The 109,722-nt window shown below is 69.3% G+C and carries 119 protein-coding genes, 4 tRNA genes and 1 pseudogene (1 of these 124 only partly in view); 47 read left to right on the top strand and 77 right to left on the bottom strand.

Translation table 11 applies throughout. The features are described from left to right. The 9 genes from ABZV40_RS15780 to ABZV40_RS15740 all read right to left on the bottom strand — a co-directional run. Positions 1-128: the beginning of a bifunctional uroporphyrinogen-III C-methyltransferase/uroporphyrinogen-III synthase gene (locus tag ABZV40_RS15780; RefSeq protein WP_355440929.1), read on the bottom strand. The gene continues 1,405 nt to the left of window position 1, outside the view; 128 of the gene's 1,533 nt are visible here — the first part of the coding sequence; it begins with the start codon at positions 126-128; its stop codon lies beyond the left edge, outside the window. Positions 129-146: 18 nt separating this feature from the next. After that, positions 147-1,082 carry a hydroxymethylbilane synthase gene (gene hemC / locus ABZV40_RS15775; RefSeq protein WP_355440926.1) on the bottom strand — a complete coding sequence of 312 codons (936 nt, stop codon included), beginning with the start codon at positions 1,080-1,082 and terminating at the stop codon, positions 147-149. Further along, positions 1,079-2,395, bottom strand: coding sequence for a glutamyl-tRNA reductase (locus ABZV40_RS15770; RefSeq protein WP_355440923.1), 1,317 nt, complete (start codon positions 2,393-2,395; stop codon positions 1,079-1,081). The genes hemC and ABZV40_RS15770 overlap by 4 nt, the downstream gene beginning before the upstream one ends. Positions 2,396-2,432: 37 nt before the next feature. Next, on the bottom strand, positions 2,433-3,188 hold the full coding sequence (locus tag ABZV40_RS15765; RefSeq protein ID WP_355441101.1) for a redox-sensing transcriptional repressor Rex: 756 nt from the start codon (positions 3,186-3,188) through the stop codon (positions 2,433-2,435). 165 nt (positions 3,189-3,353) lie between these two features. After that, positions 3,354-3,914, bottom strand: coding sequence for a fasciclin domain-containing protein (locus ABZV40_RS15760; protein WP_355441098.1), 561 nt, complete (start codon positions 3,912-3,914; stop codon positions 3,354-3,356). Between the two features lie 140 nt (positions 3,915-4,054). After that, positions 4,055-5,524, bottom strand: a complete 1,470-nt coding sequence (locus ABZV40_RS15755; RefSeq protein WP_355440920.1) for a molybdopterin-dependent oxidoreductase — start codon at positions 5,522-5,524, stop codon at positions 4,055-4,057. A 74-nt stretch (positions 5,525-5,598) separates the two neighbouring features. Next, the gene (locus tag ABZV40_RS15750) at positions 5,599-6,495 is read right to left on the bottom strand and encodes an HAD-IB family hydrolase (protein WP_355440917.1); all 897 of its coding nucleotides are present in this window, start codon (positions 6,493-6,495) and stop codon (positions 5,599-5,601) included. A gap of 41 nt (positions 6,496-6,536) precedes the next feature. Continuing rightward, the gene (locus tag ABZV40_RS15745; RefSeq protein ID WP_355440915.1) at positions 6,537-7,616 is read right to left on the bottom strand and encodes a DUF5667 domain-containing protein; all 1,080 of its coding nucleotides are present in this window, start codon (positions 7,614-7,616) and stop codon (positions 6,537-6,539) included. A 54-nt stretch (positions 7,617-7,670) separates the two neighbouring features. Then, complete coding sequence (locus ABZV40_RS15740; protein ID WP_355440912.1) at positions 7,671-8,246, bottom strand: sigma-70 family RNA polymerase sigma factor; 576 nt, start codon at positions 8,244-8,246, stop codon at positions 7,671-7,673. Positions 8,247-8,457: 211 nt separating this feature from the next. Between ABZV40_RS15740 and ABZV40_RS15735 the strand changes: the two genes are divergently transcribed. The 3 genes from ABZV40_RS15735 to ABZV40_RS15725 all read left to right on the top strand — a co-directional run bounded on the left by ABZV40_RS15735 (position 8,458) and on the right by ABZV40_RS15725 (position 10,760). After that, positions 8,458-9,933 carry an AMP-binding protein gene (locus ABZV40_RS15735; protein WP_355440909.1) on the top strand — a complete coding sequence of 492 codons (1,476 nt, stop codon included), beginning with the start codon at positions 8,458-8,460 and terminating at the stop codon, positions 9,931-9,933. A 2-nt stretch (positions 9,934-9,935) separates the two neighbouring features. Continuing rightward, entirely contained in the window at positions 9,936-10,175 is a 240-nt protein-coding gene (locus ABZV40_RS15730; protein WP_355440906.1) for a glutaredoxin family protein, read from the top strand. Between the two features lie 90 nt (positions 10,176-10,265). Next, positions 10,266-10,760, top strand: coding sequence for a DUF4232 domain-containing protein (locus ABZV40_RS15725; RefSeq protein ID WP_355440903.1), 495 nt, complete (start codon positions 10,266-10,268; stop codon positions 10,758-10,760). A 3-nt stretch (positions 10,761-10,763) separates the two neighbouring features. Here the strand turns inward: ABZV40_RS15725 and ABZV40_RS15720 are convergent, their stop codons facing one another. Further along, positions 10,764-11,411: a winged helix-turn-helix domain-containing protein gene (locus ABZV40_RS15720; protein ID WP_355440900.1), complete on the bottom strand. Its 648-nt coding sequence runs from the start codon at positions 11,409-11,411 to the stop codon at positions 10,764-10,766. A 57-nt stretch (positions 11,412-11,468) separates the two neighbouring features. Between ABZV40_RS15720 and ABZV40_RS15715 the strand changes: the two genes are divergently transcribed. Continuing rightward, complete coding sequence (locus tag ABZV40_RS15715; RefSeq protein WP_355440898.1) at positions 11,469-12,776, top strand: isocitrate lyase/phosphoenolpyruvate mutase family protein; 1,308 nt, start codon at positions 11,469-11,471, stop codon at positions 12,774-12,776. Here ABZV40_RS15715 and ABZV40_RS15710 read toward each other — a convergent pair. The 19 genes from ABZV40_RS15710 to ABZV40_RS15620 form a co-directional block, all read right to left on the bottom strand. Then, positions 12,697-13,656 (bottom strand): lysophospholipid acyltransferase family protein, encoded by a 960-nt coding sequence (locus ABZV40_RS15710; protein ID WP_355440895.1) that lies wholly within the window; start codon positions 13,654-13,656, stop codon positions 12,697-12,699. The two genes, ABZV40_RS15715 and ABZV40_RS15710, sit on opposite strands and share 80 nt — an antisense overlap. Positions 13,657-13,672: 16 nt before the next feature. Continuing rightward, the gene (locus ABZV40_RS15705) at positions 13,673-14,710 is read right to left on the bottom strand and encodes an NAD-dependent epimerase/dehydratase family protein (protein WP_355440893.1); all 1,038 of its coding nucleotides are present in this window, start codon (positions 14,708-14,710) and stop codon (positions 13,673-13,675) included. 275 nt (positions 14,711-14,985) lie between these two features. After that, positions 14,986-15,087 (bottom strand): AURKAIP1/COX24 domain-containing protein, encoded by a 102-nt coding sequence (locus ABZV40_RS15700; RefSeq protein WP_015105422.1) that lies wholly within the window; start codon positions 15,085-15,087, stop codon positions 14,986-14,988. Between the two features lie 130 nt (positions 15,088-15,217). Then, positions 15,218-15,430: a helix-turn-helix domain-containing protein gene (locus tag ABZV40_RS15695; protein WP_030477960.1), complete on the bottom strand. Its 213-nt coding sequence runs from the start codon at positions 15,428-15,430 to the stop codon at positions 15,218-15,220. A gap of 213 nt (positions 15,431-15,643) precedes the next feature. Beyond that, complete coding sequence (proC, locus tag ABZV40_RS15690; RefSeq protein WP_355440890.1) at positions 15,644-16,453, bottom strand: pyrroline-5-carboxylate reductase; 810 nt, start codon at positions 16,451-16,453, stop codon at positions 15,644-15,646. Positions 16,454-16,476: 23 nt separating this feature from the next. Next, positions 16,477-17,259, bottom strand: coding sequence for a thioesterase family protein (locus ABZV40_RS15685; RefSeq protein ID WP_355440887.1), 783 nt, complete (start codon positions 17,257-17,259; stop codon positions 16,477-16,479). After that, positions 17,256-18,152, bottom strand: a complete 897-nt coding sequence (locus tag ABZV40_RS15680) for a proline dehydrogenase family protein (protein WP_355440884.1) — start codon at positions 18,150-18,152, stop codon at positions 17,256-17,258. The genes ABZV40_RS15685 and ABZV40_RS15680 overlap by 4 nt, the downstream gene beginning before the upstream one ends. Before the next feature lie 51 nt (positions 18,153-18,203). Further along, positions 18,204-19,049: a sugar phosphate isomerase/epimerase family protein gene (locus ABZV40_RS15675; RefSeq protein WP_355440881.1), complete on the bottom strand. Its 846-nt coding sequence runs from the start codon at positions 19,047-19,049 to the stop codon at positions 18,204-18,206. Beyond that, on the bottom strand, positions 19,046-20,347 hold the full coding sequence (locus ABZV40_RS15670) for a hypothetical protein (protein WP_355440878.1): 1,302 nt from the start codon (positions 20,345-20,347) through the stop codon (positions 19,046-19,048). The genes ABZV40_RS15675 and ABZV40_RS15670 overlap by 4 nt, the downstream gene beginning before the upstream one ends. Next, positions 20,347-21,327: a Ppx/GppA phosphatase family protein gene (locus tag ABZV40_RS15665; RefSeq protein WP_355440876.1), complete on the bottom strand. Its 981-nt coding sequence runs from the start codon at positions 21,325-21,327 to the stop codon at positions 20,347-20,349. The genes ABZV40_RS15670 and ABZV40_RS15665 overlap by 1 nt, the downstream gene beginning before the upstream one ends. Positions 21,328-21,354: 27 nt before the next feature. Continuing rightward, positions 21,355-22,035 (bottom strand): response regulator transcription factor, encoded by a 681-nt coding sequence (locus tag ABZV40_RS15660; RefSeq protein WP_053737067.1) that lies wholly within the window; start codon positions 22,033-22,035, stop codon positions 21,355-21,357. Then, a complete protein-coding gene (locus ABZV40_RS15655; RefSeq protein ID WP_355440873.1) occupies positions 22,032-23,201 on the bottom strand; it encodes an ATP-binding protein in 1,170 nt (389 codons plus the stop codon). The genes ABZV40_RS15660 and ABZV40_RS15655 overlap by 4 nt, the downstream gene beginning before the upstream one ends. 187 nt (positions 23,202-23,388) lie before the next feature. Then, positions 23,389-24,135 (bottom strand): phosphoglyceromutase, encoded by a 747-nt coding sequence (locus tag ABZV40_RS15650; protein ID WP_355440870.1) that lies wholly within the window; start codon positions 24,133-24,135, stop codon positions 23,389-23,391. A 286-nt stretch (positions 24,136-24,421) separates the two neighbouring features. Further along, positions 24,422-25,987 (bottom strand): AMP-binding protein, encoded by a 1,566-nt coding sequence (locus ABZV40_RS15645; RefSeq protein ID WP_355440867.1) that lies wholly within the window; start codon positions 25,985-25,987, stop codon positions 24,422-24,424. A gap of 400 nt (positions 25,988-26,387) precedes the next feature. Continuing rightward, complete coding sequence (locus ABZV40_RS15640) at positions 26,388-27,236, bottom strand: DUF4349 domain-containing protein (RefSeq protein WP_355440864.1); 849 nt, start codon at positions 27,234-27,236, stop codon at positions 26,388-26,390. 38 nt (positions 27,237-27,274) lie between these two features. Further along, positions 27,275-27,754, bottom strand: coding sequence for a YbjN domain-containing protein (locus ABZV40_RS15635; RefSeq protein ID WP_355440861.1), 480 nt, complete (start codon positions 27,752-27,754; stop codon positions 27,275-27,277). Further along, complete coding sequence (mshA, locus tag ABZV40_RS15630) at positions 27,751-28,998, bottom strand: D-inositol-3-phosphate glycosyltransferase (protein WP_355440858.1); 1,248 nt, start codon at positions 28,996-28,998, stop codon at positions 27,751-27,753. Before mshA ends, ABZV40_RS15635 begins: the two co-directional genes overlap by 4 nt. Next, the gene (locus ABZV40_RS15625; protein WP_355440855.1) at positions 28,995-29,759 is read right to left on the bottom strand and encodes an alpha/beta hydrolase; all 765 of its coding nucleotides are present in this window, start codon (positions 29,757-29,759) and stop codon (positions 28,995-28,997) included. Before ABZV40_RS15625 ends, mshA begins: the two co-directional genes overlap by 4 nt. Before the next feature lie 114 nt (positions 29,760-29,873). Beyond that, on the bottom strand, positions 29,874-31,013 hold the full coding sequence (locus ABZV40_RS15620; RefSeq protein WP_355440853.1) for an Ig-like domain-containing protein: 1,140 nt from the start codon (positions 31,011-31,013) through the stop codon (positions 29,874-29,876). 82 nt (positions 31,014-31,095) lie between these two features. Between ABZV40_RS15620 and ABZV40_RS15615 the strand changes: the two genes are divergently transcribed. Beyond that, entirely contained in the window at positions 31,096-31,830 is a 735-nt protein-coding gene (locus tag ABZV40_RS15615; protein WP_355440850.1) for an SDR family NAD(P)-dependent oxidoreductase, read from the top strand. Between the two features lie 51 nt (positions 31,831-31,881). After that, the gene (locus tag ABZV40_RS15610) at positions 31,882-32,013 is read left to right on the top strand and encodes a hypothetical protein (RefSeq protein ID WP_355440847.1); all 132 of its coding nucleotides are present in this window, start codon (positions 31,882-31,884) and stop codon (positions 32,011-32,013) included. Here ABZV40_RS15610 and ABZV40_RS15605 read toward each other — a convergent pair. Both ABZV40_RS15605 and ABZV40_RS15600 read right to left on the bottom strand, forming a co-directional pair. After that, positions 32,007-33,011, bottom strand: a complete 1,005-nt coding sequence (locus tag ABZV40_RS15605) for a hypothetical protein (protein ID WP_355440844.1) — start codon at positions 33,009-33,011, stop codon at positions 32,007-32,009. The genes ABZV40_RS15610 and ABZV40_RS15605 overlap by 7 nt on opposite strands. A gap of 76 nt (positions 33,012-33,087) precedes the next feature. Further along, positions 33,088-34,188 carry a UDP-N-acetylmuramate dehydrogenase gene (locus tag ABZV40_RS15600; protein WP_355440841.1) on the bottom strand — a complete coding sequence of 367 codons (1,101 nt, stop codon included), beginning with the start codon at positions 34,186-34,188 and terminating at the stop codon, positions 33,088-33,090. On the opposite strand from ABZV40_RS15600, the gene ABZV40_RS15595 reads away from it, so the two are divergent. Genes ABZV40_RS15595 through purU form a run of 4 tightly spaced genes read left to right on the top strand, consistent with a single transcriptional unit; the run spans position 34,187 to position 37,084 of the window. After that, a complete protein-coding gene (locus tag ABZV40_RS15595; RefSeq protein WP_355440839.1) occupies positions 34,187-34,675 on the top strand; it encodes a DUF2505 domain-containing protein in 489 nt (162 codons plus the stop codon). The two genes, ABZV40_RS15600 and ABZV40_RS15595, sit on opposite strands and share 2 nt — an antisense overlap. Next, positions 34,654-35,460, top strand: coding sequence for a class I SAM-dependent methyltransferase (locus ABZV40_RS15590; RefSeq protein WP_355440836.1), 807 nt, complete (start codon positions 34,654-34,656; stop codon positions 35,458-35,460). Before ABZV40_RS15595 ends, ABZV40_RS15590 begins: the two co-directional genes overlap by 22 nt. Positions 35,461-35,469: 9 nt before the next feature. After that, positions 35,470-36,195, top strand: a complete 726-nt coding sequence (locus ABZV40_RS15585) for a maleylpyruvate isomerase N-terminal domain-containing protein (protein WP_355440833.1) — start codon at positions 35,470-35,472, stop codon at positions 36,193-36,195. A gap of 37 nt (positions 36,196-36,232) precedes the next feature. Further along, on the top strand, positions 36,233-37,084 hold the full coding sequence (gene purU, locus ABZV40_RS15580; protein ID WP_355440830.1) for a formyltetrahydrofolate deformylase: 852 nt from the start codon (positions 36,233-36,235) through the stop codon (positions 37,082-37,084). A 4-nt stretch (positions 37,085-37,088) separates the two neighbouring features. Here the strand turns inward: purU and ABZV40_RS15575 are convergent, their stop codons facing one another. From ABZV40_RS15575 to ABZV40_RS15545, 7 genes are read right to left on the bottom strand one after another with little or no spacing between them, the layout of a single operon-like run. Continuing rightward, on the bottom strand, positions 37,089-37,499 hold the full coding sequence (locus ABZV40_RS15575; protein ID WP_355440827.1) for a YbaB/EbfC family nucleoid-associated protein: 411 nt from the start codon (positions 37,497-37,499) through the stop codon (positions 37,089-37,091). After that, positions 37,496-37,957, bottom strand: coding sequence for a hypothetical protein (locus ABZV40_RS15570; protein WP_355440824.1), 462 nt, complete (start codon positions 37,955-37,957; stop codon positions 37,496-37,498). The genes ABZV40_RS15575 and ABZV40_RS15570 overlap by 4 nt, the downstream gene beginning before the upstream one ends. Next, entirely contained in the window at positions 37,954-39,306 is a 1,353-nt protein-coding gene (locus ABZV40_RS15565) for a hypothetical protein (protein WP_355440820.1), read from the bottom strand. The genes ABZV40_RS15570 and ABZV40_RS15565 overlap by 4 nt, the downstream gene beginning before the upstream one ends. Further along, positions 39,303-40,103 (bottom strand): hypothetical protein, encoded by an 801-nt coding sequence (locus tag ABZV40_RS15560; protein WP_355440817.1) that lies wholly within the window; start codon positions 40,101-40,103, stop codon positions 39,303-39,305. The genes ABZV40_RS15565 and ABZV40_RS15560 overlap by 4 nt, the downstream gene beginning before the upstream one ends. Further along, entirely contained in the window at positions 40,100-40,618 is a 519-nt protein-coding gene (locus ABZV40_RS15555; RefSeq protein ID WP_355440814.1) for a putative T7SS-secreted protein, read from the bottom strand. Before ABZV40_RS15555 ends, ABZV40_RS15560 begins: the two co-directional genes overlap by 4 nt. A 41-nt stretch (positions 40,619-40,659) precedes the next feature. Beyond that, entirely contained in the window at positions 40,660-41,025 is a 366-nt protein-coding gene (locus ABZV40_RS15550; RefSeq protein WP_355440812.1) for a hypothetical protein, read from the bottom strand. Between the two features lie 56 nt (positions 41,026-41,081). Next, the gene (locus ABZV40_RS15545) at positions 41,082-42,056 is read right to left on the bottom strand and encodes an aminotransferase class III-fold pyridoxal phosphate-dependent enzyme (RefSeq protein ID WP_355440809.1); all 975 of its coding nucleotides are present in this window, start codon (positions 42,054-42,056) and stop codon (positions 41,082-41,084) included. A 126-nt stretch (positions 42,057-42,182) separates the two neighbouring features. Here ABZV40_RS15545 and ABZV40_RS15540 point away from each other — a divergent pair, with 126 nt between their 5' ends. Beyond that, a complete protein-coding gene (locus ABZV40_RS15540; RefSeq protein WP_355440807.1) occupies positions 42,183-43,250 on the top strand; it encodes a hypothetical protein in 1,068 nt (355 codons plus the stop codon). On the opposite strand, the gene ABZV40_RS15535 is transcribed toward ABZV40_RS15540, so the two are convergent. Next, the gene (locus ABZV40_RS15535; RefSeq protein ID WP_355440804.1) at positions 43,227-43,787 is read right to left on the bottom strand and encodes a YbaK/EbsC family protein; all 561 of its coding nucleotides are present in this window, start codon (positions 43,785-43,787) and stop codon (positions 43,227-43,229) included. The two genes, ABZV40_RS15540 and ABZV40_RS15535, sit on opposite strands and share 24 nt — an antisense overlap. Positions 43,788-43,941: 154 nt before the next feature. On the opposite strand from ABZV40_RS15535, the gene ABZV40_RS15530 reads away from it, so the two are divergent. After that, positions 43,942-44,694 carry a MerR family transcriptional regulator gene (locus tag ABZV40_RS15530; protein WP_355440801.1) on the top strand — a complete coding sequence of 251 codons (753 nt, stop codon included), beginning with the start codon at positions 43,942-43,944 and terminating at the stop codon, positions 44,692-44,694. 55 nt (positions 44,695-44,749) lie between these two features. Here ABZV40_RS15530 and ABZV40_RS15525 read toward each other — a convergent pair whose 3' ends face one another. The 5 genes from ABZV40_RS15525 to ABZV40_RS15505 form a co-directional block, all read right to left on the bottom strand. Next, positions 44,750-45,298: a type 1 glutamine amidotransferase domain-containing protein gene (locus ABZV40_RS15525; RefSeq protein WP_355440798.1), complete on the bottom strand. Its 549-nt coding sequence runs from the start codon at positions 45,296-45,298 to the stop codon at positions 44,750-44,752. A gap of 9 nt (positions 45,299-45,307) precedes the next feature. After that, entirely contained in the window at positions 45,308-45,964 is a 657-nt protein-coding gene (locus tag ABZV40_RS15520; protein WP_355441094.1) for an alpha/beta hydrolase, read from the bottom strand. Continuing rightward, positions 45,961-46,236, bottom strand: coding sequence for a DUF2516 family protein (locus ABZV40_RS15515; RefSeq protein ID WP_355441091.1), 276 nt, complete (start codon positions 46,234-46,236; stop codon positions 45,961-45,963). Before ABZV40_RS15515 ends, ABZV40_RS15520 begins: the two co-directional genes overlap by 4 nt. A gap of 123 nt (positions 46,237-46,359) precedes the next feature. Beyond that, positions 46,360-47,022: a hypothetical protein gene (locus ABZV40_RS15510; RefSeq protein WP_355440795.1), complete on the bottom strand. Its 663-nt coding sequence runs from the start codon at positions 47,020-47,022 to the stop codon at positions 46,360-46,362. Between the two features lie 5 nt (positions 47,023-47,027). Continuing rightward, positions 47,028-47,405: a helix-turn-helix transcriptional regulator gene (locus ABZV40_RS15505; RefSeq protein ID WP_112275143.1), complete on the bottom strand. Its 378-nt coding sequence runs from the start codon at positions 47,403-47,405 to the stop codon at positions 47,028-47,030. 118 nt (positions 47,406-47,523) lie between these two features. On the opposite strand from ABZV40_RS15505, the gene ABZV40_RS15500 reads away from it, so the two are divergent. Together ABZV40_RS15500 and ABZV40_RS15495 are read left to right on the top strand one after the other, a co-directional pair. Beyond that, complete coding sequence (locus ABZV40_RS15500; protein WP_355440792.1) at positions 47,524-48,591, top strand: methyltransferase domain-containing protein; 1,068 nt, start codon at positions 47,524-47,526, stop codon at positions 48,589-48,591. 71 nt (positions 48,592-48,662) lie between these two features. Next, positions 48,663-50,681, top strand: coding sequence for an NACHT domain-containing protein (locus tag ABZV40_RS15495; protein WP_355440788.1), 2,019 nt, complete (start codon positions 48,663-48,665; stop codon positions 50,679-50,681). Here ABZV40_RS15495 and ABZV40_RS15490 read toward each other — a convergent pair. Genes ABZV40_RS15490 through ABZV40_RS15480 form a run of 3 tightly spaced genes read right to left on the bottom strand, consistent with a single transcriptional unit; the run spans position 50,617 to position 54,076 of the window. After that, positions 50,617-52,884, bottom strand: coding sequence for an FtsX-like permease family protein (locus tag ABZV40_RS15490; protein WP_355440785.1), 2,268 nt, complete (start codon positions 52,882-52,884; stop codon positions 50,617-50,619). The genes ABZV40_RS15495 and ABZV40_RS15490 overlap by 65 nt on opposite strands. Further along, the gene (locus ABZV40_RS15485) at positions 52,881-53,555 is read right to left on the bottom strand and encodes an ABC transporter ATP-binding protein (protein WP_355440782.1); all 675 of its coding nucleotides are present in this window, start codon (positions 53,553-53,555) and stop codon (positions 52,881-52,883) included. Before ABZV40_RS15485 ends, ABZV40_RS15490 begins: the two co-directional genes overlap by 4 nt. Further along, a complete protein-coding gene (locus tag ABZV40_RS15480) occupies positions 53,552-54,076 on the bottom strand; it encodes a PadR family transcriptional regulator (RefSeq protein ID WP_355440779.1) in 525 nt (174 codons plus the stop codon). The genes ABZV40_RS15485 and ABZV40_RS15480 overlap by 4 nt, the downstream gene beginning before the upstream one ends. Before the next feature lie 41 nt (positions 54,077-54,117). Between ABZV40_RS15480 and ABZV40_RS15475 the strand changes: the two genes are divergently transcribed. Next, a complete protein-coding gene (locus ABZV40_RS15475; RefSeq protein ID WP_355440776.1) occupies positions 54,118-54,648 on the top strand; it encodes a CGNR zinc finger domain-containing protein in 531 nt (176 codons plus the stop codon). On the opposite strand, the gene ABZV40_RS15470 is transcribed toward ABZV40_RS15475, so the two are convergent. Continuing rightward, positions 54,621-55,817, bottom strand: a complete 1,197-nt coding sequence (locus ABZV40_RS15470; protein ID WP_355441089.1) for a DUF445 domain-containing protein — start codon at positions 55,815-55,817, stop codon at positions 54,621-54,623. The genes ABZV40_RS15475 and ABZV40_RS15470 overlap by 28 nt on opposite strands. Positions 55,818-55,897: 80 nt before the next feature. Here ABZV40_RS15470 and ABZV40_RS15465 point away from each other — a divergent pair, with 80 nt between their 5' ends. The 4 genes from ABZV40_RS15465 (at position 55,898) to ABZV40_RS15450 (ending at position 60,068) form a co-directional block, all read left to right on the top strand. Then, complete coding sequence (locus ABZV40_RS15465) at positions 55,898-57,061, top strand: pyridoxal phosphate-dependent aminotransferase (protein ID WP_355440773.1); 1,164 nt, start codon at positions 55,898-55,900, stop codon at positions 57,059-57,061. Positions 57,062-57,157: 96 nt separating this feature from the next. Beyond that, on the top strand, positions 57,158-57,688 hold the full coding sequence (locus ABZV40_RS15460; RefSeq protein WP_355440770.1) for a sigma-70 family RNA polymerase sigma factor: 531 nt from the start codon (positions 57,158-57,160) through the stop codon (positions 57,686-57,688). Then, positions 57,685-58,044, top strand: a complete 360-nt coding sequence (locus ABZV40_RS15455; RefSeq protein ID WP_355440767.1) for a hypothetical protein — start codon at positions 57,685-57,687, stop codon at positions 58,042-58,044. Before ABZV40_RS15460 ends, ABZV40_RS15455 begins: the two co-directional genes overlap by 4 nt. Next, complete coding sequence (locus ABZV40_RS15450) at positions 58,041-60,068, top strand: CHAT domain-containing protein (protein ID WP_355440763.1); 2,028 nt, start codon at positions 58,041-58,043, stop codon at positions 60,066-60,068. Before ABZV40_RS15455 ends, ABZV40_RS15450 begins: the two co-directional genes overlap by 4 nt. Here the strand turns inward: ABZV40_RS15450 and ABZV40_RS15445 are convergent. Next, on the bottom strand, positions 59,999-60,685 hold the full coding sequence (locus ABZV40_RS15445; RefSeq protein ID WP_355440760.1) for a hypothetical protein: 687 nt from the start codon (positions 60,683-60,685) through the stop codon (positions 59,999-60,001). The two genes, ABZV40_RS15450 and ABZV40_RS15445, sit on opposite strands and share 70 nt — an antisense overlap. 405 nt (positions 60,686-61,090) lie before the next feature. Here ABZV40_RS15445 and ABZV40_RS15440 point away from each other — a divergent pair, with 405 nt between their 5' ends. After that, entirely contained in the window at positions 61,091-61,876 is a 786-nt protein-coding gene (locus tag ABZV40_RS15440; protein ID WP_355440758.1) for a hypothetical protein, read from the top strand. A 298-nt stretch (positions 61,877-62,174) separates the two neighbouring features. On the opposite strand, the gene ABZV40_RS15435 is transcribed toward ABZV40_RS15440, so the two are convergent. After that, positions 62,175-63,611, bottom strand: a complete 1,437-nt coding sequence (locus ABZV40_RS15435; RefSeq protein WP_355440756.1) for a PLP-dependent aminotransferase family protein — start codon at positions 63,609-63,611, stop codon at positions 62,175-62,177. A 61-nt stretch (positions 63,612-63,672) separates the two neighbouring features. Between ABZV40_RS15435 and ABZV40_RS15430 the strand changes: the two genes are divergently transcribed. Beyond that, positions 63,673-64,311 (top strand): hypothetical protein, encoded by a 639-nt coding sequence (locus tag ABZV40_RS15430; protein ID WP_355440754.1) that lies wholly within the window; start codon positions 63,673-63,675, stop codon positions 64,309-64,311. Here ABZV40_RS15430 and ABZV40_RS15425 read toward each other — a convergent pair. Together ABZV40_RS15425 and ABZV40_RS15420 are read right to left on the bottom strand one after the other, a co-directional pair. Beyond that, positions 64,277-64,804, bottom strand: coding sequence for a Clp protease N-terminal domain-containing protein (locus ABZV40_RS15425; protein ID WP_355440751.1), 528 nt, complete (start codon positions 64,802-64,804; stop codon positions 64,277-64,279). The two genes, ABZV40_RS15430 and ABZV40_RS15425, sit on opposite strands and share 35 nt — an antisense overlap. Continuing rightward, positions 64,801-65,010, bottom strand: coding sequence for a helix-turn-helix domain-containing protein (locus ABZV40_RS15420; protein ID WP_112227042.1), 210 nt, complete (start codon positions 65,008-65,010; stop codon positions 64,801-64,803). Before ABZV40_RS15420 ends, ABZV40_RS15425 begins: the two co-directional genes overlap by 4 nt. 61 nt (positions 65,011-65,071) lie before the next feature. Here ABZV40_RS15420 and ABZV40_RS15415 point away from each other — a divergent pair, with 61 nt between their 5' ends. Continuing rightward, positions 65,072-65,773, top strand: a complete 702-nt coding sequence (locus tag ABZV40_RS15415; RefSeq protein ID WP_355440748.1) for a hypothetical protein — start codon at positions 65,072-65,074, stop codon at positions 65,771-65,773. Positions 65,774-65,819: 46 nt separating this feature from the next. On the opposite strand, the gene ABZV40_RS15410 is transcribed toward ABZV40_RS15415, so the two are convergent. From ABZV40_RS15410 to ABZV40_RS15390, 5 genes are all read right to left on the bottom strand, one after another. Then, positions 65,820-65,893: transfer RNA gene (locus ABZV40_RS15410), tRNA-Phe, on the bottom strand. Between the two features lie 15 nt (positions 65,894-65,908). After that, a tRNA-Asp gene (locus tag ABZV40_RS15405) sits at positions 65,909-65,982 on the bottom strand. Positions 65,983-66,021: 39 nt separating this feature from the next. Continuing rightward, a tRNA-Glu gene (locus ABZV40_RS15400) sits at positions 66,022-66,094 on the bottom strand. A 130-nt stretch (positions 66,095-66,224) separates the two neighbouring features. Further along, positions 66,225-66,863 (bottom strand): ScbR family autoregulator-binding transcription factor, encoded by a 639-nt coding sequence (locus ABZV40_RS15395; RefSeq protein ID WP_355440745.1) that lies wholly within the window; start codon positions 66,861-66,863, stop codon positions 66,225-66,227. Positions 66,864-66,988: 125 nt separating this feature from the next. Then, entirely contained in the window at positions 66,989-67,234 is a 246-nt protein-coding gene (locus ABZV40_RS15390; RefSeq protein WP_030473169.1) for a hypothetical protein, read from the bottom strand. A 154-nt stretch (positions 67,235-67,388) separates the two neighbouring features. On the opposite strand from ABZV40_RS15390, the gene ABZV40_RS15385 reads away from it, so the two are divergent. From ABZV40_RS15385 to ABZV40_RS15370, 4 genes are all read left to right on the top strand, one after another. Further along, a complete protein-coding gene (locus ABZV40_RS15385) occupies positions 67,389-67,649 on the top strand; it encodes a hypothetical protein (RefSeq protein WP_355440742.1) in 261 nt (86 codons plus the stop codon). A gap of 53 nt (positions 67,650-67,702) precedes the next feature. Next, positions 67,703-67,909, top strand: a complete 207-nt coding sequence (locus ABZV40_RS15380) for a heavy metal-associated domain-containing protein (protein ID WP_355440739.1) — start codon at positions 67,703-67,705, stop codon at positions 67,907-67,909. Then, the gene (locus ABZV40_RS15375; RefSeq protein WP_355440737.1) at positions 67,909-70,086 is read left to right on the top strand and encodes a heavy metal translocating P-type ATPase; all 2,178 of its coding nucleotides are present in this window, start codon (positions 67,909-67,911) and stop codon (positions 70,084-70,086) included. The genes ABZV40_RS15380 and ABZV40_RS15375 overlap by 1 nt, the downstream gene beginning before the upstream one ends. A 382-nt stretch (positions 70,087-70,468) precedes the next feature. Further along, entirely contained in the window at positions 70,469-70,768 is a 300-nt protein-coding gene (locus ABZV40_RS15370) for a hypothetical protein (protein ID WP_109629158.1), read from the top strand. A 78-nt stretch (positions 70,769-70,846) separates the two neighbouring features. On the opposite strand, the gene ABZV40_RS15365 is transcribed toward ABZV40_RS15370, so the two are convergent. After that, the gene (locus ABZV40_RS15365; RefSeq protein ID WP_030473173.1) at positions 70,847-71,050 is read right to left on the bottom strand and encodes a cold-shock protein; all 204 of its coding nucleotides are present in this window, start codon (positions 71,048-71,050) and stop codon (positions 70,847-70,849) included. Positions 71,051-71,374: 324 nt separating this feature from the next. Between ABZV40_RS15365 and ABZV40_RS15360 the strand changes: the two genes are divergently transcribed. Further along, positions 71,375-72,523 carry an Ig-like domain-containing protein gene (locus ABZV40_RS15360; RefSeq protein WP_355440733.1) on the top strand — a complete coding sequence of 383 codons (1,149 nt, stop codon included), beginning with the start codon at positions 71,375-71,377 and terminating at the stop codon, positions 72,521-72,523. Here ABZV40_RS15360 and ABZV40_RS15355 read toward each other — a convergent pair. Next, positions 72,520-73,335 carry a glutamate ABC transporter substrate-binding protein gene (locus ABZV40_RS15355; protein ID WP_355441086.1) on the bottom strand — a complete coding sequence of 272 codons (816 nt, stop codon included), beginning with the start codon at positions 73,333-73,335 and terminating at the stop codon, positions 72,520-72,522. The two genes, ABZV40_RS15360 and ABZV40_RS15355, sit on opposite strands and share 4 nt — an antisense overlap. 81 nt (positions 73,336-73,416) lie before the next feature. Continuing rightward, on the bottom strand, positions 73,417-74,229 hold the full coding sequence (locus ABZV40_RS15350; protein ID WP_355440731.1) for an oxygenase MpaB family protein: 813 nt from the start codon (positions 74,227-74,229) through the stop codon (positions 73,417-73,419). A gap of 117 nt (positions 74,230-74,346) precedes the next feature. On the opposite strand from ABZV40_RS15350, the gene ABZV40_RS15345 reads away from it, so the two are divergent. After that, positions 74,347-74,835 carry a hypothetical protein gene (locus ABZV40_RS15345; RefSeq protein WP_355440729.1) on the top strand — a complete coding sequence of 163 codons (489 nt, stop codon included), beginning with the start codon at positions 74,347-74,349 and terminating at the stop codon, positions 74,833-74,835. Here the strand turns inward: ABZV40_RS15345 and ABZV40_RS15340 are convergent. Genes ABZV40_RS15340 through ABZV40_RS15330 form a run of 3 tightly spaced genes read right to left on the bottom strand, consistent with a single transcriptional unit; the run spans position 74,832 to position 81,689 of the window. Next, positions 74,832-79,238, bottom strand: coding sequence for a DNA repair ATPase (locus ABZV40_RS15340; protein ID WP_355440727.1), 4,407 nt, complete (start codon positions 79,236-79,238; stop codon positions 74,832-74,834). The genes ABZV40_RS15345 and ABZV40_RS15340 overlap by 4 nt on opposite strands. Then, entirely contained in the window at positions 79,235-81,160 is a 1,926-nt protein-coding gene (locus tag ABZV40_RS15335; RefSeq protein WP_355440725.1) for a flotillin family protein, read from the bottom strand. The genes ABZV40_RS15340 and ABZV40_RS15335 overlap by 4 nt, the downstream gene beginning before the upstream one ends. Position 81,161: 1 nt before the next feature. Continuing rightward, positions 81,162-81,689 carry a hypothetical protein gene (locus ABZV40_RS15330; RefSeq protein ID WP_355440723.1) on the bottom strand — a complete coding sequence of 176 codons (528 nt, stop codon included), beginning with the start codon at positions 81,687-81,689 and terminating at the stop codon, positions 81,162-81,164. A 97-nt stretch (positions 81,690-81,786) separates the two neighbouring features. Here ABZV40_RS15330 and ABZV40_RS15325 point away from each other — a divergent pair, with 97 nt between their 5' ends. After that, positions 81,787-82,605, top strand: coding sequence for an LLM class F420-dependent oxidoreductase (locus tag ABZV40_RS15325; RefSeq protein ID WP_355440720.1), 819 nt, complete (start codon positions 81,787-81,789; stop codon positions 82,603-82,605). 11 nt (positions 82,606-82,616) lie between these two features. Further along, positions 82,617-83,528 carry a GTP-binding protein gene (locus tag ABZV40_RS15320; RefSeq protein ID WP_355440717.1) on the top strand — a complete coding sequence of 304 codons (912 nt, stop codon included), beginning with the start codon at positions 82,617-82,619 and terminating at the stop codon, positions 83,526-83,528. A gap of 1 nt (position 83,529) precedes the next feature. Here the strand turns inward: ABZV40_RS15320 and ABZV40_RS15315 are convergent, their stop codons facing one another. After that, complete coding sequence (locus ABZV40_RS15315) at positions 83,530-84,633, bottom strand: serine hydrolase domain-containing protein (RefSeq protein WP_355440714.1); 1,104 nt, start codon at positions 84,631-84,633, stop codon at positions 83,530-83,532. Positions 84,634-84,863: 230 nt separating this feature from the next. Between ABZV40_RS15315 and ABZV40_RS15310 the strand changes: the two genes are divergently transcribed. Next, positions 84,864-84,936, top strand: a tRNA-Lys gene (locus ABZV40_RS15310). A 160-nt stretch (positions 84,937-85,096) separates the two neighbouring features. Here ABZV40_RS15310 and ABZV40_RS15305 read toward each other — a convergent pair. The 3 genes from ABZV40_RS15305 to ABZV40_RS15295 form a co-directional block, all read right to left on the bottom strand. Beyond that, positions 85,097-85,942, bottom strand: coding sequence for an aminoglycoside phosphotransferase family protein (locus tag ABZV40_RS15305; RefSeq protein WP_355440711.1), 846 nt, complete (start codon positions 85,940-85,942; stop codon positions 85,097-85,099). A 53-nt stretch (positions 85,943-85,995) separates the two neighbouring features. Continuing rightward, complete coding sequence (locus ABZV40_RS15300) at positions 85,996-87,429, bottom strand: MDR family MFS transporter (RefSeq protein ID WP_355440708.1); 1,434 nt, start codon at positions 87,427-87,429, stop codon at positions 85,996-85,998. Positions 87,430-87,703: 274 nt separating this feature from the next. After that, entirely contained in the window at positions 87,704-88,189 is a 486-nt protein-coding gene (locus tag ABZV40_RS15295; RefSeq protein ID WP_355440705.1) for a DUF6328 family protein, read from the bottom strand. 90 nt (positions 88,190-88,279) lie between these two features. Here ABZV40_RS15295 and ABZV40_RS15290 point away from each other — a divergent pair, with 90 nt between their 5' ends. Next, entirely contained in the window at positions 88,280-88,831 is a 552-nt protein-coding gene (locus tag ABZV40_RS15290) for a superoxide dismutase (protein WP_355440702.1), read from the top strand. On the opposite strand, the gene ABZV40_RS15285 is transcribed toward ABZV40_RS15290, so the two are convergent. Further along, positions 88,828-89,496, bottom strand: coding sequence for a DUF4241 domain-containing protein (locus tag ABZV40_RS15285; protein ID WP_355440700.1), 669 nt, complete (start codon positions 89,494-89,496; stop codon positions 88,828-88,830). The genes ABZV40_RS15290 and ABZV40_RS15285 overlap by 4 nt on opposite strands. Before the next feature lie 120 nt (positions 89,497-89,616). On the opposite strand from ABZV40_RS15285, the gene ABZV40_RS15280 reads away from it, so the two are divergent. Together ABZV40_RS15280 and ABZV40_RS15275 are read left to right on the top strand one after the other, a co-directional pair. Further along, the gene (locus ABZV40_RS15280; protein ID WP_355440697.1) at positions 89,617-90,141 is read left to right on the top strand and encodes a macro domain-containing protein; all 525 of its coding nucleotides are present in this window, start codon (positions 89,617-89,619) and stop codon (positions 90,139-90,141) included. A gap of 1 nt (position 90,142) precedes the next feature. Continuing rightward, positions 90,143-90,475 (top strand): annotated as a pseudogene (locus ABZV40_RS15275) (tRNA-dihydrouridine synthase); the annotation flags it as partial. 24 nt (positions 90,476-90,499) lie between these two features. Here the strand turns inward: ABZV40_RS15275 and ABZV40_RS15270 are convergent. Continuing rightward, positions 90,500-90,877 (bottom strand): PIN domain-containing protein, encoded by a 378-nt coding sequence (locus ABZV40_RS15270; protein WP_355440694.1) that lies wholly within the window; start codon positions 90,875-90,877, stop codon positions 90,500-90,502. Positions 90,878-90,888: 11 nt separating this feature from the next. After that, positions 90,889-91,209, bottom strand: coding sequence for a hypothetical protein (locus ABZV40_RS15265; RefSeq protein WP_355440691.1), 321 nt, complete (start codon positions 91,207-91,209; stop codon positions 90,889-90,891). Between the two features lie 100 nt (positions 91,210-91,309). Between ABZV40_RS15265 and ABZV40_RS15260 the strand changes: the two genes are divergently transcribed. The 6 genes from ABZV40_RS15260 to phoU all read left to right on the top strand — a co-directional run bounded on the left by ABZV40_RS15260 (position 91,310) and on the right by phoU (position 98,565). Then, positions 91,310-91,948: a hypothetical protein gene (locus ABZV40_RS15260; protein WP_355440688.1), complete on the top strand. Its 639-nt coding sequence runs from the start codon at positions 91,310-91,312 to the stop codon at positions 91,946-91,948. A 60-nt stretch (positions 91,949-92,008) separates the two neighbouring features. Next, positions 92,009-93,142: a tRNA dihydrouridine synthase DusB gene (gene dusB, locus ABZV40_RS15255; protein WP_355441083.1), complete on the top strand. Its 1,134-nt coding sequence runs from the start codon at positions 92,009-92,011 to the stop codon at positions 93,140-93,142. Further along, a complete protein-coding gene (locus ABZV40_RS15250) occupies positions 93,135-93,587 on the top strand; it encodes a hypothetical protein (protein ID WP_355440685.1) in 453 nt (150 codons plus the stop codon). The genes dusB and ABZV40_RS15250 overlap by 8 nt, the downstream gene beginning before the upstream one ends. 141 nt (positions 93,588-93,728) lie before the next feature. Beyond that, on the top strand, positions 93,729-94,577 hold the full coding sequence (locus ABZV40_RS15245) for a GGDEF domain-containing protein (RefSeq protein WP_355440682.1): 849 nt from the start codon (positions 93,729-93,731) through the stop codon (positions 94,575-94,577). A 301-nt stretch (positions 94,578-94,878) separates the two neighbouring features. After that, positions 94,879-97,827, top strand: coding sequence for an LCP family protein (locus tag ABZV40_RS15240; protein ID WP_355440679.1), 2,949 nt, complete (start codon positions 94,879-94,881; stop codon positions 97,825-97,827). 72 nt (positions 97,828-97,899) lie between these two features. Beyond that, a complete protein-coding gene (gene phoU, locus ABZV40_RS15235; RefSeq protein ID WP_355440676.1) occupies positions 97,900-98,565 on the top strand; it encodes a phosphate signaling complex protein PhoU in 666 nt (221 codons plus the stop codon). Here phoU and ABZV40_RS15230 read toward each other — a convergent pair whose 3' ends face one another. From ABZV40_RS15230 to ABZV40_RS15200, 7 genes are all read right to left on the bottom strand, one after another. Beyond that, positions 98,566-99,762, bottom strand: coding sequence for a hypothetical protein (locus tag ABZV40_RS15230; protein ID WP_355440673.1), 1,197 nt, complete (start codon positions 99,760-99,762; stop codon positions 98,566-98,568). A gap of 10 nt (positions 99,763-99,772) precedes the next feature. Beyond that, on the bottom strand, positions 99,773-100,549 hold the full coding sequence (pstB, locus tag ABZV40_RS15225) for a phosphate ABC transporter ATP-binding protein PstB (RefSeq protein WP_355440670.1): 777 nt from the start codon (positions 100,547-100,549) through the stop codon (positions 99,773-99,775). Between the two features lie 10 nt (positions 100,550-100,559). Then, complete coding sequence (pstA, locus tag ABZV40_RS15220) at positions 100,560-101,474, bottom strand: phosphate ABC transporter permease PstA (RefSeq protein WP_355440666.1); 915 nt, start codon at positions 101,472-101,474, stop codon at positions 100,560-100,562. Then, positions 101,471-102,535, bottom strand: coding sequence for a phosphate ABC transporter permease subunit PstC (gene pstC / locus ABZV40_RS15215; protein ID WP_355440663.1), 1,065 nt, complete (start codon positions 102,533-102,535; stop codon positions 101,471-101,473). The genes pstA and pstC overlap by 4 nt, the downstream gene beginning before the upstream one ends. Positions 102,536-102,568: 33 nt before the next feature. Continuing rightward, positions 102,569-103,678 (bottom strand): phosphate ABC transporter substrate-binding protein PstS, encoded by a 1,110-nt coding sequence (gene pstS, locus ABZV40_RS15210; RefSeq protein ID WP_355440660.1) that lies wholly within the window; start codon positions 103,676-103,678, stop codon positions 102,569-102,571. A 198-nt stretch (positions 103,679-103,876) separates the two neighbouring features. After that, positions 103,877-104,725, bottom strand: coding sequence for a mycothiol synthase (mshD, locus tag ABZV40_RS15205; protein WP_355441080.1), 849 nt, complete (start codon positions 104,723-104,725; stop codon positions 103,877-103,879). 37 nt (positions 104,726-104,762) lie between these two features. Beyond that, positions 104,763-105,527, bottom strand: a complete 765-nt coding sequence (locus ABZV40_RS15200; protein ID WP_355440657.1) for a response regulator transcription factor — start codon at positions 105,525-105,527, stop codon at positions 104,763-104,765. Between the two features lie 175 nt (positions 105,528-105,702). Here ABZV40_RS15200 and ABZV40_RS15195 point away from each other — a divergent pair, with 175 nt between their 5' ends. The 7 genes from ABZV40_RS15195 (at position 105,703) to ABZV40_RS15165 (ending at position 109,495) form a co-directional block, all read left to right on the top strand. Then, the gene (locus tag ABZV40_RS15195) at positions 105,703-106,425 is read left to right on the top strand and encodes an alpha/beta fold hydrolase (protein ID WP_355440654.1); all 723 of its coding nucleotides are present in this window, start codon (positions 105,703-105,705) and stop codon (positions 106,423-106,425) included. After that, positions 106,422-107,237 carry a DUF2993 domain-containing protein gene (locus tag ABZV40_RS15190; RefSeq protein WP_355440652.1) on the top strand — a complete coding sequence of 272 codons (816 nt, stop codon included), beginning with the start codon at positions 106,422-106,424 and terminating at the stop codon, positions 107,235-107,237. The genes ABZV40_RS15195 and ABZV40_RS15190 overlap by 4 nt, the downstream gene beginning before the upstream one ends. Then, positions 107,234-107,641, top strand: a complete 408-nt coding sequence (locus ABZV40_RS15185; RefSeq protein ID WP_355440649.1) for a thioredoxin family protein — start codon at positions 107,234-107,236, stop codon at positions 107,639-107,641. Before ABZV40_RS15190 ends, ABZV40_RS15185 begins: the two co-directional genes overlap by 4 nt. Positions 107,642-107,720: 79 nt before the next feature. After that, positions 107,721-107,798, top strand: a complete 78-nt coding sequence (locus ABZV40_RS15180) for a putative leader peptide (RefSeq protein WP_352235731.1) — start codon at positions 107,721-107,723, stop codon at positions 107,796-107,798. Between the two features lie 73 nt (positions 107,799-107,871). Further along, positions 107,872-108,315: a DUF4395 domain-containing protein gene (locus tag ABZV40_RS15175; protein ID WP_355440646.1), complete on the top strand. Its 444-nt coding sequence runs from the start codon at positions 107,872-107,874 to the stop codon at positions 108,313-108,315. 29 nt (positions 108,316-108,344) lie between these two features. After that, a complete protein-coding gene (locus tag ABZV40_RS15170) occupies positions 108,345-109,190 on the top strand; it encodes a sulfurtransferase (RefSeq protein WP_355440643.1) in 846 nt (281 codons plus the stop codon). A 5-nt stretch (positions 109,191-109,195) separates the two neighbouring features. Next, positions 109,196-109,495: a DUF1416 domain-containing protein gene (locus ABZV40_RS15165; RefSeq protein WP_355440641.1), complete on the top strand. Its 300-nt coding sequence runs from the start codon at positions 109,196-109,198 to the stop codon at positions 109,493-109,495. Positions 109,496-109,722 lie beyond the last annotated feature (227 nt).

Raw genomic sequence — 109,722 nt, 5'->3', positions numbered from 1 at the left:
TCCGGGTCGGTCACCACGAGTTCGGCCCTGGTGAGCAAGTCGTGGGCCCGGACCGTGAGCAGCCCGGTGTCGCCTGGGCCGGAGCCCACGAAGGCGATGCGTCCGGGGGTCTTGCGTGCGCGGGTCATCAGGGCACTCCCCATCGATTACGCCTCTGGGCCGCTGAGCACGGCGGCCCCGAGGTCGAGCAACTCGGCGGCCAGCGCACGGCCGAGTCCCTCAGCTTCGGTCAAGTCACCGGTGGCGGACGCGCGGAGGAGATCGTTCTCCGGCGTCGCTGCGACCCCGCGCAGGGAAAGTCGGTACACGACCTTGCCCTCGTCGTCGAGGTCTTCCACCACATCGGCCAGCGCGCCGACCGGCGCGCTGCAGCCCGCTTCGAGCGCGGCCAGCATGGCGCGCTCGGCGGTCACAGCGGCCCGGCTGGCCGAATCGTCCAAAGTGGACTGGATCAGGTGCTCGGCATCGACGTCGTCGATCCGGCACTCGACTGCCAACGCGCCCTGCGCGGGCGCGGGAAGCATCTGGATGGGCTCCAGCGTCTCGGTGATCTCGTCCGCGCGACCGAGGCGCGCGATGCCGGCCCGGGCCAGCACCACGGCGTCGAGCTCGCCGCTGCGGACCTTGCCGATGCGGGTGTCCACGTTGCCGCGCAACGGCACGATGTTCAGCCCGAGGCCGAGCGCCTCCAGCTGGGCCGCGCGGCGCGGGGAACCGGTGCCCACAGTGGACCCCGGGAGCAGCTCGCCGAGCGTGAGACCGTCGCGCGCCACGAGAGCGTCGCGCGGGTCTTCGCGCTGGGGCACTGCCGCGAGCACCAGACGCGGGTCCGGCGCGGTGGGGAGGTCCTTGTAGGAGTGGACGGCGACGTCGATCTCACCGCCTGCGAGCGCGTCCCGCAGAGCGGACGTGAACACGCCGATGCCGATCTGGGCGATGGGCGCGTCGGAGAGGTCGCCCGGCGTCTTGATGACGACGATCTCGACCTGTGCTCCGGCAGCCTTCAGCGCCTCGGCGACGGTCCCCGTCTGGGCGAGCGCCAGCGCGCTGCCACGGGTACCGATCCGTAGGGTGCGGGTCACCGCGTTTCACCATCCACAGGAGCTTGCTTGGTCTGACTGACTGCCCCAGGAGCCTGGGGGTCGAGTCCGAACAGTTCGCGGAGAGCCTCCGCGTAGCCGGTACCACCAGGAGAGGAGGCGAGCTCCTTCACCCTGACGGTCGGCGTGTGCAGGAGCTTGTCTACAACGCGGCGCACCGTCTTGGCCAATTCACCGCGTGTCGCGGCGTCCAGTTCGGGAAGTCGCGAGTCAAGGCGGAGCAGCTCGGCGTCGACCACCTCGGCGGCCCGCTTGCGCAGCGCCGTGACGGTCGGGGTGACCTCGGCGGAGCGCTGCCCCGCGAGGTAGCCCTTGACCTCGTCGGCGACCAGCTGGGCGGCCATCCGCGCGTCCTGGCCGGCCGGGGCGTCGGAGAGGCGCCGCTGCAGCGTTTCCAGGTCCACCACACGAACGTTCGGCAGTTCGGCCGCGGCCGGGTCGACGTCCTTGGGCAGGCCGAGGTCGCACACGACGAGCGGCCGGGTGCGCGCGCTGATCATGTGCGCGTGCACGACCGTGTCGACCGATCCGGTGCACGCGAAGACGATGTCCGCGAGATCGAGTTCGACGGGCAGCGCGGTGAGGTCGACGGCCGTCGCCGGGACGCCGTCGGCCTTCAGCGACGTGGCCAAACGCACACCGTTGGCCTGCGTCCGGTTGGCGATGACGACCTCGCCGATGCCCGCCCTGCGCAGGTGCGCGGCGGCCAGGCCGCCCATGGCACCCGCACCGACGAGCAGCGCGCGCTTGCCGACGAGCGTGCCCAGCGCGGCCTCGGCGTCACCGAGCGCCTCTGACACGACCGACGCGCCCGCGTGGTCGATGCCGGTCTCGCTGTGCACGCGCTTGCCGACGCGCAGCGCGTTCTGGGTGAGCTCGTGGACGGTCCTGCCGACGGTGCCCGCCTCGTCCGCCGCCGCGTACGCACCGCGCAGCTGGCCGAGGATCTGGGACTCGCCGACGACCATCGAGTCGAGGCCCGCCGCGACGGAGAACAGGTGCTCCACGGCAGCGGCGGCGTAATGCACGTAAAAGTGCTCGTAGAGCGACTGCGGGTCGACCTGGGCGTGCTGCGCGAGCACGTCGACGACCTCGGACATGCCGCCGTGGAACGACTCGACGACGGCGTAGACCTCGACCCGGTTGCAGGTCGACAGGACCATCGCCTCGGAGACGCTGGAGGCGGCCAGGAGCTGGCCGAGGACCTTGGGCAGGTCCGGCTCGGCCACGGTGACGCGTTCGAGGACCGGGACGGGGGCGGTGCGGTGCGACAGACCGACTACGAGCACGCTCATGCACTCACCACGTCTGCCGGAGCCGTCTGGCTCACGCTCACGGGCGAATCACCATCCCGTCCACACCGAGTCCGTTGTTGCCGACCGAGACGTGCGCAGCCTCGTCCGCACGTCGAGCGACGTGGAACGACAGGATCTGCATCTCGACCGCCAAGTCAACCTTGCGCACCTCGACGTTGTCTGGAACCTGAAGGACAACTGGTGCAAAGTTCAGAATGCACTGGACGCCCGCAGATACCAAACGGTCGCAAACCGACTGAGCGGCGGGCGGCGGCGTCGCGATGACGCCGATCGAGACCTCTCGCTCCAGGCAGACGGCGGTGATGTCGTCGATGTGGCTGACGGGAATGCCCCCAACAGGCACTCCGATGAGATCGGGATCGACGTCGAAGAGAGCGGTGACCGGAAACCCGCGGCCGGGGAAGCCGCCGTAGTTGGCCAGAGCGTGACCAAGGTTACCGATGCCGACGACCGCGACGGAGTGGTTGCGGGTGAGGCCGAGGATGCGCTCGATGTGGCTGACGAGCACCTCGACGTCGTACCCGACGCCCCTCGTGCCGTAGCTCCCGATGTAGCTGAGGTCCTTGCGGAGCTTCGCCGCGTTGACGCCCGCGGCCTGGCTCAGCTCCTCGCTGGACACGGCCGTGACGCCCTGGTCGGCCATGCCGGACAACACGCGGAGGTACACGGCGAGCCTGGCCACCGCTGCCTCGGGAATCGCACGGGCGCGCTCCCTGTCGGCAGGCTCCAGAGGGGTGGCGGTCGTCTCACCTTCGCCCCGCTGTGATGCCACGCTCTCCGACCTCCGGGTGTGCTTCACCGCAGGGACCCCGCGGCGGTGGTGATACCCACACCGTACCGCTTGTGAACGCATGCACAAAGTCGGCGGAAGAGCGGTCGCGCACATGCGACAGCGCTGGTCACAGGGCGTGACCAGCGCTGAATCGCTTCATGATCACTACGGGGTGAGCACCTTGCCGATCACGAACACGGTGGCGTTCTTGGTCGGGATGTTGCCGCACAGGACCGGCGCGCCGTTCACCGTCAGGTTGTCACCGGATCCCGCGATGGTGAGGTCGCTTCCGTTCAGGGTCTTGACCGTCTTCGCAGCTTGCAGGCCCTTGGCGTCGTAACGCATCGGCACGACGTGGTACTGCAGGATCGGCGTGAGGGCGGCCGGGTTGCCGGCCAGCTCCTGGAACTTCGCGTCGCCCAGCGCGGCGAAGGCGGGGTCGGCCGGAGCGAACACGGTGATCGCCTGCTGCGAGTTCAGCGTGTCGACGAGGTTGGCCGCCTTGACCGCCGCCACCAGCTTGGTGAGCAGCGGGTTGTTGCTCGCCGCCGTGGCCACCGGGTCCTCCGCCATGCCCTGCAGCGAGCCCTTGCCGTCCTGCGGCACGCCCGCGCAGCCCGGACCGAAGACGTCGCTGGTCTTGGTCATGCCCATGGCACTGGTGGTGGCGGTGGTGGTGGTCGGCGCGCTGGTCGGGGTGTTCGTCGTCGTGCCGGCCTGGTCCATGCCGCTGCACGCGGTCAGACCCGCAATTGCGAACGCAAACACACCTGCGAGGGTCTTTCGCACTTTCGATCACTCCCTGAATGTTCTTTCGACCTGTCTGCCTGAACATTCGGGGCGGGTCCGGTTCCGGTTCGGGTTTTCTACTGAACGGTGAAAGAAATCGAGTGCCAGCCCGTGGCGCCGTCCGGAATGGGGTCCAGCCGCGCCTGGTCCTGCGTGTAACCGGTTTTGTCGGTCGCTCGGCACTCGACCGTGTGACTACCCGGCTTCAGGTCGAGCTCGAGGCGCCACATGCGCCACGTGCTGTCGCTGACGTCCGCGCCCAGCTCGGCTTCCTGCCAGGGGCCGCCGTCGGCTCTCACCTCGACCTTGGCCACGCCCTTCGGCTGAGCCCAGGCGGTGCCGGCGACGACCGTCCTGCCGCTGACTTTGCTCAGGCCTTTCGGGCGGTCGATTCGTGACATCGTTTTGATCGGGGCCCTGGCGGCCCACCCGCGTGGAATCCAGTAACCCTGCTCTTTGGCGAACGTGGTGACGTTGAGGTCGGTCACCCATTTGGTGGCCGAGACGTAGCCGTACAGGCCGGGGACGACGAGCCTCGCCGGAAATCCGTGTTCTGCCGGGAGGGGTTCGCCGTTCATGCCGATGGCGATCAGGCCGCGTTCCAGGACGTAGTCCAGCGGGCTGCCCGCGGTGAAGCCGTCGTCGCTGGTGCTGAAGAGCTGGTCGGCGCCTGCTTTCACGCCGGCTTCCCGCAGGACGTCGCCGATCCTGATGCCGATGAAGTTGGCGGTGGAGATGTACGGACCGCCCACCTCGTTGGAGACGCAGGTCAGGGTGACGGTCTCCTCGATCAGGTCGCGTTTGCGGATCTCGTCGAACGTGAGGACCGCCGGGCGGTCGACCATGCCGTGGATCCTCAGGGTCCACTCCTCCGCGCGGATCCTCGGGACGCTCAGGGCCGTGTCGATCCGGTAGAAGTCCTTGGCGCTGGTGATGAAGGCCGGGGTGCCGTCCCTGGCGAAGTCGGCGCCGACCGGGAGGTCGGGGACCTTGGTCTTCGGGGTCAGGTCACCGATGGCCTGCCTGGAGCCCTCCACGTCGGTTCTCGTGCCGAGGAGCTGGCCTGTCACGCCCGCCGCCACCGCCAGTCCGGCGGTGATCAGGAAGTCCCGCCGGGACTCGTCCTGCGTGGACTCCTCGTGCAGGTGGCGGAAGACGTAGACGCCTGCGGCGAGGCTGGCGAGCGGGGCCAGGACGCTGAGCTGGCCCACGTCCGGCCTGGTCAGGACGGCCGCGATGCCCAGCAGGCCGAGCGCTACCGCGATCACCGTGCCGGGGGTGGGGGTGTTTCGGCTGGCCAGGCCTGCCGCGATGCCGGTGGCGACCAGGACGACGGCCATGCCGGTGAGCAGGACGAGTTTGTCGTTGGTGCCGAAGGTGGTGACCGCGAACTCCTTCAGCCAGGTCGGGGTCAGGTCGATCGCGGCGTTGCCCACGGCCAGGTACGGGGAGGCGGACAGGCCCACGAAGGCTGCTACCAGGTGGCCTGCGGCCAGGGCGGCGAGGATCGCCAGCAGTCCGGTCAGCGCTGCCTTGGTGGGCTTCATGGTTCTTATTCGACACCGGTTCGGTGTTGGTTCGCCTGAGCTGTAAGAGCTCGGTAATGCCGCGCTTCGCGGGGCTACTTCACCCGGCGCCGGTACGCCAAGGTCGCGGCTACCGCGCCTGCCAGGGCACCCGCGCCGAGGACCGACGGGACGCCGATCTTGGCGGCCTTGCGGCCGGTGCGGAAGTCGCGGATCTCCCAGCCCTTGCGGCGGGAGATCTCGCGCAGCTGCGAGTCCGGGTTCACGGCTACCGCGGTGCCCACCACGGACAGCATCGGGACGTCGTTCGAGGAGTCCGAGTAGGCCGTGCAGCGGCGCAGGTCCAGGCCCTCCTTGGCGGCCAGGGAGCGGACGGCCTGGGCTTTGGCCTTGCCGTGCAGGAGGTCGCCGACCAGGCGGCCCGTGTAGACGCCGTCCACCGATTCGGAGACGGTGCCGAGGGCGCCGGTCAGGCCCAGGCGGCGGGCGATGATCTGGGCCAGTTCGACCGGGGTGGCGGTGACGAGCCAGACGCGTTGGCCTGCGTCGAGGTGCATCTGGGCGAGGGCTTGGGTGCCCTTCCAGATGCGGTCGGCCATCAGTTCGTCGTAGATCTCCTCGCCGAGGGAGACGAGTTCGGCGACGCTGCGGCCCGCGACGAAGGAGAGGGCCTGCTCGCGGGAGGCCTTGACCGACGCCGGGTCCTCGCGGCCGCCCACTCGGAACTTCAGCTGTTGCCAGACGAAGCCCGCCAGGTCGGAGGAGGAGAAGTACTTGCGCGCGGCGAGGCCTCGGGCGAAGTGGAAGATCGAGGCGCCCATCATCATCGTGTTGTCCACGTCGAAGAAGGCGGCCGCGGTCAGGTCTGTGGGCACGGCGAGGGAGGCTTCGAGCTCCGGGGCCGCCGCAGCGGCCTGGACCGCCGCCTCTGCCGATGCCTCGCCGGCTAGTTCGGCCAGCCGGTCGCTCTCCACGTCACGCTTGCCTGCCATGTCCCAAGCCTAGCGATCAGGTCCGACGGGAAACCCCCGACTCAGCCGAAGCTGATGCCGGGGAGCAGCGGGAGCGAGATGCTGGGCAGCGGCAGGGGCAGCGGGATGGTGATTCCCGGCTTGCCCGAGGTGGGCGGGAGCGTGGTTCCCGGCTGGGACGTCGGTGGGGTCGAGGAGCCGGGGAGCAGCGACTGCGAGGGCTGGGTCGACGGGGACGCCGAACCGGACGGCACGGGCACGCCGGAGGGTGTCGGCTGCACCGAGGGCTGGTTGCGGCCCATGGACGCGTTCGGGTCGGTGGAGGCCGAGGTGCAGTCGGCCTTCGACGGGAGCGGGCCCAGGGAGTCGGTGGCGCCGCTGACCACGGACGGGCAGCCTGCTCTGGCCGCCAGGTCGTGGGCTCGCTGGGCGATGCTCGCGAGCAGCCACATCGTCGTGTCGGCGTGGGCGCCTGCCTGACCCGGCAGACGGGGGCGCAGGGTGCCGAGCTTCACGTACTGGGCGAGGGCCCAGTCGCGGAGGTCCGGCAGGGCCTTCTTGTCGGACGAGGTGGCGTAGGTGGTGAGCTGGCGGGCGCCTTCCACCGCGTCGGCGTTCAGGTCGTTCAGGGCCGTGAGCTGGGAGGACTCGGCCGAGGAGCGGTCGGCCAGGGTTTCCATCTCGGTGACCCTGGAGGCGGCGAACTCCAGGTGCTTCAGGGCGCGCGACTCGTCGTCGAACGTAAGGCCCAGAGAGGCGCCTTCCGCGGTGCGTTTGACGCCGTAGAGCGGGTCTCCCGGGAGCGCGTCACGGCTGAGCAGCACGCTCATGCCGCCCAACGACATCAGCAGGCACAGGACGGCGGCCGCTGCGACTGCTAAGCGTGCGCGCGCTCCCACGCGTCTTACCGACGAGAGGACCAGCGGCTTCTCGGGTGGAGGCGCGGTGAGGATGCGCTGTTTCATGCGCGCACGCGTCTCGGCGTCCGGGCCCACGTCCATGGACCGGAGCATCTCGACGATCGCGAGGTCGTCAGCGAGATCGGAGTCCCGGCCGACCGGCTGCGGACCGCCTTCCACGGCACGGGCGAATCGCTCGTGCTCCCTGTGCCGCCAGCGCGGTGTGCTTCCCTTACCGTCCATCTCAGCCCGAGTAACGAAGTTGATCTGCTTTGGGTTACGCGCCTGCGATCGTGATCACCGCAGCCACGACGGGAGGATCTGCGCGAGCCGTCGGACGGCCCGGTGTTGCAGCGCCTTCACGGCGCCCTCGTTGCGGTCCATGAGCTGGGCGACCTCGGACACCGACTTGCCCTCGATGAACCTCAGCACGATGCACTCCCGCTGGTCGTCTCCCAACTGGGAAACGCAGCGGAGCAGCTCCGCGTTGGTCGCCTCGGTCATCACTTCCTGCTCGGGACCGCCCGCCTCCTCGCGGTTGTCCTGGAGCTCCGCCGTCGTGACCTCGAGCCGGTAGCGGCTCGACTTCACGTGGTCGAACACGATGTTGCGGGCGATCGTGACGAACCACGCCCCCACATCGCGCCCCTGGTAGCTGACCGAACCGATGCTGCGCAGCGCGCGCAAGAACGTCTCGCTGGTCACATCCTCGGCGAACGCGCGATCGCCGCCCACCCGGAAGAGGACATAGCGGAACACCATGTCGACGTACTTGTCGTACAGCACGCCGAACGCGTCGGTGTCACCCTCCTGGGCGGCCTTGACGAGCTGCCACGGCTCGTCGCCTGCGTCGTCGTGCTGACCTCCCGTCATGGTCCGGGTGGTCCTGATCGTGTTCGGTCGTGCCCGCGCGGTCATCGGCTGGCGGCACCTCCACAGAGTCGCCGTGGCGGCAGCATACGTCTTGTTACTCCGTAGTAGGTAGCTGACGGGGTTGCGAAGTGGAGACGCGCGAACCACGGCTTCGTGACGCTGGCCACGCGTGGAAGACTGCTCCAAGCGTTCAGTTGTTCATGAGGAGGCCATGTTGACTTCCGCTCGCAATGTCGCAGATCTGGTCCGTTCCTCGGCACAGCGGGGGCCAAGCCACGTCGCTCTCGTCGACGTCGCGAGCGGTGTGAGCCTCACCTGGGAAACCATCGACGGCGCGGTCGACGCTTTCGCCCGCCGTTTGGCCGATTCCGGGCTCGAACCGGGCGACCGAGTGGCGGTACGGCTGCCCACGAGCCCCGAGTTCGTCGTCGCGGTCTTCGGAATTCTGCGCGCCGGCGGGGTCGTGGTGCCCACCGGCCCCGGCAACCCGTCGCGTGAGCTGCAGCGCATCCTGGCCGACTCCGGCGCCGGACTCCTGGTCGGTGACGGCGAGGGCGCCGACGCCACCGCGGTCGAACTTCCGGACGTCACGGCGACCGCCGAGCCGTTCGAGGCCGTGCGCGGCGGCGAGGACATCGCCGTGCTCGGCTACACCTCGGGCACGTCCGGCGTGCCGCGCGGCGCGATGCTGTCCCACCGCGCGCTGCTCGCGAACGTCGCGCAGTGCGCCTCGCTGCGGCCCGCGCCGGTGACCGCGGGCGACCGCGTGCTGCTCGCGCTGCCGTTGTTCCACGTCTACGGCCTCGGTCCCGGGTTGCTGCAGGTCGCGGGCGCGGGCGCCACGGCGGTCCTGCTGGAGCGGTTCGACGCGACCGCAGCGCTGGACGTCATCGAGCAGCACCGGGTGACCACGATGGTCGGCGTGCCGCCCATGTACCGGGCGCTGCTGGCGAACCCGGTCGAGGTGCTGCGCGAGAAGCTGGCCACGGTGCGACTCTTCACGAGCGGAGCGGCGCCGCTCCCGGCGGGGGTCATCGACGAGATGCGCGCGGCCATCGGCATCCCGGTCTTCGAGGGCTACGGCCTGACCGAGACGGGCCCGGTGCTCACGTCGACGCTGGTCGGCGGCGTGCCGAAGAAGGGCTCGGTGGGCCGGGCGCTGCCGGGCGTGGAGATCCGCCTGGTCGACACGGACGGTTCGGTGCTCGACATCGACGAGGACGAGCCCGGCACGGGTCTGGTGTCCGCGAAGGGCGACAACCTCTTCAGCGGCTACTGGCCGGACGGCGCCCACGGGCCTGATTCTTCCGGGTGGTTCCGCACGGGCGATGTCGGCTACCTCGACTCCGACGGCGACCTGCACCTGGTCGACCGCGCGGGTGACCTGATCATCGTGAACGGCTTCAACGTCTACCCGCACGAGGTGGAGAAGGTCATCGGCGAGCTGCCGGGCGTCGTGGAGGCCGCGGCCGTCGGCGTGCCGGACGAGAAGACCGGCGAGTCGGTGAAGGCCGTCGTGGTCCTGCGGGACGGCGCCTCGGTGTCGGAGGAGGACGTCGTGTCGCACTGCGCGACCCGGCTGGCGAAGTTCAAGGTGCCGACGTCGGTGGAGTTCGCCCCGGCCCTGCCGCACTCGCCGACCGGCAAGCTCGCCCGCCGCGTCCTGCGCAAGCCGCTGGGAGCCTGACGATGACGCACCACGTGACCGTGATGAGCCGCGAGACGTGCCACTCGTGCCACGCCGCCGAGGCCGAGGTCGAGCGGATCTGCGGCGAGATGGGCGCGACCTGGTCCGTCGAGGACGTGGACGCCGACCCCGAGCTGCGCGCCGAGTACGGCGACCGGGTGCCGGTGTTCCTGGTCGACGGCGTCGAGCACGGCTACTGGCAGGTGGAGGAGGAACGACTCCGGGCGGCCCTCGCGAAGTAGGCCTTCGGCGGTCGCCTTTTCTCGTTTGGGATGCAACGTTGTTCTGGTGAGCACGTCTTCGTCATCGCCCCGCAGTCTCAGGGAGACGGCATGAGGAGATTCATCGGAACAACGTTGCTGGTCATAGGGCTCATCGCGACCGAAACGGTGACGGCGAGCGCGGCACCGCTACCCACGTGCAAGTCCGTTGACCTGGGCATCCTGGTCGCGCGTGAGGAGGGCACCGCGGGCACCCTGTACCGGGAGATCAAGTTCACCATGCGTTCGCCGGGCTCCTGCGTGCTGAGGGGCTTCCCGGGCGTGTCGTACGTGGACAGCACAGGTGCCCAGGTCGGCCGGGCAGCGCGCCGCGACGGCCCGACCGGCGATCTGATCACGCTGACCTACGGGACGTCCGTCTCAGCGGTCGCAGGATTCACGAATCCGGGCAACTGGGACCCGGAGACGTGCCGGCCGCAGCCGGTGTGGGGCGTCCGGATCTACCCGCCGGACGAGTTCGTGCCGCTCTACATCAAGTTCCCCGACGACGTGGGCTGCGCCGGCCCCGTCGACGCGCTGAGCACCAGGGCGGTCCACCGCAGCTGACGGTCACTTCAGGCCCAGCTCACGCCAGCCGTCGGCACCGGCCGGCGTGAGCACGACCGCGCGGGTCGTGCCGATGCGTTTGATCCAGCCGCGCTCGAAGAACACCTCGCAGAGGTGCGCCCCGGCGGCTCCCGCGAGATGCGGGACGCGTTCGGTCCAGTCCAGGCAGGCCCTGCCGGTCTGGCGTTTCGACGGCTCGAAGCCGAGCTCCTTCAGCCACACCAGGCCCGGCTCGGTGATGGCCAGCTCGCCCGTCACCACGCCGAGGTCCAGCAGGCCGGTCTTCAGCGCGATGCCGAGCTTCCCGGCCAGGTGGTCGTAGCAGGTGCGGCCGCGGGCCATCGCCTCCGAAGCGGACGCCGCCCGCAGCCCACGTGGCTGCGCGGGCGCCGCGAAGGCGGTCATGGCCTCCAGCAGCTCGGCGACGTGCGGGCCCGCCAGCGACACGTACCGGTGGCGGCCCTGGCGGTGCTCGACGAGCAGGCCGCCCCCGATCAACCGCGTCAGGTGTTCGCTGGCGGTCGACGGGGCCACGCGGGCGTGGGCTGCCAGCTCCGCGGCCGTCCAGGCCCTGCCGTCCAGCAGGGCCTCGCAGAACGCGGCTCGCGTGCGGTCGGCGAGCAGTGCGGCCAGTGCGTGCACGACCGCCATTCTGCTGCCGGAACACTTCGGCCGGCGCCGAAACGTCCGCGCCCTAGCGTCGGCTCCATGACCGAGGAGCTGCTGAGCCTGCCCGTCCCGTCCGTGCCCGCGGGTGATCGAGGCGTGGCCTGGTTGCGCGCGAACGTCGTCCGCTTCAGCAACGGCGCCGAGCACGTCCGCAGGCGCGCGCTCACGGAGAAGCTGCTCGACGGTGTCAACGCCACCACGCTCGACGAGCTCGCGACCCAGCTCGGCCTGCCGGGCTCGCTCCCGGACATCGCGAAGATCACGTACCACCCGCACGAGCCCGTCACCGCGGAAGCCGACGCCGCCGTGGAACGCCTCGCGGGCGACCACGGAGAGGAGGCCGCGGCACGGATCGGACTGCTCGTGCAGGCCTGGGCGGCCACGCACGCGCTCGCGGAGCACCTCCGCACCGGGAACCCCACCCCGCCGGTTCCGATCACGCGCAGGGCCGCTGAGGGCGGCGTGATCGAGGTCGGCCTCGAAGGACACCCGTTCGGGCACGGGCCGCACGCCTGTCCCGGTCGAGCGCCGGCCACCAAGATCGCCAAGAACATGGCGTTCACCGCCATGCACCACCAGGACGAGCCGCTGGTCCTCCCCAACGCGTGGGACTACGCGTCCGCAGCCGCCCTGCACGCGGCGGGCTTCCTGGCGATCGGCACGACGAGCCTCGGTGTCGCGGCCGCACACGGCCTCCCCGACGGCATGGCGCTCGCCGGACAGCAGGCGATCGCGCTGGCGGCACTCCTCAAGGACCTGCCCTGCCCGGTCACCGTCGACCTGGAGTCGGGGTTCGGTCAGGACCCCGCCGAACTGGTCGCGAGCCTCGACGCGGCAGGTGTGAACCTGGAGGACGGTCGCCCGCACGGCCTCGCCGCACCGGAGGAGCAGGCCCGCATCATCAGCAGGGTCAAAGAGCGCGCACCCGGCGTCTTCCTGAACGCCCGCATCGACACCCACTGGCACGGCATCGCCGTCGAGGAGACCGCGGAGCGCGCCAGGAGGTACGTCGACGCCGGCGCGGACGGGATCTTCGTGCCCGGCCTGACCGAGCCGCGCGACATCGAGAAGCTCGCGCACCTGGCGCCGTTGAACGTGCTCGCCCAGCAGCGCACACCCCGAGAACTCGGCAACCTCGGCGTGAAGCGGATCAGCACCGGGTCGTTGCTGTTCAGGGCCGCGCTCCAGCACACCGTCGCGACCGCGAGAGCAGTGCGCGACGGTGGCACCTCAGCAGCGCTCAGCTACGCCGAGGTGCAGGCGCTGATCAGCCCAGGAACACGTTCCGGCGCTGCGTCAGAAGCCGGTACAGGGTCTGCTGGATCGTCTCGCGCACCTGGTCGGTGAGGTTGAAGACCAGCATCGGGTCGTCGGCCGCGTTCTCGCCGAACACGTCGGTGCGGATCGGCTCGCCGAACTCGATGTACCACTTCGACGGCAACGGGATGGCGCCGAGCGGCCCGAGCAACGGGAAGAACGGCGTCACCGGGAAGTACGGGAAGCCGAACAGCCGCGCCAGCGCCTTGATGTCGCCGATCATCGGGTAGATCTCCTCGGCCCCGACGATCGAGCACGGGATGATCGGCGTGCCGGTCTTCAGCGCCGCCGCCACGAAACCACCGCGGCCGAAGCGCTGCAGCTTGTAGCGGTCCTTGAACGGCTTGCCGATGCCCTTGAAGCCCTCCGGCCACACGCCGACGAGCTCACCGGACGACAGCAGCCGCTCGGCGTCCGGGTTGCAGGCGAGCGTCTGGCCGGACTTGCGGGCCAGCGCGCCGAGCAACGGCGTGCGGAACACCAGATCGGCGCCCAGCATGCGCATGTGCCGTCCCGCCGGGTGCTCGGACGCGATGCCGTAGGACGTCATCAGCGCGTCGAGCGGCAACGTGCCGGAGTGGTTCGCCACGATCAGCGCGCCACCGGCCGTGGGGATGTTGGACATCCCGATCGTCTCGACCCGGAACCACTTCTCGTACAACGGCTTCAGCGGCGGCATCAGCACGTTCTCGGTGAGGTCGCGGTCGAAGCCGAACTCGTCGATCTGGTAGTCGCCCGCGATCCGCCTGCGCGCGAACGACAGCAGGTCGGCCAGCCTGCGCTCCCAGTCCGGTGTCTCGGACTGCTGCTGCGCGGGCTCGGGGACCACCTCGACGTGGCGTGATCTGCGCGCTGCGTCGCGCTCCGGGTCGTGCAGCGGGATAACGCGTGCTCCTGCCACTGCGTTCATCTCCTCAGGCAAAGATTCAGCGGAAACGAGCGGCCACGTCGAGGATTCCCCGTTCCGCGGCGGCAATCGTCTCCGGGTCGATGAGCGGCTTCAGGCCTCGTCCGCTCACGTAGTCGTCGAACGCCTGCTGGGTGGTCCACCGCGGCGTGAACCCGAACTCCTTCTTCAGCAGGGTGGTGTCGACCACCCGCCCCCAGTTGAGGAACCTCATCTGGTCCGGCGAGAAGTCGACGAGCCGGGCGCTCCGGAAGAAGCCGCCGACGGTGGGCACGGCCATGCTGGGCACCGGCAGGTTCAGCCTGCCCGCCCGCCGGATGGCCTGCGACAGCAGCAGCACGCCGTCGCCGCCCACGTTGAACACACCGGGCAGGTCGTGCAGCGTCGCGCGTTCGAGGACAGCGAGGGCGTCCTCGGAGTGCAGCAGCTGCACACGAGCGTCGTAGCCCAGGACGGTGGGCACGACCGGGAGGGCGAAGTAGCGGGTCAGCACCGTGTCGATGCGCGGCCCGATGAAGTTCGTGAAGCGAAGAGTGGTGACGTTCACGTCCGGCCGGCGGCGGCCGAACCCGCGCACGTAGCCCTCGACCTCGACCGCGTCCTTGGCGTACCCGGACGACGGCAGGTCCTTGGGACCCATGTCCTCGGTGAACACCGCGGGATCGCGGCTGCTGGACCCGTACACGGCGCTGGTGGACTTCACGACGAGCTTCTGCACCTTGGGCGACTTCTGGCACGCGGCCAGCAGCTGCATGGTGCCGATGACGTTCATCTCCTTCATCGCCGTGCGACCGGTGGGCCCGGCCGGGTTGGCGGTGACGGACGCGTGCACGACCGTGTCCACGTTCGCGGTGGAGATGACCTTGCTGATCAGCGGGTTGCGGATGTCGGCCCGCACGAACTCCGCCCGGCCCATCCGGCGCAGGAGATCACGTGGCGGCGGCTCGGTGTCCACGCCGAGCACGCGCTCGATGTCCGGGTTGGCGGCGAACCGCGCGGCGAGATGGCCGCCGAGGAAGCGGCTGACTCCGGTGACGAGGACGACCTTGGGCGTCATGCGACTCCAAGCAGAAGGGCGTTGCGATTGGTCGATGCTACAAGCCAGATCTGAAACCGGAGGGGGCCGGAACGCCCCCTTGACGCAGGTCACGCAGGCTTTACCGGCTAATCACCCGATCGGCGGCCACCGTTCCCGTGTTTCCCGCCGCTCATCTCACAACGTGATATTCCGTGTGTGCGCAAGCACCTGGGTGCGGCCACTCGGGCGATCCCGCGAACGCAACCGCCGCCGGACCCGCGAGGGGACCGGCGGCGGTAAGAGCACGCACGGGCTTACTTGCCGCGCTTCCTGCGCTGGACACGGGTCTTGCGCAGCAGCTTGCGGTGCTTCTTCTTCGACATGCGCTTGCGGCGCTTCTTGATGACCGAGCCCATGCGGGATCCTTAGCTCTAGACGTTGCTTTGACTGGCGCGCCCCAGCCTTGGCCGTGTCAAGCACGGCGCGCCGGTAAGCACGATCGGCCTACCAGTCTACCCGCTGGGGTTCGCCAGTCTTCAGCAGCCTTCAGCCGGCGTCGAAGTACGCGTTCTCGAGGTAGGCGTGGACCGCTTTCTCGGGCACCCGGAACGACTTGCCGACCCTCACTGCGGGCAGCTCACCGGAGTGCACCAGGCGGTACACGGTCATCTTCGAGACCCGCATCATCGAGGCCACTTCGGCCACGGTCAGGAACTGCACCTGAGCGAGACCTGTTCGTTCGTTCTCCTTCGCAGGCATACATCACCGCATCCTTCGACACGTGTCGTGCCGTCGGTCTTCCCCACCGACGGTTCGACACGCACGTGCTCTCCTGAGAGTAGCGGGACTGATGTGACTCCTGCGACGTCCAACCAGTGCTGCTTCGGCGGCACGCGGGGCCCCCGCGTTTCCCTGGAGGGCACGCGGGGCCCCCGCGTGCGCTCAGAGCGCACGAAAGCTCCCCGCGTGCACTCAGTCCTCGTGCTGGCGGCCCAGTTCGACGGAGCGGTCGCGGGCCGACTCGATGGCCGCGAGGAGGGCGGCGCGGACGCCGTGCTTCTCCAGCTCGCGGATCGCCATGATCGTCGTTCCCGCCGGTGAGGTCACGGCCTCGCGCAGGATGACCGGGTGCGACGAGCCCTCGTTCAGCATCGTCGCGGCGCCCACGGCCGACTGGATGATCAACGTCGACGCCAGGTCGCGCGGGATGCCGAGCAGGATGCCCGCGTCGATCATCGCCTCGACCAGGAAGAAGAAGTACGCGGGACCCGAGCCGGACAACGCCGTCACGGCGTCCTGCTGCGACTCCGGCACGACCGCGACCTTGCCCACGGTCGAGAGGAGCTCCTCGACGATCTTGAGGTGCTCGGGCGTGGCGTTGGAGCCACCGGAGACCGCGCTCATGGCCTGACCGACGACCATCGGCGTGTTCGGCATGACCCGCACGACCGGCGTACCCTCCGGCAGCCTGCGCTCGAACAGCGTCGTCGGCAGGCCCGCGCACAACGAGACGATGAGAGTGCCCGCGCGCAGCACCAGCTTCAGCTCGGTGAGCAACGGTTCGATGTCCTGCGGCTTGACCGCCACGATCAGCACGTCGGCCTTCGCGGCCGCCCCTGCCACCGTGACCGCCTCGAACCCGTACTGCTCGGTGAGCGCGCGCGCACGGGCCTCGTGCTTCTCGGTGAACATCAGATCGGTGGCCGCGCGACCACCCTGCGCAAGCCCGGACAGCAGCGCCTCACCGATCTTGCCCGCGCCGAGCACCGCGATCTTCGTCATCGGTCAAGTCTCACACAGTGCCCTCAGACAGCGGGCGTCAACGCCAGCTGCCTCGCCTGACAGACCAGCCGACCGGTCGCGTCGATCACCGTGGCGTCCTCGTCGAACCACTGCCCGTGCACCGCCTGGCAGGTGACGTGCAGGCGCAGCCACCCCGGCGCCGGCCTGGCGCGCAGCAACGCGGTCAGCTGCACCGTGGGCGACCAGCCGAAGCGGCCGAGGTTGAACGTCACCGGCATCGACAGGTCGCCCGCGAGCAACGCGAAGTACGGGTCCGGCTGCTCGTCGATCGGCCGCGCCCACAGCTTCAGCGTGAGCGGTCCGTCCGTGCGCCGGTCGAGGAAGCTCGCGCTCTCCCGGTCCACCCGCAGGTCGCACAGGCTGCCGACCTTGTAGACGCCGCCGCTCGGGAACGTCGCGAGCTCCACCGAACCGGGTGGCGGCGCGGCGGGCATCGACGGCAGGTTCGCGTAGTCGGCGCGGTGCTCGGGAATCCGTCCCGTGGTGACCGACGCCTCGACGCACACCTGGCCGCGCTGCTCGAGCCGGACGGCGACGACCGTGGCGGTCCGGCCCGCCTTGCGGAGGTCGGTCCGGATCAGGACCGGTCCGACCTCGGGTGCCCGCAGGAACTGGGCGGAGACGGCGAGCGGATCGGCGTCGGTGACCTCGGCCGCCGCACGGGTCATCACCGCGAGCAGGAACCCGCCGTGGGGCTTGGGGCCGACGGTCCACTCGGCCGGCAGGGACGCGGTGAAGGTTCCGTCACCGAGCGACCGGACGGCGCTGGACTTGGTGAAGGTCATGAGCGGCTGGCCAGCGAACGCAGGAAGAAGGTCACGTTGGCAGGCCGTTCCGCGAGTCGCCGCATGAGATATCCGTACCACTGCTCGCCATAGGGAACATAAACGCGAGCGCCGAGACGCCGCTGCTCGTCGGGCCGGATTCCGTACAACATCTGGTACTCGAAGTCGGTTTTGTCATACCAGCGAGCCCGCTCGCCGATGATTTCGATCAGCCTCGGGTCGTGCGTCGCGAACATCGGATACCCCTCTCCAGCGAGGAGCACGTTGAGGCACCGCACGTAGTTCAGATCGACTTCGTGCGGGTCCTGGATCGCCACCTCCGGCGGCTCCGCGTAGGCGCCCTTGACCAGCCGAACCCTGCTGCCGGGGCCCGTGAGCTGCTTGCAGTCGTCCAGCGTCCGGTGCAGGTAGGTCTGCAGCACCGCGCCGACCCACGGCCAGGTGCGCCGCAGTTCGTGCAGGACCCGCAACGTGGAATCCGTCGTCGTGTGGTCTTCCATGTCGAGCGTGACGGTCGTGCGGCACTGCTCGGCCGCGGCACAGATCCGGGAGGCATTCGTCAGGGCGAGCGACTCGTCGAGCGCCTGCCCGACCGCCGAAAGTTTGACGCTCACTTCTGCGTTTTGGGCCAGCCCGGCGGCGTGCAGCGCGTCGAGCAGCTCCAGATACGCCTGGACGGTCTTCTCGGCCTGACGCTTGTCGGTGGTGTCCTCACCGAGGTAGTCCAGCGTCACCGGCAGCCCGAGGCCGCGCACCACCTCGACGGCGTCTGCCGTGGTCTCGCCCGCGACGAAGCGCTTCACGACGTCACGGCTGATGGGCGCGTTGGCCACGAGGTGGCGGACGGTCTCGTTGCGAGACGCGGCCATGATCAACGCTCGCAGCGGGTTCACACCCCGAACCCTAACTCGCGAGTCGACTTACCGGTGGCCGGACTCGCAACCTCAGCGCGGCAGCGCCGAACGCCCCTTGCCGGAACCGCCTTCGGTCGGCCAGTCCAGGTGCAACCGGGCGAACAGCAACGCCTCGGCCAGCATCTCCCGCCGTGCCGCCGCGGTTCCGGCCCGCCGCGTGTTGACCTCCAGCACGACCTGCCCGTCGAACCCGCCGCGCGCCAGCATCTCGCACAGCTCGGCGCACGGCTGCGTGCCGCGTCCGGGCACCATGTGCTCGTCCTTCGGCGCACCTGACCCGTCGGCGAGGTGGATGTGCCGCAGCCCCTCGCCCATCCGCTTCGCCAGCTCCAGCGCATCCATGTGCGCGGCCGCCGAGTGCGACAGGTCCAGCGTGTAGTTGCGGTGCCCCACGTCCGTCGGGTCGATCGACGGCTTGAACGCCGTCATCTGCACCGAACGCCCGCGCCCCAGCGGGCGGCGGACCGGGAACATGTTCTCCACCGCGATCGCGATGCCGCTCTCGTCCTCCAGCGACGACACCAGCTCGGCGAACCCGTCCGCGTACTTGCGCTGCCACCGGAACGGCGGGTGCAGCACGACGGTCGGGGCGCCCAGGTCCTGTGCGGCGCGCACCGCCTTGCGCAGGCGTTCGACCGGGTCCGGCGACCACACCCGTTGCGAGATCAGCAGGCAGGGCGCGTGCACGGCGAGGACCGGCATGCCCGTCCTGCCCGACAACCGGTCGACGGCGCGGATGTCCTGCGACACCGGATCGGCCCACACCATCAGCTCGACGCCGTCGTAGCCCAGCTCGGACGCGATCTCGAACGCCGCTCCGGCGGGCTGCGGGTAGACCGACGCCGTGGAAAGCCCGACCGGGATGCGGCCCGTCAACTCTTCACCAGCAGCATCGCCGCTGGCGAGACGGTGACGATGAGGCCGACGAGCACGGCCAGCACAGTGGTCTGGAGGTCGTCCGCCCGGCGGATCTTGCGAACCAGCAACACCAGACCCACGGTAACCGCAAGCGCCACGACGAGTGCCGCCGCGGGTGCGGAGCGCCACAGGAAGTTGAAGGCGAGCCACAGGGCCGCGCCGCCGAGCACGCCGACGGCGAGCTGGCCGATCATGATCAGCCATTCCTTGGCCGGCGACCGGGACGGTTCCTCGTCCGGTTCCTCCGTCGCCTCGTCGGCGTCGTCGAGACCGGCGGGACCCTCGTCCTCGTCCTCGTCCGCGAGGTAGTCGTCGTCCTCGGGGCGGTAGACGGCGTACTCCTGCGAGTCGTCGTCGTCCACGTACGGGCCGGGGTGAGCCGCGGTCGACTCCATCGGCGCCATGGACAGGTCGGTCTGGACGGCGGCGTCGTCGTCGCCGAACCAGGCGTCGGGCTGGTTGTTCGGCAGCGGTTCCGGCAGCTTCGGCGGGGCCGGCGGCACGATCAGCACGGACTCGGTCTCGAGCGCGGCGATCTGGTCCACCGGTGCCTTGGCCGGGATCCGCGGCAGCTGCTCGGTCATCGCCTCGCGCGGAGGCATGCCGGGTTTCGGCGCCGGTGCCGGCAGCTGCACCGACGGTGGCACCGGCTGGGGCAGCGGTTTGGGCGGCCGGGTGATGTTGGTGCGCGTCGGGGCGGGCGGTGCGCCGGCGTCCAGGCGCGAGCTCACGTCGGGCCGCGGCAGATCCGCCCGCGAAGGTGCCTCCGGGCGAGGCACGTCCTGACGTGGGGGCGCCTCGGGTCGCGGCAGGTCCTGTCGGGACGGCTGGTCGCGGACCTGCGGCACCTGCCGGGTCTGCTCGGCCGCGGCGGGCGGCGGTGCCGCCGGAGGGTTCGGTCTGCGCACCTGCGGCGGCCCGACGGGTGGCGGCGGCACCTGCGGTTTCGGCTGGTAGGCGGTGCGTTCGGCGGCTGCGGGCGGCGGTGCGACATGAGGTGCCGCGGGAGGTTCGGGAGCCGCGCGGCGCCCCGGCTGGGGTTGGTCGTCGTCGCGGATCGCCATCAACCGGCCGCTGTCGGACAGGACCCGCTCGATGATCGTCTGGGGCGCGGTCTCCGGCTGCTGGACGTCGTCCTCGTCATCGGCCGCGCGGCGGCGTCGCCGACGTGGCGCACCCTCTGGGCTGCCGCCGTACTGGGCGAGCAGCTCAGCGACTGTGCGCTGCGTCTGGTCCGATCCGCTCTCTCGACTCATCAACTCCACCGTGCCCCGTGCTGGCCAGTACGTCCAGTATCGCTCTGGTCCGTCCCATCAGTGTGGTCCAGCCGCCGAAGGATGACACCCTCCCGGAGCGCCCAGGGGCAAATCTCCAGCTGCGTGAGTGACAGGGCTCGCATCGTCGCCTCCGCGACCAGGGCGCCCGCGACCAGCTGGTGCGCCCTCGACGTGCTCACGCCTTCCAGCTCGGCCAGGTCGTGCGCCGACATCCGGGAGATGAACGCGATCAGCTGCCGCAGGCCCGCGTCCGTGAGCACGCGGCGTGCCCTGGGCCCGGCAGACGATGGCGCGGCCCCGGTGAGCCGCGCCAGTGTCCGGAACGTTTTCGAGGTGGCAACCACCCGATCGGGTTCGCCGGCGCGTTTCAGCTTCCGCGCGACGGGTGCGAGCTGCTCGGCCAGCCAGTCGGAGGTCTCGCGGACCTCCGAGCGCCGCGGCGGGTCCTTCTTGAAGCGGGTCCTCGTCAACCGGCCGGCACCCAGCGGCACGGAGAACGCCATGTCCGGGTTCTCGTCGCGACCGACCGCCAGCTCGAGCGAGCCGCCGCCGATGTCGAGGCACAGCAGCTTGCCCGCGGACCAGCCGTACCAGCGGCGGACGGCGAGGAACGTGTACCGCGCCTCGTCCTCGCCGGACAGGACCTGAAGATCCACGCCGGTCTCGGTGCGCACGCGGTCGAGCACCTCGGCGGAGTTGCCCGCCTCGCGCACCGCCGAGGTCGCGAAGGCCATCAGGTCCTCGCAGCCGGACTTGCGGGCCGACGCCTTCGCGCCGGCCACCGCGCGGACCAGCTGGTCAGCACCGGCCTTGGTGAGCTGGCCCTTGGCGTCGAGCTGCTCGGCCAGGCGCAGGATCGTCTTCTCGGACGTCGTCGGAATCGGGTGGGCACCACGATGCGCGTCCACCACCAGAAGGTGGACGGTGTTGGAACCCACGTCGAGAACGCCCAGGCGCACGCCGGAAACGGTACCTGGTCGTGTCCGTCAGGACTCGAACTTGTAACCGAGACCCCTCACGGTCACCAGGTGCCGCGGGGCCGACGGGTCCGGTTCGATCTTCGACCGCAGCCGCTTGACGTGCACGTCCAGCGTCTTCGTGTCACCGACGTAGTCAGCGCCCCACACGCGGTCGATCAGCTGTCCGCGGGTGAGCACGCGGCCGACGTTGCGCAGCAGGTACTCGAGGAGGTCGAACTCCTTGAGCGGCAGGCTGATGTCCTGACCGCCGACCGTGACGACGTGGCGTTCCACGTCCATCCGCACCGGACCGGCCTCGAGGATCTGCGGCAGCAGGTCCTCCGACTCGCCGCCGCGGCGCAGCACCGCGCGGATGCGGGCGATGAGCTCACGGGCCGAGTAGGGCTTGGTGACGTAGTCGTCGGCGCCCAGTTCCAGGCCCACGACCTTGTCGATCTCGCTGTCGCGCGCGGTCACCATGATCACCGGCACGGCGGAGCGCTGCCGCAGCTGCTTGCAGACGTCGGTGCCGCTCATGCCGGGCAGCATGAGGTCGAGCAGCACGATGTCGGCGCCGTTGCGGTCGAACTCCTCCAGCGCCTCCTGGCCGGTGGCCGCGAGCGCCGCGGTGAACCCCTCCTTGCGCAGCAGGAAGGCGAGCGGATCGGCGAAGGACTCCTCGTCCTCCACGATGAGCACCCTGGTCACAGCTCTCCTCCAGTGTCACCCGCGCCGGTGGGGACGAGGGTCGGGTTGGGTTCGGTCGTCGCGGCCGGCAGCCGCAGCGTGAAGGTGGACCCCGTTCCCGGCAGGCTCCACAGCTTCACCTCGCCACCGTGGTTGGCGGCGACGTGCTTGACGATCGCGAGCCCGAGACCGGTGCCTCCGGTCGCGCGCGATCGGGCCTTGTCCACGCGGTAGAACCGCTCGAAGACGCGCTGCTGCTGGTCCTCGGCGATGCCGATGCCGCGGTCGGTCACGGCGATCTCGACGTGCCCGTCCACCAGCCGGCGGCTCACGCTCACCGGACTGCCGGGCGGCGAGTAGGCGACAGCGTTGTCCAGCAGGTTCGTCAGCGCCGTGACCAGCAACGACCGGTCACCCGGCACGACGAAGCCGCTCGGCTCGTCGGTGGTGATCGAGATGTTGACCGACTCGGCGGCGAGCTTGGACCGCGACAGCGCCTCGTTGATCACGACGTCGATCTCGGTGTCGGACAGCTCCGGCAGCTTCTCCGCGCCCTGGAGGCGGGAGAGCGCGATCAGCTCGGTGACGAGCGTGCCGAGGCGGGTGGCCTCCTGCATGATCTTCGCGCTGAAGCGGCGGACCTCCTCCTGGTCGTCGCTCGCGTCCAGCACGGCCTCCGCGAGCAGCGCCAGCGCGCCGACCGGGGTCTTGAGCTCGTGGCTGACGTTGGCCACGAAGTCGCGGCGCGTCTTCTCCAGCCGCACGGCCTCCGACTCGTCGCTCGCGTCCACGACCGTGAAGCCCTCGGTGAGCAGCCGGACCTCGGCGTGCACCGCGGCGGGCTGCCGGCCCTTGGTGCCCTCGGGCGGCGAGAGGTCGACGTAGACGATCTCGTTGCTGTTGCGGACGGCCTCCGCGGCCTTGCGCGCGCGGTCGTCGACGCGGTTGTTGCGGACGACCCCGAGCTCTTCCGCGCGGGGGTTGTGCAGCACGACGTCGCCGAAGTGGTTCAGCACCACGATGCCGTCGTGGGAGTCCTGGACGATCCGCTGCATGAGGTCCGCGACCGTCAGACCCGCCGGGGCCTTCGGTTTGCGGGGAGCGGTGAGCCGGCCAATGAGGAAACCGGCGATCACGCCGATGAGCGCGACGCCGATCGACACAGCGAGGTAACCCGTTGTGGTCACGGGCGAATGGTAAGCATCTTTTCGGTGTCCTGGCCTAGTACGTGAGCGTGAACCGTGACACCCGCGACACCTCAGTGGACGGTTGTTCCGCCCCTGGTCAGACCCCGTTCACCCAATCGTGATGCTTCAAATGCACGCGGGGACCTCCCGTACTCTCAGAAAGTACGAAAGGCCCCCGCGTGAGGTATTAACGACCCTGGTTCGCAACGGCCGCGATGGCGTCTTTCGCCGCGTCGGGGTCGAGGTATTCGCCACCCGGCTTGAGCGGCTTCAGGTCCTCGTCGAGGTCGTAGCGCAGCGGGATGCCGGTCGGGATGTTCAGCCCCGCGATGGCCTCGTCCGAGATGCCGTCGAGGTGCTTCACGAGCGCGCGCAGCGAGTTGCCGTGCGCGGCCACGAGAACGGTCTTGCCGGTGCGCAGGTCCGGCACGATCGCCTCGTCCCAGTACGGGAGCATGCGCGCGACGACGTCCTTGAGGCACTCGGTCAGCGGCAGGTCGGGACCGAGGCCCGCGTAGCGCGGATCGGCGTCCTGGCTGAACTCGCTGCCGGGCTCGATCGGCGGCGGCGGGGTGTCGTAGGACCGGCGCCAGAGCATGAACTGCTCCTCGCCGTAGGTGTCCAACGTCTGCTTCTTGTTCTTGCCCTGCAACGCGCCGTAGTGCCGCTCGTTGAGACGCCAGTCGCGGCGGACCGGGATCCAGTGCCGGTCGGCGGCGTCGAGCGCCAGGTTGGCGGTCATGATCGCCCGGCGCAGGAGGCTGGTGTGCAGGATCTCCGGCAGCAGACCGGCCTCTTTGAGCAGCTTGCCGCCGCGGCGCGCCTCCTGCTCGCCCTTCTCCGACAGGGGAACGTCCACCCATCCGGTGAACAGGTTCTCCGCGTTCCACGTGCTCTCGCCGTGGCGGAGCAGCACCAAGGTTCCGACAGACATGGCAGCAAGCCTGCCATGCCGCGCCTCCAGCCGTACCCCGGCGGGGCACCGCGACCCACACCTTGGAACGCATGGGTGAGGACGCGGTGACTCACGGAGCGCGGCTCCGCCCGGGCAGGTCGACCTTGATCATGCGAAGGAGCTCCAGCGCGTGCTTGCGCCCTTCCTCGTCAGCCTTCAGCGACCACAACGAGATGGCGGCGACCAGGGCAAGACCGTCAAGGATTGTCTCATCGACGTGGAATGTTCCCGGCGATCACGCCGGGAACATTCCACGAGTCGCAGCTCAGACCTGTTCGCGGGCCCTCAGGTCCTTGCGGAGGATCTTGCCCGAGGCCGACTTCGGGATCGCCTCGATGAACTCGACCACGCGGACCTTCTTGTGCGGCGCCACGTGTGCGGCCACGAACTCCATCACCGCGTCGGCGTCCAGGGACGAGCCGGGCTGCAGCACGACGAAGGCCTTCGGGATCTCCTCGCCGTCGGCGTCGCGCACGCCGATGACCGCGGCGTCGGCGATCTCGTCGTGGGTGAGCAGCACGGCTTCGAGCTCGGCCGGTGGGACCTGGTAGCCCTTGTACTTGATCAGTTCCTTGACGCGGTCGACGATCGAGACGATGCCGTCGGCGTCGATGACGGCCACGTCGCCGGTGTGCAGCCAGCCGTCGTCGTCGATGGTGGCGGCGGTGGCCTCCGGGTTGTTCAGGTAGCCCTTCATGATGTTCGGGCCCTTGCACCACAGTTCGCCGCGTTCGCCCACGCCGACGTCGGCGCCGGTGGCCGGGTCGACCAGGCGGCACTCCAGGTTCGGGATGATCACGCCCACGGTGCCGATCGAGATGTCCTCGCGGCTGTCCGGGATGGCGTGGCTGACCGGTGACATCTCGGTCATGCCGTAGCCCTGCGCGACCTTGCAGCCGATGCGCTTCTTCACCGCGTCGGCGAGGTCCTCGTCCAGCGGGGCGGCGCCGGAGAAGAGCATCTTCATCGCGGACAGGTCGTAGTTGTCGACGATCGGGTGCTTGGCGAGGGCGACGGCGACCGGTGGGGCGATGTAGACGCGGTCGGTCTTGTACTCGGCGATCACGCGGAGGAACTCGGGCAGCTCGAACTTCGGCAGCGTCACGACGACACCGCCGATGTACAGGCCGTTGTTCATCAGCACCTGCATGCCGTAGATGTGGAAGAACGGCAGCACGGCGAGGATTCGGGTGTGCGGGCCGACGTCGGACAGGATCGGGCCGCACTGCACGAGGTTCGCGACCAGGTTGCGGTGCGTCAGCATCACGCCCTTGGGCAGGGCGGTCGTGCCGGACGAGTACGGCAGCACGGCGAGGTCCTCGGCCGGGTTGATCTCGACCGACGGCACCTCGAAGTCGTTGGCGAGCAGTTCGCTCAACGACGGGTAGCCCTCGGCCTGGTCCAGCACGACGACGTCGGTCACGCCGGCCTTCGCAGCGCCGGGTGCGGCGTTCGGCAGCAGCACGGACACCGTGAACAGCATCTTCGCGCCCGCGTCGTGCAGCTGGTGCGCGACCTCGTCGGGCGTGTAGAGGGCGTTGATGGTGGTGGCGGTGGCGCCCGCGCGGAGGATGCCGTGGAAGACGACGGCGTAGTAGGGCGTGTTGGGGCTGAGGATGCCGACCACGTCACCCTTGCCGATACCGCGCGCGGCGAGTGCGGCGGCCAGGCGGTCGATCGCGCCGGCGAGCTGGCCGTACGTGAGGGTGGCTCCGGACATGCCGTCGATCAACGCAACGCGGTCCGCCCGGTCGGCGATGTCGCCGAACAACAGCTGGTGCAGCGACACATCAGGGATCTCGACATCGGGAAACGGACTGCGAAAGACCATGCGGCGACCTCATTCACTCGCTGTACACCCAGCCTCTGGGCACATCGTGAGCCAGCCCACTGAACAGGTCAAGGACTGCTCGATCGCTACAGATACGTTACTTAGCGCGTCTAAATACACTCGAATGGAGTAATACAAGCACTTGTGAACGCAATGATGTATCTGAGAAGTTGATACCGCCTCCGCGAGTCGGCTCCCACGCTTACTCGACGAGCGCGAGGCACCTTTGCGCGGTTCGTCATCCCCCGTCGGATCGCGTGGCCCGCTTGAGATCCGGAGGCTCCCCCCGTCCACGGATCCACTGCAGCGGGGACCTTTGACGCGGGACGGCTCGATGCGACTCCCCCTCTCTCCCGAGCCGTTCCGCGCATCAAAAAGGATCACTCTCAGTAGAAGCTGATCAGGCTTCTTCGTTCGTTCGAGTGACACGCTTCCGGCGACGCAGGACGTAGATCACCGCCGCGGCGGGCAGCGCGAGCACCAGCACGAACGGCAACACCGCACCCACCACCACGGTGATCACCTTGAACACCGCGACCACGGCGTCCCAGCCGGAGCGGAACGCCGCCCCGAACCCGGCGTCCACGGGTGCCGGTGCCTCGATCGGAACGGTGCTGACCTGCACCGTCAGCGTCGCCATCGCGACTTTCCCCTTCAGCGACTCGCTGCGCCGCTGCATCGACTCCAGCTCGCTCTGCCGCTTGGTCAGCTCGGCCTCGACCTGCGCGATCTCGGACGTCGTCCCGGCCCGCTCGAACAGCGCCCGCAGCCGGTCCACGCTGGCCTTCTGCGTCGCGATCCGGGCGTCGACGTCGACCAGCTGGTCGGTGACGTCCTCGCTGTGCATCTCGCGCCGGGTGACCTCCCCGATCCTCATGTCCGGGATGCCGTCCACGATCCGGTCCAGCTCGCTCGCCGGCACCCGCAGGGTCACCGAGCCGGAGGTGGACGTGGTGTTCTCCTGCCCGGCGAACCCGCCGGCGGCCACGACCCGGTCCTTGATCTTCGACACGGCCGCGCGCACGTCGTCACTGCGCAGGTCCACGGTGGCCGTGCGCACCAACTGACGTTCCGGCTGCTGCACCGGCTGCACGCCCGCCGAGTCCGGCTTGTCCTGCGGCGCCACCTTCTGGTCCGCTGCCTGCGGTGCGGCGGCATCCATGCTCGCCGTACCCGAACTGTTGTTGCTGCACCCCGCGGAAACCAGGGCCAGCAACACGACTCCCACCCACAGCACTGGTCTGCCCATGCCCATCGGACGATCCGGGCAGGACCGGGGGTTGCCACCTAGTCCGAAACGAGATGTTGGAAGGCCTGCAGGTTCGCGAGCGACTCGCCGCGCGACACCCGCCACGCCCACTCCCGCCGGATCGCGTCGGCGAACCCGATCTCCAGCAGCGGGTTGAAGTCGCCGTCGGCCGCCTCCAGCACCTGACCGAGCACGCGGTCCAGCTCGTCGGGCGTCACGGCGTGCTTCCCGACCCGCCCGACCAGGTAGATGTCACCCTCGGCGTCGATCGTGTAGTGCACCCCGTAGAGCCTGGCGTTGCGGCGCAGCAGGAACCGGTAGACGTCCTCGAACGACTGGTCGGGGCGCCGGCACACGAACGCCTCGACCAGCAGCGCGTGCGTCGTCTCGACGAGCCACACGTTGGTCTGCAGCTTCTTGGTCCCCGGCAACGTCACGAAGAACTTGCCCTCTTCGCGACGGTCGTACTTCAGCTCGCGCTCGTCCAGAAAAGACTTGATCACGCTGTCCAGGCTCAACGGAAAACCTCCCGGCGGAACACCTCTGCCGCTTCCTGGTACCCCGCCAGCAGGGCGTCAGTCGTGCGGTCCCACGAGAAGCGTCGCGCATGCCCCACGGCGTTGCTCGCCAGGTGCTCCCGCCGCGGCAACGCCACCGACCCGATCGCGGCGGCCCACGCGTCCGGTTCGTGCCCGTGCACGAGCACCCCGGACACCCCGTCGTCGACCGCCACCGGCAGCCCGCCGACGGCCGCCGCGACCACCGGCGTCCCGCACGCCTGGGCCTCCAGCGCGACCAGCCCGAACGACTCGTTGTGGCTCGGCACCGCCACCAGGTCGGCGGCCCGGTAGACCTCCGCCAGCGCCGGTCCCGGCTGTGGCGGCAGGAACCGCACGACGTCGGTGATCCCGAGCTGCGCGGCCAGCTCCTCCAGTGCCTTCGGCCGCTCCGTGCCGCTGCCCGACGGCCCGCCGACGACCAGCACGACCAGCCGCGGCCGCAGGCCGGGGTCGCGGACCAGCATCTCGGCGGCCGCGCGCAGCAGCACGTCCGGTGCCTTCAGCGGCTGGATCCTGCCGACGAACGCCAGCACGACCGAGTCCTGCGCGATCCCGAACCGGTGCCTGGCCGCTGCGCGGTCGCCGGGTGTGAACCTGTCCAGGTCGACACCGGGAGGCACCACGGCGACCTTGGACGGTTCCGCCTCGTAGAGCTTGATCAGCTCACCGGCCTCGATGTCGGTGTTGGCCACCAGCCGGTCCGACTCGCTGACCACCTGCTCCTCACCGAACACCCGCATCCGCGGTTCCGGCGTGTCACCCTCCGCCAGCGCCAGGTTCTTGACCTTGGCCAGCGTGTGCGCGGTGTGCACGAGCGGCACGCCCCACCGTTCCCGCGCGAGCCAGCCGACCTGCCCGGACAGCCAGTAGTGCGAGTGGATCGCGTCGTAGTAGCCGGGCTCGTGCCGTGCCTCCGCGCGCAGGACACCCGCGGTGAACGCGCAGAGCTGGCCGGGCAGCTCCTCCTTGCCCAGGCCCTCGAACGGCCCGGCGGCGACGTGCCGGACGTGCACGCCCGGTGCCAGCTCGGCCACGGGCGGCAGCTCGGACGACGTGGCACGGGTGAAGATCTCCACCTCGACCCCGCGCTGGGCCATCCGCGTGGCCGTCTGCACGATGTAGACGTTCATCCCACCCGCGTCACCCGTGCCCGGCTGCTCCAGCGGCGACGTGTGGACCGACAGCACCGCGACGCGCTTCATCGGACCACCCGCGACAGGTCGGCGGCGAACCGCGCGGGCCGCTCCATGAACGGTGCGTGCGCGGTGTCTGCGTACAGGCTCAACTCGGCTCCGGGGATCAGGGCGGCGGAGTACTCGGCGGCGGCAGGGGCGACCACCTCGTCTTGAGTTCCGTGCACCACCAGGGTCGGCACGTCGACGGCGGTCAACACGTCAGCGCTGCCCACATCCCTGCGGAACAGCTCACCTCGCACTTTAGGGCTCACCGAGGTCGCGGCGGCTGTGAGTTCGCCGACCGTCCCAGCGGGCAGCGCGGGTGCCATGGACCGGCAGAACTCGGCCATCACCTCGTCGTCGGTGATGGCACCGGGCAGCGCCTTGCGCATCACAGGTCCGGTCTCGCCACCAGGGCGACCACGGCCGATCTCGGTGATCGCGCTCACGAACACCAGCGCGTTGATCTTCGCGGTGCCGTGGAAGCGCAGGTGGTCGGCGATGACGAGCCCGCCGTAGGACCAGCCGACGACGGTCGCGGGCCCGGTGTGCTCCAGCACGGCGTCGAGGTCCGCGGCCCACCGGGCGGAATCGCGGTAGTCGCCGAAGTCGTCGGACTCGCCGTGTCCCCGCAGGTCGACGGCGTACGTCCGGAAGCCGGGCAGGTCCCAGACGGCACCCGTCTGCGCCCAGCCGTGGATCAGCACCACCGGCGGCGCGTCGAGCGGTCCTGCCTCACGAACGGCCAGTCGCCCCCCGCCGGCCGCCGTCACGTGTGTCAGCTGCACACCCGTACGAACGACCTGGTCGGGGGACGAATTCCCGCCGGCCGGGAGGTAACGCGGGGCCCCGCGTTTCCTCCTGGGAAACGCGGGGCCCCCGCGTGCCTTGCGAACTGAGGCCTACTTGGCCGCGGACTTGCTCTTCCACTGCTCCCACGGGATCTGCCAGTCGTACCAGTCGAACTGGGGCGGCAGCGTGGTGATGGAACCGGTCACCTCGACCGGGTCGCCGATCATCGCCGAGTCGTAGTACGCCTTGGCGTCGGCTTCCATCAGGTTCGCGCAGCCGTGCGAGGTGTTGTTCTTGCCGATGTTGGCCGCGTTGTCGTTGTTCTCGTGGATGAACTCGCCGTGGTTGGAGAACCGGACGGCCCACTTCTTCACGACGTTGGTGTAGCCGTAGCGCGGGTTGTCGAACGACCACGTGTCGTTCTTCGACATGACCACGAACGTGCCGTTCGGCGTGGTCCGCTCCGCGTCGTTGTCCAGGCCGAACGAGGCCGGGTACGAGGCGACCTGCTGGCCGTCGCGCAGGACCACGAGCTGGTGCGTCGGGTTGTTGATCTGCACGACCTGGTTGCGGCCGATGTTGAACTCGCTGGACACGTCGGACTTGCCGAACGCGCCACCGCCGTAGCTCACGCCGTAGAGCTTGGCCTCGACCTTGATGTGGGTGTTCGCCGGCCAGTACTTCTCCGGCCGGTAGTGCACTTCCTGGTCGTTGAGCCAGGCCCACGTGCCGGTGACGTTCGCCGAGTTGGTGACCTTGAGGGCCTTCTCGACGGTCGCCTTGTCCTGCACCGGGGCCTCGAACTTGACCATGATCGGCGCCGCCACGCCGACGGTCTGGTCGTCACCCGGCCACAGCGTCGCGCGGGTCTGCGATCCGGGCGCGACGGTGGTGAACGAGCCCTTGAGCTCGACCGGCCTGCCGTCCTTGCCGACGACCTTGCCGGAGTAGCTGTACGTCTTGCCGTAGCCCAGCGGCTCGGCCGTGGTCCAGCCCGTCTTGTCCTCGGTCAGCGTGCCCTTGACGTCCTTGCCCTCAGGCGACTTCAGTGCGACGGACTCGATCGCCCCGTCCACCACGGTCACCTGGACCGGGGCCGTGACCTGCACGTCCTTGGTGCCGTCGACCGGCGACAGGGTGACCTTCGCGGATGGCTGCGAGCTGTCCGCCTTGGGCGAGCCTGCCTCGACACTCGAGCAGCCGGTCAGCAGCGTCAGCCCGGCGACCAGCGCGACAAGTGCTCTCTTCACGGTTTCGACCTCCCACCATGGTGGACGTGCAGGACCAGGTGACGGTGCGAGTGATGTCGGTCACAGACTTACGATCGGAGCTGTGAATCGACCTGTCGCAGTAGTGACCGGAGCCAGTGCGGGCATCGGCGAAGCCACCGCCCGGCGGCTGGCCGCCGAGGGTTTCCACGTCGTGCTCGGCGCACGTCGTCTGGACCGTCTCCACGTTATCGCGAAGGAGATCGACGGGACGGCCATCGCGCTGGACGTCACCGACGAGGCCTCCGTCGCCGCCTTCGCCGAAGGGGTACCCCAGGCCAACGTCCTCGTGAACAACGCCGGCGGCGCACGCGGGCTTTCCACCGTGGCCGAAGGTGATCCGGCCGAGTGGCGCTGGATGTGGGAGGCGAACGTCCTCGGCACGCTGCTGGTGACCAAGGCGTTCATCCCGAAGCTGATCGCGTCCGGCGACGGGCACATCGTGTCCGTGACCTCCGTCGCGGCACGTGACGCGTACGACAACGGCTCCGGCTACACCAGCGCCAAGCACGCGCAGTCGGCGCTGCACCGGACGTTGCGCGGCGAGCTGCTCGGCCAGCCGGTGCGGATCACCGAGATCCTGCCGGGCATGGTCGAGACGGACTTCTCGGCCAACCGGTTCGGCGGGGACACCGAGCGCGCCGCCAAGGTCTACGAGGGCCTGACCCCGCTCACCGCCGACGACGTGGCGGACGTGATCGCGTTCGCGGTCACCCGGCCGTCGCACGTGAACCTCGACGAGATCGTGCTCAAGCCGCGGGCCCAAGTTTCCGCGACTCGGGTGCACCGCGAACCCTAGGATGATCTCGGCGGGGCAGGGGGCGCCGCCAAGATCATCCCGGGGGTTCAAATGATCAAGAAGTTGGTGGCGGCGGTCGTGACCGTCGCGGCGCTGGTGCTCGCGTTCGCTCCGGCGGCGTCGGCCTCGGCGTCCAAGTGCGGCATCCCGCAGGCCAACCCAGGATGCGCGGGCGACTACTGAGCCTTTCGCGACTCGGGCACACCGGGTGTGAGCAGCTCCACGTCCAGCTGACGCAGGACGGGCTCGATCGGGTTCGCGAACCCCGTCGAGCCCGATCCGGCGACGTACAGGCCCACGACGCGGTTGTCGGCATCGACCAGGACCGCACCTGAGTCGCCGTGGTCACCGAAGCGTTCCGACGAGTGCACGCGGATCTGGTCGCGCAACGTCCTGACGCCGATGCCGTCCCCGAAGTCGAGCTTCAGGGTCACGTCCGTCGACGCGATCATGCCGTGCGTCAGACCCGTGGTCCGGCCGTACTTGCGGACCGACGAGCCGATCGTGGCCGGTGCCGTGCCGGTGAGCGCGCCGACGTCGAGGACCTCCGCCCGGAACGGCCGCGCGCCCATCTTCAGCCCCGCCGCGCTGACCGCACCCGCGAGCGCGGCCCGGTCGAGCACCGCGACCTGATCCGCGCCGGGAACGCCACCGTCCACTCTGGACGGATGCACGAACGCGTCGCCCACCGCCCACGAGTCGTCGACACAGCCGACGTGGAAAGTCGTGAGCCCCAACACCTTCCGCGGTTCCTCCCGCGTGACCGCGAACGCGCCGAGCGTGCCCGCGATCACGTACTCACCCGCCGTGGGGACCTCCGGCGGCACGACCCGGACCGACCGCGCGGGACCGATGCTGATGCCGCCCCGCAGCACCGGATGCCGTTCCGCCACAACGGGATGGTCGTCCGCGGTCCGCGTGATCCTGGCCCGGTGCAGCACGATCGACTCGGCGACCACGTCCGTCGGCACACCGCGGACCTCCGGAGGGATCTGCTGCGGGTGCTCAGGTCCCTTGGCGCACACGTAGACCACGATCGCGGCCCGGCCCGTCGGGCGTCCGCCGGTGTACTTCTCGCCGATGTCGACGCCGATCACGCCCGGCCGGGACAGGAACTCGTCTTCGACCATGCGCTTGACCGGCCGGATGACCTCGCGCGCGTTGTCGTCGAGGTAGCTCACAGCGACCTCCGTTCCACCCCTGAGTCAATGAAACACGCGCGGTAGCCGTTCGTCACATGGAGTCACCCGGACAGCCCTACAGCTGAACGCCCACGAAGACCGGTTCCGGGTGCAGTTCCACGCCGAACGCCGCACGGACGCCGTCGCGCACCTCACGCGCCAGGTCGAGCAGGTCCTCGGTGGACGCGCCGCCGCGGTTGGTGAGGGCCAGCGTGTGCTTGCTGGACAGCGACACCCGCCCGCCGGGGCCCTGGTGGCCCTTGCGGAAGCCGGCCCGCTCGATCAGCCACGCCGCGGAGAGCTTCTTCTGGCCGGGGCCGGCGGGGTAGGTCGGCACGTCGACGTCGGAGCCGAGGCGTTCGGCGATGCGGATCAGCACGCCCGCGAACGTCGAGTCGTCGATGATCGGGTTGGTGAAGAACGAGCCCGCGCTCCACGTGTCGTGGTCGGCCGGGTCGAGCACCATGCCCTTGCCGCGGCGCAGTTCCAGCACGGCCTTGCGGGCCTCGTCGGCCGGAACGCGATCACCTTGCGCCACACCGAGAACGCGGGCCAGCTCGGCGTAGCGGATCGGCGCGGACATGCCGCCCGCGGTCAGCGAGAACCTGGTGCGCAGCACGACCGCGTTGTCCGTGCCCTTCAGCACGCTGGTGCGGTAGTCGAGGCCGAGCTTCGCGGCGGGCACCTGGTGCACCTTGCCGCTGCGCCGGTCGAGAAGATCCACCGACTGCAGCACCTGGGAGATCTCGACGCCGTACGCACCGACGTTCTGCACGGGCGTGGCGCCGTTGAGGCCGGGGATGCCGGACAGGCACTCGAGGCCGCCGAGACCCTGCGCGACCGCCTCGGCGACGACCGCGTCCCACTCCTCACCCGCCTCGACGGTGAACTGGACGATCCCGCCGCCCAGCGGGTCGAGCCGGAAACCCTTGGTGGCGACGTGCACCACGGTGCCGTCGAAGCCGCCGTCCGAGATCACGAGGTTCGATCCGCCGCCGAGCACGAGGACCTTCTCGTCGTCGGCGGCGTCGGCTGTTCGCACGGCTTCGACCAGCTCAGCGGCGGTCGTGGCGTGGACGAACCGCGCGGCCGGGCCACCGAGTCGGAGCGTGGTGCGCTCGGCCAGAGGTACGGACTGCGTGGTGGTCACAGACGTCAACGGTAGCCTCCGCGACATGGCACGCCGCATCGAGCACCACACCACGTCACCCCATTCGGCGGAGAAGGTCTTCGGCGCGTTGGTCGACGAGACGTATCTGCGCGACCGGTTGGCCGAGATCGGTGGCACGAACGCCGGTCTCGTGACGTTCACCACCACCGAGACGAGGACGTCCTACCAGCTCAGGCAGGGCGTGCCCGCCGAGCACCTGCCGTCGATGGCCAAGTCGCTGCTCGGCGGCGACCTGGTGATCCAGCGCGTCGAGAACTGGGCCGCGCTCGCGGGCACGGTCGAGGTGACGATCAACGGCGTGCCCGGCCGGCTGGACGGCGCGTTCACCCTCACGGACAACGGTTCCGGCTCGAAGCTCACCCTCACGGGGGAGGTCAAGGTCAGCATCCCGCTCATGGGCGGCAAGCTCGAGAAGCTGATCGCCGAGCAGGTCGTGGTGCTGCTGAACAAGGAGAGCGAGTTCACGTCGGAATGGCTCGCAAACCGCGGCTAGCGGCCGGCCGGGCCCGTGCGCTCGGCCTGCCTACGCGCGGCACGACCAACCCGAACCGCCTGCGCCGGGTCGACCGGTGGATGACCGGCACGCTCTCGTCGTTCCTGGCTTCGGTGCCCGACCCGCTCGTGGTCGACCTCGGGTACGGCTCGTCGCCGATCACCACCGTCGAGATGGCGGCACGGCTGCGCACCGTGCGGCCCGACGTGCGCGTGCTCGGGCTGGAGATCGACACCGACCGCGTCGAGGCGGGCAAGGCGGTGGCCGACCCGCCGTGGCTCGACTTCCGGCGCGGAGGCTTCGAACTGGCCGGTGCGCGGCCGGTGTTGTTGCGCGCGTTCAACGTGCTGCGGCAGTACACCGAGGAGCAGGCGTTCGAGGCGTGGGACACGATGCTCTCGCGGATGGCTCCCGGCGGCCTGGTCGTCGAGGGCACGTGCGACGAGATCGGACGTCGGTGCACGTGGGTGACGCTGTCGGCGGACGGGCCGCGGAAGTTCACGCTGGCGTGCAAGCCGTCCGGGATCGAGGTGCCGTCGGACCTCGCCGAGCGGCTGCCCAAGGCGTTGATCCACAAGAACGTGCCGGGTGAGCGCGTGCACGCGTTGCTGGCGGAGCTGGACGCGTGCTGGGCCACCGCGGCGCCGTTCGCACCGTTCGGGCCGCGGGCGCGGTGGGTGGAGTCGGCACGGCTGCTGGCCGAGCGGGGCTGGCCGGTGCTGGACGACCGACGTCGTTGGCGCCTGGGGGAAATCTCGCTCGAATGGGCCGCCGTCGCGCCCTAGGCTGGTTTGGTGGACTTCGTCGCGCAGATCGAGACCCAGGCTTCGTTGATGCGTTCGGCCGCCGTCAAGGCGGGCCCGGACGCGGCGGTCCCGTCGTGTCCTGAGTGGACGGTGCTGGACCTGGTGCGGCACCAGGCCGCCGTGCACTCGTGGGCGGGCCAGGCCGTCGTCACCGCCCCCGAAGCGGGTCTGCCCGAGTGGCCGACGCCGCCGCAGGACTTCGACGAGGCGCTCACCTGGTGGGACAGCGCCGTGTCGACGCTCGTGACGAACCTGCGCGAGACCCCGGGAGACCGTCCGGCGTGGACGTTCGACGGCACCAACCGCGCGGGCTGGTGGGCGCGCAGGCAGGCGCACGAGACGTCGATCCACCGCCTGGACGCCGAGCTCGCGACCGGCCACGACGTGCCCACGCTGCTGTTCGACTCGGAGTTCGCCGCCGACGGCATCGACGAGTTCCTCACCGTGATGGTGCCGCGCCAGCTGCAGAAGGGCCGGGTCATCGAGGTCACCGGCAGGTTGCTGGTGCACGCGGCCGACGCGGGCCGCACGTGGGAGGTCCTGCTGACCGCAGGTGAGCCGGTGGTGGTCTCCGCCGTGCACGACTCGGCCGTCGACGCCGACGTCACCCTCGCCGGCACCGCTGACGCCATCTACCGCAGGCTCTGGGGCCGTCCGAGCCACGCGATCGTGACCGGAGACGAGTCCCTGTTGGCGGCGGTGCCCAGGCCGTGAATACTTCTGCGGCGTGCCATCTCCTGAACGTCGCTATGTGATCACCTTCGGCTGCCCGGACCGCACCGGCATCATCGCGAGGATCTCGTCGTTCCTCGCGGACAACGGCGGCTGGATCGTCGAGGCCGCGTACCACACCGACCCGGAGACCGGCTGGTTCTTCACGCGCCAGGAGGTCCGCGCGGACTCGCTGCCGTTCGCCGTGGACGAGCTGCGCGCCCAGTTCGCCGACGTGGCCGCCTCGCTGGGCGCGCAGTCGACGTGGACGGTGACCGACACGGGCTCGCGCAAACGCGTGGTGATCCTCGTCTCGAAGGAAGGGCACTGCCTCTACGACCTGCTGGCCCGTGTCGCGACCGGCGAGCTCGACGTCGAGGTGTCCGCGGTCATCGCGAACCACCCGGAACTCGGCGACATCACGCGCGCGCACGGCATCCCGTTCCACCACGTGCCGTTCCCCGCGAACGATCCCGAGGGCAAGCAGGCCGCGTTCGCCCAGCTGCGGCAGCTGGTGGACAAGCACGACCCGCACGCCGTGGTGCTGGCGCGCTTCATGCAGATCCTGCCGCCGGAGCTGTGCGCGGCCTGGGCAGGCCGCACGATCAACATCCACCACAGCTTCCTGCCGTCGTTCATCGGCGCCCGCCCGTACCACCAGGCACACCGGCGCGGCGTGAAGCTCGTCGGCGCCACGTGCCACTACGTGACGGCCGACCTGGACGCCGGGCCGATCATCGAGCAGGACGTGCTGCGGGTGCACCACGGCGACTCGGTCGCGGACATGGTGCGCAAGGGCCGGGACATCGAGAAGGTCGTGCTGGCGCGCGGGCTGCGGTGGCACCTGGAGGACCGGGTGCTGGTGCACGGCAACCAGACGGTGATCTTCTGAGGTCCTACCAGCTTTCCTTGCGGTAGACGGTCTTCTCGCTGAAGTCCTCTTCCGGCTGAGCGGCCTTCTTCTGCTCGGGTGCGAGCGGTGCGGGGACCGACACGTCGGTGTCCAGCTCGTTCGCGTGACCGCCGACGACCTGGCGGAACTGGTCGAGCACGTTCGTCGCCGCGCCTTCACGAGCGGACCTGGTGAGCGCGAGGATCTTGCCGGCCAGCTCGGCGTCGCCCTCGATCTTCAGGTCGAGCAGGGCGCCGTTCGGGGCGACCGTGACGGTGATCGACTTGTCCTCGGTCGTGACGGTCGTGCCCGCGGATTCGAGGTTGCGGCGGAAGGCTGCGGCGTTGCGCTGAAGCTCGGCCGTCTTGGCCTCGAAGTCGGCGAGCCACTGGTCGGGCGTCATCGCGTTGCTCATTTCTTCTCCGGACGAGGACCGTACTTCTTGGTCAGCTCGTCCACTTGCTCTTTGTCGTACACGTCGATTTTGATCGGACCGTCGAACATGACGATCGACTTGTCCTTGACGGGAGTTTCAGGAATTTTGGCGGACCTGAACATCGACGATGAGAAGACCACGTCCGCAGTGCTCTGCCAGTAGTCGCGTTTCACGATCTCGACGAGTTCTTGGACCAATGAATCCGACGCCGTGTCCGGCTTCAGCGCCGCCCTGAGCGAAATCGCCTGCCGATCGACCGCATGCCGGTACTCGTACGTGGCCTCCGTCACCCCTTGCACGGCCTGCCAGTCTGCCGCGATCTTCTTCCCCAGTTCGTCATTGGTCTTGTCGAAGGTGAGCGACTCCTTCTCCCCTCCACCGCAGCCCGCCAGCAGGACGAGCGCGGACAACGCGGCCGCCGTGCGCAACAGGATCATTTCTGCTTCTCGCCTTCACGATCAACGCGATAGGTGTGCATCTCGGACGAGCTCCCACCGGTGAACGCGCCGAGGCCGTCCTTGTATCGTTGCACGGAGGGGTTGGCATTCCGGTCGAGCTCTCGAGCGGCACCCGCGTAGTTGCCCTCGATCTTGTGATTTCCGCTCACGGTGTTCTGCTGGTTGTCGAACTGAACCGTGGTGCGGTTCGGACTGTCCGGGTTCTCGGAGGCGTCGAGACGGGGAACGATGTCGTTGCGGTTTTCCAGCGACAACACCTGCACGTTGTCCGGGATGTCGATGCGGCCGACCGGAGAACCCGCGGTGAGCACGTGCGTCACGTTGTACCCGTTCGCGACGAGGTCACCTGTTGCCTGGGCCGCGACGATGCCGCCCTGACTGTGGCCGACCAGCATGACCGGGGCGCCCGTGTCGTGGGCCCCCGCCCTGCGCAGTGCCTCCTCGATGCCCTTCTGCAGCACGGTGTTGTTGCCCGCCATCGCATCGACGTTGGTGCCGAGGTCGTTCGCGCCCTTCGTCGTGAACGGCGCGTTCCACTCCTTGGTGCCAGGGATGTCGACCACGTAGCCGGTCACCTTGCCGTTCGCGTCCCGGATGATCTGAACGTCGAGGTTGGCCGGATCAGGATCCTGATCGCTCTCGTGCTCCCTGGAATCGTTGCGCCTGGCGAGACCGTCGAGGAGGTCTCCCAGGTTCTTCGGCTCGTCCGGGTTCGAGATCCGCGAGTCGGTCACCTTCGCGTCGCTGTCCGGGTAGGTGGCGGCCAGCAGGTCCAGGCTGGTGGCGAGGTCCATCGGGATTCCCAGCGCGCTGAGCATCCCCGGCGTCATGCCGACCAGGTTGTCGACCATGCCGGGGTGGTTGACCAGCCACTTCTCCCAGTCGCCGTCGTAGTTGAGGTACACGTCGGCGGCGATCGAGCCACCGCCGACCACGGCGGCGCCGAGCGGGTTGGTCGCGACCGCCAGGCCCGCGAACCAGCGACTGGCGTCCAGGCCCTTCGCGGCCAGTTCGTCGGCCATCTCGTAGGCGATCCGGGTGGCCTTCAGCGCCTCGCCGCGCAGCCCGATGCCCGCGGACGTGGCGGAGAGGCCGTTGGGTCCGTCGAGCGCGACGGCCATCGCGGCCTCGAACTTGGCCACGCCGCCGGGGTTGAGCAGGGCCGAGGCCAGCACGTCCGGCTCGGCCAGGAACTTGTGGCCGGCCGCCGCGGTCTTGAGGGTGTCGCCGGCGACGTCGGCGGTGAGGTCGCCCATGGCGGCGAGGTCGTCGTACTTGGCCTCGACGCCGCCCGCGCCGCCTTCGACCTGGATGTTCGAGATGGTCATGCCAGTGCTCCCGCCACCGCGGGCGCCACCCAGGTGCCCAGGTCCTCACGTCGTGCCGGTTCGAGCCGCACCATCCGGCGGCCCGACCCGTCCGGTTCGGGGTCGAGTCCGCTCCAGCCGCCGGTGGTGTGCACCCAGTTGACCTGGGACGTCCCGTTGGCCCAGATGACCAGGCAGCGCAGGGCGCCGTCGGTCTGGTCGGCGACGTCGCGCGCCAGCGACGCCTCCTCACCGGAGAGGCCCAGCTGGTCCAGCACGGCGGCCGGGGCGTCCGGGTCGGCGGCGCGGAACAGCCTGGCCGCGCCCATCTCCTGCAACGCCTCCAACGGCAACCGGCCGCGCAGCGGTTCGGCGTTCTGCGCGCCACCGAGCCGCGACTCCAGGCTGGTGCCGGCGGGTTCGTCCGGCGGCACCGCGCGGATCAGTTCCTTGCCCAGGTCGACCGACGCGAACATGGACAGCTCGACCGCGCCGTCGCCCAACGCAAAGAGAGAAGCACCCAACGGGCCGTTGACCGCGTGGACGCTGTGCGAGCTCTTGGCGCCGATGGACGCGATTGTGTCCAGCAGAACCATTGGCCCGGCAAGGATCTGCAGGTTGCGCTCCACCGACGGATGCACCTCGGCCTCGTCACCGACGCCGGTCACGACGCGCTTCTTGGTGAGCCCGGCCTCGGCGGGGCCGATCTGGACGTCCTGGGCCGGCCGCCAGTCCGGTGGCAGGTCGACGCCGGTTTTCTCGACCAGGTAAGCGAGTTCTCCGGCGGACAGCACGAGCCGGTGCGGTGCCGGGGTCACGCGGGCACGCCCTGACCGCGCAGGTACTCGCCGACCTCGAGCCACGCCTTGTCGCCGTGCGGCGGCAGGTTGTCCGGGCCCCACTTCCAGCCGGTCCACGGCGGCTGCGGGGGTTGCGGTGCCTGACCGCCGCCGAGACCGAGGGCGTCGGCCACGCCGTTCGCGATGTCCTTGACCGCGTTGTTGAACGCGTCGACGGCCCGGTTGAACGTGTCGACGGCGCTGGTGAACCACCCGGTGACGGCCTCGGCGATCCGCTTGATCGCGGCGATCATCTCGCGGACCTCCTGGGCGTGCCTGCGCAGCGCCGCCGCGGCCCCGTCCAGGCCGTCCGCCGCCTGGAACAGCTTGCGCCGGTCGGCTTCCACGGTGTCACGGCAGCGGTCGGCCGCCACCGACTTCCACCGCATCGCCCGCGCGCGGTCGTTCATGTCGGTGCCGCGGGTGCGCACCGACTCGGCGCGCTTCTCGATCTCGCCCGCGATTCGGTCCAGCTCATCCGGATTGCCGTACACCGGTACCCCCGTTCAGTCGCAGAAGAGGAAACCACGACTGATCAAGGGGACGCACACCGAATCGGACAAGATGAGCGGAACTGCTCAGCGGAGGTGAACAGGACGCGGAAGTCGACCCGGCGGCCGGTGCCGGTCCGGTAGTCGCGTTTCGCGATGTCCACCAGGTCGCGGAGGGTGGACTCGATGATCTTGTCCGCGTGCACCATGACCTCGACGGTCATGCTCTCGCCGAGGTCGAGGTCGAGGTCGAGGCCGTGCCGGTACTCGAACCGCGCCGCAGCGACCTCCGGCCGCTGCTTCCAGTCGGCCACGATCTGCCTGCCGACGGCGTTGACGTCGGTGTTGAAGCCCTCCAGCACGCTGCATCCGGTCAGCAGCAGGAGGAGAACCGGAAGAAGTCTGAGCACCGCGCACCCCCGCCGTGGATCTTGGCAGGGGGTGCGCGGTGCCCGCTGGGCGAACGTCAGATCTTGGCCGCGGCCCTGCCCACGGCCTCGACCAGCCATCCGGCGTCCGCGGCCGACATGACGGCCGGGGGTGTGAAGCTCACCGTCCGGCCGCGGAAGTCGGCGAGCACCCGCGCCCGCAGGAGCTCGCCGGTGAAGACGTCGGCCGCGCGCTTGTCCGGCAGTTCGACGCCGAGCAGCAGACCGCGTCCGGACGCGTGGGCCTTGCCGGCGACGACGGCGCGCAGTCCGTACAGCAGTTCGTCGCCCAGCAGCTTGGCCCGTTCGACCAGGCCGTCCGTCGCGGTGACGCGCAGGCAGGCGTTGACGGCGGCCGACGCGAGCGGCGACACCGCCTCCGGGCCGCGCCACAGCGGCACTTCGACGTCGGCGGACGCCACGACGGCGGCTATCGGCAGCACGCCACCGGAGAGTCCCTCGCCGACCAGCAGGATGTCCGGGGTCACGCCGTCGACGTCGCAGCCCCACCACACGCCGAGTCGGCCGAGGCCGGTGCGGGTCTCGTCGACGATCATGAGCGCGTCCTGCTCGCGGCACACCTCGGCGATCGCGCGCAGGTAGCCGTCGGGAGGCAGGGACACCCCGCGGACCGGTTCCACCAGCACGCACGCGGGCGGTCCGGAAGCCAGGGTCATGCGTAACGAGTCAATGCCGCCGTACGGGACCTCGCCCGTGGTCAACACGCGTGGGCGGCCATTGGCTTGAGCCAGGGCAACGGCGAACTGGGCGGCTTCGGAGGCCGACGGGAAGACGTGCACGTGGTCGAGGCCGTTGGGGGTGACCAGGTCGAGCATGAGGCGGTCCAGCAGCGACGGCCGGCGCACCTGGCCGACCACCGCCTGCACCACCGCCGGATGGGCGTGGCCGAGCAGGGGGACTCCGTAACCGCCGCAGTCCAGGTACTCGACGCGGTGGGGATCCACCACTCGGGCGCCACGGGCGGCGCATCCGGTCAGCTGTTCGGTAGCCATTGCGGGGGAACCTTTCCTGGGCAGCGCGGCCCACGGCCGCTCGACGGATGACGAACGGACCTCGGTTCCCACTACTCATTCGGATTCCGCGCCACGTTGGTTCGCCTCAGGCATAGGCTTTCTTTCGTGCGGACCGAAATCACCGACCTGGATCAGCTGCGTGCCCAGCCTGACCTGTGCAAAGCCGTCATCATCGGGCTGGACCTGACGCGCGAGGACGTGCGCGTCCCCCTCGACGGCGCGCTGCTGCTGGGCTGCGCCCTCAGCGAGACGATGCAGCGCAGGGCGGAGGCCGCGGGAGCGCTGATCTTCCCGGTGATCCCCGACGTGCCGTACGAGGTGTACCGGTCGTCCCTCTACACGCCCGCTGAACTGTTCGCCGGTTTCGACCCGGCGAACCCCCGGTCGTACGCGGACACCCCGGACGCGGCGATCTACCAGCACAGCAAGCGGCAGGGCCACCACCCGGACCCGCTGCACGCGCTGGCCGAGCGCCTGCACGACCACTCGATCACCGAGGCCCTCGACGAGACGCTGACGGGCTCACCGGTGGCGGTCATGGGCGGGCACGCGCTGCCCCGCGACTCGGCCGGCTACCGCAACGCGGTCTCGCTGGGCGCCGCGCTGGGGAGGGCCGGCTTCACGGTGCTGACCGGCGGCGGACCGGGCGCGATGGAGGCCGTGCCGCTGGGCGTCCGGCTCGGGGAAGCCGACCAGGACGTCCTCGACGCCCTCGCGCAGGCACCGACGTTCGGCCACGACGACGAGTCGATCGGCCGGTGGCTCGCGGCGTTCCCGGAGATCCCGAGCTTCGCCAAGCCGCGCACGATCGGCATCCCGACCTGGTTCTACGGCCACGAGCCGCCCAACCCGGCGTGCGAGCTGCACGCCAAGTACTTCGCGAACTCGGTGCGCGAGGAGGGCCTGCTGACCGTCGCGACCGGCGGCATCGTCTACACGCCCGGCAAGGCGGGCACGGTCCAGGAGGTCTTCCAGGACTTCACGCAGAACTACTACGGCAGCGTCGGCCCGGCCGCCCCCATGGTGTTCCTGGGCAAGGACTTCTGGACCGACGAGGTGCCGGCCGCGCCGCTCGTGCAGAAGCTGGCGGCGGGCCGGGAGGCCGAGAAGTGGATCCTCGTGACCGACGACCTCGACGAGGCGGTCGAGCTACTGGTCAAGTACGCGAGCTAGATCCGGGACGATCTCCGCGCCCGGCAGCTTCATCAGCACGTCGCCCGGGATGAGGATCTTGCTGCCGCGGATGCCGCTGCCCACGACCAGTTCGGGAGCGGCGGCCACCTCCGGCGACACCAGGATCGGCCAGTCCGCAGGCACGCCGACGGGCGTGATGCCGCCGTACTCCATGCCCGTCAACGCCACGGCTTCGTCCATCGGCGCGAACGACGCCTTGCGCGCGTCGAGCCGCTTGCGGATGACACCGTTCACGTCCGCGCGCATGGTCGCCAACACCATGCAGGCTGCATAACGGATCTCACCGCCGCGCTTGCCCGCGACGACCACGCAGTTGGCGGAGGCTTCGAGCGGTGAGCCGTAGTGCGCGCAGAACTCGGCGGTGTCGGCCAGCGACGCGTCGATCTCGGCGACCGCGACCCGGTCCGCGCCGTCCAAAACCTTCAACGCGGCCTCAACCGGCGCAGGCACCAAGTCGAGGCGCGACAGCACAGGCACGGGTTCCAACGATCCAGCGATGGTCCACACCCCACCCATCCTGCCAGCCGCCCACCCTCCGTTCTTCCCGGAACGCGGGGGCCCCGCATTCCCCTGAAGGAAACGCAGGGCCCCCGCGTTCCTTCAAAAGTCGCGTTGACTTTGACGTTGCGTCAACCTTTAGCGTGGTGGTCAGCGCGAAAGGGGAACCGAAATGGCCTGGTCGATCGCCCAGGTGGCCCGGATGTCGAAGGTGACGTCCAGGACGCTGCGGCACTACGACTCGATCGGGCTGCTGTCACCGGCCTGGATCGGGGACAACGGCTACCGCTACTACGAGAAGGAGCAGGTGCACCGCCTGCAGCAGATCCTGCTGCTGCGCGACCTGGGCCTGGGTCTCGACGTGGTGGCGGAGATGTTGAACGGCACGGACCAGCTGACGATCCTGCGCAACCACCACCGGTGGCTGCAGGAGGAACGCCGCAGGCTGGACCGGCTGGCCAGCACCGTCGCGCGAACGATCGCGGAACTGGAAGGAGGGGACGAGGTGAAGATGGAAGAGCTGTTCGACGGCTTCGACGCCGCCAAGCAGAAGGAGTACGAGGCGCAGCTGGTCGAGCGCTTCGGCGAGGGCGTCAAGGAGCACATCGCCGACAGCAAGAAGCGCTGGCAGGGCGCCACGAAGGCGGATGCCGACAGGTTCCTGCGGGAGTGGCAGGACGTCGTCACGCGCGCCACGGAGCTGTTCACGGCGAACACGGCGGTGGACGCTCCCGAGGCGGTCGAGCTCATCGAGCGCCACTACGCGTGGGTGCGCCTCAGCTGGACGCCCAACCGTGAGTCCTACGCGGGCTTGGCCGACCTCTACCTGGAGGGCGAGTTCAAGCCGCAGTTGGACGCCCACGCCGAGGGCACCGCTCAGTGGATGCACGACGCGATGACGCACTACGCGCAGACGCGTCTGTAATACGAAATTGTTCTTCTAGGCGGATGGCACAGTGGGCTGCAGACCACGCCGTCCTTCAGTCCAGGCCGAATGCCTTCAGAGCCTCGCGGTTGAACGCGGGCAGGTCATCCGGGTTGCGCGAGGTGACCAGAGTCCACCCGTTCATGTCGCAGACCCGGACCTCCTCGTCAGCCCAGTCACCGCCCGCGTTGCGGATGTCGGTCTGCAGGCTGGGGAACGAGGTCAGCATCTTGCCGCGCACCACGTCGGCCTCGACCAGCAACCACGGCCCGTGGCAGATCGACGCGATCGGCTTCCCCGCCGCCACCAGGTCCTTCACCAACCGGACGGCGTCGGCGTCCATGCGCAGGAAGTCCGCGTTGGCCACGCCGCCGGGGATCACGGCACCGTCGAAGTCGTCCGCGGTCGCATCGGCGTAGGTGAGGTCGACCGGGAACGCGTCGGCGGGCGTGAGGTGGTTGAAGCCGCGCACCTCACCCAGCTTCGGCGCGAGCAGGCGCGGCACACCACCGGCCTTCTCGACGTGCGTCCACGGATCTGTGAGCTCGACCTGCTCGATGCCCTCCGTGTCGACCAGGAATGCGATCTTCTTCTGCTCAGCCATGCACTTCGGTTACCCGGCGAAGAACTCGGCCAACCTGTGCCGGATCTCCGTGCGGTGGGTGATCATCGGTGAGGGCGAGTCGACCAGCCACAACGAGCCGTTGGGGAACGCCGCGGCGGTGGCCTTCGCCACGTCCTCGGGGTGCAGCGGATCGCCCACGGCCCCGATGACCAGCACCGGGATCGACACGGCGGCCAACGCCGAGGCGTCTTCCACGGCGACCTGACCGGGCAACTGCTCGGCCGCAGCGGCGAGACGGCCCAGTGCAGCGCGGCGCTCGGCGACGTAGATGGGCGGCCCGACGGTCAGGTCGGAGAGCTGTTGCAGCGTGAACGCCGGCCGCGGCTGGTCCAGCACCGCGGGCAGCAGCAACGCCACCCGCCGGAACCGTGCGGGAGAAAGCGAGAGCAGCCGGACCAACGCCCCGGCGCCCAATGAGACGCCAACGGCCTGATCAGCGGAAACGGTGTCGAGATCAGCGGCGATCCGGCCGTAGTCCCAGTAGCCGGGAGGCGCGTCGGGCGCGTCTCCGTGCGACGGCAGCGTCACGACGACGCGCGTGCCGGGCAGTCCGGAGGCCGGGATGCGCGCCTCACCGGGCGTGGCGCCGAGCCCGTGGGCGACCAGGGTCACCGGCGAGCCGGAGCCGTAGGAGTGCGTGATCACCAACGGGGGCCGCGCTGCACCTCGATCAGCTTCGGGCGCACGTCCACCATGTACACGAGCACCGCGACGAGACCGGCCAGCCAGAAGATCGACCCGAAACCGCCGGGCGAGAACAGCAGCATCGCCGCCGCTCCGCCACCGGTGATCCCGAGCCAGGCGGGCTTCGTCATTCTCTCGGCCGCGGTGTAGGCGTCGACCCGCTGGGCGAGCGCGTGGAAGAACGCGAACAGCCCGAGGATCGAGAACCCCAGGTCGGCGAAGAAGTACACGATGCCGTCGAGGTTCCAGAAGCTGAAGATCGGGATGCTGAACACCACGGCCCCAGACTACGTGCACGAACGCGAAGAGGGGAGCAGCCCTGGTGGGCGGCTCCCCTCTACTGGACTTTCAGCGACTCACTTGGTGGTGTTCGTCGTGGTCGTCGTCTTCTTCGCCGCGGTGGTGCTGCGGGTGGTCGTCGCCGGCTTGCGCGGCGCGGTGCGGTTCGCGGCCTTGCGCGTGGTGCTGCGGACCTCGTGCGCGGCCTCGCCACCGACCTCGACGATCTCCTCGGCCAGCTTCTCGGCGCCTTCCTCGACCTCGTGGGCGACCTTCTCGCCGACCGAGCGGGTGCGGCGGGTCACCTTGCCGAGCACGTCGTCGGCGAGCTCGCGGGCGTCGGCGGCAGCGGACTCGGCGCGCTTCTGCGCGGCCTCGACGGCGTGCTCGACCTGCTCGACGGCCTGCTTGACCTGCGGCTGGGCCTTGATCTGCTCCAGCGTCTGCTCGCCCTGCTCGGCGAGGTAGGTGTACAGGTTGACCGCGGAGGCGGTGTAGGCGTCGACCAGCTTCTTGAGCTCGGCGGGCTGCAGCTTCTCGCGCAGGTCCTTGAGCTCGGTGGGCAGGTCCTGAGCCTTGGTGCCGGCCTCCTCGGCGCGGACCTTGGCCTTGTTCAGGGCCTCGACCACGGCCTTGGCGGCGAGGTCACCGGCGCCGAGGGCGGCGAGAAGGGCCTGACGCGCGGCGTGCGCGCCCTGCTCGGCAGCCTTGCGGACGTCTTCCTGGGTGAGCTTCGGCATGGAGATCACTCCTCCTTGTTCTTGGCGGCGTTCTCCCGCCTGAAAGATTCGTAAACGTCGAGCAGCACCTGCTTCTGCCGCTCGGTCAGATCGGTCGCGGCGACGATGGCGTCCGCCAACGCACCGCCTTCGCGCTGCTGGAGGATCCCGGCCTCGACGTAGAGCACCTCGGCCGAGATGCGCAGGCCCTTGGCGATCTGCTGAAGGATCTCCGCGGACGGCTTGCGCAGTCCTCGCTCGATCTGGCTGAGGTACGGGTTGGAGACACCCGCCTGCTTCGCCAACTCCCGCAAGGAGATCTTGGCGCTGTTGCGTTGTTCGCGGATGTACTCACCGATGTTGCGGCCGAGGTCCGCGACTGCCTTGTCGATGGACTTGTCCACTGTTCCCGCTCCCGTTCCTCGTGCCACCAACAACGTTAGACCCGAGTGCTAACTATTGCAAGCACCCTGCTAGCAATCGCTGCGTGGGCTCCGCCACAGGGATACCGTTGTGGGTGACATGGACGACGCCGGGGCCCTGCGCGCCGAGCTGGCGGACCACCTGCTCGGCCACGGCGTGCTGCACGATTCCAAGTGGCTCAAGGCTTTCCGGGCCGTCCCGCGGCACGGGTTCCTGCCGCGCTTCTACCGCCAGCTGCGCGACGGTGACTGGGAACTGGTCACCGACGAGCACCCCGACTGGCTGAAACTCGTCTACTCCGACCGTGTCTGGGTTACCCAGTTCGACGGTGACGACACGGTGATCGGTGGCACACCGACCTGTTCGTCGAGCATGCCCACGATCATGGCGATCATGCTGGAGGCCCTCGACGTCCACAACGGACAGACGGTGCTGGAGGTGGGCACCGGCACCGGTTACAACGCCGCCCTGCTGTGCCACGCCGTGGGTTCGGACCACACGACCACGATCGACGTCGACCCGAACATCTCCCGACGAGCGCGGGAAAGCCTGCGCCGCAACGGCTTCTTCCCGACGTGCGTCACGGGTGACGGCGCGCTCGGCCATCCGGAGCGCGCGCCGTACGACCGCTTGCTGGCCACCTGCTCCGTCGCGACCATCCCACCGGCCTGGCTGGCGCAGGTGCGGCCCGGCGGCCTGGTCGTCACCACGTTGCACCGCCCCATCGGCGCCGGGCTCGTGCGGATCGTGTCGAACGGCGACGGCACCGGAGAAGGCCGCGTGCTCGTGGAGGACGGGCGTTTCATGCCGTTGCGCGCGCACGCCCGTCCACCGGCGCTCGCCGGCTCCGGCACGTTCGACCGCCGCGCCACCACGTTGCCGTTGAACACCGTGGTCGACCCGGCGAGCCCGTTCGAGTTCTTCGCCGGCATCGCGCTGCCCGGTGTCGTGGCCGGCCACGACTGGCTCGCCCATCCGGACGGTTCCTGGGTGCACCACCACGGCTCGCACGTCGACCAGGGAGGCCCTCGGCACCTGTGGGATCTCGCCGAACGAGCCGTCGCGGAGTGGCACGAGCTGGGCAGGCCCCGCAGGCATCAGTTCGGGATCGCGGTGGCGCCGGACGGCCAGTTCCTGACGCTGGGCGACCGGAGGTGGCAGCTGTGATCAAGAATCAACGTCACGACACGGGTCACTGAATCGACCCCGGGCGGATGCGGTGCGTCATGATGCGACGCATGTCCCGATTCCGCCAGCAGGCACTGCTGGCCGGTTGCGTGCTGACCGCGTTGCTCGCCGCGGCCGGTCTGTTCGTGACCGACCACGGCATCGAACCGCACGTGTGGCTGATCGTCCTCGCGCTGGCGTTCCTGGGCTTCCTGGCTTTGCTCGACCCGTGGGTCCGCCGCAGGCACAACGCCGAGCTGAGCACCGACGAGCACCTCGACGCCGCGTGCCGGGCGCTCGCGATCGGCCTGCAGGCGCAGTGGAACGAGGAGGTGCGTTCGCGCGGCCTCACCGATCCGGACGTGCTCGACCTGCACTGGACCGCGCCTGAGCTGGACGTGAGCGACGAGCCGGACGCGCCGCCCGGACGCAGCGACGCGGTCGTGGGTGCGTTCGAACGGCAGATCAACCGCAGGATGGTCCTGCTCGGCGAGGCCGGCACCGGCAAGACGACGGTCGCGCTGCTGCTGACGTGCGGACTGCTGGACCGCTACGACGGTGGCATGGTCCCGGTGCTGCTGCCGCTGTCGACGTGGAACCCGGCGGTCGAGGACATCCGCACGTGGCTCACGCGCAGGCTGTACGAGGACCACCCGGCGTTGCGCAACACCGAGCTATACGGCAGCTACGCGGGTGATCTGCTCGTTGAGCACCACAAGGTGCTACCCGTCCTGGACGGCTTGGACGACATCCCCGGCCACCAACGCGCCGATGCCCTCGCACGGATCGCCAAGGCGTTCCCGGCGAGCCGCCCGTTGGTGCTGACGTGCCGCACGGCCGAGTACGAGCAGGCGGTGCACCTCGCGGGCCCGTTGCCCGGCGCGGACGTCGTCGAGATGGCCCCTCTGGACCTGGAGGAGGTCGCCGCCTACCTGCGGGCGAGCGCGGACAGCGTGGGCGCGGCCAGGTGGGAGCCGGTGTTCATCCAGCTGCGCGAGGAACCGGACGGCAGGCTCGCGGATGCGCTGTCCACGCCGCTGACGATGTGGCTGGCCAGCATGGTCTACGCCGACAGCGAGGCCGAGCCGACCGAACTGCTCGACCGCGGCCGCTTCCCGGACGCGCGGGCGATCTCCGACCACCTCTGCGACCAGCTGGTCTCACGGGCGTTCGGCAACCGGGCGTTCGCGCACCACGCCGGGGCCTCGCAGGTCTGGCCGCGGGAGAAAGCACGCCGGTGGCTCGAGTTCCTGGCCCACGAGATGCGCGACCGGGACATCCGCGAGCTGGCCTGGTGGGAGCTTCGCCGGTCGGTCGGCAACACGTGGCTCGCGGTGCTCGGCGCGCTGGTGCTGGGCGCGATCGGCGGGTTCGGCGTCGCGTGGCTGATGGCGTACTCGATCACGCCGTCGCTCGCCCCGATCACCGGACTGGTCGCGGGCATCGGCGTCGGCGCGGCCGCGCTCACCGCGTCGCAGGAGCGCAAAGCCAAACCGCGGCTGGGGATCTGGCGCAGTCTGCTGCTCGTGCCCGGTGTGCTCGGGCTCGCCGCCGGACTGGTCTTCGGCGCCCTGTACGGACTTTCCGCCGGGCTCGTGGTCGGGCTGGGCCTCGCCGTGGCGGTCGCGCTGCGGTTCGCGTTGTCGAGCTCCGCGGAGCTCTCGCAAGCCTCCAGTCCTCAGTGGACGATGGCGCGTGACCGGATCGCGGTGTGGACCGGATCCCTCACGCTGGCCGTGGTGTTCGGCTCGGCGGCGGCACTGGTGTTCGGTCCCGGCCAGTCCGGCATGGTCGGGCTCGGCCTCGCCTCCGGGCTGATGCTCGGGTTCGCGCTGGCCGTGCTGCACCTGCGCTGGTGGTGGTTCACCGTCGCGCGGATCTGGCTCGCGTTGCGCGGAAAGCTGCCGTGGGAGCTGATGGTCTTCCTGGAGGACTCGCGCAAGCTGGGCGTGCTCTGCCGGGCGGGAGCCTGCTACCAGTTCCGGCACGGGCTGGTGCAGGACCGCCTGGCAGAGCACGAGGTGACTACTCGGTCCGCAACCCGAGTGCTCCGGTCGCCCTTCTCAGCGAAGGCAACGTCAGAGCAGTGACCGCGAGCACCAGCGTCATCGAGGCGGCGGTGACGAGTCCGATGCCCTGCCAGTCGAACGCGACCTCGGCACCGGACACCTTGATCGACAAGGCACCCAGCGCCATGCCGGTCGCCACGGACACCGCGGTGGACAGCACGAGCGGCACGCCGTTCTGCCACAGCAGCGACCGGGCGAGCGTGCCGCGCGGCACCCCGCTCGCCGCCAGCACGGCGAGCGGACGGCGGCGTTCCCGGACCTGCTCCAGTGCCATGACCAGCATGGACGCTCCGGCCAGCAGCAACGTCAGCGTCGCGCCCGCGTAGAGGGCCTGGCGGATGAGGCCGAAGACCCGCTCGACCTGCGGCATCTGGTCCTCGCCCTGGTAGAGCGTCCAGACCCGCCACGAGTAGGCGGCGATGGCGTTGCGGGCGTGCTCGGCCGCGTCCGGCACCGCCGGGTCCAGCACGGCCTGGTACTCGTGCCTGCCGAGCCGGTCGAGGTCGAGACCGGCCGCCGCGGCCGTGGTGAGGTACAGGCCGTCCCGCGAACCAGGCACCTGGTCGAGCACCGCGGGCACGGTCCACTGCTCCCGCCTCGCGTCCGGGGCGTTCGGCGCACCGAACCGCAGCACCGCACCGGGTTCCGGCGTCTGGCCACCGCCGCCGACGCCCCGCACGACGTAGGCCTTGCCGTCCACGCAGCCGGGGACGCTCACCACGGAGTTCAGGGCCGCGCACGTGCCGACCGAGATCTGCACGTAGCTCCGTTCCGTCAGCGAGGCACTCGCGGTGACGAGATCGTGCACCGCCCGCACGCCCTTGCCCTTCGCCAGCGCCTCCGCCAGACCGGCGGCGTCGGCAGGCTCGGTGACCGAGACGGACAGCACGGACCTGTCGAGCTTCCGGATCTCCTTGGTCACGACCTCCTCCTCGACCCCGGCGAGGATCATCTGCAGCGTCACGGTGCCGGCGAGCGCCACGGCCACGCCGCCGACGACCCGCGCGGCCGTGCCGCTGTCGAGCTGAAGCCTGCGCACGGCGAGCTGCAACGCCGGCGAGCCGGCCCTGAGCCGGAACACGACCCGTTCCACCAGCCACGGCAGCAGCACCGGGATGCCGAACATCAGGAACACCACACCGAGCACGACGGGCCACTGGTTCGGCCGTTCCGTGTCGCTGGCCTTGCCGAACTGGCTCGCCAGCAACGCGGCGCCGGCCGCGGCGGGCACCAGGCGCCACCACAGCCTGCGCCGCACCGGCTTCTGCTGCCGCACGACGCCCAACGGTTCGATGACCGTCCTGCGCATCGCGAACAGCGACGTCGCGACAGCCAGCACGGGCACCGCGACCACCACGGTCAGGCTCAGCCCGAGCGACGGCGTGAGGTCGCTGGGGAACACCGAGAGCTGCGCGAGGCTGATCCCGCTGACGAACGGCCGGATCGCGAAGAACAGGCCGAACCCGGCCGCGAGCCCGACCACCGCGCCGATCAGCGCCTCACCCGCCGCGATCATCCGCACCCGGCTCGCACTCGCGCCCACCAGCCGCAACGCGGCCAGCCTGCGGTCGCGCTGAGCCGCCGCCAGGCGCGCGGAGACGCCGACGAACACCAGCACCGGGAACAGCAGCACGATCCCGCCGACCAGGGTGAGCAGCCACAGGATCGGTGCGAGGCCGCCAGTGCTGTAGCCCGCACCCCACCTGGCCACCCGGTTGCCCTCGGTCGGCTCGATCTTGCCGTCACCCGCGTAGAAGTGCAGGTCACGGGGACTGACCAGGCCGGACTGACCGATCGTGCCGATCACCCGCTGCGGGAACCTGGGTCGCAGCAGCTCCCCTTCCGGACTCGCCAGCAGCTCGGCGAGCTCCGGTGACAGCACCACCTCGCCGTCGCCGGGCAACCGGTCCACACCGGGCGGAGCGGGTGCGCCGGGATCGAGCACCCGGACGTACTGGCCGGTGATGAACTCGCTGCGGAACGGCATCGAGCCGTTCTCGACCAGCATCACCGGAGCTCCCGGCTGGACCCGCGAACTCGGCCGCTGGGCGTCCTCACGCAGGCTCCGCGCCCCGATCGCGGCCGGGATGGACGCGGCGAGGATCAGCACGGCGACCGACATGCCGATGCCGAGACCCTGGAGCGCGAGCCTCACCCAGGACTTCCGGCTGCCCCCGACAGCCAGCCGGACGCCCAGGGCGAGGTCGCTGAGCACGCGCGTCACCGCGCGAACTCCACGTCACGCGAACGGCCGTCGCGCACCACGACCTCGCGGTCGGAGTAGGCGGCGACACGGGGTTCGTGCGTGACGAGCACGACCGCGGCGCCCGTTTCCCGAGCGGCGGTCGTGAGCAGGTGCATGACGCGTTCACCGTTGAGCGAGTCGAGCGCGCCGGTCGGTTCGTCGGCGAAGATCACCTTCGGGCCGGTGACCAGGGCACGGGCGACGGCGACGCGCTGCCCCTGGCCGCCGGAGGTCTCGCCGGGCCGCTGGTCGGCGACGCCGTCGACCTCCAACCGGGCCAGCCAGTCGTGCGCGGCACGTTCGGCGTCCTTGCGCTTCATCCCGCTCAACCGCAGCGGCAGCGCGACGTTCTCCAGGCAGGTCAGCTCAGGCACGAGCTGGCCGAACTGGAAGACGAACCCGAACTCGGTGCGCCGCAGCTCGCTGCGGGCGCTGTCGTTCATGGCCGTCAGATCCTGATCTCGGTAGTGCACGGTGCCCTTGTCGGGCGGCAGGATTCCGGCGAGGCAGTGCAGCAGGGTCGACTTGCCGGAACCGGACGGCCCCATGACCGCGACGACCTCGCCCTCGCGGATCGTGATGCCGGCGCCGTCGAGCGCGTGGGTCTTGCCGAACGACTTGTAGAGACCTTCTGCCGTGAGCAGGCTCATCGCGTGACCTCCGCGGCCAGCTGGTCGACCCGCGCGGCGGTCAGTTCGAGCCACCGCAGGTCGGCTTCGAGGTGGAACAGGGCGAAGTCGCAGATGAGCTGGTCGGCGAGATCACCGTCGGTCTTGCGCCTGGTCAGCTCGCGCATCGTGGTGAGGTGCGCCGCGCGTTGGGTGTCGAGCACGTCCATGGCGCTGCGACCCGACAGCAGGGCGAGCACCACCTTCGCGTAGAGGGTGTTCTGCAGGTACGGCTCCGGCTTCTCCGGAGTGCCCAGCCAGCGCTCCACATCGGTGACCCCGGCGTCCGTGATCGCGTACCGCTTGCGCTCGGGACCGTCACCGGCCTCGATGCCCGCCTCGGTGACCAGCCCGTTCTTCAGCAGCCTGGCCAAGGTCGAGTACACCTGCCCGTAGTGCAACGGCCGTTCCTGCCCGAAGCGCTCGTCGTAGGCGCGCTTGAGGTCGTAGCCGTGTCTTGGACCGCCTTCAAGCAGGCCCAACAGTGCGTGTCCGATCGACATGAGAGGCACTATACACACCATGTATACACCCGGTGTATTCATTGGATGCCCTGACGGGCAACCGCCGTGGCGCCTACAGTGGTGGGGTGACTGGTCTGACTGTCGGCTGGGATCACGACGTCGAGCTGCTGCTCGACTTCCTGAACACTCGACACGTACTGGACAGTGAAGCCTCCTGGCGCGCGTGGGTGACCGAGCGCGGCCTCGGGCGGAGCGGGGAAATCGCACAGGCGCGCGCCGCGCGAGCGGCACTGCGGTCGTCGATCGAGGGGTCGTCAGGCCCCCAGACCGCGGCGGGGGTCGTTCACGTCGAACTGACCGACGGCGTGCCGGTGTTGTCCAGCTCGGATGCTTTGGGTGCCGTCCTCGCGGCGTCCGCCCGCCTCGCGGTGCTGGGGTCCTGGGAGCGCTTCAAGATCTGTCCTGCTGACGACTGCCTGCGTGCGTTCTTCGACCGCTCGCGCAACCGCTCGCGCACCTGGTGCTCGATGCAGGTGTGCGGCAACCGCGAGAAGGCGCGCACGTTCCGAAAACGATCCCGGGCTCAGAACAACGCGTTGGCCACCGTGTAGATCACGAGGCCGGCGAGCGCGCCGACCACGGTGCCGTTGATCCGGATGAACTGCAGGTCCCTGCCGACCTGCAGCTCGATCTTGCGCGAGGTCTCCTCCGCGTCCCAGCGCTCGACCGTGTCCGTGATCAACGTGGTGATCTCCGCGCGGTAGTTGCTCACGACGTAGCCGGCGGCCTGCTCCAGCCAGCCGTCGACCTTGGCGCGCAGGTCGGGGTCCTCGGTGAGGTTCGTGCCGAGCGTGATCAACCCCTGGGTGACGCGCTTGCGCAGCTCGCTGGACGGGTCCTCGGCAGCGTCGATGAGCATCTTCTTCGCCGTGCCCCACGCGCTGCTGATGAGCTTCTGCACGTCCGGGTGACCGATCACCTGCTGCTTGACCTGCTCGGCCCGCTGCATGGTGGCCGGGTCGTCCTGCATGTCCGCGGAGAACTCCAGCAGGAACTGGTCCACGGCGAGCCGCATCGGGTGGTTGACGTCGGTCTTGACCGCCCACGCGAAGTTGACCAGCTCGGTGTAGACCTTGTCGCCGAGCAGCGCGTCGACGAACTTGGGCGACCAGGTGGGCGCGCGGTCGGTGACGATCAGGCTGACCTTGTCGTGGTTGTCCCGCACCCACTCGTAGGCCCGGTCGCACATGAGGTCGACGAGCTTGTGGTGCGCGCCGTCGGTCAGCACCTGGTTGAGCAGCTTGCCCAGCGGCGGACCCCACGGCTTCTCCGTCACCCGCTTGACGATCGCGTGTTCGAGGACGGCCTGGACCTCCTCGTCCCTGAGCACGGTGATCGCGCCCTTGATGACGTTCGCGAGCTCGGTGGTGATGCGTTCGGCGTTCTCCGGCTGCTTCACCCACGCACCCGCGCGCTCCGCTATGCCCGCCCGCCGCAGCTTGTCCTGCACCACCTCCGGGCTCAGGAAGTTGACGCCCACGAAGTCGCCGAGCGTCTTGCCGAACATGTTCTTGCGGGTGGGGATGATCGCGGTGTGCGGGATGGGCAGGCCGAGCGGGCGCCGGAACAGAGCCGTGACGGCGAACCAGTCCGCGAGCGCGCCGACCATGCCGGCCTCGGCCGCGGCCCGCACGTAGCCGACCCACGCACCCTCGAACGCGTGCGTGCCGAAGAAGATGACCGTCGCACCTATCAGGAAGCTTGACGCGACGAGCTTCATGCGGCGCAGGTCGGTGCGCTTCTGCTGGTCAGCGGCGGTCAGTTGCTCCACACGTCCATTGTCCGTGAAGATCCTGCCTTGTGCGGGTACCAGCGCTAGTCCCCCGGTTGCAGCCGTTCACGTCGACCATCTTCGCGGAGATGACGGCGTTGGCCGTGCAGCACGACGCCGTCAACCTCGGTCAGGGCTTCCCCGACACCGACGGCCCCGAGTCGATGTTGGAAGCGGCCCGTTCGGCGATCTCCGCCGGCGTGAACCAGTACCCGCCGGGTCCCGGCATGCCGGTGCTGCGCGCCGCCGTCGCCGCGCACCGCTCGCGGTACGGGCTCTCGTACGACCCGGACTCCGAGATCCTCGTGACCGTCGGCGCCACCGAGGCGATCGCGGCCTCGTTGCTGGCGTTGGTCGAGCCGGGTGACGAAGTGATCCTGATCGAGCCCTACTACGACTCCTACGCCGCTTCCGTGGCGATGGCCGGGGCGACGCGGGTGACGGTCGGTCTGCGCGAGGACGAGTCCGGGCGGCTGGCGCTCGACGTGGAGGCGCTGCGGGCCGCGGTGACGCCGCGGACGCGTGCGGTGCTGGTCAACTCGCCGCACAACCCGACCGGGACCGTGTTCCGCTTGGAGGAGCTCCAAGCCATCGCGGCGCTGTGCGTCGAGCACGACCTGTTGGCGATCACCGACGAGGTGTACGAGCACCTGGTCTTCGACGGACTCACGCACATTCCGCTGGCCTCGCTGCCGGGGATGGCCTCGCGCACGTTGTCGATCTCGGGTGCGGGCAAGACGTTCAACTGCACCGGCTGGAAGATCGGCTGGGCGTGCGGGCCCGCCGAGCTGGTGTCGGCCGTCCGCGCGGCCAAGCAGTTCATGACCTTCGTGGGCGGGGCGCCGTTCCAGCCCGCCGTCGCGCACGCCCTGACCACCGAGCTGGACTGGGTCACCTCGTTGCGCGACTCGTTGGCGTCGAAGCGCGCGCGTCTGGCCGAGGGGCTGCGTGCGGCCGGGTTCGAGGTGCGGTCGTCGGAGGGCACGTACTTCATCTGTGCCGATGTCCGTCCGCTCGGGTACACGGACGGTCTGGCGTTGTGCCGCGAGCTGCCGGCCAAGATCGGGGTCGCCGCGGTGCCGGTGCAGGTGTTCACGGACCACCCCGCGGACTGGCAGCACCTGATCCGCTTCGCGTTCTGCAAGCAGGACGCGGTGATCGACGAGGCCGTGGAGCGACTCCACAAGCTGTAGTTGTCCACAGGTGTGGATGAGTTTCTCCACACCTGTGGACAACCCACTTTCGGGTGAGGCGTGGAGCCTCGACGCGCGGGTTCGACTCCAAATGGCATGGACTCGAACACTGAGGTCGTACTCGCCGCCCGTGCCGGACTGACCGGTTGGGACGCCCTGGTCGAGCGCTACTCGCGACTGGTCTGGTCGGTGCCCAGATCGTTCCGCCTGAGCCACGCCGACGCGGCTGATGTCTATCAGTGCACCTGGCTCTGCCTGGCCGAACACCTGACGCGGATCCGTCGGCCCGAGCGGCTCGGTGCGTGGCTGGTCCGTACCGCCACACGCCAGTCCATCGCCGTTCTGCGCACCCGCGGCCGCGAGGTTTCGCTCGACCGGTGGGAGCCGGTGTCGGTGCTTCCCCAGCCCGACGAGGTCGTGGTGACGAACGACCGGCAGCGGCGCCTGTGGACCGCGCTCATGACCTTGAACGAGCGGTGCCAGCGGCTGCTGTGCATCGCTGCCCACAGCCCGGAGCTGAGTTGTGCACAGGTTGCCGACGCCCTGGGGATGAACGTGTCGAGCGTGGGCCGGACCCGCACGCGATGTCTGTCCGCGCTGCGCCGGAAGCTGGAGGGCCTGCGATGAGGGACCCGTTGCTCGACGAGATCGCCGGACTGTTCCGCTTCGACGTGCCGCCGCCCGTTCTGGCGCCGCGGCCGACCGGTCTCGAACCGATGGAGGCTGTCGACGAACCCGTGCGCGGACCGTCCCGGCAGCTGGTGTTCCACACCGGGGCCGGTCGGCTGTACCTGCAGCTCGACGGCACGCGCCTGACCGGTGTGCTCGACGACAAGGGGGTGTCCGTCGAGGTCCGGTCGCCCGCGTCGGTTCGGGCACTCCGCCCGGACGCCGAGGGCTGGTTCCGCGCCGACGTCACGCCCGGTCCGCTGTGCGTGACCGTGCCCGAGCTGGGGCTGACGACGGGGTGGTTCGTCGCATGAGCGCCAGCGCCGATCCGCGGGCCACGATCGCGGCCACCGAGGTCCGCGGCACGAAGGCCCAGCGTGCCGATGCCCTGCACGACCTGAGCGTCGCCCACGCGGAACTGGGCGACCTCGACGTCGCCGCGCGGTTCGCCCAGCGCGGGCTGCGGCTCACCGGTGAGGCGCGGTTCCACCTCACACTGGCGTGGGTCGAGCTGGACCGGGGACGCCGCAAGCAGAGCCTTCGGCACCTCGACCTCGCCACGCCGCTGCTGCGGGGCCGGGAGTTGGCGCGAGCGCGGTGCCTGCGCGGGCTGCACCTCTGCAGCGAACCCCGGTTGGCGATCGCCGAGCTGACGGCGGTCATCAGGGACCTGCGGCGGTACGGCGACGACCGCTGGCTCGCCAACGCGCTGGTCGGGCGCGGGATCGCCCGGTGCAACGCCACGAAGCTGGCGGCGGCCGAGTCGGACTTCGCCGCCGCGCAGACGTTGCTGCAGGCCATCGGTGAACCGGGGCGGGCCGCGATGTGCCTGCACAACAGGGGATTCGTCGCGATGCTCGCCGGTGATCTGCCGCTCGCCCTGCGGCGGTACGAGGACGCGGCGAAGGCGGGTCTCGACTCGACGAGCCGGCCGGAGGCGCTCGTCGACAGGGCCGAGGCGCTGCTCGCGGCCGGGCTGACCGCAGAGGCGCGGCGAGTGCTGACGCCCGCGCTGGAACTGTTGCGCCGGTGCGGGCGGCACGTGCCGGAGCTGGCCGTGCTGAGCGCGCGTTGTGCCCTCCGCGACGGAGATCCGGCACCCGCGCTGAAGCACGGCGGCACCGACGTCGAGTTCATGCTGGCCGCCGGGAAGCTCGATGCCGTTGCGGCACATCGGTTTCGCGGACCTGCGCAGACGCGGGCGCTCGGGTGGCTCGCGCAGGCGCGGCGGTCGGACCGGCGGGGTGCGCTCGCCGCCTGCCGGGCCGGGCTGCGGGTGCTCGACGAGCACCACGGCGACTGGCCGCGCCGGGAGCTCACCGGGCACGCGCTCGGGCTCGCCCGCACGGCACGCGAGGTGCTGCACTGGTCGGAACGGCATCGCTGCTCGGTTCCGTTGCCTTCCAACGAACCGGGGCTCGCGGAGGCGCTCGCGCGGCTGCGGCGGGCGCGGGCGTTCGGGCTGCCGGTGGAGCCTCTGGAACGGGACGTCCGCAGGCTGACGCTCGCCACCGCACGACGGGCGAGGCATCAGCCGGTCGAACCGCCCGAACTGCCGTTGGTCAGCTTTGTGTTCCACAAAGGACAAATGCGCGCGGTCACCGTGCTGAACGGCCGCACCCGTCTGCGCCACATCGCCGATCCGGCCGAGCTGGTGCGGGAGGCCAGGCTGGCGCTCAAGGCCGGGCGGGCGGCGCCCGAACTGCTGCCCGACGTCGACGAGCTGGTGGTGATCCCCGACGGCGTCCTGCACGGGATGCCGTGGGCCGCGCTCGGCCGCCGGATCCACGTCATCCCGTCGCTGCGGCATTGGCGTCCACCGAGTCGCGGTGGCCGACGGGTCTGGGTCGCCGGACCGCGGTTGCGGCACGAGGAGGTGACCGCGCTCCACCGAAAGCACGGCGGAACGATCCTCCGGTCCACAGTGGAGTCCACTTTGCGCGGACTGGAGGGCGCGGGAATCGCGCACATCGCGGCACACGGTCACGTCCACCCCGAGAACCCGTTGTTCTCGCACCTGGAACTCGACGACGGTCCGCTGTACGGCTACGACATCGCCAGGATCGCGGACCCGCCGGAGATCGTCGTCCTGTCGGCGTGCGAGTCGGGTCTGGCCCGCGCGTTCCTCGACGCCGGCAGCCGAGCGGTCATCGCGAGCGTGCTGCCGGTGCCGGACGCGCAGGTCAGCGAGACCATGGCCGAGGTGCACCGCCTCGTCGACCACCCCGCCGAAGCCGCACGGGCCGTCGCCCACCTCGGCTTCAGCTGCTACGGCACCGGAACCAGGGTCGCGGCGTGCAGGGCGGCCGCGAACGACGTGCCGGTGCACAAGGCCTGACCGGAACCCACCGTGGCCGGCACGTCCACCCCGTCGACGACGACGTCCACCCACGGACCGTGACTCGAAAACGGAGCCGAAGCACCCACGGCGGTCACAGCGGACAGGGCGGCGGGCCACCACGGGCGCGTGGAGGCACCGTTGCCCGCCGCAGCCACCACGTTGCGACCGCAGGAGGCCAGGACCGGCGGGCATTCGTCGTTGAACGAATAGGTGCCGGACGCGACCAGGACGACGGGGAGCGAACGGGTGGCCCGCAGGGCGGCGGCGAGGGTGAGGTCGTCGCCGAAGCCCGTGGCGGAGAGCACCGGGAACGGGCGGACGGACGCGCCGTGGTGGCGCAGGACACCGGCGACGAGCAGGCCGTGCGGCGCGTCGAGCGGCGTGTCCAGCAGGGCGACGGTGCCCTCGCCGAGGAGTTCCGGCAGGCGTCCGCCGACGACCGGGCGGGAGGTGCCGATCATGATCGGGCAGGCCAGGTGGACGTGGTTCGGGGTCGCGCCGACCTCTCTGGCGATGTCCACGACGCGGGTCCGGTCGGGTGCTTTCGTGTACATGCGGATGGCGCCCGCGGCGATCTCCTCGTGCGAGTAGACGCCTCGCAAACGCTTGCGCACAGTGGGTGCATCCGACGGAAGCACGACGAGTTCCCCTGAACGGACCAAACACTCGTTTGGCCCCGCCGGATCGTGCACGAGTACCGGGCCGAGCGCACGCGAGGCGTGATCGACCAGCTCAGAGAGGCTGTTGACCTGCTTTGGCGCGTCCACATCGGACACCATCCCCCGGCGCGACACGGTCCACAGGGGAGCGAGGCGCAATGTCACTCGATCCGATGACGACACACACGGTGTTCATGCCCGATCCGGGCAACCCGGACAGCCGCACGAGAACGCCCTTCCGAGTGTTTTGCGCCGAGTTGGTTCGCAAAGCCACCCACCAGTGCTAGACATAGCTCAACGTCGACCTCCGACGGCGCTGTGCGTTGGCGGTGACCTGAACGGTGGACGGGTGGTGATCCTGTGGCTGGTGGTGGAGCTCGTGCACTGCTGCTGCGGGCCGCTGCGCTCGGCGGGTTCACCGCCGCCGCCTGGCTGCTGAGCGGGACCGACGCGTCCGCCGACACGGAGCAACCGCCGGCCGTCGAGATCACCGCCGAGGCGCCCCAGCTGCTGCAGGACCCCGCCGGCTGGGCGAAGGCGCTCACGAACACCGTGCTCGAACGCCACCAGGTGCAGAAGCTCGCGCCGCCTCCCGTGGCGAGCCAGCCGCAGCCCGCCGACGACCAGCCCGCCGAGGAGAACGACGGGCCCGCCCTCGACTTCTCCGGCGGCACGCAGAGCAACACCCGGTCCGGCACGGTGACGAACCAGGCGCCGCCCGAGGTGATGAAGGCGAAGGCGCAGGCCCGTGCCGCCGCCAAGGCCGCGAAGGCCGCTGCCGAGGCCCCACCACCGCCGCCTCCGCCCGCCCCGAAGCCCGTTCCGGTCAAAAAGGTCGTGCCGCAGCTGCTGCCCGACCTGCCGGTGGTGCACGTCACGAAGACCGAACCGAAGCCGGCGAGCGAGCTCAACTGGACCGCACCCGGCCCCGAGGCGCCGCTGCCCGCACCGCAGCAGGCGCCCGTCGTCGCGACGGCGTCCGCGTCGTCCGGCCACACCGACAACTCCGGCGGCACGCGCGGCGTGCTCGCCGTTCTGACGTCGCACAACTCGCTGTTCCCGCCGACCAGGTGGTCGGTGGAGGAACGCCGCGACGGTCGCTCTCCTGGCAGCCTTCCCGGCCTGCCGAGCACGTCACCCGACTGAGTCAGACGGGACAGCTCTGCCCTCTGCGCGATTTGTGACCGTCTAGTTCCGTCGCGCGCATAACTCCTTCCCGCATTTCCCGTTGTACGCAAGGAACCCAGTCTTCCTGACCTGCCAACCGCGCCCTGGCAGGTCGGGTCTGGTCCGAGTGCCGCGCTGCCCCCGCAGTTCTCGGACCGCACGGGAAAACCTGCGGACGGGGAACGTCAATCCCTGGGACGTTCCCCGCCGCAGGTCAACCCGGTGGCAAGTTCGTCGGCCCGGTCTCCACCGCTGCGGGAGACCGGGCTGACGTGTCTCACGCGACGGGGACCGCGAGGTCCGCGTCCGCCGGAAACCCTGTTCCGGCAACGGTTGCAGCCGCCACACCCAAACGGCCGATGGCTTCGCGCAGCACTTCGGACGATTGCGTGTACGGCACTCGGAGCATGTTCTCGCACCCGCCGTGCACAGCGAACCGCGGACCGGGGACGAGCCGCAGGCCGTGGTTCTGCGCCACGACAGCGATACGCGTGCTCACCGGACCGTCGAGCGCACACCACACCCCAAGACCACCGCCCGGCACCCTGAAGCTCCACTGTGGACAATGTTCGCGCAGAGCAGCGACGGTCACGTCCCGTTGCTCACGAGCTTCCGCACGTCGTTGTCGCAGCACGGTTTCCGGTGTTTCCAGCAACGACGCCAGCACGAGCTGCTCGAACACCGGCGTGCCGAGGTCGATCGCCGCCCGCGTCGACAGCAACCGGTGCACGATGTCCGGTGACGCCCTGATCCAGCCGATCCGCAGTCCACCCCAGTGCGACTTGCTCGCGGATCCCAGCGTCACCACCGAATCCCCGCCGAACGCGGCCATCGGCAACGGCTGGTCCACCGGATCGAGCGCCAGCTCCACCAGCGTCTCGTCGACGACCACCGGTGTACGAGCCTTGCGCAGCACGGCGGAAAGCGCTTCCCGCTGCGCGGACGACATCAGCGACCCGGTCGGGTTCTGGAAGTCCGGGATCAGATAGGCCAACCTGGGGCCCGCCTGCCGCAGCGCGGCCTCGAACCCGTCCACGTCCCACGCACCGGACAGCATCGGCACCGGCACGGGGATGCCGAACGACGCCCGCACCGCCTCCAACGCGTTGGGGTAGCTCGGTTGCTCCACCAGGACGCGATCTCCTGGTCCGATGAACAGCCGCAGCACCAACGCCCACGCGTGCTGGGCCCCCGACGTCACGACGATCTGGTCGGGAGAGGTCGGCAGTCCACGTGCGACATACCGGCCCGCGATCCGTTGCCGCAGCAGGAGAATCCCCCGTTCGTCGTACCCGTGCGACGCGAGGTGCTCCGGCATTTGTCCCATCGCCACGTCCATTGCCACCCGCAACGACGGCAACGCGGGCGGCGCGGCCCGGGACAGATCGATCAACGTGTCGTCGAAGCCCGTGATCCCACCCCCGCCCCCGACCGGTCCGTTGATCCACGACCCGGACCCGCGCCGCGACTCCACGACCCCTTCAGCCCGCAGCTGGTCGAGCGCGGCGGTGATCGTCGTCCGGCTCACCGGCAACGCGTCGGTGAGCTCGCGCTCGGACGGCAACCGGGTGCCGACGGGCAACCGGCCGTCGGCGACCAGCAACTTCAGCGCCGCGGCGAGATCCGCCGAACCCTGCCGGGCACCGCCGCGGCGCCACGACCCGAGCAACCGCGCGAGCCGGGCACCCGATACACGTCCACCTGGTGGGAGCATGAGGCCAATTATCGCGGATTGGCTATGGATTACCAGGCCAATCGCAACTCAGTATGGCCACATGGCCACCTTGACCGCACTCCACCAGGTCCCCGTCCGGATCGCGCCCGCTCGGCGCCTCTCCCAGCTCTTCGCAGGTCTGTGGCTCTACGGCGCGAGCATGGCGATGCAGATCCGCGCGACGCTCGGCCTCGACCCGTGGGACGTGCTCCACGAGGGCCTCACGAAGCGGACCGGGCTCAGCTTCGGCCTGATCACCGCGATCACCGGCGCCGTCGTGCTGCTGGCGTGGATCCCGTTGAGACAGAAACCAGGCATCGGCACCATCGCCAACGTCGTGCTCATCGCGGTCAGCGTCGACGTGTCGCTCGCGATCATCCCCGCGCCGCAGGAACTCCTGCCCAGGATCGTGCTGCTCACGCTGGGCATCGTGCTGAACGCGGTCGCCTTCGCCGCGTACGTCGGCTCACGTCTCGGGCCAGGCCCGCGCGACGGCATGGTCACCGGATTCTGCCGCCGCACGGGCATCTCGCTGCGCCTCACCCGAACCGTGATCGAGCTGCTCGTGCTCGGCACCGGCTGGCTGCTGGGCGGCACCGTCGGCGTCGGCACGATCCTGTACGCGATCGGCATCGGCCCGCTCTCGCAGCTCTTCCTGCCAGGGCTCACGTGGCGCGAGCGCTCGCAGCCCGCTTCCTGATCTCCGCGTAGGTGACGCCGCGCTCCGCGAGCACCTCCGCCACGATTCCCTTGCCCTGCAACAACGCCAGCAGAATGTGCTCGGCACCGAGGTAGTTGTGGCGGAGGTCGCGAGCCTCGCGCAGCGCGTTCTCCAGCGCCTTCTTGAACGCGGGTTCCAGCGGCAGGCCGAACCACCGCCGGCGCTTCCCCGACCGCAGCACTCCCGACCCGAGCGACTGCTCCACCGAGTCGATCACCGCATCGACGTCGATTCCCAAGCCCCGCAACGCTTCCGTGTCGGCCTTGGTCAGCCCGCCCTTGCGCCGGTAGTCGCGGAAGACGGGCTCCAGCTCCTCGCGCGACAGGTCGAAGCCGACCAGCACCGGTGCGTCGAGCAACGCCAGCAACAGGTGTTCCACGCCGACCTCGCCGGCCCGCGCCCGTTCCGCGTCCCGCACCGCCGCCTTCACGGCTTCGCGGGCTTCTTTGGTGAACCGTTCCGCGATCATCATCGACCCCCGTGCTTCTTGTGCACCGCCTGGCGGGAGACCCCGAGCTCCGCCGCGATGTCCTGCCACGACCAGCCCTGGGCCCGCGCACTGCGGACCTGGACGGCCTCCAGATGTTCCAAAAGTCGCCGCAAGGCGCTGACGGCCCGCAACCCGACCTTCGGGTCGCGGTCTCCAGCCGCCGTGGCGAGATCCGTCGCTTCAGTCATGATGTCAACGTACGTTGACAGCGGGCAGATGTCAACTCGAGTTGACACGTACGGTGAGACCGTGAAGATCGAGACCGCTGAGCAGGGGGCTCCGGGACGAGTCACCGAGGACCGGATCCGCGTGCTGCCCAACGCGGTCGTGGTGCTCGACGGGGTCACGTCACGCAGGCCGCCGGACCGCAACGGCGGTTGGTACGCCACCCAGCTCGCCGACGAACTGGCCCGGCTGATCACCGACGCGGACCCGCTCACCGACCTGCTGGCCCAGGCCATCTCGAACCTCGTGCGGCGACACGACCTCGTACCGGGCGACTCCCCGTCCGCCACCGCGGCGATCGTGCGCTGGACGGACACGACCATCGACGCGCTCGTCCTGTGCGACACCCCGGTTGTCGCGTTCGGACAGTCGACGCGCGTGCTCGAAGACACCCGGCTCGCGGACCTCCGGCCGGACCCGGACATCCTCAGGTGGAAGAACAAGCCGGGCGGGTACTGGGTCGCCGAGGCCGAACCCGTTGCAGCACACCAGGCTCTGACCGCGAGCTGGCCGCGCGCCGAGATCGGGAAGGTGATCGCCGCCACCGACGGCGTCTCATGTGGAGTGTCGGAGTACGGGCTCTTCTCCTGGGAGGACCTCGCGGAAATGCCGTTGGGCGAAGCGCTCGACCGAATCCGCGAAGCCGAGCGCGGTGATTCGGAGCACAAGCGTTGGCCGCGCTACAAAACCCACGACGACCAGGCGATCGCGCGGATCAGCCCGTAACGAAAGAAGCCCCGCAGCGCTCTGCGGGGCTTCTTTCGAAGAGGGATGGCCAGGGGCGGGGTCGAACCGCCGACCTACCGCTTTTCAGGCGGTCGCTCGTACCAACTGAGCTACCTGGCCATGAATCTAGATAAGCGACCCAGACGGGACTCGAACCCGCGACCTTCGCCGTGACAGGGCGACGCGCTAACCAACTGCGCCACTGGGCCTTGCACTTACTCTTGCTGATCTTACCTTACTGTACTGCGTGCCCCCAACGGGATTCGAACCCGCGCGACCGCCTTGAAAGGGCGGGATCCTAGGCCGCTAGATGATGGGGACTAGCTGGTCTCTGGAAGCATCGTAAGCATATGGCATAGGTCCACGCACCTCCAAAACGGGGGTGCCACTTATGTCCTGACCTGCCCAAACCGCCTTTCGGCCCGCCTCGCGCGGATCGACAAACGCCTGTTCAGGAGTCATCGGGCCCGTCAACGGCTTTTTGTGATCCAGACAACTTCCACCCGGAAGACGCGACGCACGGCAGCACGTACCCGAGAACTTCACGGATCCGGGCGGGGAAGTCCGCGCACGCCGTCGTCGCCGAGGAGATCAGCCGGGCGCCGAGAGCGGCACCGCACAACGTCCGCGCCACGGCGTCGGGGTCGACCCCGGACCGGAGATCGCCGCGCTCGCCGGCCTCCGCCACGTAGGAGGCGATCATCTTCTCCCACGTGAGGTGCGTGGAGGGCACTCCCGGATAGCCGAACTCGCGGTCGGCGTTCAGCCGGACGCCCGCGCGCAGCACGACGTCCGCGGCCATTCGTTCGGCCGATTCGGCGAACATGCCGTGGAGAGCGCTCAACGGGTCGACGCCCCGCGCGTGCCACGCCTCGCGGACCTGAGCCCACAGCTCGCTCTGCCGTTCGACCAACGCGCGGGCGACGGCCTCCTTGGAGGCGAAGTGGAAGTAGAAGGCGCCCTTGGTGAGCCCTGCGCGAGCGAGCACGGCGGTCAGCGACGTGCGCTCGTAGCCGAGCCGGTCGAACTCCTCCGCCGCAGCGCGGAGTATCGCCTCGCGTGTCGCATACGCCCGATCCTGCTGGGGCATGGGTAAAGGTTAGCCGTTGCCGCTAAAGAGACCGGTGGGTATGTTTCGAGATGCGGCCCTGTCCTGCAGACGCGCTCCGGGGGGTGCGCGTCTGGAGCCAGGGCCGCATCCGCTCTCGCCTCACCTCACCGCTGCACTGGAGGCGCTCCGCCGTCCTCGCCCGGTGACAGGCCCAGCATGTCGAGCAGCATCCGGCAGTCCTCCGTGCCCAGGGCGCTCCGTGCGACGGCGAGCCTGGCGCGGTGGACCTGGTCGTCGGAGATCCGCGAGGGTTCTCCGCTGCGCTGGGCCGGCACGCTCGGCCCGCCCTGTCGTGACATGCCGTCGTCTTGTGTGAACAGGAACTTCCGTACTTCGAGTGACCCGCTCATGAGTGCCCTCCCCGACTTGAGGTTGGCGCGAGGCTAAGCGACCTGGGACAACGGCCGCAGCCCCCCGCAGAGTGATTCCACCGCCACCCAGCGTTACTTTCCGTACTGGTGTGCTGCCTGCTTCGCGGGGATCTCGCCAGGGGAAGATGGACCGATGACGGATCCCACGCCGGAGCCTTCCCCCGATGCAGAGGGCCAAAACGCCGAACAGATACCGCCCGCGGTCGACCCGCAGGAGGTCCTGAAGGCCATCAGCGGCATCGACCTGGACTCGATCGACACCGACATCGAGTCCGCGTTCGGCGCCAGGATGGCCGAGCTCGACCAGATGCTCGCGGGCCTCGACGACCTGGTCAACAAGATCGAGCTGGACCTGAAGAACCTGGACCAGCCGAAACCCGACGGTCCTCAGTAGACCCTTTACCCCAGGGGGGTATGATCGGTGTCCCGACCGAGAAAGGGACCCCGATGTCCGTCTCTGCCACCTACACCGTCACCGGCATGACCTGCGGCCACTGCGTGAGCTCCGTCAAGGAGGAGCTGAGCGAGGTCGCCGGCGTCACGGGTGTCGACGTCGTCCTGGAGACCGGCGCGGTGACCGTGACCAGCGACCGCGAGCTGGACCGCGCCGAGGTCGTCGCGGCCGTCAGCGAGGCCGGGTACCAGGTCGCCTGATGACCACGACCGAGCCCCGCCACGTCGAGCTCAGCATCAGCGGCATGACCTGCGCCTCGTGCGCACGGCGCATCGAACGCAAGCTGAACAAGCTCGACGGCGTCTCCGCCACCGTGAACTACGCGACCGAGAAGGCCACCGTCCAGTTCCCGGGCAACGTGCGCGTGGACGACCTGGTGTCGACGGTGCGCGCGGCGGGTTACGACGCGGAGGAACCGAAACCGGAGGCCGCCGAGGAGTCCGGCGAGCTGGGGCTTCGGTTCGCACTGGCGGCGGCGCTCGGTCTGCCGGTGATCGCGTTCTCGATGATCCCGGCACTGCAGTTCCCGGTGTGGCAGTGGGTGTCGCTGGCGCTGGCCAGCGTCGTCGTGTGGGTGTGCGGCTGGCCGTTCCACCGTGCGGCGCTCGTGAACGCACGGCACGGCGCAAGCACGATGGACACCCTCGTGTCGATGGGCGTCACGGTGTCGTACCTGTGGTCGCTCTACGCGTTGGTGTTCGGCACGGCCGGGACGATCGGCATGCGGCACGAGTTCAGCCTCCTGCCGCGGCCCGCGAGCTCCGGCGACATCTACCTGGAGGTCGCGGTCGGCGTGACCGTGTTCCTGCTGCTCGGCCGGTTCCTGGAGGCCAGGTCCAAGCGCAGCGCGGGTGCCGCCCTGCGATCTCTGCTGGCACTGGGCGCGAAGGACGTCTCGGTGCTGCGGGACGGCGTGGAGACACGGGTTCCGGTGGACCAGCTCCGGGTCGGCGAACGGTTCGTGGTCCGTCCGGGTGAGCGCATCGCCACGGACGGCCTAGTGGTCGAGGGCAGCTCCGCCGTGGACCGCTCGATGGTGACCGGGGAGTCGGTGCCGGTCGAGGTCGGCACCGGCGACGCGGTCGTCGGCGGAACGGTCAACGCGGGTGGGCGTCTGATCGTCTCCGCGACCTCCGTCGGCGCGGACACCCAGCTCGCCAGGATGGCGCGGCTCGTCGAGCAGGCGCAGGCGGGCAAGGCGCAGGTGCAACGGCTGGCCGACCGCGTGTCGTCCGTGTTCGTCCCGGTCGTCGTGGTGATCGCCCTCCTGGCGTTCGGCGCCTGGCTGCTCGCCGGCCGGCCGCTGGAGTTCGCGGTGACGACGGCCGTGGCCGTGCTCGTGATCGCGTGCCCCTGCGCGCTGGGCCTGGCGACGCCGACGGCGTTGCTCGTGGGCACCGGACGCGGCGCCCAGCTCGGGATCCTCGTGAAGGGCCCCGAGGTGCTGGAGTCGACGCGGCGCGTGGACACCGTCGTGCTGGACAAGACCGGCACCGTCACCACCGGACGCCTGACGCTGGTCGACGTGATCCCCGCGGACGGCGTGCCGCGCGACGAGGTGCTGCGGTTCGCGGCGGCCGTGGAGAACGCCTCCGAACACCCGATCGCCGCGGCGATCACCCGCGAGGTGCCGGACCTCCTGCCCGTGTCGGACTTCGTCTCCACGGACGGTGTCGGCGTCAGCGGTGTCGTCGAGGGTCGACGCGTTGTCGTCGGACGCGCACGCAACGTTTCGCTGCCTCAGGAACTGACTGCGGCCCTGGTTGCACACCCCGCTCGCACGACGGTCGCGGTTTCCTTTGATGACAAGGTTGTCGGCCTTCTCGCCGTGTCGGACGTCGTGAAACCCACGTCGGCACAAGCGATTCGGTCGTTGCGCGCACTGGGCCTGCGCCCGGTGCTGCTGACCGGCGACAACGCCGAGGTCGCCGCCGCGGTGGCCGCCGAGGTCGGGATCGACGAGGTCATCGCCGACGTCCTGCCCGCGGGCAAAGTCGAAGCCGTCCAGAACCTTCAGGCACAGGGCCGAGTTGTGGCGATGGTCGGCGACGGCGTGAACGACGCGCCCGCACTCGCGGCCGCGGATCTGGGGCTGGCCATGGGAACCGGCACCGACGTGGCGATCGAGGCCGGCGACCTGACGCTCGTGCGCGGCGACCTGCGCGTGGCGGCGGACGCGATTCGGTTGTCCCGCAAGACTTTGGGCACGATCAAGGGCAATCTGTTCTGGGCGTTCGCCTACAACGTCGCTGGACTTCCGCTCGCGGCGCTGGGGCTGCTGAACCCGATGATCGCGGGGGCCGCGATGGCTTTCAGCAGCGTCTTTGTTGTTACCAACAGCCTGCGACTAAGGGGATTCCGTCCATCGGCGGCTTAAGAATCTCCCTGGGAACCCTCCCCAACGCGCCTGTGCGCGTGCAACAATCCGAAGTAGCTGACACACCCCCGGTCAGCGCCTGTGGAGATCCCCTCCGGCCCCCGCGTTCCTCCCCCTGGCGCGGGGGCCTCCGCAGCTCTGCGTCAGGCTGCTCGGCTGACGCCTCGCCGCCTGACGCTGCGGGTGTCTTCTGGGGGCCGAGCCCCCAGACCCCCAGCGGGGGGCAAGCCCCCGGACCCCCGGTAGGTTGCCCAGCCCGGCAGGTTGCCTGGGTCTGCCGGATGTCCAGCGGCGGACCCACTGTGGGTAGATGCCCTTACACCTTGGGGTGACTCAGGTCACAGGTGTTTGGCTTCCGTGACCGAGCCGTTATCGTGTTCCGGTGCCTATCGGATCCCTCGGACGCTCCAAGTCCGGCCGTCACCGCCCAGCGGACGAACCGCAGGAGACGTTGCCCGACGAGGAGCTGACCTCTTACCTCGCAGCACTGGCCCCCGACTCGGACAACGAGACGACCGCCTCGGGCTTCGGCAACGCGCAGGTGTACCAGCTGCGGCTGCAGCTGATGGCCAACGAGCAGCTCAAGGAGCTCGCTGCGGAGCGCCAGACCTCCCCGCAGGCGCTCGCCACGGAGTGGGTCATGCAGCGGCTGGAGTGGGAAGCGCGTCAGCGCGGCCACTAGACCCGGCAAATGCAAGAAGGACCCTCGGTCGAGCCCGGCCGAGGGTCCTTCTTCACGTGCGACTAGATTTGCGGCGAATCAGATCGCACGGACGTTCTGAGCCTGCGGGCCCTTGGTGCCCTGGCCGACCTCGAACTCCACGCGCTGGTTCTCCTCCAGGGTCCGGAAACCCTGACCCTGGATCTCCGAGTAGTGGACGAAGACGTCTGCGCCGCCGTTGTCCTGGGCGATGAAGCCGAAGCCCTTCTCGGAGTTGAACCACTTGACAGTGCCCTGTGCCATGTACCTGCCTCCATCGCAGGAAAGCTTGGGGCTGCACCGTGCAACCCCGGCCGTCCCGGGGGCGTTCAGCTCGCTCGGTGAGAGCGCACAGCACGCCCGCGTGTCGTTCCGCGAGCGTGTGAAGCACGAACACAGAAACCACGGCCTGCGCGGGTCAGCCTAACGTGTGATGCGTCATAGCACTACAGGTCATTACTGGCCAGTTGGCGTGCCTCAATAGGAGGAAACCGCTGGTCCGGGTGGGTGATCGCGATCTCACGAGCAACGTGATTCGGCCCCGTGCGTCTTCTCCTGCGTTGGACGAGGGGATCTTGGGGAGAGCACGTGTTCCGGCCACTGATTTTGGCTGTACTGCTGGGGTTGACCGCCTGCAGCGCCGCGCCTGACGCACCGTCGTCACCCGCGGCACCGGTCGTGGAGACCAAGGCGAAGGCGGCGCTGACCGTCACACCGGCTTCGGGCGAGGGGATCAGCCCCGCCGGCCCGTTCCAGGTCGGGGTGACCGGGGGCGCGCTGACGGCCGTTGCGCTCACCGGGGCGGACGGCAGGGTGGTCAAGGGGGAGCTGACCGCCGGCAAGTGGGTCGCCACCGAGGACCTCGGTTACGACAAGTCCTACACGTGGTCCGGTAGCGCGAAGGGCGAGGACGGTGCGGAGGTGCCCGTCAGCGGTTCGTTCCGCACGATCAGGCCGCAGCGGCTCGTCAACGCGTCGACGAACGTCGGTGACCACGAGACCTACGGCGTCGCGATGCCGATCAAGGTGACGTTCAGCGAGCCGGTGCAGGACAAGGCCGCGGTGCAGAAGGCCATGACGGTCAAGACCTCCGTGCCGACCGAGGGCGCGTGGGCGTGGCTGTCCGACACCGAGGCGCACTGGCGGCCGCGCGAGTACTGGAAGACGAACACCGAGGTGTCGGTGAACCTCGACGTCTACGGCGTGCCGTTCGGGGGCGGCGCGTACGGGGCGGAGGACGTGCACGTCCAGTTCAAGATCGCGGACCGGGCCCTGGTGGTGAAGGCGGACACGCAGACGCACCGGTTCGTCATCTACCGCGACGGCGTGCAGCTGCACGACTTCCCGGCGTCCTACGGGCTGGACAGCGTCAGGGACCGGGTCACCCGTTCCGGCACGCACGTGGTGATGCAGAAGGAAGCCAGCCGCAAGATGACCAACCGGAAGTTCGGCTACGAGAACGTCCCGGTCAACTGGGCCGTGCTGATCTCCGACAACGGCGAGTTCGTGCACGAGTACGCGCCGACGGTGGGGGACCAGGGCAATCGGAACGTCTCACACGGGTGCGCGAACCTGTCACCGGACAACGCGAAGACGTTCTTCGACCTGGCGATGATCGGTGACCCGGTCGAGGTGCTGAACTCGTCGGTGAACCTCAGCGAGGAGCCGCAGTTCAACTACTACGACTGGGCGCTCGACTGGGCGACCTGGACGTCGAAGTCCGCGGTGAAGAGCTAGCTCTTCTCGGTGATCTGGGGTGGCTGCGGGATCTCGTAACCCGACGGACCGACGTTGCGTTCGAGGGCCCGCTTCCACTCGCCGCTCGACACCATCTTCTCGATGGCCTTGTTGACGGCGTCGCGCGACTTGGTGTCGCCCTTCGGCAGACCGATGCCGTAGCGCTCCTTGGAGAACGGCTTGCCGACGAGCTTGAGCAGCTCCGGGTTCTCGGCGGCGAACCCGGCCAGGATGACCTCGTCGGTCGTGACGGCGTCGACGTTGCCCGCCATCAGGGCGATCACGCAGTCGGAGTACTGGCCGTACTCGACGAGCCGCACGCCCTGGGCGTGGTCGCTCTTCACCTTCTGGGCGGAGGTGGATCCCTTGACCGAGCACAGCTTGCGGTCGTTCAGGGTCTCCGGACCCTGGATGGACTGCTCGGTGAAGCGGACCAGGATGCCCTGGCCGGTCTCGAAGTACGGTCCGGCGAAGTCCACCTTCTGCTTGCGGGCGTCGGTGATGGAGTAGGTGGCGACGATCAGGTCGGCCTCGTGGTTCTCCAGCATCGACTCGCGGACCGCGCCGCGGGCCTCCTTGAACGTGATACCGCTTTCCTTCACGCCCAGCTCGTTCGCCACGTACCTGGCGACGTCGACGTCGAAACCGACGTACCGGCCGTCCAGGCGCTTCTGGCTCAGGCCCGGCTGGTCGTAGCGGATGCCGATGGTCAGCTTCCCGTTCTCGGCACGTCCGATGACTGTGCTGGTGTCACCGCTCCCACAGGCGGTGGCGAGCACCGCTACAGCGGTCAGGAGCGCGGCACGACGGATCACGACAAGCCTTCCGGGGTGTGGTGGAGTCGTGCGCAATGCTACGTATCCGCGACCATGATCGACTGTGATGTGTGACAACTACGGGAGCCTCGCACGGCTGGGTGTCACATGCCGGCCGTGCCGTTCGATGGCGCGTTTCAGATGGCCCGGCGGGGTCAGTCTTCTGATCTTGCCCGGCACCAGAAGCGCAGTTCGACGCATCATTCGCAACCACCGGTCGGCGTTTTTGTACGGCGCGCGGCCGTGCAGTTCGACCGCCCAATCGGGCTGCACCGAGTACGCCAGGTGGCCCACCAGCACCCGGTAGACCGGCAGGCCGCGGCTGAGCCAGCCCTTGACAGGCGGGCCGTGCAGGAAGTCGTAGATCACATCGGAGTCGGCCGTCCGCCGCAGCTCAGGACGCATCAGGTCGAAGTACTCGGCCATTTCGCGCCGCGACCCCGGCACCTCGTCCTCGTGCAGGCCGACCAACGACGCCGCGAACCGCTGCTCGTCGTAGTACCGGTCTTTCTGCCGGTCCGTCAGCCCGTAACCGGCGCGATCCATCACCGTCTCGAAGCAGTAGACCTCCGAGCAATGCACCCACAGCAGCAGCTCGGGTTCGTCGAGGCGGAACGTCCTGCCGTCGACGACACCGCGCAGGCTCCTGTGCGTGGCCCGGACACGGGCGGCAGCCTCGGCGATCTCCTCGTCGGTGCCGTAGACACCGAGCCCGACGAAGTCCGCCGTCCGCTTCAGCCTGCCCAGCGGATCCGCCTGGAAGTTCGAGTTCTGCACGACACCCGCGACCGCCCTGGGGTGCAGTGACTGCAGGTAGAGGCTGGCGATGCCGGCGATCCACATCGTGGGGTCGGCGTGCATCTGCCAGCTCACGGAGTTCGGATCGGGCATGCGCACATCGTCCCGTCTCGCGAAGACGATGGCCACAACCCGTAACACCGTTAGCGGGCGCAACGATTCCACGGGGACGGCGGCTACCGGGCAGGCGGAACCTGGGGAGCGAAAGCGATGACTGGTGTCAGACGCCGCGGCTATGTCGCAGCGGCGGTGGCGGTGATGGCCGCCACCCTGCTCGCGGCGTTGTTCGCGGCTCCGGAGGACAAACCGGTGGACATCCGGCTCGTGGCCCCGCCGGCCCCTCCACCCAAGGTCATCACCGCGACCGCCACCACCACCGTCTCCGCCGTCGATCCCCGGCGGCCACCACCACCCCCTCCTCCGCCACCACCACCGCCCGGTGTCAGGCCGCCGCCTCCCCGGCACCGGCCGGAGCCGCCTCCGCCGCCGCAGTCGTCGAAGCCCAGGCCGCCCAGCCTGTTCGACATCCTGCGCTGCGACTCGAAGTTCCTCGGGGACGCCGACTTCAACCGCTGCCTGGACTGGCCGCCCGACGTCGCGGAGCTCTGCGACTTCCTGGAGGAGCACCACCTGCAGCCGCTCGATCTGCGCGGACCTGACGGCCGGCCGATCGAGGGACTCGACCTCGACTGCGGCTAGGCCTTGAGCTGCCGCAGCCTCGCGAGGTTCGCCTCCGCGCGGGTGCCGAGGAGCTGCGCCTCGCCGAGGTAGTGGTCGTCGATCAACGCCTCGACCTCGTCGTCGTTCATCGCCGGGACGATCCTCGCGGCCATCCGGTTCATGTTGCGGTAGCTGCCCTGCAAGAGGAACTCGCCGCCGCCGGCCGCCGACGCGAGGTACTCCTGGTTGACCTTCAGCACGACCTCCTGGACCCGCTGCAGCTTGCGGACGACCGACAGCATCCGTTCCAGCTCAACGGTTTCGTGTTCGTGCCGGACGGTTTCACCGTTCGCCAGGCGCACCAGCGGTTCCACGTCGACACCGTTCAGGGTCGGGTTGGACGCCGACGCGTTTTCGAGGTAGCTCAACGCAAAGAGGGCGTCGCGACCCGACAGCACATCGCCGAGGTTCCACACGTCCGCGCGGTTCGCGAGCATGTCCGGGACGCGGAACGCACGACCGGTCTCGGTGTACGGGTTGCCCGCCATCGACACCGCGAAGCGCTTGCCCCGCAAGTCGAACGTGCGTGCCTCGCCGTCCCACACGCCGTCAACGCGTCGTTGTGCGTCGCACAGCGAGATGAACTTCTGCAGCAGCTCAGGTGATGTGTGCTGGATGTCGTCGAGGTGCAGCAGAACGTTGCTGCCCAGGGCGAACGCGAAGTTGAGCCGCTCGACCTCCTGGCGTGCGGTGGCATTCGGGGCCTCCTGCGGGTCGAGTGAGGTGACGCCGCTGCCCAGCGCCGGGCCGTTGACCTTGACGAACACCATGCCCAGGCGGTTCGCGACGTACTCCATCAGCGTCGTCTTGCCGTAGCCGGGTGGGGAGATCAGCATCAGCAGGCCCGTGCCGTCGTTCAGCTGCTTGGCCAGGTTGTCGCCGATCAGCGGCAGGTACACCTCGTTCAGCAACCTGTTGCGCACGAACGTGTTCAGCACCGCCGGGCGGTAGTCGTCGAGCTTGAGCCTGCGCCGTTCCCCGGCCAGCAGCTCCTCGCGTTGCCGTTGGTAGGCGCGGAAAGCCGGGACCTGCCGGGTGCTGAACTCGCGCAGCCTGGTCAGGGTTTCGTCCAGGCGGAGGTCGAGGGACTGGTCGGTCACGCGCGGGTGCGTGCCGAGCAGGCCGGTGACCGGTTCGGACAGTGCGGCGCTGGAGTCGTAGCGCGGCACGTCGGTGAGCAGGACGGCGACGACCTCGGGAAACTCCGGGCAGTCCTCGTCGCCGAGGAACGCCCGCAGCCACGCCTCGATCAGGTCGCGGTCGTGCAGCTCCTCGGTCACCACCGCCCTGAACCTGTCGATCACCGTGCGGGCGGCCTTGCCGGTGACGAACCCCTCCGGCTCGCAGGCCAGCTCCTCGAACAGGTACTCGGCGGCCAGGTCGTCGAGGCCGAACTGCGCGGTCAGCTCCGGGATTCCGTGCGTGCCACCGAAGATCGCGCGGGCGCGCGCCAGCGACTCGGCCTTGCGCGCCCACACCACGCGTTGGTCCTCCGGCTGCTCGGACCAGAAGATCTGGGCCGCCGCGCGGGTCGCCGGCGGATACCTCAGCAGTCCGGCACCGGCGTGAAGTCGTTGCAGGACAGCGAGGATCTTCGCGGCGTCGTGGTCGTGGACGCCCTTCTCGTAGCCCTCGTCGTAGCGTTCCGCGGCGGCGTTCGCCACGTCGTCGCGGCCTTCGGCGAGCAGGCAGCCGGCGAGATGCTCGGACCGGTAGACCTCCGGCGTCTCCGAGACCAGCAGCTGGTCCCAGAACGGGCGGGTGTGCTCGAACCCGGTGACCTCGCCGCGGTAGTCGGTGCCGGTGATCGCGTAGAACAACCGGCCGTCGCGCGGGACGAGGGTGAGGTTCATCGGCTCGGTCGTCACCGGGAAGCGGTGACGACCGAGCACGATCGACGCGCCGTCGTACAGATCGGCCCGGTCCCGCAGTGCCCGGCCTCCCTCTTGCCGGGCATCGCGCAGACTCGCGTCGAGCTCGTCCGCCCGCACGTCACCGAGAGTTCTGAGCTCCTCGGCGACGCTGCGGACCTTGGCGACCATCGGGTCGCCCGCGAAGTACGTGTTGATCTCGTCGGTCGAGCCGAGCTTCCCGACGCGACGGCGGATCGTACCGAGCACGCGTTCGGCCGACTGCACGAGCCGGTCGGCCTTGCGCGCCCGTTCGTCGAGCAACGTCTGCTTGCGCGCGGAGAACGCCTCGTAGACGTCCGTGCGCTTGGCGCCGACCTGGGCGAGGAAGTCGTCGAACTCGCCGAACCGCGACTCCAGGTTCTCCAGCTGCAGCAGGAGCCGGCCGAGCTGGTCGTCGCAGCGCTGCGGGGTGTCGGCGACCGACAGCGCACCGGTCACGGCCTGGCCGAGCAGCGCGAACTCCGCCGCGAACTCGGCCCTGCCCTCGGCGTTCGCCAAAGCCTGCCTGCGACCGTCCACAATGGCACGTGCGCGGTTGACCGCGGCCAGCACCTCGCCGATGCTCGCCAGGATCGCCGTGCGAGTGGTCGTGCCGGCGGCGTCGAGGGTGCTGACGACCTCCGTCAGCACCTCCAGCCCGGCCTGCTGCTGCGCCAGCCGTTCGTGCAACGGCTCGGCCTCGGCCGCGGTCGTCAGCTCCGCGGCCGCGATCCGCTCGATCTCCTCGTGGTACTGCGCGAACGCGCCCTCGCCGCTGAGGAAGGCGACCGCTCGCCTGGCCGAAGCACCGAGCTCCTCGACCAGTTCGGCCTCGCGGCGGTCGATCTCCTCCAGGTCGACGTGCTTCAGGTCCTTGAGGGTGATCAGACGGCCCTGTGCGGACCGCAGCTCGGCCAGCAGGCGGACCCACTCGTCGGCGCTTCGCGGGGTCGCGGACCTGGCGAGCCTGATCAGCGAGGCGAGCTTGCCGGCAGCCGCGTGTAGCTGCTGAGCGGCGTGTTCGGTGAGCGTGCGGACGGCCTCGAACTCGTCCAGCACCTGCTCGGCCGTGGCGCGAACGGCCAGGACGTCTTTCCTGAGCCCCAGCTCGTCGAGCCAGTGCACGCTGTCGATCACCCTGGTGCACAACGCGATCAGGCCCTCGAACACCGGTGCGCTCGGGGTCGTCTCGGCGGCCATGCGGGTCACGCTCAGGCAGTCCGAGATGCCGCGGACCAGTTCGGCGTTGCCGATGCGGGCCAGCGGTCCGGTCTCCTCCGGCAGGACCTCGTCGGCGACGAACGGGGTGCGCCAGACCTGCATCGGGTGCACGCGCACGGGTTCGGCGCCGGTCTCGCGGAAGATCACCAATGTGCCGTCGGCGAAGAGCGAGTAGCCGTGGCAGGTGATCGGTGTCGCGACTTCCTTGCGGATCACGTTGTAGGGCAACAACAAGCTGCGGCCCTCGCGGCGGGCGTGGTAGACGAACAGCACGTCCTCGCCGTTCGCCGAGCGGATGACCCGTTCGAACTCCAGGTCGTCGGTGTCGACGTCGAAGGTCTTGTCCGCACCTGCGACGAGGTAGTAGCCGCCCGGGAAGATGATCCCCTGGTCCTCTGGGAGCCGCTGGCACGCCTGGCCGATGCCGTCGAGCCTGGTCACGACCTTGGTGCGGGTGTTGAAGACCAGGTGCCGCCAGACCGTCTCGTTGTACGGGCGGATCCGGAGCAGGACCAACGGGCCGACGCGGGCGTAGTGCACGTCGGCGTCCCCGAGGCTCTGCAACGGCTCGTCGACGGGTTCTTCGTAGACGCCCTCACCGGTCTCGGTGTTGTTCTCGATCTTGACGGTGAGCGTGCCGCCTACCGTCTCGACGAAGACCTCGTTCTCGATCGCGATGTGCGGGTGCCGGCCGAGCACGTGCTGCTCGCGGGTGGTCTCGACCCACGTGAAGTCGTGCGCGGACGGGAACACGTGGTCGCGGTCGCCGCGGTTGTCCAGGTAGGTCAGGGTGCCGTCGACCGCGATGTCCCAGCGCAGCACCCGGATGTCCTCGATCCGCGCGCCGGTCTGGAACACCGCGAGCAGCCGTGACTCGACGATCCGCAGCTGCAGCAGGCGGGTCTCGCGGTAGTACCGGTAGAGCTCCGCGAAGTCGTTGCGGAACCCGGAGTCGTCGAGGAACTCCGCTTCGGCCGCGCTGAAGTCCTTGCCGTGCACCGCGAAGACGTCCGCGACGGTGGTCTCCGGTTTGAGGCCGAGGAACACGTTGTAACCGAACAACATCTTCTCGCCGAGCGGCACGATGTCGCGCGGCACGCAGTTGTTCTCGGTGCGGATCCGTTCGGTGGACAGCAGTTCCAGCGCGGTGGTGCCGAACGTCTCGACGCGCCGGTCGTTCAGCGCCTCGGTGCTGCGGGCGAGCTCGGCGGCCTGTTCGGCGAGCCTTGCCCGCAGCACCTCGTACGTACCTGCGTCAAGAGCTGTCATGCGTGCTGGCCGTTGCTCTTGGCCATCTGGGTCAGGGCCAGCGCGGCGGCCAGGTTCTGCGCGTCACCCGTGGTGAACGAGCTGAGGATCTTGGTCAGGTCCTCCGGGAAGCTCGCCGTGCCGTCCATCCACTTGGCGCCCAGCGCCTGCACCACGTCCGAGCTGCCGACGAACCCGTCGACCTGCTTGCCCGCGGTGATCGCGCTCGCGATCCGGTCGAAGAACATCGTGTCGCCACCGACGATGTCGATGTCGGCCTTCTCCAGCCCGGCCGCGAGCACCACGGCCTGCGCCTCGGCGATCTGGCGCTGCACGTCGATGCCCTTGAGCCGGATCTCCTTCTCGGCCTCCAGCCGCAGGCGGTACTCCTCGTGCTCGCGGGTCGCGGTGTCGAGCGCGGCCATCGCCTCCGCCTTGTGCGACAGGCCTTCCGCCTCGCCCTTGAGCCGTTCCCTGATGCCCTCGGCGTCGGCGAGCGCCTTCTCGCGGTCGACCGCGGCCTCGGCGCGGCCGATCTTCTCGATGGCCTCGGCGTCGCGTTCCCTGACCTGGACGTTCGCGAGGCCGGCCGCGGCGGTCTCGGCCTGGACGCCCTCGGCGAGCCGGATCTTGGCGCGGGCGTCGAGGTCGGCGGCCTGCTGCCGCGACTCGGCGAGCACGACGGCCTCGCGGGCCTTGTGCTGCGCGGCCTGTTCCGCGGCCTCGGCGGCCTTGATGTCCTTGACCAGCGACTGCTGCGCCTCGGCCTCCGCCATGATCACGATCTGCTGCCGCTCGCGTTCGGCCTCCTCGACCGCGCGCAGGCGCTTGATGTTCTCCTCCTGCTCGGCCACGGTCTTCTCGACCGCGACCCGCTCGCGCACCAGGTCGGCGATGGCGCGCCGTTCGTGTTCGAGCTCCTTGTCCTTCTCGATCATGCGCAGCGACGTCTCGCGTTCGCGGGCGATGACCTCGAGCAGGCGGTCCTTCTCGATCCGCTCGGTCTCGACGGCGATCACGCGCTCGCGGTTCTTCTCGGCCACGGCGATCTCGCGGGCCTTGTTCTCGGTCTGGATGCCGAGCTGCTCCTCGGTGCGGATGAACGCGGTGTTGGCCTTGAGCCGTTCCTCCGCCTGCACCTTCGCGGTCTCGGCCTCCTGCTGGGCGCGGGCGGTCTCGATCTCGCGCTTCTGCCGGATCTCCGCGTCCGCCTGGCGGCGTTCGAGCTCCAGGATCGCCTCACGCGCGCTGACGTTCTGGCGCGTGATCTCCTTCTCCTCGTTGCGGGTGAACTCGTTGGTCTTGACGTGCTCGATCGCGGTCAGCTCGGTGATCTTGCGGATGCCCTGCGCGTCCAGGATGTTCGCCGGGTCGAGCTGCTTGAGCGGCGTCTGCTCCAGGTAGTCGATGGCCGCGTCCTCCAGGCTGTAGCCGTTGAGGTCGGTGCCGATGACCTGCACGATCCGGTCGCGGAACTCGTCGCGGTGGGTGTACAGGTCCACGAAGTCGAGCTGCTTGCCGACGGTCTTGAGCGCCTCGGAGAACTTGGCGTTGAACAGCTCCTGCAGCGTGGCCTCGTGGCTCGCCCGTTCGGTGCCGATCGCCTGCGCGACCTTGATGACGTCCTCGACGGTCTTGTTGACCCGCACGAAGAACGTGATGCGGATGTCCGCGCGGATGTTGTCGCGGCAGATCAGGCCCTCGTTGCCGGCCCGGCGGATCTCGATGGTCTTCACCGAGATGTCCATCGTCTCGCATCTGTGCAGCACCGGTAGCACGACCGTGCCGGTGAAGGTCACGTCGACCTTGCGCATCTTCGAGACGATCAGCGCCTTGCCCTGCTCGCACTTCTTGAACAACCTGCTCAGCGTGATCGTCGCCAGGACCAGCACAACGACGATCACCCCGACCAGCACGACCAAACCGGTCGAAATCGCACCCATGTCAGCCCCCTGTGGTGATGTCCACGACCCAGAAGAACTCGCCTTCAGCGTCGTAGTCGAAGATCAGCGCGGTTTGTCCCGCCGTCAGTTCGGTGCTCTTCGCTGCTCGCACCTGCACGACCGCCGTGCCGCCGTCGTCCGCGGTCACCTCGGCCTGTCCGTGGTTCTCGGTGACCCGTGTCGTCCGCACGATCGCCGTCCTGCCGACGAAGTCGTTGCGGGACGCGGGTTTCTCCGGTTCGGTCCAGTTCCGCACCGGGATGAGGACGATCCTGGTGACCAGCGCGCCCACGAGCAGCGCGCCCGCCAGGACCGCGTACCGGAGCTTGCCCTCCGGCGTGAGCACCGTGCCGACCAGCGCGGCGAACCACGTCACCACCACGAACATCGAGATGGAGACCGGCAGCACCGGGGCGTCGAAGTCCAAGCCCACCAACGCGACCGTGAGCCAGTACGCCAGCACCACGAGCACGAGCAGGCTGAACAGCACGGTCGGGAACGCCAGCGCGGCGGCCACGAACTCGGTCATCATCGCCCCCTTCTTGCCGACTAGATGTCTGGAGGAGCGGATTTGTTGAGTCGACGGGAATGATCGGCGTCACTTCGCGGTTGTCGTGATCATGGACATGGGGGTGCAGGGACTCAACACGGGCGACGCGGTCTCGCCTGCGGAAACACGCCGGCTGGCTGCCCTGGCGGAGTCGCTCGGCTACCGGTCGTGGTGGGCGGTGGAGCACGTGGTGCTGCCCTCGCCGCGAACCGAGCAGTCACCGGCGGATCCGGACAACCCGATGCTCGACCCGTTGGTCAGCCTGAGCTTCGTGGCCGCCGTGACGACGAAGCTGGAGCTGGGCACGGGGATCGTGATCCTGCCGCAGCGCAACCCGGTGGTGCTGGCCAAGCAGGTGGCGTCACTGGACGTGCTGAGCGGCGGCCGGTTCACGCTGGGCGTCGGTGCCGGCTACCTGGCGCCGGAGTTCGCGGCAGTGGGCGTGCCGCTCGCGGACCGCGGCCGGCGCACCGACGAGTACATCGACGCGATGCGCGCGTTGTGGCACTCTCCGGAGCCTGCTTTCGACGGCAAATACGTGTCTTTCTCCGGCGTCGACGCTCATCCGCGGCCTTCGTCGGCCAAGATCGCCGTCGGCGGAGGCTCGGACGCGGCCTTGCGGCGCGCGTTGACCCGCGGCAACGCGTGGCTCGGCATCGGCACACCCGCGGAGACCGCCGCCAACCTCCGCCGTCTGCGCAGGCTCTCCGCGATCACCGAACGACCCGACTCGCTCGGCGCGCTGGAGATCAACATCGTGGCGACGACCGCGCTGAACGCCTCCGTGGTGCGGGAGTACGAGGACCTGGGGGTCGACCAGCTGATCGTGTACCCCGGCGGCTCCGGCCTGCCGGTCGACGAGGTGCTGGCCAAGACCATCGAGCTGGTTCAGTAGCCTGGACGGCCGTGATCCCCGTCGTCGTGCTCGCCGGCTTCCTCGGCTCCGGCAAGACCACCCTGCTCAACCACCTGCTGCGCACGTCAGGCGGCACGCGGATCGGCGTCGTGGTGAACGACTTCGGGCGGATCAACATCGACGCGTTCGCCGTGTCGGCCCAGGTCGACTCGATGGTGTCACTGTCGAACGGCTGCCTGTGCTGCGCCGTCGACGGCACCGAACTGGACGACATGCTGGCGAAGCTCGCCGCGGCGGACCTGGACGTCATCGTGATCGAGGCGTCCGGTCTCGCCGAGCCGTCGACGCTGGTCAGGATGGTCCTGCAAGCGCCGGGCGTGACGTACGGCGGGCTGATCTACGTGGTCGACGCCGTGGAGTTCGCTGCGGTGCCACACCTGGAGCGCGACCTGGCGCTGGCCGATCTGGTGGTGCTGAACAAGGTCGACCGGGTCGACGCCTTGCCTTCGTTCGCGGTGGACGCGCCGGTGGTTCCCGTTTCCTACGGGCGGATCGACCCGGCGCTGCTGTTCGAGGTGCGGCCGCCCGACCTGGGCCCGCGGCAGCTGTCGTTCGACGACCTCGACGACCACTCCTCGCACGCTCACGCCCGGTACGACAGCGTGACGTTCGAGTCGGCCGATCCGCTGCACCCCAAGCTCTTCATGGACTTCCTCCAGGCCCGGCCCGAAGGTCTGTTCCGCGCCAAGGGCTTCGTGCAGTTCCCGGGCGGCACGTTCATGCTGCACACCGTCGGCGGGTACATCTCGTTCACGCGAGCCGGCGAAGCCCCGACCCAGCTGGTGCTGATCGGGGCGGGCATCTCACCGGAGTCCCTGGAAGACTGGCTGACGGCGTGCGTCGCGGACGGCCCGGTCACCGAGCAGGACATGCTCTGGGTGCTCCGGTACGCCCGCGACTGACTCACTTCCCGCAGAGCGCACTGTCCACAGTGGCCAGAACGGCGTCCTGGGCCTTGTGCGCTTCCTCAGGCGTGTTCTGCAACGTGCCCGGCAACGCCGTGACCGCAACGGAAAACGCCCTGCCCTGTGCGGTGACGCCACCACGAGTCTCGTACCCGTGGATGTCACCACCGTGCCCCCAGTACCTGCCACCGCACGTGAGCGGCGTGCTGGCGATGCCCAGCCCGTACTCGGCACCCGGCCACATCTCACCCTTGGTGTCCACGGTCTTCTGCATCTCCCGCAGCTGAGCCGCGGGCACCAGGTCGCCCTTCAGCAGCGCCGTGAAGAACGTGTTGAGGTCCTTCGTCGTGGAGATGATCTGCCCGGCCGCCCAGCCCCACGAGGGGTCGAGCTCGGTGACGTCCTCGACACCGTTGGCGGTCCTGGCATAGCCGTGCGGGTGCTTCTTGTCGATCGTCTCGGCCCCCTGCGCCGGCCAGTAGGTGTCGCGGAGGTTGATCTTCTTGATGATCCGCCGATCGACGTTCTCGGCAACCGGACGACCGGTGACCTTCTGGATCAGCAACCCCAGCAGCACGTAGTTCGTGTTGCTGTACTTGAACGCCGCGCCGGGCTCGTTGGTCGGCGGATGCGCGCTGGCGATGTCGAGAAGCTCACGCGGCTCGTAGTAGCGGTGCCGCTGCTCGGTGAACTGGTCCAACCCCATGTACTGCGTGTAGTTCGCGAGACCGCTGGTGTGGTTGAGCAACTGCCGCACCGTGATCCGGTCGTCGTTGATGGCCTTGGGCAGGTAGTACGTGATCGGTTTGTCGAGCTCCACCTTCTGCTCCGCCACGAGCTGCATGACCACCGCGGCAACGAACGCCTTGGTGTTGGAACCCGCACGAACCTGCCCGTTCCGCGGCACCGGCACCCGCTTGCCCAGCTCAGCCGTGCCCGCGGTCAGGGACGTCACCCCGCCGCCCGCGTCCGTCGTGGTCGCGAGCGCGGCCGGGAACAGCTTGGCCAGCCCGTCGAGCTGCCTCTGCGTGCCATCGGTCGCCGCCGTGGCCGTTCCGGTGAACAACACGACCGCCGCCAGCGCGCCTACCAGTGTCTTCATTCCTCTGCCTCCCCTTCGTGCCGGACGAGGAACAGACTTCCGGTTGGTCGCTCCCGGCACAGTCACGCGCGCTGCCGTTGACCGGGTGGGGCAGGCTCCACCTTCAGCAGCGGCGTGCTCCGATCCCGTCAGGTCGAGGCCGAGCTGCCTCCTGACAGCCGATGCGTCAACCGTGAGATGGACAACCCGTGCGACACCGGCCGACCACGATCGGTAGGCTGTCGCGTCGAGGGCTGCTAGCTCAATTGGCAGAGCAGGAGACTTTTAATCTTCGGGTTCAGGGTTCGAGTCCCTGGCGGCCCACGAGGCGGGCTCTGGCGCTCGTCGACCTCCGGTCGACTTCGCCGGAGCCCGTCATTTCTTCTGGGGGACGCCCCCCAGACCCCCGGCCGTTCGGGGCGCTGCGCGCCCCGAACGGGTTCTGATGCCGACTTGTACGGCCCATAACCCCACGACCTGGGGTTTACGCTTCTCCAGCTCCGTCGGCGGCTTCCTCCAGCCACGGGACGATCGCGGCGACGAAGCCGTCGGGGCTGGTCATGGGGCGGCCGTTCATCGTGGCGACCAGGTGTCCGATGCCGAACAGGGCGTCCCAGGTGCGGGCGCGGTGGTAGGTGGTGGCGGGGACGGCTCGGCGGACGTTGTCCCAGCCGTGCCAGGACATCTGGGCGGCGTCGATTGCGGGGTCGGCGGGCATGGCCAGGTCCCAGTCGAGGATGCCCAGCAGTTTGCCGTCGGTGGTCCAGTGCACGTTGGAGCCGCTCAGGTCGCCGTGCACGAGGGTGTCGGGGACCGGGTCGAGGGCCAGAGCGGTGTCCAGGCGGCGTTGGCCTTCGGACTGCCAGCGGGCGGGTAGGCGGGGGAGGATTTCCTCGGCGATGATCGTCGACCACGACGGGCCCTGGGCTCGGTCGTCCACGGCGGCCAGCAGTGGCGGGTCCAGGGGTACGGAGCTCACGGCCGTCAGGACTTCGGCTATCTGCTGCGGGTCGCCTTCACCTTTGGGCAGGGGGATGCCGTCGATCCACGACACGGCTACGGCGGCGCGGTCGTCGAACGTGGTCACTGGAGTGAGTGGCGTTGGCACCTGGAACGGGAGGTCTGCCGACGCGAGCTGGCGCAGCACCTCGATGCGGCGGGGCATCGAGGCGGCGGCCAGGGGGCGTTTGCTGACTCGGACGGCTGCTGCGCCTGGGATCAGCAGCACGTCGTGGATGTTGCCCTCGGTTGCGGTGAAGGCGTGGTCCAGGCGGGTGCCGGGGAGCAGGGCGGCGGCTATGGCCAGCAGGTCGGGAGCGGCCTTGATCATGTCCGGAACGTACGCGAGGCCTGCCGTCCGGGCGGGCGGCAGGCCTGTGCGAATCAGTGCGCGGTTTCGGTGGTGCGGCTCGGCAGGACGGCTGCGACCGCGATCGTGATCAGGGCCAGTGCGGTGGCGACCAGGAAGGCCAGCTTCATGCCGCTCAGCTGAGCCGTGGCGGTGGTGGCGCCGTCGGCTACCAGGTGGCCGGTGCGGGCGGACATCACGGTCACGACCAGGGCGGTGCCGAGGGCTGCTGCCACCTGCTGCAGGGTGCCGAGGATCGAGCTGCCGTGCGGGTACATGTTCGGCGGGAGTGCGCCCATGCCGAGGGTGAAGATCGGGGTGAACATCGCCGCCAGGCTCAGCATCAGCACCGTGTGCAGGCCCAGGATCTGCCAGAACGGCATCGTCGCGGAGACCTGGGTGAAGCCGGCGAGGGCGGCCACCAGGCCGATCGAGCCGGGCAGGACCAGCGGGCGGCTGCCGAGGCGGTCGTACAGCTTGCCGACGGTCGGGCCCAGCAGGCCCATGGCGAGGCCGCCCGGCATGACGAGCAGGCCCGTTTCCAACGGGCTCAGGCCGCGCAGGTTCTGCAGGTAGAGGGGCAGCAGGATCATCGAACCCATCATCGCCAGGAACGCGATGCACATGAGGGTCAACGACAGCGCGAACGTGCGGTGGGTGAGGGTGCGCAGGTCCATGAGGGGTGCGCCGGTGCGCTGGAGCTTGAGCTGGCGGAGCACGAAGATCGCGATGGTGGCGGCGCCGGCGAGGACGATGCCGATGCTCGGGCCCAGTTGGACGTTGCCTTCACCGAAGAGGCTCAGGCCGTAGACGAGGCCGCCGAAGCCGAGGGTGGCCAGGGCCGCGCTCAGCCAGTCGATGGAACCGGTCTGCGGCTCGCCGATGTTGGTCATCTGGCGGAGGCCGAAGTAGGCCACCGCGCCCGCGATGGGCAGCACGGTCACGAACAGCAGGCGCCAGGAGCCCAGTTGCAGGATCAGGCCGGAGACGGCCGGGCCGAGCGCGGGGGCCACGGAGATGGCCAGCGTCACGTTGCCCATCACGCGGCCCCGGTCCTGCTCGGGCACGACGGTCATCAGCGTGGTCATCAGCAGCGGCATCATCACGGCGGTGCCCGCAGCCTGCACGATGCGGCCCAGCAGCAGGATCGCGAACGACGGCGCGGCCGCCGACAGGGCTGTTCCGGTGAGGAAGACGCCCATGGCGATCGCGTAGCCCTGGCGGGTGGTGACGCGCTGCAGGAACCAGCCCGTGATCGGGATAACGGCGGCCATGGTGAGCATGAACGCGGTGGACACCCACTGCGCCGCCTGCTCGGTGACGTGCATCGACTCCATGAGGCGCGGGATCGCGTTGATCATGAGGGTCTCGTTGAGGATCACCACGAACGTGGCCAGCACCAGCAGGCGCACCACCAGCGGTGTTCGGCCCGCTTCCGCGGTGGGTCGGTCTTGGATCGCAGCAGGCATGTCAGGACCTCACTCGGTTGCTGGCACAGTCGTGTCGCGGCCAAGGCCGCCGGCGTCCACGTCTTCGTGACACCGGTAGAGACCGGCAGTTCGGGAAGAACTCATCGGAACACCCGAGTCTTCCTCATCACCGCCTCTGCCTCACCCCAATTTCGCCTCGTCCGTCTGACAAGGTGTCGAACGGGGAGGGCGGCAATCGACACAACGGCGGAAAAATCTCATCGGCGACGGACAGTGACCATGACGTCGCGTTCTGGATCGGGACGGCCGGGCTTCATGCGACGTTGGGGCGCTTGCGTTCGCGAGCACGTCGGGATGACGCGAACGGCACGGCGAACCAGAGGCCCGAGAAGATGACGAACGCCGCCACGCCGACGATCACCGACGGCCACTTGCCGAGGATGACCTCTGCCAGCAGCAGGACGGTGCCGGTCATGGCCAGGGCCAGGAAGGCGAGGCCGATGAGGGCGAACGTGTTGCCCGCGGCGACCACGTCCTCGCGGCGCCCCTGGCGGAACAGCACGCGGTGCCAGGCGGCCGGGGCCGTCAGGAACGCCACGGCGATCGCGGCGCAGAGGACCGTGGCCAGGTGCGTCACCCGGACGTAGGTGCCGGTGGAGGCGTATTTGTCGGTGAAAGCGATGGAGAGCAGGAAACCGAACAGGATCTGCACGCCTGCCTGCGCCACGCGCAGCTCCTGGAGCAGCTCGTTCACGTTGCGGGCGAGTCGGCGTTGCTCGGACTCCTCGGCTTCGCTCACGTCAGCAACCTACCCAAACCGGGCCGGCCGAAACGCCGATGCGGTCTCAAAAATGGCGGAGAACGGCTGATACCGCTATGCAAGAGACCCATGAGGACGTTTGCAGCCGCGCTCGCCACAACGCTCTTGTTCGCGGGTACCGGAACCGCGCAGGCCGCACCCGCGAAGGTGGCCTTCGCGTCGGGCAAGTTCGAGAGTTTCAGCGCCACGGCCACGGCCGTCACGTACGACGCCAAGGTGCCGAACGGTGCCAAGGTGATGGTGCTGGGCGTACCGACGGCGAGTGGCGGCACAACGGTGTTGTTGAAGCTCAAGGGATTGCTGCCGAACCGGGCGTACGGGGCGCACGTGCACGTGAAGAAGTGCGGGGCGACGCCGGCGGAGGCGGGACCGCACTACCAGAACGTGGCGGATCCGGTGCAGCCGTCGGTCGACCCGGCGTACGCCAACCCCCGCAACGAGATCTGGCTCGACGTGCACACCGACGACCGCGGGTTCGCCTTCACGACGTCCACTGTGGACTGGCAGTTCACCGAGCGGCACGCGCAGTCCGTCGTGCTGCACAACGAACACACGCACACCAAGCCGGGTGAGGCAGGCACCGCCGGACCGCGGCTGGCGTGTGTGAACGTGCCGTTCTAGCGGTTGATGACAAAGAAGTCAGTGACGAACGCGACCGGGTCGCCCGCGGTGTTGCGGCCGACCCAGGTCGGGTAGACGCCGTCGCCCCAGCCGGTCGAGAACGCCACGACGTTCAGCCCCGACTGCGGATCGGTGACGTTGGCCGGGCCGCGGCCGCCACCCACCTTGCCGAGCGCGTCGATGAGGTCGCAGTTGCCGACCTCGTCGTCGCTCGCCAGCCGGTCGACGGCGGGAGCGGCGGTCAGATCGAAGAACGCGCCGGTGCTCGACTTCACGTCGTAGCCGAACTCCTCGTGCATCGGCACGAGCTCGCCCGGCCGCACGGCGGGCGTCCACGAGTACGCGGGCTCGTCGCGCACGGTCAGCTTGGCGGCGGCCACGCGGTAGCCCTGGCGGAGGTCCGGGAAGCCGTCCCCGTCGACCCACGAGACCAGCGAGACCGTCACCGGGTACGTGCCCGGCTCGACGGTGGTGGTGAACGCCTCGGCGTCCTCCGGCCACACCACGAACGGGTCCGCCGCGACGAGCCTTCCGGTCGGCAGAGCCAGTTCACCCACCTGTAGCACGGCCACGACCTGCTGTTCGCCACCGCCGGTCGGCTTGCCGACGGGCCCGTCGACGAAGAACCGCTCGAACCCGGACCTGATCAGTTGAACCGCCCCCACGCCTAGGCACCTCCAGTGGCATGTTGGCAGAAGCCTCCGACACCCGATCGGGGCACCGGGTCTGTTCGCGCTGCGTGAAGTCGGCTCGACCAGAACCGCGCAGGTGCGAGGCTTTCGGGCATGGGGACGATCGAAGTGGTGCTCGGTGACATCACCGCCGAACGGGTGGACGTGATCGTCACGGCCGCGAACGAGTCGCTGCTCGGTGGCGGCGGGGTGGACGGGGCGATCCACCGCGCGGCCGGGCCCGCGCTCGCCGAGGCCGGGGCGGAGCTGGCGCCGTGCGAGCCGGGCAGGGCGGTCGCGACGCCCGCGTTCGGGCTAGCGCCGGTGAAGCACGTGATCCACACGGTGGGGCCGGTCTGGGAGGGCGGGGATCGGGGCGAGGACGAGGTGCTCACCAGCTGTTACCTGAGCTCGTTGCGGCTGGCGGCCGAGCTCGGCGCCGAAAGCATCGCGTTTCCCGCCATCGCGACCGGGGTCTACGGCTTTCCCGCGCAACGGGCGGCGCGGATCGCGGCCCGCGCGGTCCGGTCGCTGCCGATCATCGACCGGATCCGGCTGGTGGCGTTCGACGAGGAGACCTTCGAGGCGCTCACCACAGCAGTCGCTCTGGGCGACGATCGCGGCTGGTCAGTGCCGTAACCTGGAGGGCGTGTCCGTTCCAGCCACCCTCAAGATCGGCCCGTTCGCCGTCGATCCGCCCGTTGTGCTCGCGCCCATGGCCGGCATCACCAACGTGGCGTTCCGGCAACTGTGCCGCCGGTACGGGGCCGGGCTCTACGTGTGCGAGATGATCACGGCGCGGGCGCTGGTCGAGCGGGACGCCATGACCATGCACATGATCACGTTCGACGAGGACGAGCACCCGCGGTCGATGCAGCTGTACGGCGTCGACCCCCGCAACGTCGGCGAGGCCACGAAGATGATCGTGGACGAGAACCTCGCCGACCACATGGACATGAACTTCGGCTGCCCGAAGTCAACACACTGACAATCCAGGTCAGACGACGATGAGCGGCACTCGTATTCCAGCCGCATCCGCAAGCTTGGTCAGATCGCCAGGATCCGAGGTCAGCACGGCACAACCATGACTGATCGCCGCGATGACCACCGCAGCGTCGACCACATCGGACGTGCCTGACAAGGCAAGCAGACGCCCGACCGCCTCGGCCACGTCCTCCGTGAACGGAACCGATCGGCACATCCGGCGGAGCACGGCCACCGGAGCCTGTCGTGCGCTCGCTCTCCACACCTGTGCCAGTACCACGGTTGGCAACAGCGCCGGAGTACCCGAGTCGAGCACCTCGCGGCACGCACCGTAGACACGCCCCCTGGGATTGGTCTCGACGTGGATCAAAGCACCCGCGTCCAGGACCAAACCACGCATGGTCAACCCACTCGCCTCTCGTTCGGCAGGCCTAGAAGCCGAGCCAAAGCGGCAGAACGCTCCGCAGCGTCTTCCACTGCCTCGGGGAGACCTACCCCGGCTTCGGCGAGTTGTGCTCGGATCTGCGCCAGTTCCCCTGGATCCGGCTCGCCGAACCTGGCCGCGTAGTCCTGCGCCGCGGCCTGGGCTTCGGCGAGGTCGGCTGCCACTTCAGCCGCCTCTGCCAGCCACGTCGACAGCGGCACTCCAGCACGCTCGGCAGCACGCCGAGCTCGCGCGGCGACGATGTCCGGCAAGGACACACTCAACTTCTCTACCGCCATGAATCCGATACTAACGACTTCGGTGCTACCACGGTAGCACCATGAGAAGATAGTGGCGCTATAGTCAGATAGTCAAGTCGCCTAGTCGTGAGGGTTATCCATGCTGCACATCACCCTTGCCGCGAAGACACCGGCCGATGACCCGACCGACCCCTTGCAGAGAACCTTCTACGGCTGGGGAGAGGGCGATCCGGTCGAGCAGAACTGGGCGAACAACCGCGGCTGCTGGGTACTGGGAGCTCGCGCCAACCGTGAGAACTACGTGATCTTCTCGTACTACAAGGTGCACAAAGTCGTCATGGCGGCAGAGATCGACCAGATCATCGATGCTCCAGGAAGACCAGGGCGCAAGATCATCGAAGGTCGGCTCCTTTCTGCCGGACACCCCGTACACGACAGGTATGTCGGCGAGTCGACGCCACCAAGCGCTCGGGCGCGCAACCCCGTCACCTACTTCGACTCAACCGTTGGCGGCCGACTCTGTGGCTGCGGATGCGGCACAGAGATCTTCGTCGGCGACTTCGTTCGTGGTCATGAACAAACCGCACTCCATCAGCGTGTGGCGAAGATCGGCACCATCCCGGACTTCCTGCGATGGTTCGACGCAGTGCATGCAGGTCTCACGCCAACGGCAGCCTCGAGCGAAGGTGCGAGCTTGACCTTCGAAGGCAGTGTGAACCTGACCGTTGCCGATGACGGTTCGGCGACCATCACAGTCAAACCAACGCCGCGCACCTGACTGCGACGAACGCGATCGCGGTCACTCTCGGTGAAGATCGCGGCTGGTCAGTGCCGTAACCTGGAGGGCGTGTCCGTTCCAGCCACCCTCAAGATCGGCCCGTTCGCCGTCGACCCGCCCGTTGTGCTCGCGCCCATGGCCGGCATCACCAACGTGGCGTTCCGGCAGCTGTGCCGCCGGTACGGGGCCGGGCTCTACGTGTGCGAGATGATCACGGCGCGGGCGCTGGTCGAGCGGGACGCCATGACCATGCACATGATCACGTTCGACGAGGACGAGCACCCGCGGTCGATGCAGCTGTACGGCGTCGACCCCCGCAACGTCGGCGAGGCCACGAAGATGATCGTGGACGAGAACCTCGCCGACCACATGGACATGAACTTCGGCTGCCCGGTGCCCAAGGTGACGCGCAAGGGCGGCGGGGCGGCGTTGCCGTACAAGCGGGAGCTGTTCCGGCAGATCGTGCGGGCCGCCGTCCGCAACGCCGGCGACATGCCGGTCACCGTGAAGTTCCGCATCGGCATCGACGATGAGCACCTCACGTATCTCGACGCGGGACGTATCGCGCAAGACGAGGGCGCACAGGCCGTTGCGCTGCACGCGCGCACGGCGTCACAGCGTTACTCCGGCAAGGCCGACTGGTCCGCCATCGCGCGGCTCAAGGAAGCCGTGACGGGCATTCCGGTGCTGGGCAACGGCGACATCTTCAGCGCGCAGGACGCGCTCGACATGGTCGCTCGGACCGGGTGCGACGGCGTGGTCGTCGGGCGCGGCTGCCTCGGCAGGCCGTGGTTGTTCCGCGACCTGCAGGCGGCGTTCCGCGGCGAGCCGATCCCCGAGGGACCGAACCTCGGCGAGGTCGCGGAGGTCCTGCGCACGCACGCCCAGCTGCTCGCCGCCCACTACGGCGAGGACAAGGGCCTGCGCGACCTGCGCAAGCACATGGCCTGGTACTGGCACGGCTTCCCGGTCGGCGGCGACACGCGCCGGGCGTTCGCGATGGTGTCGAGCCTGCAGCAGCTGGACGACCTGATCGGGCAGCTCGACCCGACCGTGCCCTTCCCCGAGCACGCGGAGGGGCCGCGCGGGCGGCAGGGGTCCGCGGCCAAGGTGGTGCTGCCGGAGGGGTGGCTGGACGACCCCGAGGACGCCACGGTTCCGGCCGGCGCGGACGTGATGCACTCCGGTGGCTGAACGCGCTGCGGTCCTGTTCGCCTCGCTCGCGCTTCTCACGGGCTGTGCCGCTCCGGTCACGGGTTCGGCGCGCGCGGTCCAGCTGAGCGACGGCGACCGCGGCAAGTTCCGGGAGTTCTACGAGCGCCTCAACAAGGCGGGCGACGAGGGCGCGCCCCAACAGCAGAAGCTGTTGAAGGAAACGCAACATCCGGACTTCCGGCAGAAGACGTGCGATCTTCGCGGTGCCACGATCAAGGTGGAACCCACCTGGTCCACGCTTCGGACCGACGCCGACTGGGCACCCCCCGGTGAGAAGGCCCACCCGCGTGGGGACGTGTACGTCGTGGCGGTCACCGTCACGCTGCGCCAAGAGGAAGCGGTGATCGGCAGCCAGATCGGATCGCTGCACGTCGTGCTGCTCGACGACCAGGTGTACGGGTTCGCGCCCTGTCTCGGTGGCTGAGCGGGTTGTCGATCATCCAAGCTCACTTGATCGGAGCAGCTCACGGTCAACCGGACGGGGGAAATCCCGCCCCCACGCGTCCTTCTAGCTCAAGCGCCGCCTCTTGTGAGACGACACCTGGCAAGTAAGGAGGTGACCGCGATGACCGCGCTGCGACCCGAGATCGCAGAAACCCCGCCCGACGACGCCATCGTCGACCGGCAGGGTCCCGGACTGGTGGGGCTGCACGAGTCCATCGCGGCGTTGCTCGCCTCCCGCGGTCAGTGGCGTCAGGCGTACCAGCACCTGCGTTCCGCTCTCGACCTCGTCCACGCCGGCCAGGACGAGGAGCCGCACGTTCCCGAACAGCTGCGCCGCGAGGTCGACCGGCTGCGCAGGGAGCACGCCGAGGCGCGCGAGCAGAGCCTGCGCGACAGCCTCACCGACTCCTACAACCGCCGCTACCTCGACCAGCGGCTGATCGACCTGCTGGCCGAGCACGGCGCGTGCCGGCACGGGCTCGCCATCGCGTTGATCGACCTCGACTGGTTCAAGCAGGTCAACGACACCTTCGGGCACCTGCTCGGCGACCGCGTGCTGCAGCGCGTGGTCGAGCTGCTGCAGCAGGACCTCCCGGAGGACGCCTTCTGCGCCCGCTACGGCGGCGAGGAGTTCGTGCTCGTGCTGCCCCGCGCGGACGCGGCCACGGCCGTGGAGATCGCCGAGGCGGCCAGGGAACGTGTCGAGCGTCACCCCTGGCAGGAGATCGCACCGGGGCTGCGCGTCACGGTCAGCGCGGGCCTCGCCTACGAACCGCCGGCGCACGAGGCCCCCGACCGACCGGCGGTGAGCGCCGAGCAGCAGCTGCTCCGCGCCGACAGCCTGCTGTACACGGCCAAGCAGTCGGGACGCAACGCGGTGGCGTACCGTGCGGATGGACGGGTCCGCCTCGCCGGTGCGGCGGCGGGTCGGCGTGCCATCACCGAACCGCGTGTACTCGGCTACTACTGAGTGAGCTGGCTCACCCGTTCAGGGCAGACGGACTGCGCGTAATCGCGTACAGATCGCAGTCGTATCACCCGGAGTGGTCGTCAGAAGTCGGCTACATCCGTAGTATCGCGGGCGCAACTGACACGCCGGTGATGCAACCCTTGTGTCCCGGTCGTCGTCAACTCGTAATGACGAACCGCTTTTGCTTCTGACCCAGAAGGGAGATTGGGTGCCCGACGACCCCCGACGTGGTGGCCCCTCTTCCCGTGGTGATCAGGATCCCCAGCAGCAGGACCAGCCGACCGGCCGTAGACGTCGCTCGATGGAAGGCTCTGGGGGCCTGAGCGTCTCGGACCTCATCGAGCAGCACAGCAGGACGAACATCCCCCGACCCGTCCCGCCAGGCTCGCCCGACGCTCCCACGACAGGCAGGCGTGCCCTGCCCGACGCGCCCACCACCGGCAGGCGTGCCCTGCCGGACCCGCCCGCGCCCCAGTCACAGCAACCGCGGCAGCAGCCGCCCGTCGCCCACCGGCCTGGTGAGCAGACGGGTGCGCGCCCGCGGCCGCCGGTGGCAGGCCAAGCTCCTCCGCAGAACTTCACCGGTGAGCAGACCGGCAGGCGCCGTCTCCCCGACGCGCCCGCCGAGAACACCGGAACCAGGCCCAGGCCCGCTCCGAACGGCGCCTACCCGCCACCCGGCGAGCAGACCGGCACGCGCCCGCGGCCGGACGCGACCGGGATGCAGCGCCGGCCGGTTCCTCCTGTCGAGCCCGGTCCCCGACGCCCCGCACCTGGTGACATGGGACCGAACCCGCGACGGCTCGCGCCCGGAGACGCGCCGTCGTCCAACGGCATCCAGCGGCCCCCGGCACCCGGGGACGTGACCGCGAACGGCATGCCGCGTCCGCAGGCGCCTGTCGACCCGCGGCGGATGCCTCCCGGTGACGTGCCGTCGTCGAACGGCGTCCCGCGACGTCCCGGCGTGCCCGAGGCGAACGGCATGCCCAGCGGCACCCTCCGCCGCCCGGCACCCGACGTGAACGGGGCGCCGCCGCGCAGGCTCGCGCCCGGCGACGCGCCGTCGTCCAACGGCATCCCGCGTCCTCCCGCACCTGGTGACGTGACCGCCAACGGGATGCCGCGCCCGCCGGCCCCCGGCCCGAAGGCGCCGGAGGGTCCGGAGGCCGGTGCACCCCGCCGCCTGCTGCCGGGCGACGCGCCGTCGTCGAACGGCATTCCGCGTCCTCCCGCACCCATGCCGCCGAACGGGGACCTGACCGGCAGGCAGCCGATGCCGTCCCGCGCGGAGTCCAGCGGACCCCGGCCGATGCCCCCGAGGGCGGAGTCGAGCGGACCCCGGCCCGCCATCGCGAACCGGCTCGGCGCCGCGCCCGGTGGCCCCGGTGCGCCCGTTCCGCCCGCGCCTCCCGCACCGGAGGAGCCCAAGGCGGACGACCCCGGACCCGAGGCGACCCAGATCGCCTCCGCGGCCGGTGTGGCCAAGGTCGAGACCCGCGAGGAGATGGACCCGACCTGCCTCACCACCGAGATGGAGGCCATCGGCGAGGACGTCAAGAAGCGCCGCGAGGTCGACCACACGCTCGCGCGGTTCTCGGCGGTCCACGACGAGCTCCTCGAGCAGGAGCGCCTGCGCAAGGAGCGGCGCGCCAAGCTCATGCCGTGGGTGAAGGACGAGGACGACCTGGAGGAGGCGACCCAGTTCGCCGATCCGGTCGCGCTCGGCGAGGGCGACGAGGACGGCGAGCTGAAGATCGCCGGCCGCACGCCGCAGCAGCGCAGGTTGATGCGCGGTGCCAAGGTCGGGGCGATCGCCGCCGCGGCCGTGGTGTTCGCGTCGACCGGCATCGGCTGGGCCGCCATGCAGTGGGCCGACTCCAAGATCCAGAAGATCGACGCGCTCGGCGGCAACTCGCAGGCCGTGCAGCAGGCCGAGAAGCAGCTCGGTGACGAGAACTTCCTGCTCGTCGGCTCGGACACCCGGGCCGGCGCGAAGCCGCAGGACAACGTCGGCACCCAGGCCGAGGAGGGTGGCGCGCGGTCGGACGTGATCATGCTCGCGCACATCCCCGCGGACCGGAAGCGCATGGTCATCGTGTCGCTGCCGCGTGACGTGCGGGTCGACCGGCCCGCGTGCCGCAAGTGGAACCCGGACAACGGCCAGTACAGCGGACCTCTCGCCCCCGAGAAGGAGGTCATGGCCAACTCCGTCTACAACGACGGCGGGCCGGAGTGCGTGGCCAACATGATGACCCAGCTGTCCGGGCTCAAGATCAACCACTTCATCAGCATCGACTTCGTCGGCTTCCGCGAGATGTCGACGGCGATCGGTGGCGTGGAGCTCTGCATCCCGAAGGCGATCAAGGACGCCGAGCTCGGCGTCGTCATCGACAAGCCCGGCAAGTACACGCTGAAGGGCGACCAGGCGCTGCAGTACGTGCGCGCCCGCAAGGTCGCCGGCGACATCGGCGGGGACTACGACCGCATCAAGCGGCAGCAGCAGTTCCTGTCGGCGATGCTGCGCCAGTTGCTGTCGAACGAGGTGCTGCTGAGCCCCACCAAGCTCAACAACTTCATCAACGCACTGACCAAGTCCACCGTCGGCGACAACATCGACGTGGCGTCGCTGCTGGAGCTCGCGAACTCGTTGCAGAGCCTCGACGCGGGCCGCGTGTCGTTCGTGACGATGCCGCACTGGACCGATGAAGGCCCGACGAAGTCGAACGACGACAACATCGAGCGGCTGAAGAACGACGAGGTCAAGGCGCTGTTCCAGACGATCATCGACGGAACGCCGCTGCCGCAGGAGAAGCCCGTCGACCCGAAGCCCGGCGAGCAGAACACCACGGCGGCCCAGCCCGGCACGGTGATCGACCCCAAGGAAGTCACCATCCAGGTGCTCAACGGCGCCCCGTCGAACGGCGGCGCGGCCGACCGGACGGCGAACACGTTGCAGCAGAAGGGGTTCCAGGTCGCGAGGCGCGGCAACGCGGACCACTCGGCGAAGACGACCATCAAGTACGCGAAGGGCAACGAGAACAAGGCCGCGACGCTCAAGGCGGCGGTGCCCAGCGCGGAACTGGTGGAGACTCCCGAGATGGGCGGCGCGGTGGTGCTCACGATCGGCGACGACTTCGACGAAAAGATCGTGGCACCGCAGCAGGGCAGCCAGCAGCAGGCCGGCAACCAGGGACAAAAGGGCAGCGATCTGTCCATTGTGAACGCGGCACAGGACCCCTGCGCGAAGTGATTCGCCTGGGGTTCACCTGCGGTTCATCCTGGCATGTCGCTGCCGCGATGGTCGGGACGTAGGCTGAGCGCCATGCGCGAGGCCTACCACGACCAGCTAGAACAGCTCGCCGACCGACTGGCCGACATGACCGGGATGGTCGCCGAGGCGATGCAGAACGCGACCGCCGCCCTGCTGCAGGCCGACCTCGGCCTCGCGGAACAGGTCATCAGCGGCGACCAGAAGGTCGACGACGTCCGCTCCAGCATCGAGGAGCAGGCATACGCGCTGCTCGCGCTGCAGGCACCGGTCGCCACCGACCTGCGCACCGTGCTCGCGGTGATCCACGCCGCCGAGAGCGTCGAGCGAATGGGCGATCTGGCCCTGCACGTGGCGAAGGCCGCACGGCGTCGGCACCCGGCGTCGGCGCTGCCGGACGACGTGAAGCCGTACTTCACCGAGATGGGCCGGATCGCGGTCAAGCTCGCCACCGAAGCGGCCGAGATCATCCGCAACAAGGACGTCGAACGCGCTCGCAGCCTCGAAGAAGAGGACGACGCGATGGACGACATCCACCGCCACCTGTTCTCGGTGATCATGGACAAGGAGTGGTCGCACGGCGTGGCTTCCGCCGTCGACGTGACCCTGCTCGGCCGATTCTTCGAGCGCTACGGCGACCACGCGGTGTCGGTCGCCAAGCGCACGGTCTTCGTCGTCACCGGCCGGATGCCCGGCTACGGTGGCGACGAGAACCTGTAGTCACTCGCGAAACTGCCCATCGCGTTCCGCCGCGAGCTCCGGATCGGCGTAGGCCTCGGAGAACTCGGCGAGCACGGTGGGCAGTTCTTCGTCCCACTCCTCGAGGGCTTCCGCCCGCGGCAGATCCCGTGCCTCGACGGTGAAGTGCGCCCACGCCCGTGCGATCTCCGGCAGCAGCGCCAAGTCCTCGTCCGAGATGTGCAGGCGTGCGGCCAGGTTCATGATCAGCACAGCGGTGAGCGAGGCCGGCCCGTACGCGACGGGATCGCGGTTCTGTTCCACCGCGGCGGAAGCGACGACGCGGGCGAACGCACGCGCGGCCTCGACGTCCGCGATCCCGTGCTGCGAGGCCAGAAACGCCTCGACCACCTCGTCCGTCCTCTTCGGACTGATGGCCGGGATCTCGTAGTCGTCGGGCACGAGCAGGCTCACCCGCGCCTCGGCGAGTGCCATCAGCTGAACGGGGTGCAGGGCCTCCTCGTCGCCGAGCAGCCCTTCCTCCGCCTCCTCGTCCGGCCCGTCGGTCCAGAACTGGTCGACGTCCGGCCACAGGCGGTCGAACACCTGCTCCGCGGTGAGCGGCGTGATCACGTTGCGGAACGCCTGAGGCGTCGAGGAGATCATGTCCTCCAGCAGCGCCGACGTGCCCTCGTCGGGAGTGGAGAACAGCTCGATCGAGGTGGCGCCCAGCACCGGCTGCCGCATGAACATCATCGTCTCGGCCACCCCCGCGCGGTCCTGGGTGAACGCGATGACTTCCACGTCTCCCAACAGGTTCGTGACGAGGAATGCATCCCGGAACACCGGCACCGCACCCGCCGTGTACCAGTCCGGCTCGGCGACACCGCGTGCCGCCAGCTCGTTCGCCACTCCCGTGACCAGCGCCCTGAGGTCGCCGTTGCCCACGCCGGCCAACGCCCGCAACGCGGTGAGAGCCTCCGGCCGCTCGATTCCGCCCAGGGCTTCGATCATCCGGCCGTACTCGGACGCGAAGGCGTCCGACCAGTCCTCGAACCGCCAGGCGCCGAGCCACAGCGTGCCGAACAGCTCACTCGCCCAGGACTCGGCCAGCAACCACGACTCGGAACGCAACGCGGCCGCCGACTCCAGCAGCGGTGCGTAGGGTGACTGCTGCTGCGGCCGGCGGCCGGGCGCCTTGCCTTGCTTCTTCTTGCGGCTCTTGCTCTGCGGGCTCACCCGCCAGAACTTAGCCGAACCGGCCGGAGATGTAGTCCTCGGTCGCCTTCTGGCCGGGGTTGGAGAAGATCTTCTCCGTGTCGTCCACCTCGATCAGCTGTCCCGGCTGACCGACACCCAGCAGGTTGAAGAACGCGGTCTGGTCGGACACGCGCGCGGCCTGCTGCATGTTGTGAGTCACGATGACGATCGTGTACTCCTTCTTCAGCTCCGTGATCAGGTCCTCGATCGCCAGCGTGGAGATCGGGTCCAGGGCGGAGCACGGCTCGTCCATCAGCAGGACGTCGGGCTGGACAGCGATGGCGCGGGCGATGCACAGACGCTGCTGCTGACCACCGGAGAGGCCGCCGCCGGGACGGTCGAGGCGGTCCTTGACCTCGTTCCAGAGGTTGGCGCCGCGCAGCGAGCGCTCGGCGACCTCGTCGAGCTCCTTCTTGTTCTTCACGCCCGCGAGCTTCAGGCCCGCCACCACGTTGTCGCGGATGGACATCGTGGGGAACGGGTTCGGCCGCTGGAACACCATGCCGATGGTGCGGCGCACCTCGACCGGGTCCACAGTGGACGCGTAGATGTCCTCGCCGTCGAGCAGCACCTTGCCCTCGACGCGGGCGCCGATCGCGACCTCGTGCATGCGGTTGAGCGACCGCAGCACGGTCGACTTGCCGCAACCGGATGGGCCGATGAACGCGGTCACGTTCTTCGGCGGCACCGCGAGCGAGACGTTCTCCACGGCGTGGAACTTGCCGTAGTAGAGGTTCAGGTCCTTGATGTCGAGTCGCTTGGCCATGTCCGCCCGCTCACTTCGTCTTCGGCGCCAGCACCCGCGAGATCACGGTCGCCAGCAGGTTGAACAGGGTGATGATCAGCACGAGCGTGATCGCCGCGCCCCAGACGCGCTCGAAACCGGCCTGCGTCGGGTTGTTGCGCTCGTTCACCATCAGCAACGGCAGCGACGCCATCGGGCCGCTGAACAGGTTGTAGTTGATGAACGGCGCGTAGGCCGCGAGAACCAGCACCGGCGCCGTCTCACCCATCACGCGGGCGAGCGCCAGCATGATGCCGGTCAGGATGCCGGAGAGGGCGGTCGGGATGACGATCTTGACGATCGTCTTCCACTTCGGGATGCCCAGCGCGTAGGAGGCCTCGCGCAGCTCGTCCGGGACGATCTTGAGCATTTCCTCGGTCGTGCGCACCACGACCGGGACCATCAGCAGCACCAACGCGATCGACACCGCGAACGCGCTGCGGCCGAGGCCGAGGTACGTGATCCACACCGTGTAGACGAACAGCGCCGCGACGATCGAGGGGACACCGGTGAGGATGTCGACCATGAACGTCGTGGCCCTGGCGAGCTTCGAACGGCCGCCGTACTCGACGAGGTAGATGGCGATCATGAGGCCGATCGGCACGGACATGATGCCGCACACGAGGCCCTGCACCAGGGTGCCGTAGATCGCGTGGTACGCACCGCCGCCCTGCTGGCGGGCCAGCAGACCGGACAGCGACTTCTGCCACCAGTCACCGTCGAGGATGACCGGGAAACCGCGCTGCACCACCGTGAAGAGCACCCACACCAGCGGCACGACGGCGATCAGGAACGCGCCCCAGACCAGGCCGGTGGCGATGCCGTTCTTGATCCGCCGGGAGGCGCTGATCGACTGGAACGTCGGCGGCGTCGCGAGGCGAGTGGGATCCGCGAGGTTCGTGCTCACTCGTACTCCTTGTGGCCGGCGACGATCGAACGCGCGATGGCGTTCACGACGAAGGTGAGCACGAACAGCACCAGACCGGCCGCGATGTAGGCACCGGCCGAGCGCGTGTCGTTGAACTCCGGCGCGGCCAGCGCGATCTTCGAGGCGAACGTCGAGCCGCCGTCGAACAGCGACCAGCCGAACGCCGACGACGTGGTGCTCAGGATGATCGCGACGGCGATGGTCTCACCGAGCGCGCGGCCGAGACCGAGCATGGAGGCGCTGACGTAACCGGCCTTGCCGAACGGCAGGACGGTCGTGCGCACGACCTCCCACTTGGTCGCGCCGAGCGCGATGGCGCCCTCGATGTGCATCCTGGGCGTGCGGTCGAAGACCTCGCGGCTGACGGCCGTGATGATCGGCAGGATCATCACCGCGACGACGATGCCCGCGGTGAAGATGGTGCCGCCGAGCTGCACGTTCACGTTGCCCTTGGCGAACAGCGGGAACCAGCCGAGGTTGGTGATCAGCCAGTTCGAGAACGGGTAGAGCACCGGGCCGAGCACGAACAGGCCCCACAGGCCGAAGACGATCGAGGGCACCGCGGCGAGCAGGTCGACCATGTAGGCGAACGGCCGGGCGAGGTTGCGCGGCGCGTACTGCGTGAGGAACAGCGCGATGCCCATGGCGATCGGCATCGCGATCAGCAGCGCCACGAGCGACACGACGACGGTGACCAGCAGCAGGTCGAGGATGCCGAACCGCAGGTTCGCCGGGTCGGTGGTGTTCCACTCGCGACTGGTCAGGAAGTTGATCTGGTCCAGCCCGAGGGACGGGATGGCCTGCAGGATCAGGAACAGGCCGATCGCCCCGATGAGGACGACGATGAAGACACCGGACCTCGTCGCCAGGCCGCGGAAGATGCGGTCACCGGGCCGAACGTGCGGTGCCTTGGTGGTTACTGGAGCTTCCGGTGTCGGGGGAATCGGAGCCTCCGTGGCGGTGGGAGCAGCCGCGACGCCCCGCTCGGCTCCGGGGGTACCGGAGCCGGCGGGGCGCTTGGCCACGACGGGATCGTTCATCACGTCAGTGTCAGTCTCAGCCGGACGTCAACCTCAGGCGATCGCACCGATGGCGGTCAGGAGCTTGTCCTGGAACGCCTTGGGCAGCGGCACGTAGCCGGCGGCCGGGAGCTGCGCCTGGCCAGTGGTGGCGGCGGTGGTCAGGAACGCCTTGACGGCCGTGGCGGTGTCGGCGTCGTAGCCCTTCGAGCAGACGATCTCGTAGGTCGCGAGCAGCAGCGGGTACGCACCGGCGGCCTTGGTGCCGTAGATCGAGTTGAGGTCGAGGACCAGGTCGTTGCCCTCACCCTTGACCTTGGCGCCGTCGATCGCCTTGCCGGCGGACTCGGCGTTCAGCTCGACCGCACCGGAACCGGTGTCGATCTTGGCGACCGACAGCTTGTTGTCCTGCGCGAACGACCACTCGACGTAGGTGACCGCACCGTCGATCGAGCCGACGGCCTGCGCGACACCGGCGGACTTCTCCTTGCCCTCGCCGACACCGCCCTTGAACTGCTTGCCGTCACCCTTGGTCCAGCCACCGGCGGTGGTCAGGTACTTCTGGAAGTTGTCGGTGGTGCCCGACTCGTCCGAGCGGTAGATGACCGCGATGTCCTTGTCCGGCAGGTTCGCGGAGCCGTTCAGCGCCTTGATGGCCGGGTCGTTCCACTTCTTGACCGCACCGGAGAAGATCGCGGCGGTGGTCTTGCCGTCCAGCACGAGGTTGTCGACACCGGAGAGCTTGTAGCCGATCGCGACCGGGCCGAAGACCAGCGGCAGGTTCCACGCCGGGTTGCCCTGGCAGCGCTTGGTGGCCGCCTCGACCTCGGCGCCCGCCTTCAGCGCGGAGTCCGAACCACCGAAGTCGACCTGGCCCGCGTTGAAGTTCTTGACACCCGCGCCGGAGCCCGAGGGGTTGTACGCCAGGTCGGCGCCGGAGCACTGCGCCTTGTACGCCTGCACGAACGCGTCGATGGCGTTCTTCTGCGCGGAGGAACCCTCGGCGTTCAGCTTGGTCTTGCCACCGCACTTGATCGGCACGGACGGAGCGTTCGAGGTGGTCTGGCCACCCGCCGCCGTGTTGTTGTCGCTGCCACACGCACCGAGCAGAAGCGCGCTGGCCGCGACGAGGCCGAGCACGGCGCCGTGCCGCTGGATCTTCACCTTGGTCCTCCACCTTGCGGAAGCATTCGCGGTTTCGCGACGGACGTCGCCGCTCGCTTCGGAAGGTAGGTAGCCATGGTGGACAGCCCACCTAGTCAGGGTGAACGGCAGGTGAACACCGAACGGGAAGTGACGGGCCACACGGCCGAAAGAGTGAGGGCGTGACCAGGGCGTATGCGTTTTGTGACGGTCCGTTGACTACCTGGCGTATTGGACGTCGGCATCCCACAGGGTGAAGCCCAGCTTGGTGTAGACCCGCACCGCCGCCGCGTTGTCCGACTCGACGTACAGCATGACCTCCTTGACCTGCTGTTCCCGCAGGTGCTGGAGGCCGGCCAGCGTCAGCGCCCTGCCGAGACCGCCGCCCTGGCGGTCGGGGTCGACGCCCACCACGTACACCTCGCCCAGCTCGGGCGTGTGCACCTTCGTCCAGTGGAAGCCCACCAGCCGGCCGTCGGCGTCGAACGCGAGCAGGAAGCCGGCCGGGTCGAACCAGTCCTCGTCCTCCTTGGCGCGAACGTCCTCGATGGACATCGAGCCCTGCTCGGGGTGCCAGTCGAACGCGCGGTGGTTCACGTAGACGACCGCGGCCTCGTCCTTGCCGGGCACGAACGGCCGGATGGTGATGCCCTCGGGCAGCTTGGGCTCCGGCAGGTCGTTCTCGACCCGCAGCCGCATCCGCAGCAGCTCGCGCACCTTGCGGTAGCCGAGCTTCGCCGCGAGCTTCTCGGCGTCCGGGTGACCGCCGTGCGCCCACACCCGCAGGGAGTCCTGCGGCAACGCCTTCACCAACGCCTCGCCCACACCCTGATGGCGGTACTTCGGGTGCACGGCGAACTCGGCGACCTTGTGGCCGCCCGAGTCACCGATCATGTCGACGTGCGCGTACCCGGCCAGTTCGCCGTTCAGATGCGCGAGGAGGTGCTTGCTGCCGGTCGCGCCGGGGCGCATCCGCAGTCGCACGGCCTCGCCGACCGGTGCCACGCCGTCGGTGCTCTCGGCAGCCTCCAGCAGCTGCCGCACCTCGGCGGCCTGGTCGGTCGTCAGCTCGTCGAACCAGCTCAGTTGCGCCACACAGGCGAACCTACCGCGCGATCAAACGCTCATCCAGAACGTGGACCGAGTCACCGATCTCGTCGACCTCGGCCATCTCGGCCGGCCGACGGGTCGAGCCGGGACGCGGAGGGCGGACGAACTTGTAGCCCACATTGCGCACCGTGCCGATCAACGCCTCGTGCTCGGGGCCGAGCTTGGCGCGCAACCGTCGCACGTGGACGTCCACAGTGCGCGTGCCGCCGAAGAAGTCGTAGCCCCAGACCTCCTGCAGCAGCTGCGCGCGGGTGAACACCCGGCCCGCGTGCTGCGCGAGGTACTTGAGCAGCTCGAACTCCTTGTAGGTGAGGTCGAGCGGGCGGCCCTTGAGGCGCGCGGTGTAGGTGGCCTCGTCGATCACGAGGTCGCCGAGCTGCAGGGCGCCGTCGCCACCGGGCTGGGAGGTGCCGCGGCGCGAGCGGACCAGGCGCAGGCGGGCGTCGACCTCGGCGGGGCCGGAGGTCGGCAGCAGGATCTCGTCGACCGACCAGTCGGAGTTGACCGCGACCAGACCGCCCTCGGTGACCACGGCCACCACGGGCACGTCCACACCGGACGAGTCGAGCAGGCGGCACAGCGAGCGGGCGCCGACCAGATCGGTGCGGGCGTCGATCAGCACGATGTCGTGCGGCCCGGCTTCGAGCAGCGCGGAGACCTCGGGACGCAGCGGGCGCACGGCGTGCGGGAGCAGTGCCAGCGCCGGCAGCACGGCCTCCGGGTCGGGGTCTGTCGTCAGCAGAAGCACGTCGATGCTCATCGCGGCGCCCTCCAAAATCGGCCGTGGTCGGCCACCTCGACCAGACCAGCGGCGTACGGTGACCGGGCCCCGTTGCCTGCGGATGACGGAGACAATACCGGTGCAACCCGAGAAAGTCCCAGGTAGAGAAGCCGTGCTCACACTTGTTTCCACAAGCGTCACGCCTGTTACATCCATGTCACACGACGGAGTGCGGTTGCACGGCGTCCACCACAAGGGTGACAACGGGCTCGCTTTCGTTGTGGGACACGGGTTCACGAACAACGTGAGCAAGCCGTACGTGGCACGGGTTCTTGCTCGTTTGGCCACGCACGCAGGCGTTGTCGCGTTCGACTTCCGCGGTCACGGACGGTCCGAGGGGCGCTCCACGGTCGGCGCGGACGAGGTCCACGACATCGAGGCGGCCGTGCGGACGGCCCGCGAGCTGGGGTACCGCAAGATCGCCACGGTCGGGTTCTCGATGGGCGCCTCGGTCGTGCTCCGGCACGCCGCGCTGGGCGGGACCAAGCCAGATGCCGTCGTCTCGGTGAGCGCTCCTGCCAGGTGGTGGTCACGGGAGACCGCGCCGATGCGGCGGGTGCACTGGCTGCTGGAACAACCGCACGGCAAGCTCGCGGCGCGGGCGATGGGGGTTCGGCTGGGTGACAGCTGGGTACAACCGCCCGAGAGTCCGCTGGAGGTGGTGCACCGCATCGCGCCCACCCCGCTGCTGATCGTGCACGGTGAGCTGGATCACTATTTCGGTGTGGAACACGCGAGGTCACTGCACCGCGCGTCCTCAGGACATGCCGAGCTGTGGATCGAGCCCGGCATGCGGCACGCGGAATCAGCCGCGACTCCAGACCTGGTAGACCGGATGGCGGCATGGATCGCCGGCGAAGTCGAGGACGAGGAATGACTGCGCACACCCCTGCACGACCGCGGAAGAAGTCCCGACGCGGGAAGTTCCTCATCATCACGGTGATCGTGCTGGGCCTGCTGCTCGTCGCCGCCGACTTCGCGCTCGCCGCGGCCGGCGAGTACCAGATCGCCCAGCGCATGCGGGAGAAGCTGCAGCTCAACGAGGACCCGTCGGTGCGCATCAACGGCTTCCCGTTCGTGCTGCAGGCGATCCGCGGCGACTACAAGAGCGTGGAGATCCGCGCGTCCGGCGTGCCGATCAAGAACGAGCAGCAGGGCGTCGACCTGCGCGACCTCGACGTCGAGGCCAACCTGCACCACACCCGCGTCGAGCTGTCCGACCTGCTCGCCGGCAACGTCTCCAAGGCGACCATCGACGAGGTCGAGGGCAGCGTGAAGATCAAGGCGCTGGACCTGAACCGGCTCGCGAACCAGGTCACGCCGTTCGACAAGCTCTCGATCGAGCCCGACAACCGCGTCGCCACGCCCACTCCCGCCGACCCGAAGGCGCCCAAGACCACCGCGGCGATCAAGCTCTCCGGCCAGACCAACGTCGCCGGCAAGAACGTCACGCTGAGCGCCTACGGCCAGATCGCGCTGGTCAGCGGCGCCATCCAGATCAACATCGACGACGTCGAGCTCGACGACGCCTCGCTCAAGCAGATCGTCCCGCAGCTGCGCCAGGCGCTCGCGATCAAGATCGACCCCGGCAAGCTGCCGTTCGGGGCGACCCCGACCGCCGTCGAGGTGGAGAGCGGTGCGTTCAAGCTGACCGGCCAGATCACGGATGTACCGTTGGTCCAACGATGACCGGTGTGTGGGCGCTGCTGGGCGCGCTGGCCGTGGCCGGCGCGGTCGGAGTGCTGCTCAAGATCCGGGAGGGCCGCATCTCCCGCCGCGACGCTGCCACCGACCTGCCCGCTCCCGTGCGCGACCTGCTCGCGCCGGGAGTGACGCTGGTCCAGCTCTCCACCACGTTCTGCGCGCCGTGCCGCCACGCGAAGGTGATCCTGCGCGACCTCGCCGACCGCACCGACGGCCTCACGCACGCCGAGCTGGACGTGACCGACCTGCCGGACGTCGCGGCGCAGTTGGGCGTGATGCGCACGCCCACGACGCTGGCCCTCACGGCCGACGGTGTCGAGGTGTTGCGAGTCGGTGGCGTGCCGAAACGCGACTCGTTGCTCGCCGCCCTGCGCCCGCATTTGCCCTGATCCGGTCGAGTGAACGTGCGTTGTTCCACCCAGTGGACATACCTCCCGGACCGAGGGATTGAGGGCTACCCTCGCTGGCATGACCATGCTGCTCACGAAGCGACGCGCGGTTGACCTGTGCCGCGTGCGCAGCAGCCTGTGTCGCACGACGAGCTGACTGGGCCGCTTGACGCCCACCAGCTACCTCTGACGGACTGAATGTCTCCTCGTCCGAATGTCCGGAGGTCGTCGTGCTCAAAGATGTCCCGGTAGACCCGCGCGGACCGCGCTTCTCCGCCTGGATGACCACCGTCATCCTGGCCGTCGTACTGCTCACCGGCTGGTGGCGCCTGCTCGCCGCCCAGACGGTGCTCTTCGCGATGTGCGCGTTCATCTCGCTGAAGCTCAACCCGTGGGGTCACGTCTACCGCTTCGCGATCCAGCCACGCCTCACCCCGACCACCGAACGCGAGGAAGCGGCCCCGCTGCGCTTCGCCCAAGGAGTCGGCTTCGTGTTCGCGCTGATCGGCACCCTCGGCTACGCCACGGGTCTGACCGCGCTGGGAGTCGTGGCCACCGCCCTCGCACTGGTGGCAGCGCTGCTCAACGCCGCGCTGGGCCTGTGCCTCGGGTGCGAGATGTACCTGCTGCTGCGCCGGTTCGCACCCGCCCTCGCTCGTCCGCAATCGCAATAAGCCCAGTACTACAACAGGAGCAACGTCCCATGAGCCGTGAGAACGTGCTGGTCTCGGCCGCCTGGTCCGAGGAGAACCTCCAGACGCCCGGCGTGGTGTTCGTGGAGGTCGACGAGGACACCACCGCGTACGAAGGCGGGCACATCCCCGGCGCCGTGCGCATCGACTGGAAGACCGAACTCCAGGACCCGATCCGCCGCGACTTCGTCGACCGCGAGGGCTTCGAGAAGCTGCTCTCGGCCAAGGGCATCTCCAACGACGACACCGTGATCCTCTACGGCGGCAACAACAACTGGTTCGCCGCCTACGCCTACTGGTACTTCAAGCTCTACGGGCACCAGGACGTGAAGCTGCTCGACGGCGGCCGCAAGAAGTGGGAGCTCGACGGCCGCCCCCTCGACAAGGAGGAGGTCACCCGTCCCGCGACGTCCTACAAGGCGCAGGAGCAGGACCTCTCCATCCGCGCCTTCCGCGACGAGGTCGTCGACGCCATCGGCAACAAGAACCTCGTCGACGTCCGCTCGCCCGACGAGTTCTCCGGCAAGCTGCTCGCCCCGGCCCACCTCCCGCAGGAGCAGGCCCAGCGCGCGGGCCACATCCCGTCGGCCGTGAACGTCCCGTGGTCGAAGGCGGCCAACGAGGACGGCACCTTCAAGTCCGACGAGGAACTGCGCGAGATCTACGCCGAAGCGGGCTTCGACGGCTCCCGCAAGACCATCGCGTACTGCCGCATCGGCGAGCGTTCCTCGCACACCTGGTTCGCCCTGCGCGAGCTGCTCGGCCACGAAGACGTCAAGAACTACGACGGTTCTTGGACGGAGTACGGCTCGCTCGTCGGCGTGCCGATCGAACTCGGTTCCGGCAAGGAGGCCTGATTCCCATGTCTGACTCATGCGGCGCGCCCGTGCAGGGCGGCTCCATCGACGTTGCGACCACCGAAACCGTGCTGCAGGGCAAGGTCGTGGCCGACGGTTCCCCCGTCGGCGGCGCCTACGTCCGCCTGCTCGACTCGTCCGGCGAGTTCACCGCCGAGGTCGTCTCCTCTCCCGAGGGCGACTTCCGCTTCTTCGCCGCGCCGGGGAGCTGGACCGTTCGCGCCCTGCACCGCAGTGGCAACGGGCAGGCCGACGTTTCGGCTGACGGGCCCGGCATCCACGCGGTGGAGATCGCGGTCGCCTGACAGTTCTGGTTGGTATGACGAAGGCCCCGGCGGTTGTGCACCGCCGGGGCCTTGTTTTGGTCACCTCGCGTTGGTGGTTGCGTTCAGGGCCGATGACGGGACGGGTCATTTCATCGCCGCTTCGCGACGCTCGCGATTGGGGCTTGACTTCGGGGCCCTTGCGAGGCGCTGGTCGGCCTTCAAAAGCCGGGCTGAAAAGAGCCCGGCCGATCCGAGCACGGTAGCAC

This window comes from Lentzea sp. NPDC004782 (assembly GCF_040609115.1).
Taxonomy (GTDB): Bacteria; Actinomycetota; Actinomycetes; order Mycobacteriales; family Pseudonocardiaceae; genus Lentzea.
Note: the sequence above shows the minus strand (reverse complement) of the source record. Positions and strands in the feature narration are given on the sequence as shown.

Excerpts from the sequence above, each read along its gene's own strand:
- ABZV40_RS15485 (WP_355440782.1), bottom strand. The coding sequence starts at position 53,555 with ATGAGCCTGCTCACGGCAGAAGGTCTCTACAAGTCGTTCGGCAAGACC.
- ABZV40_RS15650 (WP_355440870.1), bottom strand. The coding sequence starts at position 24,135 with ATGTCTGTCGGAACCTTGGTGCTGCTCCGCCACGGCGAGAGCACGTGG.
- ABZV40_RS15385 (WP_355440742.1), top strand. The coding sequence starts at position 67,389 with ATGACGGATCCCACGCCGGAGCCTTCCCCCGATGCAGAGGGCCAAAAC.
- ABZV40_RS15755 (WP_355440920.1), bottom strand. The coding sequence starts at position 5,524 with ATGAAGCCCACCAAGGCAGCGCTGACCGGACTGCTGGCGATCCTCGCC.
- ABZV40_RS15570 (WP_355440824.1), bottom strand. The coding sequence starts at position 37,957 with ATGATCCTGTTGCGCACGGCGGCCGCGTTGTCCGCGCTCGTCCTGCTG.
- ABZV40_RS15750 (WP_355440917.1), bottom strand. The coding sequence starts at position 6,495 with ATGGCAGGCAAGCGTGACGTGGAGAGCGACCGGCTGGCCGAACTAGCC.
- ABZV40_RS15260 (WP_355440688.1), top strand. The coding sequence starts at position 91,310 with ATGCTGCACATCACCCTTGCCGCGAAGACACCGGCCGATGACCCGACC.
- ABZV40_RS15335 (WP_355440725.1), bottom strand. The coding sequence starts at position 81,160 with ATGGGTGCGATTTCGACCGGTTTGGTCGTGCTGGTCGGGGTGATCGTC.
- ABZV40_RS15495 (WP_355440788.1), top strand. The coding sequence starts at position 48,663 with ATGTCCCGATTCCGCCAGCAGGCACTGCTGGCCGGTTGCGTGCTGACC.
- ABZV40_RS15455 (WP_355440767.1), top strand. The coding sequence starts at position 57,685 with ATGAGGGACCCGTTGCTCGACGAGATCGCCGGACTGTTCCGCTTCGAC.
- ABZV40_RS15470 (WP_355441089.1), bottom strand. The coding sequence starts at position 55,817 with ATGAAGCTCGTCGCGTCAAGCTTCCTGATAGGTGCGACGGTCATCTTC.
- ABZV40_RS15715 (WP_355440898.1), top strand. The coding sequence starts at position 11,469 with ATGACCGAGGAGCTGCTGAGCCTGCCCGTCCCGTCCGTGCCCGCGGGT.
- ABZV40_RS15345 (WP_355440729.1), top strand. The coding sequence starts at position 74,347 with ATGACTGGTGTCAGACGCCGCGGCTATGTCGCAGCGGCGGTGGCGGTG.
- ABZV40_RS15185 (WP_355440649.1), top strand. The coding sequence starts at position 107,234 with ATGACCGGTGTGTGGGCGCTGCTGGGCGCGCTGGCCGTGGCCGGCGCG.
- ABZV40_RS15430 (WP_355440754.1), top strand. The coding sequence starts at position 63,673 with ATGGCCACCTTGACCGCACTCCACCAGGTCCCCGTCCGGATCGCGCCC.
- ABZV40_RS15735 (WP_355440909.1), top strand. The coding sequence starts at position 8,458 with ATGTTGACTTCCGCTCGCAATGTCGCAGATCTGGTCCGTTCCTCGGCA.
- ABZV40_RS15725 (WP_355440903.1), top strand. The coding sequence starts at position 10,266 with ATGAGGAGATTCATCGGAACAACGTTGCTGGTCATAGGGCTCATCGCG.
- ABZV40_RS15595 (WP_355440839.1), top strand. The coding sequence starts at position 34,187 with ATGGCACGCCGCATCGAGCACCACACCACGTCACCCCATTCGGCGGAG.
- ABZV40_RS15180 (WP_352235731.1), top strand. The coding sequence starts at position 107,721 with ATGACCATGCTGCTCACGAAGCGACGCGCGGTTGACCTGTGCCGCGTG.
- ABZV40_RS15695 (WP_030477960.1), bottom strand. The coding sequence starts at position 15,430 with ATGCCTGCGAAGGAGAACGAACGAACAGGTCTCGCTCAGGTGCAGTTC.
- ABZV40_RS15760 (WP_355441098.1), bottom strand. The coding sequence starts at position 3,914 with ATGGACCAGGCCGGCACGACGACGAACACCCCGACCAGCGCGCCGACC.
- ABZV40_RS15535 (WP_355440804.1), bottom strand. The coding sequence starts at position 43,787 with ATGGGTGGGGTGTGGACCATCGCTGGATCGTTGGAACCCGTGCCTGTG.
- ABZV40_RS15450 (WP_355440763.1), top strand. The coding sequence starts at position 58,041 with ATGAGCGCCAGCGCCGATCCGCGGGCCACGATCGCGGCCACCGAGGTC.
- ABZV40_RS15300 (WP_355440708.1), bottom strand. The coding sequence starts at position 87,429 with ATGCCTGCTGCGATCCAAGACCGACCCACCGCGGAAGCGGGCCGAACA.
- ABZV40_RS15330 (WP_355440723.1), bottom strand. The coding sequence starts at position 81,689 with ATGACCGAGTTCGTGGCCGCCGCGCTGGCGTTCCCGACCGTGCTGTTC.
- ABZV40_RS15670 (WP_355440878.1), bottom strand. The coding sequence starts at position 20,347 with ATGAGTCGAGAGAGCGGATCGGACCAGACGCAGCGCACAGTCGCTGAG.
- ABZV40_RS15315 (WP_355440714.1), bottom strand. The coding sequence starts at position 84,633 with ATGAAGACACTGGTAGGCGCGCTGGCGGCGGTCGTGTTGTTCACCGGA.
- ABZV40_RS15305 (WP_355440711.1), bottom strand. The coding sequence starts at position 85,942 with ATGATCAAGGCCGCTCCCGACCTGCTGGCCATAGCCGCCGCCCTGCTC.
- ABZV40_RS15195 (WP_355440654.1), top strand. The coding sequence starts at position 105,703 with ATGTCACACGACGGAGTGCGGTTGCACGGCGTCCACCACAAGGGTGAC.
- ABZV40_RS15380 (WP_355440739.1), top strand. The coding sequence starts at position 67,703 with ATGTCCGTCTCTGCCACCTACACCGTCACCGGCATGACCTGCGGCCAC.
- ABZV40_RS15720 (WP_355440900.1), bottom strand. The coding sequence starts at position 11,411 with ATGGCGGTCGTGCACGCACTGGCCGCACTGCTCGCCGACCGCACGCGA.
- ABZV40_RS15420 (WP_112227042.1), bottom strand. The coding sequence starts at position 65,010 with ATGACTGAAGCGACGGATCTCGCCACGGCGGCTGGAGACCGCGACCCG.
- ABZV40_RS15390 (WP_030473169.1), bottom strand. The coding sequence starts at position 67,234 with ATGAGCGGGTCACTCGAAGTACGGAAGTTCCTGTTCACACAAGACGAC.
- ABZV40_RS15740 (WP_355440912.1), bottom strand. The coding sequence starts at position 8,246 with ATGACGGGAGGTCAGCACGACGACGCAGGCGACGAGCCGTGGCAGCTC.
- ABZV40_RS15500 (WP_355440792.1), top strand. The coding sequence starts at position 47,524 with ATGGACGACGCCGGGGCCCTGCGCGCCGAGCTGGCGGACCACCTGCTC.
- ABZV40_RS15705 (WP_355440893.1), bottom strand. The coding sequence starts at position 14,710 with ATGACGCCCAAGGTCGTCCTCGTCACCGGAGTCAGCCGCTTCCTCGGC.
- ABZV40_RS15745 (WP_355440915.1), bottom strand. The coding sequence starts at position 7,616 with ATGGACGGTAAGGGAAGCACACCGCGCTGGCGGCACAGGGAGCACGAG.
- mshA (WP_355440858.1), bottom strand. The coding sequence starts at position 28,998 with ATGAAGCGCGTCGCGGTGCTGTCGGTCCACACGTCGCCGCTGGAGCAG.
- ABZV40_RS15685 (WP_355440887.1), bottom strand. The coding sequence starts at position 17,259 with ATGACCTTCACCAAGTCCAGCGCCGTCCGGTCGCTCGGTGACGGAACC.
- ABZV40_RS15265 (WP_355440691.1), bottom strand. The coding sequence starts at position 91,209 with ATGGCGGTAGAGAAGTTGAGTGTGTCCTTGCCGGACATCGTCGCCGCG.
- ABZV40_RS15350 (WP_355440731.1), bottom strand. The coding sequence starts at position 74,229 with ATGCCCGATCCGAACTCCGTGAGCTGGCAGATGCACGCCGACCCCACG.
- ABZV40_RS15700 (WP_015105422.1), bottom strand. The coding sequence starts at position 15,087 with ATGGGCTCGGTCATCAAGAAGCGCCGCAAGCGCATGTCGAAGAAGAAG.
- ABZV40_RS15770 (WP_355440923.1), bottom strand. The coding sequence starts at position 2,395 with ATGAGCGTGCTCGTAGTCGGTCTGTCGCACCGCACCGCCCCCGTCCCG.
- proC (WP_355440890.1), bottom strand. The coding sequence starts at position 16,453 with ATGACGAAGATCGCGGTGCTCGGCGCGGGCAAGATCGGTGAGGCGCTG.
- ABZV40_RS15480 (WP_355440779.1), bottom strand. The coding sequence starts at position 54,076 with ATGTCGATCGGACACGCACTGTTGGGCCTGCTTGAAGGCGGTCCAAGA.
- ABZV40_RS15510 (WP_355440795.1), bottom strand. The coding sequence starts at position 47,022 with ATGCCGAAGCTCACCCAGGAAGACGTCCGCAAGGCTGCCGAGCAGGGC.
- ABZV40_RS15340 (WP_355440727.1), bottom strand. The coding sequence starts at position 79,238 with ATGACAGCTCTTGACGCAGGTACGTACGAGGTGCTGCGGGCAAGGCTC.
- ABZV40_RS15525 (WP_355440798.1), bottom strand. The coding sequence starts at position 45,298 with ATGGCTGAGCAGAAGAAGATCGCATTCCTGGTCGACACGGAGGGCATC.
- pstB (WP_355440670.1), bottom strand. The coding sequence starts at position 100,549 with ATGGCCAAGCGACTCGACATCAAGGACCTGAACCTCTACTACGGCAAG.
- ABZV40_RS15375 (WP_355440737.1), top strand. The coding sequence starts at position 67,909 with ATGACCACGACCGAGCCCCGCCACGTCGAGCTCAGCATCAGCGGCATG.
- pstC (WP_355440663.1), bottom strand. The coding sequence starts at position 102,535 with ATGAACGATCCCGTCGTGGCCAAGCGCCCCGCCGGCTCCGGTACCCCC.
- ABZV40_RS15565 (WP_355440820.1), bottom strand. The coding sequence starts at position 39,306 with ATGACCATCTCGAACATCCAGGTCGAAGGCGGCGCGGGCGGCGTCGAG.
- ABZV40_RS15170 (WP_355440643.1), top strand. The coding sequence starts at position 108,345 with ATGAGCCGTGAGAACGTGCTGGTCTCGGCCGCCTGGTCCGAGGAGAAC.
- ABZV40_RS15710 (WP_355440895.1), bottom strand. The coding sequence starts at position 13,656 with ATGAACGCAGTGGCAGGAGCACGCGTTATCCCGCTGCACGACCCGGAG.
- ABZV40_RS15600 (WP_355440841.1), bottom strand. The coding sequence starts at position 34,188 with ATGTCGCGGAGGCTACCGTTGACGTCTGTGACCACCACGCAGTCCGTA.
- ABZV40_RS15365 (WP_030473173.1), bottom strand. The coding sequence starts at position 71,050 with ATGGCACAGGGCACTGTCAAGTGGTTCAACTCCGAGAAGGGCTTCGGC.
- ABZV40_RS15530 (WP_355440801.1), top strand. The coding sequence starts at position 43,942 with ATGGCCTGGTCGATCGCCCAGGTGGCCCGGATGTCGAAGGTGACGTCC.
- ABZV40_RS15425 (WP_355440751.1), bottom strand. The coding sequence starts at position 64,804 with ATGATGATCGCGGAACGGTTCACCAAAGAAGCCCGCGAAGCCGTGAAG.
- phoU (WP_355440676.1), top strand. The coding sequence starts at position 97,900 with ATGCGCGAGGCCTACCACGACCAGCTAGAACAGCTCGCCGACCGACTG.
- ABZV40_RS15645 (WP_355440867.1), bottom strand. The coding sequence starts at position 25,987 with ATGGTCTTTCGCAGTCCGTTTCCCGATGTCGAGATCCCTGATGTGTCG.
- ABZV40_RS15290 (WP_355440702.1), top strand. The coding sequence starts at position 88,280 with ATGAGGACGTTTGCAGCCGCGCTCGCCACAACGCTCTTGTTCGCGGGT.
- ABZV40_RS15200 (WP_355440657.1), bottom strand. The coding sequence starts at position 105,527 with ATGAGCATCGACGTGCTTCTGCTGACGACAGACCCCGACCCGGAGGCC.
- ABZV40_RS15435 (WP_355440756.1), bottom strand. The coding sequence starts at position 63,611 with ATGCTCCCACCAGGTGGACGTGTATCGGGTGCCCGGCTCGCGCGGTTG.
- ABZV40_RS15165 (WP_355440641.1), top strand. The coding sequence starts at position 109,196 with ATGTCTGACTCATGCGGCGCGCCCGTGCAGGGCGGCTCCATCGACGTT.
- ABZV40_RS15590 (WP_355440836.1), top strand. The coding sequence starts at position 34,654 with ATGGCTCGCAAACCGCGGCTAGCGGCCGGCCGGGCCCGTGCGCTCGGC.
- ABZV40_RS15395 (WP_355440745.1), bottom strand. The coding sequence starts at position 66,863 with ATGCCCCAGCAGGATCGGGCGTATGCGACACGCGAGGCGATACTCCGC.
- ABZV40_RS15730 (WP_355440906.1), top strand. The coding sequence starts at position 9,936 with ATGACGCACCACGTGACCGTGATGAGCCGCGAGACGTGCCACTCGTGC.
- ABZV40_RS15640 (WP_355440864.1), bottom strand. The coding sequence starts at position 27,236 with ATGGGCAGACCAGTGCTGTGGGTGGGAGTCGTGTTGCTGGCCCTGGTT.
- ABZV40_RS15245 (WP_355440682.1), top strand. The coding sequence starts at position 93,729 with ATGACCGCGCTGCGACCCGAGATCGCAGAAACCCCGCCCGACGACGCC.
- ABZV40_RS15460 (WP_355440770.1), top strand. The coding sequence starts at position 57,158 with ATGGACTCGAACACTGAGGTCGTACTCGCCGCCCGTGCCGGACTGACC.
- ABZV40_RS15325 (WP_355440720.1), top strand. The coding sequence starts at position 81,787 with ATGGGGGTGCAGGGACTCAACACGGGCGACGCGGTCTCGCCTGCGGAA.
- ABZV40_RS15575 (WP_355440827.1), bottom strand. The coding sequence starts at position 37,499 with ATGAGCAACGCGATGACGCCCGACCAGTGGCTCGCCGACTTCGAGGCC.
- ABZV40_RS15610 (WP_355440847.1), top strand. The coding sequence starts at position 31,882 with ATGATCAAGAAGTTGGTGGCGGCGGTCGTGACCGTCGCGGCGCTGGTG.
- ABZV40_RS15280 (WP_355440697.1), top strand. The coding sequence starts at position 89,617 with ATGGGGACGATCGAAGTGGTGCTCGGTGACATCACCGCCGAACGGGTG.
- ABZV40_RS15190 (WP_355440652.1), top strand. The coding sequence starts at position 106,422 with ATGACTGCGCACACCCCTGCACGACCGCGGAAGAAGTCCCGACGCGGG.
- ABZV40_RS15240 (WP_355440679.1), top strand. The coding sequence starts at position 94,879 with ATGGAAGGCTCTGGGGGCCTGAGCGTCTCGGACCTCATCGAGCAGCAC.
- ABZV40_RS15545 (WP_355440809.1), bottom strand. The coding sequence starts at position 42,056 with ATGGCTACCGAACAGCTGACCGGATGCGCCGCCCGTGGCGCCCGAGTG.